At 64.8% G+C, this 112,571-nt stretch carries 108 protein-coding genes, 1 other RNA gene and 4 pseudogenes (2 of these 113 running past the window's edge); 52 read left to right on the forward strand and 61 right to left on the reverse strand.

The features are described from left to right. A protein-coding gene (locus tag G6P99_RS33410) for a hypothetical protein (protein ID WP_035976313.1) crosses the window boundary here: on the forward strand, window positions 1-254 show its final stretch. The gene continues 367 nt to the left of window position 1, outside the view; 254 of the gene's 621 nt are visible here — the last part of the coding sequence; its start codon lies off the left edge, out of view; the stop codon is at window positions 252-254. A 22-nt stretch (window positions 255-276) separates the two neighbouring features. Here G6P99_RS33410 and G6P99_RS33415 read toward each other — a convergent pair whose 3' ends face one another. Both G6P99_RS33415 and G6P99_RS33420 read right to left on the reverse strand, forming a co-directional pair. Then, window positions 277-510, reverse strand: coding sequence for a hypothetical protein (locus G6P99_RS33415; RefSeq protein ID WP_029078823.1), 234 nt, complete (start codon window positions 508-510; stop codon window positions 277-279). Between the two features lie 28 nt (window positions 511-538). Continuing rightward, window positions 539-892, reverse strand: a complete 354-nt coding sequence (locus G6P99_RS33420) for a lysozyme inhibitor LprI family protein (protein ID WP_245284540.1) — start codon at window positions 890-892, stop codon at window positions 539-541. A 173-nt stretch (window positions 893-1,065) separates the two neighbouring features. Between G6P99_RS33420 and G6P99_RS33425 the strand changes: the two genes are divergently transcribed. After that, window positions 1,066-2,085 (forward strand): adenylate/guanylate cyclase domain-containing protein, encoded by a 1,020-nt coding sequence (locus G6P99_RS33425; RefSeq protein ID WP_029078824.1) that lies wholly within the window; start codon window positions 1,066-1,068, stop codon window positions 2,083-2,085. 288 nt (window positions 2,086-2,373) lie between these two features. Next, window positions 2,374-3,480, forward strand: coding sequence for a DUF2336 domain-containing protein (locus tag G6P99_RS33430; protein WP_165125040.1), 1,107 nt, complete (start codon window positions 2,374-2,376; stop codon window positions 3,478-3,480). A 157-nt stretch (window positions 3,481-3,637) separates the two neighbouring features. On the opposite strand, the gene ilvC is transcribed toward G6P99_RS33430, so the two are convergent. The 8 genes from ilvC to miaA form a co-directional block, all read right to left on the reverse strand. Continuing rightward, entirely contained in the window at window positions 3,638-4,657 is a 1,020-nt protein-coding gene (gene ilvC / locus G6P99_RS33435; protein ID WP_029078826.1) for a ketol-acid reductoisomerase, read from the reverse strand. Window positions 4,658-4,807: 150 nt separating this feature from the next. Further along, the gene (locus tag G6P99_RS33440) at window positions 4,808-5,416 is read right to left on the reverse strand and encodes a LysE family translocator (RefSeq protein WP_165125043.1); all 609 of its coding nucleotides are present in this window, start codon (window positions 5,414-5,416) and stop codon (window positions 4,808-4,810) included. A gap of 7 nt (window positions 5,417-5,423) precedes the next feature. Then, window positions 5,424-6,302, reverse strand: coding sequence for an EamA family transporter (locus G6P99_RS33445; RefSeq protein WP_029078828.1), 879 nt, complete (start codon window positions 6,300-6,302; stop codon window positions 5,424-5,426). Between the two features lie 35 nt (window positions 6,303-6,337). Further along, window positions 6,338-7,033 (reverse strand): class I SAM-dependent methyltransferase, encoded by a 696-nt coding sequence (locus G6P99_RS33450; RefSeq protein ID WP_029078829.1) that lies wholly within the window; start codon window positions 7,031-7,033, stop codon window positions 6,338-6,340. A 3-nt stretch (window positions 7,034-7,036) separates the two neighbouring features. Beyond that, window positions 7,037-7,579 carry an acetolactate synthase small subunit gene (gene ilvN / locus G6P99_RS33455; protein ID WP_016841057.1) on the reverse strand — a complete coding sequence of 181 codons (543 nt, stop codon included), beginning with the start codon at window positions 7,577-7,579 and terminating at the stop codon, window positions 7,037-7,039. 21 nt (window positions 7,580-7,600) lie between these two features. Beyond that, window positions 7,601-8,587: a threonine dehydratase gene (locus G6P99_RS33460; protein WP_029078830.1), complete on the reverse strand. Its 987-nt coding sequence runs from the start codon at window positions 8,585-8,587 to the stop codon at window positions 7,601-7,603. 14 nt (window positions 8,588-8,601) lie between these two features. Next, window positions 8,602-10,377 carry an acetolactate synthase 3 large subunit gene (locus tag G6P99_RS33465; RefSeq protein WP_029078831.1) on the reverse strand — a complete coding sequence of 592 codons (1,776 nt, stop codon included), beginning with the start codon at window positions 10,375-10,377 and terminating at the stop codon, window positions 8,602-8,604. A 348-nt stretch (window positions 10,378-10,725) separates the two neighbouring features. Continuing rightward, window positions 10,726-11,655, reverse strand: a complete 930-nt coding sequence (miaA, locus tag G6P99_RS33470) for a tRNA (adenosine(37)-N6)-dimethylallyltransferase MiaA (protein ID WP_029078832.1) — start codon at window positions 11,653-11,655, stop codon at window positions 10,726-10,728. Here miaA and serB point away from each other — a divergent pair. Then, window positions 11,654-12,571: a phosphoserine phosphatase SerB gene (gene serB / locus G6P99_RS33475; protein ID WP_029078833.1), complete on the forward strand. Its 918-nt coding sequence runs from the start codon at window positions 11,654-11,656 to the stop codon at window positions 12,569-12,571. The two genes, miaA and serB, sit on opposite strands and share 2 nt — an antisense overlap. Window positions 12,572-12,691: 120 nt before the next feature. Here serB and G6P99_RS33480 read toward each other — a convergent pair whose 3' ends face one another. The 12 genes from G6P99_RS33480 to G6P99_RS33535 form a co-directional block, all read right to left on the reverse strand. After that, the gene (locus tag G6P99_RS33480) at window positions 12,692-14,194 is read right to left on the reverse strand and encodes a Do family serine endopeptidase (protein ID WP_029078834.1); all 1,503 of its coding nucleotides are present in this window, start codon (window positions 14,192-14,194) and stop codon (window positions 12,692-12,694) included. 169 nt (window positions 14,195-14,363) lie between these two features. Then, on the reverse strand, window positions 14,364-14,564 hold the full coding sequence (locus G6P99_RS33485; protein ID WP_029078835.1) for a DUF2065 domain-containing protein: 201 nt from the start codon (window positions 14,562-14,564) through the stop codon (window positions 14,364-14,366). Window positions 14,565-14,672: 108 nt separating this feature from the next. After that, entirely contained in the window at window positions 14,673-15,572 is a 900-nt protein-coding gene (gene hflC, locus G6P99_RS33490; protein ID WP_029078836.1) for a protease modulator HflC, read from the reverse strand. Then, entirely contained in the window at window positions 15,569-16,708 is a 1,140-nt protein-coding gene (gene hflK, locus G6P99_RS33495) for an FtsH protease activity modulator HflK (protein WP_029078837.1), read from the reverse strand. Before hflK ends, hflC begins: the two co-directional genes overlap by 4 nt. Window positions 16,709-16,852: 144 nt before the next feature. Then, the gene (locus tag G6P99_RS33500; protein ID WP_029078838.1) at window positions 16,853-17,365 is read right to left on the reverse strand and encodes a dihydrofolate reductase; all 513 of its coding nucleotides are present in this window, start codon (window positions 17,363-17,365) and stop codon (window positions 16,853-16,855) included. Beyond that, complete coding sequence (locus tag G6P99_RS33505; RefSeq protein WP_029078839.1) at window positions 17,365-17,850, reverse strand: GNAT family N-acetyltransferase; 486 nt, start codon at window positions 17,848-17,850, stop codon at window positions 17,365-17,367. The genes G6P99_RS33500 and G6P99_RS33505 overlap by 1 nt, the downstream gene beginning before the upstream one ends. Window positions 17,851-17,858: 8 nt before the next feature. Continuing rightward, entirely contained in the window at window positions 17,859-18,653 is a 795-nt protein-coding gene (locus G6P99_RS33510; protein WP_029078840.1) for a thymidylate synthase, read from the reverse strand. A gap of 185 nt (window positions 18,654-18,838) precedes the next feature. Continuing rightward, window positions 18,839-19,819 (reverse strand): tripartite tricarboxylate transporter substrate binding protein BugD, encoded by a 981-nt coding sequence (locus G6P99_RS33515; protein WP_165125046.1) that lies wholly within the window; start codon window positions 19,817-19,819, stop codon window positions 18,839-18,841. Window positions 19,820-19,952: 133 nt separating this feature from the next. Then, window positions 19,953-21,467 carry a tripartite tricarboxylate transporter permease gene (locus G6P99_RS33520; RefSeq protein ID WP_029078842.1) on the reverse strand — a complete coding sequence of 505 codons (1,515 nt, stop codon included), beginning with the start codon at window positions 21,465-21,467 and terminating at the stop codon, window positions 19,953-19,955. A gap of 7 nt (window positions 21,468-21,474) precedes the next feature. Further along, window positions 21,475-21,975: a tripartite tricarboxylate transporter TctB family protein gene (locus G6P99_RS33525; protein ID WP_029078843.1), complete on the reverse strand. Its 501-nt coding sequence runs from the start codon at window positions 21,973-21,975 to the stop codon at window positions 21,475-21,477. A 92-nt stretch (window positions 21,976-22,067) separates the two neighbouring features. Beyond that, on the reverse strand, window positions 22,068-22,601 hold the full coding sequence (locus G6P99_RS33530; protein WP_029078844.1) for a chromate transporter: 534 nt from the start codon (window positions 22,599-22,601) through the stop codon (window positions 22,068-22,070). Continuing rightward, window positions 22,598-23,209, reverse strand: a complete 612-nt coding sequence (locus G6P99_RS33535) for a chromate transporter (RefSeq protein ID WP_029078845.1) — start codon at window positions 23,207-23,209, stop codon at window positions 22,598-22,600. The genes G6P99_RS33530 and G6P99_RS33535 overlap by 4 nt, the downstream gene beginning before the upstream one ends. A 77-nt stretch (window positions 23,210-23,286) precedes the next feature. Between G6P99_RS33535 and ssrA the strand changes: the two genes are divergently transcribed. The 6 genes from ssrA to G6P99_RS33565 all read left to right on the forward strand — a co-directional run bounded on the left by ssrA (window position 23,287) and on the right by G6P99_RS33565 (window position 27,029). Further along, window positions 23,287-23,640, forward strand: a transfer-messenger RNA (tmRNA) gene (ssrA, locus tag G6P99_RS33540). 142 nt (window positions 23,641-23,782) lie between these two features. Beyond that, window positions 23,783-24,301, forward strand: a complete 519-nt coding sequence (locus tag G6P99_RS33545; RefSeq protein WP_029078846.1) for an SspB family protein — start codon at window positions 23,783-23,785, stop codon at window positions 24,299-24,301. A 175-nt stretch (window positions 24,302-24,476) separates the two neighbouring features. Continuing rightward, window positions 24,477-25,892 (forward strand): class II fumarate hydratase, encoded by a 1,416-nt coding sequence (gene fumC / locus G6P99_RS33550; protein WP_029078847.1) that lies wholly within the window; start codon window positions 24,477-24,479, stop codon window positions 25,890-25,892. A 275-nt stretch (window positions 25,893-26,167) separates the two neighbouring features. Beyond that, complete coding sequence (locus G6P99_RS33555) at window positions 26,168-26,356, forward strand: DUF4169 family protein (protein WP_029078848.1); 189 nt, start codon at window positions 26,168-26,170, stop codon at window positions 26,354-26,356. Beyond that, window positions 26,353-26,628 (forward strand): ribbon-helix-helix domain-containing protein, encoded by a 276-nt coding sequence (locus G6P99_RS33560; RefSeq protein WP_024580116.1) that lies wholly within the window; start codon window positions 26,353-26,355, stop codon window positions 26,626-26,628. The genes G6P99_RS33555 and G6P99_RS33560 overlap by 4 nt, the downstream gene beginning before the upstream one ends. A 47-nt stretch (window positions 26,629-26,675) precedes the next feature. Continuing rightward, window positions 26,676-27,029: a VOC family protein gene (locus G6P99_RS33565; RefSeq protein WP_029078849.1), complete on the forward strand. Its 354-nt coding sequence runs from the start codon at window positions 26,676-26,678 to the stop codon at window positions 27,027-27,029. Between the two features lie 62 nt (window positions 27,030-27,091). On the opposite strand, the gene G6P99_RS33570 is transcribed toward G6P99_RS33565, so the two are convergent. Beyond that, window positions 27,092-30,856 carry an AsmA-like C-terminal region-containing protein gene (locus G6P99_RS33570; RefSeq protein ID WP_165125049.1) on the reverse strand — a complete coding sequence of 1,255 codons (3,765 nt, stop codon included), beginning with the start codon at window positions 30,854-30,856 and terminating at the stop codon, window positions 27,092-27,094. A gap of 210 nt (window positions 30,857-31,066) precedes the next feature. Further along, window positions 31,067-32,299, reverse strand: a complete 1,233-nt coding sequence (locus G6P99_RS33575) for a cytochrome P450 (RefSeq protein WP_029078851.1) — start codon at window positions 32,297-32,299, stop codon at window positions 31,067-31,069. Window positions 32,300-32,455: 156 nt separating this feature from the next. Here G6P99_RS33575 and G6P99_RS33580 point away from each other — a divergent pair, with 156 nt between their 5' ends. Continuing rightward, window positions 32,456-33,070 (forward strand): TetR/AcrR family transcriptional regulator, encoded by a 615-nt coding sequence (locus G6P99_RS33580; protein WP_029078852.1) that lies wholly within the window; start codon window positions 32,456-32,458, stop codon window positions 33,068-33,070. Window positions 33,071-33,174: 104 nt separating this feature from the next. Here the strand turns inward: G6P99_RS33580 and G6P99_RS33585 are convergent, their stop codons facing one another. Beyond that, window positions 33,175-34,467 carry an MFS transporter gene (locus G6P99_RS33585; protein WP_029078853.1) on the reverse strand — a complete coding sequence of 431 codons (1,293 nt, stop codon included), beginning with the start codon at window positions 34,465-34,467 and terminating at the stop codon, window positions 33,175-33,177. Window positions 34,468-34,683: 216 nt separating this feature from the next. Between G6P99_RS33585 and G6P99_RS33590 the strand changes: the two genes are divergently transcribed. Together G6P99_RS33590 and G6P99_RS33595 are read left to right on the forward strand one after the other, a co-directional pair. Next, on the forward strand, window positions 34,684-35,151 hold the full coding sequence (locus G6P99_RS33590) for a hypothetical protein (RefSeq protein ID WP_165125052.1): 468 nt from the start codon (window positions 34,684-34,686) through the stop codon (window positions 35,149-35,151). A gap of 13 nt (window positions 35,152-35,164) precedes the next feature. Next, entirely contained in the window at window positions 35,165-35,836 is a 672-nt protein-coding gene (locus G6P99_RS33595) for a methyltransferase (RefSeq protein WP_051346051.1), read from the forward strand. Here G6P99_RS33595 and G6P99_RS33600 read toward each other — a convergent pair. The 8 genes from G6P99_RS33600 to G6P99_RS33635 form a co-directional block, all read right to left on the reverse strand. Further along, on the reverse strand, window positions 35,757-38,888 hold the full coding sequence (locus G6P99_RS33600; RefSeq protein ID WP_051346052.1) for an adenylate/guanylate cyclase domain-containing protein: 3,132 nt from the start codon (window positions 38,886-38,888) through the stop codon (window positions 35,757-35,759). The genes G6P99_RS33595 and G6P99_RS33600 overlap by 80 nt on opposite strands. A gap of 143 nt (window positions 38,889-39,031) precedes the next feature. After that, the gene (locus G6P99_RS33605) at window positions 39,032-39,778 is read right to left on the reverse strand and encodes an ABC transporter ATP-binding protein (RefSeq protein WP_029078855.1); all 747 of its coding nucleotides are present in this window, start codon (window positions 39,776-39,778) and stop codon (window positions 39,032-39,034) included. Next, the gene (locus G6P99_RS33610) at window positions 39,759-41,558 is read right to left on the reverse strand and encodes an ABC transporter permease subunit (protein ID WP_029078856.1); all 1,800 of its coding nucleotides are present in this window, start codon (window positions 41,556-41,558) and stop codon (window positions 39,759-39,761) included. Before G6P99_RS33610 ends, G6P99_RS33605 begins: the two co-directional genes overlap by 20 nt. After that, a complete protein-coding gene (locus G6P99_RS33615; protein ID WP_035976315.1) occupies window positions 41,558-42,415 on the reverse strand; it encodes a branched-chain amino acid ABC transporter permease in 858 nt (285 codons plus the stop codon). The genes G6P99_RS33610 and G6P99_RS33615 overlap by 1 nt, the downstream gene beginning before the upstream one ends. An 18-nt stretch (window positions 42,416-42,433) precedes the next feature. Further along, window positions 42,434-43,630 (reverse strand): ABC transporter substrate-binding protein, encoded by a 1,197-nt coding sequence (locus tag G6P99_RS33620; protein ID WP_245284541.1) that lies wholly within the window; start codon window positions 43,628-43,630, stop codon window positions 42,434-42,436. A 161-nt stretch (window positions 43,631-43,791) separates the two neighbouring features. Continuing rightward, window positions 43,792-44,775, reverse strand: a complete 984-nt coding sequence (locus G6P99_RS33625) for a hydroxyacid dehydrogenase (protein WP_029078859.1) — start codon at window positions 44,773-44,775, stop codon at window positions 43,792-43,794. A gap of 12 nt (window positions 44,776-44,787) precedes the next feature. Next, window positions 44,788-46,644 carry a TRAP transporter large permease subunit gene (locus tag G6P99_RS33630; protein ID WP_029078860.1) on the reverse strand — a complete coding sequence of 619 codons (1,857 nt, stop codon included), beginning with the start codon at window positions 46,642-46,644 and terminating at the stop codon, window positions 44,788-44,790. A gap of 9 nt (window positions 46,645-46,653) precedes the next feature. Then, entirely contained in the window at window positions 46,654-47,685 is a 1,032-nt protein-coding gene (locus G6P99_RS33635; protein ID WP_029078861.1) for a TRAP transporter substrate-binding protein, read from the reverse strand. Between the two features lie 161 nt (window positions 47,686-47,846). Between G6P99_RS33635 and G6P99_RS33640 the strand changes: the two genes are divergently transcribed. Continuing rightward, on the forward strand, window positions 47,847-48,593 hold the full coding sequence (locus G6P99_RS33640; protein WP_245284542.1) for a FadR/GntR family transcriptional regulator: 747 nt from the start codon (window positions 47,847-47,849) through the stop codon (window positions 48,591-48,593). Window positions 48,594-49,563: 970 nt separating this feature from the next. On the opposite strand, the gene G6P99_RS33645 is transcribed toward G6P99_RS33640, so the two are convergent. Continuing rightward, window positions 49,564-51,609, reverse strand: a complete 2,046-nt coding sequence (locus G6P99_RS33645; protein ID WP_165125055.1) for an adenylate/guanylate cyclase domain-containing protein — start codon at window positions 51,607-51,609, stop codon at window positions 49,564-49,566. Window positions 51,610-51,797: 188 nt separating this feature from the next. On the opposite strand from G6P99_RS33645, the gene G6P99_RS33650 reads away from it, so the two are divergent. From G6P99_RS33650 to G6P99_RS33700, 11 genes are all read left to right on the forward strand, one after another. Continuing rightward, the gene (locus G6P99_RS33650; RefSeq protein ID WP_156928408.1) at window positions 51,798-52,529 is read left to right on the forward strand and encodes a cytochrome c biogenesis CcdA family protein; all 732 of its coding nucleotides are present in this window, start codon (window positions 51,798-51,800) and stop codon (window positions 52,527-52,529) included. A gap of 130 nt (window positions 52,530-52,659) precedes the next feature. Then, window positions 52,660-53,124, forward strand: a complete 465-nt coding sequence (locus G6P99_RS33655; RefSeq protein WP_029078864.1) for a DoxX family protein — start codon at window positions 52,660-52,662, stop codon at window positions 53,122-53,124. 87 nt (window positions 53,125-53,211) lie between these two features. Next, complete coding sequence (locus G6P99_RS33660) at window positions 53,212-54,546, forward strand: DUF255 domain-containing protein (RefSeq protein ID WP_165125058.1); 1,335 nt, start codon at window positions 53,212-53,214, stop codon at window positions 54,544-54,546. Next, window positions 54,522-55,004: a hypothetical protein gene (locus G6P99_RS33665; protein ID WP_029078866.1), complete on the forward strand. Its 483-nt coding sequence runs from the start codon at window positions 54,522-54,524 to the stop codon at window positions 55,002-55,004. The genes G6P99_RS33660 and G6P99_RS33665 overlap by 25 nt, the downstream gene beginning before the upstream one ends. Before the next feature lie 316 nt (window positions 55,005-55,320). After that, the gene (locus tag G6P99_RS33670) at window positions 55,321-55,584 is read left to right on the forward strand and encodes a hypothetical protein (RefSeq protein WP_029078867.1); all 264 of its coding nucleotides are present in this window, start codon (window positions 55,321-55,323) and stop codon (window positions 55,582-55,584) included. Between the two features lie 194 nt (window positions 55,585-55,778). Continuing rightward, window positions 55,779-56,036 carry a hypothetical protein gene (locus G6P99_RS33675; protein WP_165125061.1) on the forward strand — a complete coding sequence of 86 codons (258 nt, stop codon included), beginning with the start codon at window positions 55,779-55,781 and terminating at the stop codon, window positions 56,034-56,036. A 150-nt stretch (window positions 56,037-56,186) separates the two neighbouring features. After that, window positions 56,187-57,035, forward strand: coding sequence for a DUF692 domain-containing protein (locus G6P99_RS33680; RefSeq protein WP_035976316.1), 849 nt, complete (start codon window positions 56,187-56,189; stop codon window positions 57,033-57,035). After that, window positions 57,032-57,817: a DNA-binding domain-containing protein gene (locus tag G6P99_RS33685; RefSeq protein ID WP_051346054.1), complete on the forward strand. Its 786-nt coding sequence runs from the start codon at window positions 57,032-57,034 to the stop codon at window positions 57,815-57,817. The genes G6P99_RS33680 and G6P99_RS33685 overlap by 4 nt, the downstream gene beginning before the upstream one ends. 9 nt (window positions 57,818-57,826) lie before the next feature. Beyond that, complete coding sequence (locus G6P99_RS33690) at window positions 57,827-58,603, forward strand: creatininase family protein (RefSeq protein ID WP_029078870.1); 777 nt, start codon at window positions 57,827-57,829, stop codon at window positions 58,601-58,603. Next, window positions 58,600-59,589, forward strand: a complete 990-nt coding sequence (locus G6P99_RS33695; RefSeq protein WP_029078871.1) for a hypothetical protein — start codon at window positions 58,600-58,602, stop codon at window positions 59,587-59,589. The genes G6P99_RS33690 and G6P99_RS33695 overlap by 4 nt, the downstream gene beginning before the upstream one ends. Window positions 59,590-59,686: 97 nt before the next feature. Next, a complete protein-coding gene (locus tag G6P99_RS33700; RefSeq protein WP_029078872.1) occupies window positions 59,687-61,384 on the forward strand; it encodes a SulP family inorganic anion transporter in 1,698 nt (565 codons plus the stop codon). Between the two features lie 109 nt (window positions 61,385-61,493). On the opposite strand, the gene G6P99_RS33705 is transcribed toward G6P99_RS33700, so the two are convergent. The 3 genes from G6P99_RS33705 to G6P99_RS33715 form a co-directional block, all read right to left on the reverse strand. After that, on the reverse strand, window positions 61,494-61,886 hold the full coding sequence (locus G6P99_RS33705; RefSeq protein ID WP_029078873.1) for a hypothetical protein: 393 nt from the start codon (window positions 61,884-61,886) through the stop codon (window positions 61,494-61,496). A 151-nt stretch (window positions 61,887-62,037) separates the two neighbouring features. Further along, window positions 62,038-63,393 carry a Spy/CpxP family protein refolding chaperone gene (locus tag G6P99_RS33710; RefSeq protein WP_245284543.1) on the reverse strand — a complete coding sequence of 452 codons (1,356 nt, stop codon included), beginning with the start codon at window positions 63,391-63,393 and terminating at the stop codon, window positions 62,038-62,040. A gap of 148 nt (window positions 63,394-63,541) precedes the next feature. Further along, window positions 63,542-64,966, reverse strand: coding sequence for an FAD-binding oxidoreductase (locus G6P99_RS33715; RefSeq protein ID WP_165125064.1), 1,425 nt, complete (start codon window positions 64,964-64,966; stop codon window positions 63,542-63,544). Between the two features lie 161 nt (window positions 64,967-65,127). Between G6P99_RS33715 and G6P99_RS33720 the strand changes: the two genes are divergently transcribed. Beyond that, on the forward strand, window positions 65,128-65,619 hold the full coding sequence (locus G6P99_RS33720; protein ID WP_029078876.1) for a thioesterase family protein: 492 nt from the start codon (window positions 65,128-65,130) through the stop codon (window positions 65,617-65,619). A 12-nt stretch (window positions 65,620-65,631) separates the two neighbouring features. On the opposite strand, the gene G6P99_RS33725 is transcribed toward G6P99_RS33720, so the two are convergent. Further along, entirely contained in the window at window positions 65,632-65,805 is a 174-nt protein-coding gene (locus G6P99_RS33725; protein ID WP_021077209.1) for a DUF1328 domain-containing protein, read from the reverse strand. A gap of 292 nt (window positions 65,806-66,097) precedes the next feature. On the opposite strand from G6P99_RS33725, the gene G6P99_RS33730 reads away from it, so the two are divergent. The 5 genes from G6P99_RS33730 (at window position 66,098) to G6P99_RS33750 (ending at window position 71,655) form a co-directional block, all read left to right on the forward strand. Continuing rightward, window positions 66,098-68,653: an ATP-dependent helicase gene (locus tag G6P99_RS33730; RefSeq protein ID WP_029078877.1), complete on the forward strand. Its 2,556-nt coding sequence runs from the start codon at window positions 66,098-66,100 to the stop codon at window positions 68,651-68,653. Window positions 68,654-68,729: 76 nt separating this feature from the next. Next, a complete protein-coding gene (locus G6P99_RS33735) occupies window positions 68,730-69,143 on the forward strand; it encodes a hypothetical protein (RefSeq protein ID WP_029078878.1) in 414 nt (137 codons plus the stop codon). Beyond that, on the forward strand, window positions 69,140-69,823 hold the full coding sequence (locus tag G6P99_RS33740) for an OmpA family protein (protein ID WP_029078879.1): 684 nt from the start codon (window positions 69,140-69,142) through the stop codon (window positions 69,821-69,823). The genes G6P99_RS33735 and G6P99_RS33740 overlap by 4 nt, the downstream gene beginning before the upstream one ends. Window positions 69,824-69,973: 150 nt before the next feature. After that, complete coding sequence (locus tag G6P99_RS33745) at window positions 69,974-70,897, forward strand: ABC transporter ATP-binding protein (RefSeq protein ID WP_029078880.1); 924 nt, start codon at window positions 69,974-69,976, stop codon at window positions 70,895-70,897. Beyond that, window positions 70,894-71,655: an ABC transporter permease gene (locus G6P99_RS33750; protein WP_029078881.1), complete on the forward strand. Its 762-nt coding sequence runs from the start codon at window positions 70,894-70,896 to the stop codon at window positions 71,653-71,655. The genes G6P99_RS33745 and G6P99_RS33750 overlap by 4 nt, the downstream gene beginning before the upstream one ends. Window positions 71,656-71,777: 122 nt before the next feature. Here the strand turns inward: G6P99_RS33750 and G6P99_RS33755 are convergent, their stop codons facing one another. Further along, window positions 71,778-72,107 (reverse strand): hypothetical protein, encoded by a 330-nt coding sequence (locus tag G6P99_RS33755; RefSeq protein ID WP_029078882.1) that lies wholly within the window; start codon window positions 72,105-72,107, stop codon window positions 71,778-71,780. A gap of 302 nt (window positions 72,108-72,409) precedes the next feature. Here G6P99_RS33755 and G6P99_RS33760 point away from each other — a divergent pair, with 302 nt between their 5' ends. Together G6P99_RS33760 and G6P99_RS33765 are read left to right on the forward strand one after the other, a co-directional pair. Further along, a complete protein-coding gene (locus G6P99_RS33760; RefSeq protein ID WP_029078883.1) occupies window positions 72,410-73,201 on the forward strand; it encodes a L,D-transpeptidase in 792 nt (263 codons plus the stop codon). 258 nt (window positions 73,202-73,459) lie between these two features. After that, window positions 73,460-74,311, forward strand: coding sequence for an alpha/beta fold hydrolase (locus tag G6P99_RS33765; protein WP_029078884.1), 852 nt, complete (start codon window positions 73,460-73,462; stop codon window positions 74,309-74,311). A gap of 94 nt (window positions 74,312-74,405) precedes the next feature. Here G6P99_RS33765 and G6P99_RS33770 read toward each other — a convergent pair whose 3' ends face one another. Continuing rightward, entirely contained in the window at window positions 74,406-74,963 is a 558-nt protein-coding gene (locus G6P99_RS33770) for a DUF308 domain-containing protein (RefSeq protein ID WP_029078885.1), read from the reverse strand. Between the two features lie 138 nt (window positions 74,964-75,101). On the opposite strand from G6P99_RS33770, the gene G6P99_RS33775 reads away from it, so the two are divergent. Further along, on the forward strand, window positions 75,102-75,689 hold the full coding sequence (locus G6P99_RS33775) for a TetR/AcrR family transcriptional regulator (protein WP_029078886.1): 588 nt from the start codon (window positions 75,102-75,104) through the stop codon (window positions 75,687-75,689). A gap of 228 nt (window positions 75,690-75,917) precedes the next feature. Here the strand turns inward: G6P99_RS33775 and G6P99_RS33780 are convergent, their stop codons facing one another. Continuing rightward, a complete protein-coding gene (locus G6P99_RS33780) occupies window positions 75,918-78,182 on the reverse strand; it encodes a fused MFS/spermidine synthase (protein ID WP_029078887.1) in 2,265 nt (754 codons plus the stop codon). A gap of 179 nt (window positions 78,183-78,361) precedes the next feature. On the opposite strand from G6P99_RS33780, the gene G6P99_RS33785 reads away from it, so the two are divergent. Then, entirely contained in the window at window positions 78,362-79,963 is a 1,602-nt protein-coding gene (locus G6P99_RS33785; RefSeq protein ID WP_029078888.1) for a phytoene desaturase family protein, read from the forward strand. A 267-nt stretch (window positions 79,964-80,230) separates the two neighbouring features. On the opposite strand, the gene G6P99_RS33790 is transcribed toward G6P99_RS33785, so the two are convergent. Continuing rightward, on the reverse strand, window positions 80,231-80,395 hold the full coding sequence (locus G6P99_RS33790) for a Flp family type IVb pilin (protein ID WP_029078889.1): 165 nt from the start codon (window positions 80,393-80,395) through the stop codon (window positions 80,231-80,233). Window positions 80,396-80,566: 171 nt separating this feature from the next. Here G6P99_RS33790 and G6P99_RS33795 point away from each other — a divergent pair, with 171 nt between their 5' ends. From G6P99_RS33795 to G6P99_RS33805, 3 genes are all read left to right on the forward strand, one after another. Next, complete coding sequence (locus tag G6P99_RS33795; protein WP_029078890.1) at window positions 80,567-81,451, forward strand: 50S ribosomal protein L11 methyltransferase; 885 nt, start codon at window positions 80,567-80,569, stop codon at window positions 81,449-81,451. A 1-nt stretch (window position 81,452) separates the two neighbouring features. Beyond that, window positions 81,453-81,956: a hypothetical protein gene (locus tag G6P99_RS33800; protein WP_029078891.1), complete on the forward strand. Its 504-nt coding sequence runs from the start codon at window positions 81,453-81,455 to the stop codon at window positions 81,954-81,956. Between the two features lie 79 nt (window positions 81,957-82,035). After that, window positions 82,036-82,305: a hypothetical protein gene (locus G6P99_RS33805; protein WP_156928410.1), complete on the forward strand. Its 270-nt coding sequence runs from the start codon at window positions 82,036-82,038 to the stop codon at window positions 82,303-82,305. A gap of 7 nt (window positions 82,306-82,312) precedes the next feature. On the opposite strand, the gene G6P99_RS33810 is transcribed toward G6P99_RS33805, so the two are convergent. Beyond that, window positions 82,313-82,501, reverse strand: a complete 189-nt coding sequence (locus G6P99_RS33810; protein ID WP_029078892.1) for a hypothetical protein — start codon at window positions 82,499-82,501, stop codon at window positions 82,313-82,315. Between the two features lie 240 nt (window positions 82,502-82,741). On the opposite strand from G6P99_RS33810, the gene G6P99_RS33815 reads away from it, so the two are divergent. Both G6P99_RS33815 and G6P99_RS33820 read left to right on the forward strand, forming a co-directional pair. Then, a complete protein-coding gene (locus tag G6P99_RS33815; protein WP_165125067.1) occupies window positions 82,742-84,571 on the forward strand; it encodes an aminopeptidase P family protein in 1,830 nt (609 codons plus the stop codon). Between the two features lie 313 nt (window positions 84,572-84,884). Next, window positions 84,885-86,030, forward strand: coding sequence for an MFS transporter (locus G6P99_RS33820; protein WP_414645602.1), 1,146 nt, complete (start codon window positions 84,885-84,887; stop codon window positions 86,028-86,030). Window positions 86,031-86,198: 168 nt separating this feature from the next. On the opposite strand, the gene ligA is transcribed toward G6P99_RS33820, so the two are convergent. From ligA to ftsW, 14 genes and pseudogenes are all read right to left on the reverse strand, one after another. After that, complete coding sequence (gene ligA / locus G6P99_RS33825; protein ID WP_029078895.1) at window positions 86,199-88,352, reverse strand: NAD-dependent DNA ligase LigA; 2,154 nt, start codon at window positions 88,350-88,352, stop codon at window positions 86,199-86,201. 8 nt (window positions 88,353-88,360) lie between these two features. Next, window positions 88,361-90,031: a DNA repair protein RecN gene (gene recN, locus G6P99_RS33830; protein ID WP_029078896.1), complete on the reverse strand. Its 1,671-nt coding sequence runs from the start codon at window positions 90,029-90,031 to the stop codon at window positions 88,361-88,363. Between the two features lie 13 nt (window positions 90,032-90,044). Then, the gene (locus G6P99_RS33835; RefSeq protein WP_029078897.1) at window positions 90,045-90,953 is read right to left on the reverse strand and encodes an outer membrane protein assembly factor BamD; all 909 of its coding nucleotides are present in this window, start codon (window positions 90,951-90,953) and stop codon (window positions 90,045-90,047) included. Between the two features lie 244 nt (window positions 90,954-91,197). Further along, window positions 91,198-92,160, reverse strand: coding sequence for a UDP-3-O-acyl-N-acetylglucosamine deacetylase (gene lpxC / locus G6P99_RS33840; protein ID WP_029078898.1), 963 nt, complete (start codon window positions 92,158-92,160; stop codon window positions 91,198-91,200). A 348-nt stretch (window positions 92,161-92,508) separates the two neighbouring features. Further along, a complete protein-coding gene (gene ftsZ, locus G6P99_RS33845) occupies window positions 92,509-94,290 on the reverse strand; it encodes a cell division protein FtsZ (RefSeq protein ID WP_029078899.1) in 1,782 nt (593 codons plus the stop codon). Window positions 94,291-94,379: 89 nt separating this feature from the next. Continuing rightward, window positions 94,380-95,696 carry a cell division protein FtsA gene (gene ftsA / locus G6P99_RS33850; RefSeq protein ID WP_029078900.1) on the reverse strand — a complete coding sequence of 439 codons (1,317 nt, stop codon included), beginning with the start codon at window positions 95,694-95,696 and terminating at the stop codon, window positions 94,380-94,382. After that, entirely contained in the window at window positions 95,693-96,700 is a 1,008-nt protein-coding gene (locus G6P99_RS33855; protein ID WP_029078901.1) for a cell division protein FtsQ/DivIB, read from the reverse strand. Before G6P99_RS33855 ends, ftsA begins: the two co-directional genes overlap by 4 nt. After that, window positions 96,640-96,906, reverse strand: a pseudogene (locus tag G6P99_RS33860) (hypothetical protein); the annotation flags it as partial. The pseudogene G6P99_RS33860 and the gene G6P99_RS33855, both read right to left, overlap by 61 nt. 125 nt (window positions 96,907-97,031) lie before the next feature. Beyond that, entirely contained in the window at window positions 97,032-98,018 is a 987-nt protein-coding gene (locus G6P99_RS33865; RefSeq protein WP_029078902.1) for a D-alanine--D-alanine ligase family protein, read from the reverse strand. After that, window positions 98,018-98,935 (reverse strand): UDP-N-acetylmuramate dehydrogenase, encoded by a 918-nt coding sequence (gene murB, locus G6P99_RS33870; protein ID WP_029078903.1) that lies wholly within the window; start codon window positions 98,933-98,935, stop codon window positions 98,018-98,020. Before murB ends, G6P99_RS33865 begins: the two co-directional genes overlap by 1 nt. 292 nt (window positions 98,936-99,227) lie before the next feature. After that, a complete protein-coding gene (murC, locus tag G6P99_RS33875) occupies window positions 99,228-100,631 on the reverse strand; it encodes a UDP-N-acetylmuramate--L-alanine ligase (RefSeq protein ID WP_165125070.1) in 1,404 nt (467 codons plus the stop codon). Window positions 100,632-100,859: 228 nt separating this feature from the next. Next, complete coding sequence (locus tag G6P99_RS33880) at window positions 100,860-101,699, reverse strand: class I SAM-dependent methyltransferase (protein WP_029078905.1); 840 nt, start codon at window positions 101,697-101,699, stop codon at window positions 100,860-100,862. A 37-nt stretch (window positions 101,700-101,736) separates the two neighbouring features. Further along, complete coding sequence (gene murG, locus G6P99_RS33885) at window positions 101,737-102,837, reverse strand: undecaprenyldiphospho-muramoylpentapeptide beta-N-acetylglucosaminyltransferase (protein ID WP_029078906.1); 1,101 nt, start codon at window positions 102,835-102,837, stop codon at window positions 101,737-101,739. Window positions 102,838-102,872: 35 nt separating this feature from the next. Continuing rightward, a complete protein-coding gene (gene ftsW / locus G6P99_RS33890) occupies window positions 102,873-104,024 on the reverse strand; it encodes a putative lipid II flippase FtsW (RefSeq protein ID WP_029078907.1) in 1,152 nt (383 codons plus the stop codon). A gap of 817 nt (window positions 104,025-104,841) precedes the next feature. Here ftsW and G6P99_RS33895 point away from each other — a divergent pair. The 3 genes from G6P99_RS33895 to G6P99_RS33905 all read left to right on the forward strand — a co-directional run bounded on the left by G6P99_RS33895 (window position 104,842) and on the right by G6P99_RS33905 (window position 105,954). Further along, entirely contained in the window at window positions 104,842-105,123 is a 282-nt protein-coding gene (locus G6P99_RS33895; RefSeq protein ID WP_029082600.1) for a hypothetical protein, read from the forward strand. Then, window positions 105,120-105,269, forward strand: a complete 150-nt coding sequence (locus G6P99_RS33900) for a hypothetical protein (RefSeq protein WP_156928726.1) — start codon at window positions 105,120-105,122, stop codon at window positions 105,267-105,269. Before G6P99_RS33895 ends, G6P99_RS33900 begins: the two co-directional genes overlap by 4 nt. A 103-nt stretch (window positions 105,270-105,372) precedes the next feature. Continuing rightward, window positions 105,373-105,954 (forward strand): hypothetical protein, encoded by a 582-nt coding sequence (locus G6P99_RS33905; protein WP_029082601.1) that lies wholly within the window; start codon window positions 105,373-105,375, stop codon window positions 105,952-105,954. A 236-nt stretch (window positions 105,955-106,190) separates the two neighbouring features. Here the strand turns inward: G6P99_RS33905 and G6P99_RS33910 are convergent, their stop codons facing one another. Next, window positions 106,191-106,427: a hypothetical protein gene (locus G6P99_RS33910; protein ID WP_165125073.1), complete on the reverse strand. Its 237-nt coding sequence runs from the start codon at window positions 106,425-106,427 to the stop codon at window positions 106,191-106,193. Window positions 106,428-106,442: 15 nt separating this feature from the next. On the opposite strand from G6P99_RS33910, the gene G6P99_RS33915 reads away from it, so the two are divergent. From G6P99_RS33915 to G6P99_RS33940, 6 genes are all read left to right on the forward strand, one after another. Next, the gene (locus tag G6P99_RS33915; protein ID WP_165125076.1) at window positions 106,443-106,721 is read left to right on the forward strand and encodes a hypothetical protein; all 279 of its coding nucleotides are present in this window, start codon (window positions 106,443-106,445) and stop codon (window positions 106,719-106,721) included. A gap of 14 nt (window positions 106,722-106,735) precedes the next feature. Continuing rightward, the gene (locus tag G6P99_RS33920) at window positions 106,736-107,086 is read left to right on the forward strand and encodes a superinfection immunity protein (RefSeq protein ID WP_035977336.1); all 351 of its coding nucleotides are present in this window, start codon (window positions 106,736-106,738) and stop codon (window positions 107,084-107,086) included. Between the two features lie 18 nt (window positions 107,087-107,104). Further along, window positions 107,105-107,428 (forward strand): hypothetical protein, encoded by a 324-nt coding sequence (locus tag G6P99_RS33925; RefSeq protein ID WP_029082603.1) that lies wholly within the window; start codon window positions 107,105-107,107, stop codon window positions 107,426-107,428. After that, complete coding sequence (locus G6P99_RS33930) at window positions 107,421-107,816, forward strand: DUF3085 domain-containing protein (protein ID WP_035977338.1); 396 nt, start codon at window positions 107,421-107,423, stop codon at window positions 107,814-107,816. Before G6P99_RS33925 ends, G6P99_RS33930 begins: the two co-directional genes overlap by 8 nt. Window positions 107,817-107,827: 11 nt before the next feature. Beyond that, complete coding sequence (locus tag G6P99_RS33935; RefSeq protein WP_165125079.1) at window positions 107,828-109,243, forward strand: tyrosine-type recombinase/integrase; 1,416 nt, start codon at window positions 107,828-107,830, stop codon at window positions 109,241-109,243. Between the two features lie 119 nt (window positions 109,244-109,362). Continuing rightward, the gene (locus G6P99_RS33940) at window positions 109,363-109,680 is read left to right on the forward strand and encodes a hypothetical protein (RefSeq protein ID WP_156928727.1); all 318 of its coding nucleotides are present in this window, start codon (window positions 109,363-109,365) and stop codon (window positions 109,678-109,680) included. On the opposite strand, the pseudogene G6P99_RS33945 reads toward G6P99_RS33940, so the two are convergent. The 3 pseudogenes from G6P99_RS33945 to G6P99_RS33955 form a co-directional block, all read right to left on the reverse strand. After that, window positions 109,677-110,453 (reverse strand): annotated as a pseudogene (locus G6P99_RS33945) (IS91 family transposase); the annotation flags it as partial. The gene G6P99_RS33940 and the pseudogene G6P99_RS33945 overlap by 4 nt on opposite strands. Window positions 110,454-110,462: 9 nt before the next feature. Beyond that, window positions 110,463-110,702 (reverse strand): annotated as a pseudogene (locus tag G6P99_RS33950) (tyrosine-type recombinase/integrase); the annotation flags it as partial. After that, window positions 110,702-110,899, reverse strand: a pseudogene (locus tag G6P99_RS33955) (transposase); the annotation flags it as partial. The pseudogenes G6P99_RS33950 and G6P99_RS33955, both read right to left, overlap by 1 nt. A gap of 114 nt (window positions 110,900-111,013) precedes the next feature. Here G6P99_RS33955 and G6P99_RS33960 point away from each other — a divergent pair. The 3 genes from G6P99_RS33960 to G6P99_RS33970 form a co-directional block, all read left to right on the forward strand. Continuing rightward, window positions 111,014-111,316 (forward strand): hypothetical protein, encoded by a 303-nt coding sequence (locus G6P99_RS33960; protein ID WP_165125085.1) that lies wholly within the window; start codon window positions 111,014-111,016, stop codon window positions 111,314-111,316. A 316-nt stretch (window positions 111,317-111,632) separates the two neighbouring features. After that, complete coding sequence (locus G6P99_RS33965) at window positions 111,633-112,364, forward strand: hypothetical protein (RefSeq protein WP_165125088.1); 732 nt, start codon at window positions 111,633-111,635, stop codon at window positions 112,362-112,364. Then, on the forward strand, window positions 112,357-112,571 hold the 5' end (the start) of the coding sequence (locus G6P99_RS33970; RefSeq protein ID WP_165125091.1) for a helix-turn-helix domain-containing protein. It continues 730 nt past the right edge of the window; the window shows 215 of its 945 coding nt (coding positions 1-215); it begins with the start codon at window positions 112,357-112,359; its stop codon lies beyond the right edge, outside the window. Before G6P99_RS33965 ends, G6P99_RS33970 begins: the two co-directional genes overlap by 8 nt.

The raw sequence follows: 112,571 nt of genomic DNA on the forward strand, positions 1-112,571 counted from the left end.
GCTATGTCGTCATCATCGCGCTGACCGCGACCTCGTTCGATCGCACGGCTGCGATGCTGGGTCCGCGCGCCTGGCGCACGCTGCACCTGGCCGGCGGCTATTATCTGCAGCTGCAGTTCATGGTCTCGTTCGGCAAGCGGATTCCGGAGATGCCGCTCTACGCGCTGTTCCTGGTGCCGCTTGCCGTCGTGTTCGCGCTCAGGATGATCAGCATGGCCGCGCGGCCCGCGCCACGCCCGGCACAGGCGAGCTGAGGCACGACCGGATCAGGTCCCCTCACACAAGGTGAAACTTGCGGCCGAGCTGGCGATGAACCGACAGCACCGCGCGATCGACGTCGCTGATCAAACTGTCGCCGAGCACGACGTTCGGAATCTCCCAGTTGCGCCCGATCTGCGCATCGGGCAGCGCGGCGACCGTCGGCACGCGCGCGGTCTCGCAGCCGGGCTGGGCGCGCAGCGCCGCCTCCGCAAGCTGGGTCAGTTCGTCCTGGTTTTTTCCGTCGCTCATGACCGCGGTCGTGACTCCGGAACATGGCTCACTGATGGCCAAGATTCTCCAGTTCCTTGGCCCGGGTCTCGGTCATGCTGCGCATGCACTCGCCGGCATCGAGGCGGGCGATGGTGCCCTCCCCGAGGTCGTAATACAGGCAGTTGGCGTCACGGTACTGGATCCACAGCCGTTGCGCGGTGCGGAGCTGCTCGCGCTGCTTGTCGCCGGCGGCATCCTTCAGCGCCTGCTGATAGGCGACGTTCATCCGCTTGTCCCATTGCGCGGTTTTGGCCTTCAGACACTCGACCATCTGGTAGGTGTTGCCGCCGCAAGACTGCTCGGGATCGCCCTGGTCGCCGGCATGAGCCGCCGAAGCGAGGGCGGTGACGAAAACGGCCATGATCAGAGGCCTTAGCTTAAACACCGTTTTCATGCCGCCGTCCCTTTCCGATCGATCCCCGCGATCGAACCATACATTAGTGCCGCTGCAGCGTATCCCGTTCACCCCGACCGCGCCGTGCAACCGCTAGCCTTCCCGATCCGCGCAGGATATTTCATGGATGTGGAGGGACCATGCGGCGCGCGGTGACGCCTGCGATCGTTCTGGCCGTGTTCGGCCTGCTCGTCGGCGGGCTGTTCCGCTACGCCTTCGACGAGTCCGACGAGGCCTCCGTCGCGAACTATGCGCGCAGTGCCGTCGAGGGCGCCGCCATCAGCCTGACCCTCTGGGCGACACATCTCTATCTGGTCGCGCGCGGCAGCTGGCTGCGACGACAGCCGCTGATTGTCGAGTTGATCGTCCGCTCCGTCATCCTGGCCGTCGTCGTCGCGATCGCCGCGATTGTGCTGGAGATCATCCTGTACGGGCATGGGCTCGAGGCGAAGTGGATTCGCGACACCTTCCTGAAGATCATCGGCGTCGGCCTCTTGATGTCGATCCCGGTCACGACGATCTACGAGCTGGTCCGGATGATCGGCGGGCGGACGCTGCTCAGCGTCGTGCTCGGACGCTACCGCCAGCCGGTGCGCGAGGAGCGCGTGCTGCTGTTTCTCGACCTGGTCGGCTCGACCTCGCTGGCGGAAGCGATGGGCGAGCTGCGGGTGCAGCAGTTGCTGACCCGCTTCTTCTCCGACATCGACGGCGCCATCGTGGCGCATGGCGGCGAGGTGCATGCCTATGTCGGCGACGAGGTCATCGTGACATGGCCGGCCGGTGCGGACGAGACATCGCGGCGCTATCTCGACTGCGTGTTCGCGATCGAGGACCGCCTGGCCAGGCGGGCCGATCACTACCGCAAGGAGTTCGGCGTGGTGCCCTCGTTTCGGGCCGGAATGCACGCCGGTCCGGTCGTGATCGGCGAATGCGGGGACTCGCGGCGACAGATCGCCTATTTCGGCGACACCGTGAACGTCACGGCGCGGCTGCAGGCGCATTGCAAGGAGGCCGGCCGGCCGCTGCTGATCTCGGGCGAGCTGCTTCGCCTGCTGCCTTCGGAGCAGGATTTCGTCATCGAGCCGCTCGGCTCGACCCAATTGCGCGGGCGCGCCGCATCGATCGACATCTTTGCCGTCGCGCGGCGTGCGTCGTCCTAAATAATCCCTTAATGCGCATTAGAGCGCTTTCGAGCGAAGTGGGCACCGGTTCGCGTGAAGAAAACGCGTCAAAACAAGAAGCTAGAACTTCGGTTCTGATTCAATCAGAACCGAAGCTCTAGCTCCGACGGCTCCGTCGAAAGCGCAAATTGCATCGTGTCCGGTCGCGCCCTGTTAAGGATGCGATGCACCCGTATTTGCACCGGGTTCCACCTTAACGCACGTGTAAGACCGCGCCCTGCATGGTGCAGATCAGGTGTCATTCAACAAAAACAAGGTTGCCCATCGATGGCGCAACAGGCGTCACAATCGATTATTGCCGAACTCGAAGATGCGGTCCGGGACGGAACATCCGCCAAACGCGTGCAGACGCTGCGGCAAGTCACCGATCTGTTCCTGAACGACGGCGACCGCCTCAACGATGAACAGGTCAAGGTGTTCGACGACGTGCTCTGCCTGCTCGTCGCGCGCGTCGAGACGCGTGCGCGCGCCGAGCTCAGCAAGCGGCTCGCGCCGCTCGACTACGCGCCGTTTGAGGTGATTCAGCACCTCGCCTGGGACGACGACATCGGCGTCGCGGGCGAAGTGCTGACCCACTCCAGCCGCCTCTCAAGCGACGCACTGCGCGAGATCGCGAGCAGCAAGGGACAGGATCATCTGTTCGCGATCTCGGCGCGGGAAAACCTGCCCGCTTCCGTCACCGACGTGATCATCGACCGCGGCGAGGACAGAGTGATCCGGCGGCTCGCCAACAACGCCGGCGCGCAGTTCTCCGACAACGGCTATTCCTCGATCGTCGCCCGCGCCGAAGGCGATGACGAGCTGGTCGAGATCCTCGGGCTGCGCATCGACATTCCAGCCAAGCTGCTGCGCGACCTGCTGCAGCGCGCCAAGGATGCGGTGCGCGCCCGCCTGCTCGCGATCGCGTCGCCCAGGGCGCGCGAGGAGATCAGCCAGGTACTGAACGACATCGCGCAGGAAGAGGCCGCCGCTCCGCGCCGCAACTACGGCATCGCCGAAGAGCTGGTCAAGCTGATGAAGCAGCTGAACGAGCTCGATGACGCCGCCGTCTACAAATTCGCCGAATCCGGCAAGTTCGACGAGGTCACGGTCGCGCTCGCCGTGCTCAACGACATGCCGATCGCGATGATCGAACGCCTGATGCTCGGGCTGCGCTCGGACCTGATCCTGATCCCGTGCCGCTCGGCGCGGCTGAACTGGCCGACGGTCGAAAGCATCCTGCGCAAGCGGCCGCTGCCGCATTCGATCGACAACGCAACGCTCGAGATCGCGCAACGCGATTACCGGCGGCTGTCGCTGGAGACCGCGCAGCGCACCGTGCGGTTCTGGCAGCTTCACAACAGAATCGAGAAGCAGCCGATCGCGGCCGGTTAACTGCCGCTGACGTTCGTTCTGAATAAAGGGTGGGCAACGCGCCCACCCTTTTCGATTCGGTGCGTAGGGTGGGTTAGCGAAGCGTAACCCACCACTTCTCCCGCCGCGGCGCAAATGGTGGGTTACGCCTTCGGTTAACCCACCCTACGCGTCAGCCTTAGTTCTTGGTCTTGTCGACCAGCGCGCCCTTCTTGATCCAGGGCATCATGTCGCGCAGCTTGGCGCCGACTTCCTCGATCGGGTGCTGGGCGAGCTTGGCGCGGGTCGCCTTGAACGAGGTCTGGTTGACCTTGTTCTCCAGCATCCAGTCGCGGGCGAACTTGCCGCCCTGGATGTCGGCGAGCACGCGCTTCATCTCCGCCTTGGTCTCGGCCGTGACGATGCGCGGACCGGTGACGTATTCACCGTATTCGGCGGTGTTGGAGATCGAGTAGTTCATGTTGGCGATGCCGCCTTCATAGATCAGGTCGACGATCAGCTTCACTTCGTGCAAGCACTCGAAATAGGCCATCTCGGGCGCGTAGCCGGCCTCGACCAGCGTCTCGTAGCCGCCCTTGATCAGCTCGACCAGGCCGCCGCAGAGCACAACCTGCTCGCCGAACAGGTCGGTCTCGCACTCTTCCTTGAAGGTGGTCTCGATGATGCCGGCGCGGCCGCCGCCGATCGCCGAGGCGTAGCTGAGGCCGAGGTCATGGGCGTTGCCCGACGAATCCTTGGCGATCGCGATCAGGCAGGGCACGCCGCCGCCGCGCTGATATTCCGAACGCACGGTGTGGCCGGGGCCCTTCGGCGCGATCATCAGCACGTCGAGGTCGGCGCGCGGATCGAGCAGGTTGAAGTGCACGTTGAGGCCGTGGGCGAACACGAGCGCCGCGCCCTTCTTCATGTTGTCGTGCAGGTGCTCGCGATAGATGTCGCCCTGCAGTTCGTCCGGGGTCAGCATCATGACGAGGTCGGCCCACTTGGCGGCCTCGGCGACCTCCATCACCTTGAAGCCGGCGGCTTCCGCCTTCTTGGCCGAGGCCGAGCCCTTGCGCAACGCAATGGCGACTTCCTTGACGCCGGAATCCTTCAGATTCAGCGCATGGGCGTGGCCCTGGCTGCCATAGCCGACGATAACAACCTTCTTGCCCTTGATCAGGTTCAGGTCGGCATCGCGATCGTAGTAAACTCGCATCGTGGTTTCCTCGTTTGAAGGGGGCCAAAATCGGCCGATGAATCAGGCTTTCGGAAGGTCAGAACCGCCGGGCGCCCGCAAATTTCCGGCGTTGTCTAGAGCATTTTTCCCCTCAGGGGAAACCCCCATCTCGCATGGCGCGGTGCGGCATCATGCGTCCATGAAGACCGGGTAGAGCGAGGCCAGGAGCAGGATGGCCATGACTCCGTTGAAGGCACGGATCGCCCGGGGCGAGGTCAGGATCGGCCGCAGCGCGGTGCCGAACAAGGCCCAGACGACGCAGGACACCGTCCCCAGGATCAGGCTCAGGCCGACCTGGATCGCGATGTTCCACGGGAAAGCGGCAATCGCCGCATAGGCCGTGATGGTGCCGATCACCATCACCCAGCCCTTGGCGTTGATCCACTGGAACAGGGCCGCGCCCCAGAACGTCATCGGGCCGCGGCCGCCCCTGTCGTCCTTGTCCGCCGAGGGCGGCTCGGCCATGGCGATGACGGCCGCGAGATAGACCAGATAGGCCACGCCGCCATATTTCAGGATCGTCTGCAGCACCGGATAGGCGATGAAGACCGCACCGAGCCCGACCCCGACCGCCCCGACCATGAAGGCGAAGCCGACCGTGATGCCGACGATGTGCGGCACGGTGCGGCGGAAGCCGTAGGTCAGCCCCGACGACAGCAGCATGATGTTGTTGGGACCCGGCGTGAAGAACATCACGACCGCGAACACGACAAAGGCGAACAGCAGCGAATTCGACATGGTGCCCTCACGCGACTTTCGGCAGCGTTTTTGGCCGCTTCGACAGCAACATCACGGCGATGCCGGCGATGACAGTGACCATGCCGGCCAGCCGCAGCGGCCCGAACTTCTCGCCGAACACGACGCTGGAGGCGGCGGAGCCGACGAACGGCACCAGCAGCGCGAACGGCACCACCTGCGCCGCCGGATAATCCCGCAGCAGCCGGCCCCAAAGCCAGTAGGCGATGCTGGTGGAAATGGCGCCGACAAACAGCATGGAGACAATGCCGGACGGCGATAGATGCGACAGCGCCTGCCAGATCGGCTTGGCGCCCAGCGTCAGCAGCGACAGGCCGAACAACGGGACCGCCGCACACAGGCACAGCCATGCGAACAGGTCGAACATGCGCGCGCCCTGCGCCGGCCGCAGCAGCAGGTTTCCGACTGCGAACGAGACCGGCGAGATCATCAGGATGGCAAAGGCGGTGACGCTGAAATCGTAGCCGACAGTGCCGCAGATCATCAGCAGGCCGATCGCGGCGATGGCGATGCCGGCGGTCTGCGGCCGCGACGGCAATTCGCCGAACAATAGCGCGGCAAAGCCGATGGTGAACAGCGCCTGGCTCTGCACGATCACGCTGGTGAGCCCGACCGGCACGCCATGGGCGATTGCGATCGACTGCGCAAGGAACTGGCCGAGGAACAAGGTGAGGCTGATTCCGATCAGCAGCGGCCACGAGACCTGGCGCGGCTTGCGCAGCAACAGGCACGGCAGGGCCGCGATGCCGAAGCGCAGCGCCGTCATCAATTCGGGCGGCAACTCATCGAGCGCGATCCGGCTTGCGACGAACGCAAGCCCCCAGATCACCGCGACCATGACGGCGATGCCAACATCGGCCGGCTTCATTGTTGTTCTTCTTTTGCTTCCGTTACGGCCGGGATCTAGATTTGTTGGTCCGGCATCGGTTTGCGCAACAGGTAGGTACCGTGCAGCGGCGCGTGGTAATCGACGGAGACCAGCGTGAAGCCGGTCTCGGTCAGCATGCGCTCCATCACCCAGCCGAAGGTCGAGTATTCGTCGCGCATGTGGGTGATCACGCTTTCGCGCTCGAAATCGTGATTCTTGATCGAGAAATCGGCCCACCCTTCGACATCGCGATCGACGCCGTCGGGCATGCTGACGAACACCATGTCGCGCAGATAGAAGTTCGCGCCGGGCTTCAGCGCGTTGAAGATCCGCGACAGCGCCACCGCCTTCCAGAAGTCGGGCAAATGATGCAGCGTGAACTCGCTGACGATTAGATCGTAGGAATTCGGCTGATAGGCGAAGGACAACAGGCCGGCCGGCTGGGTCCGGATCTTCGCCTTGCGGTCGCGCGCATAGATTTCGGCGAGCCCGATCATCGCCGGCGAGATGTCGATGGCGTCGACCTCGGCGCCCATCAGCGCCGCCTCGGTCGCCAGCACGCCGTTGCCGCAGCCGATATCGGCGATCCGCCAGCCCGGCTTGGCGCCGAGCATGGCCAGCGCCTGACGGGCACGGACGTCGCTGTCCTCGCTGACGTCATAGATCGAGGCCACCGCGGTATCGAGACCGACCTGCCGCCGTTGCGTGTAGTACCAGTCGCGCGCCAACATGATTCACATCCCTTCCGGCCCGCGCGTGATCGCGGCCACCCCGGTTCGTGACACCTCGACCAGCCCCAGCGGGCGCATCAGGTCGATGAACTGACTGATCTTGGACGAGTTGCCCGTGATCTCGAACACGAAGCTCTCGGTCGTGGCGTCGATCACCCGGGCGCGGAACGCATCCGCCAGCCGCAGCGCCTCGACGCGGTGATCGCCACCGCCCCTCACCTTGACCATCGCAAGTTCGCGCTCGATCGAGCTGCCGGTCAGCGTCATGTCGACGACGCGGTAGACCGGGATCATGCGGTCGAGCTGATGCTTGATCTGCTGGATCACCATCGGCGTGCCCGTGGTGACGATCGTGATCCGCGAGAGGTGTTTCTGGCTCTCTGTCTCCGAGACGGTAAGGCTTTCGATGTTGTAGCCGCGGCCGGAGAACAGCCCGATCACGCGCGCGAGCACGCCGGGCTCGTTCTGCACGAGCACCGACAGCGTGTGCGTCTCGTTGGGATCGTGACGCTCTTCGAGGAAGTAGGCGGATGCGGGCTGGTTCATGGTCGTCCCCTTACATGCTTTTCACGCCACCGCCCGCTGGGCGGCCGGCGTGGCATCCGTCCCGATCCAGGTCCGGAACAGATCGAAATCGATATTGCCGCCGCTCAGGATCAGGCCGACCCGCTTGCCGGCGAGCCTGGTCTTTTCCTGCAGCGCAGCCGCAAGCGGCGCGGCACCGGCGCCCTCGGCGAGGTTGTGGGTGTCGGTCCAGTAGGCGCGGATCGCGGTAGCGATCTCGTCATCCGTCACCTGGACGATGCGCGAGGCCCCTCTGAGCATGATCGCCAGCGCAGCCGCGTCGGGATTGCGGGTCGCCATGCCGTCGGCCAGCGTGTTGCTGCTGTTGGTGCTCACCACGGTGCGCGCAGCAAACGACAGCGCGTAGGACGGCGCCGCGGCCGACTGCACGCCGATAATCTCGGTCTTCAGTCCGAGCAGGTCGCGCGCCGCGATGCAGCCGCAAATGCCCGAGCCTTGCCCGATCGGGACGTAGAGAATGTCGAGATCGGGTGCACTCCTGAACAGCTCAAGCGCGTAGGTGGCAACGCCAAGGACAATGTTCGGATGGAACGCCGGCACCATGTGCAGGCCATCGCGCTCGGCCCGCCGATAGGCTTCCTCGCGGGCCTCCTGAAAATCGTTGCCGTACTCGATGAGGTTACCGCCGAACGCAACCATCGCACGGTTCTTCTCGACCGAGTTTCCTTGCGGCACGTAGATCGTCACCGGGAGGCCGTGACGACGCCCGGCGAAGGCGATGCTCTGGCCATGATTGCCACGTGTTGCCGAGATGATGCCGGGCACATCCGGCCGCTCGCGCTTCAGACATTCGAGATAGACCAGCCCGCCGCGCACCTTGAAGGCGCCGGTCGGGGTGTGGTTCTCATGCTTGACCACGACCTCGGTGCCGAGCCGTTCAGCCAGCAGCGGCCACGCATGCGCCGGCGTCGCCGGCACCGCGGTGCCGACGATCCTGTGCGCGCGCTCGAGCTCGTCGAGGTCAAACATGATCCGTCCTCACCTCACACCAGCGCCTTGCCACCCGCGAAGGCCCTCGCAGTGGCCTCATCGGTGGCTTCTTCCGGCAGCAGCATCTCGTTATGCGCCTTGCCCGACGGGATCATCGGGAAGCAGTTCTCCAGCGCGGCGACGCGGCAGTCGAACAGCACCGGACGCTTGATCGAGATCATCTCCTTGATCGCGCCGTCGAGATCGGACGGCTTGGTCGCCTGCAGGCCGACGCAGCCATAAGCGTCGGCGAGCTTGACGAAATCAGGTAGCGCCTCCGAGTACGAATGCGACAGCCGGTTGCCGTGCAATAGCTGCTGCCACTGCCGCACCATGCCCATGTACTGGTTGTTCAGGATGAAGATCTTGATCGGCAGCTCGAACTGAACCGCCGTCGACATCTCCTGGATCGTCATCTGCACTGAGGCGTCGCCGGCGATGTCGATCACCAGGCTGTGCGGATGCGCCACCTGCACGCCGACCGCGGCCGGCAGGCCGTAGCCCATGGTGCCGAGACCGCCGGAGGTCATCCAGCGGTGCGGCTCCTCGAAGCCGAAGAACTGCGCGGCCCACATCTGGTGCTGACCGACTTCGGTCGTGATGTAGGTGTCCTTGCCGCGGGTCAGCTCGAACAGGCGCTGGATCGCATATTGCGGCAGGATGATATCGTTGTTCTTCTTGTAGGACAGCGACTTGCGCGCGCGCCATTGCGCGATCTGCTGCCACCACGCCTTGATGTCGGGCTTCTTGGCTTCCGCCTTGAACACCTGCAGCAGGTCGCCGAGTATGTTGCCGGCGTCGCCGATGATCGGCACGTCGACGCGGATGTTCTTGTTGATCGAGGACGGGTCGATATCGATGTGGATCTTCTTCGAGCCCGGCGAGAACGCGTCGGTGCGGCCGGTGATGCGGTCGTCGAAGCGCGCGCCGACGCACAGCATGACGTCGCAATCATGCATGGTCATGTTGGCTTCGTAGGTGCCGTGCATGCCCAGCATGCCGAGCCAGTTCGGTCCCGACGCCGGATAGGCGCCCAGCCCCATCAGGGTCGAGGTGATCGGGAAGCCAGTCGCCTCCACCAGCTGACGCAGCAGTTGCGAGGCCTCGGAGCCCGAATTGATCACGCCGCCGCCGGAATAGATCACCGGACGTTTGGCATTGGCGAGCAGCGCCACCGCCTTGCGGATCTGGGTCGCGTCGCCCTTCACGCGTGGCGTGTAGGAGATGTGCACGTCCGACTTGCGCGGCGGATGATAGGTGCCGGTCGCGAACTGCACGTCCTTCGGCACGTCGACCACGACCGGGCCCGGCCGGCCGGTGGTGGCGACGTAGAAGGCCTCATGCAGCACCTTGGCGAGGTCGTTGACGTCGCGCACCAGCCAGTTGTGCTTGGTGCAGGGCCGCGTGATGCCGACCGTGTCGCACTCCTGGAAGGCGTCGTTGCCGATCAGATGGGTCGGCACCTGACCGGTGATGCAGACCAGCGGGATCGAATCCATCAGCGCGTCGGTCAGCGGCGTCACCATGTTGGTGGCGCCGGGGCCCGACGTCACCAGCACCACGCCGGGCTTGCCGGTCGAGCGCGCATAGCCCTCGGCGGCATGGCCGGCGCCCTGCTCGTGGCGGACCAGGATGTGCTCGACCTCGCTCTGCTGGAAAATCTCGTCATAGATCGGAAGCACCGCACCGCCGGGATAGCCGAAGACATGCTGCACGCCGTGATCGATGAGCGCGCGCACGATCATCGCGGCGCCGGTCATCTGATTGGGATCGTGGCTCTTGTCGGTCATGGTTCGCTCCGGATGCGCTTGTTTTTGCGCGTCTTTTGTCAGTTCTCGTCAGTTCGGTTTCGGGCAATAAAAAGGGGCCCCAGAGGCCCCATGCACACCGCCCGAATTTGGATGGCCGCTAGCCATCCCCGGCGGTGTGCCTGGGTACGACGGCGATAAGGAGTTTGGTAATAATGTTGCGCACGATACGACCCAGTCTTCCCAAAGGTTGCGCGAACATAGCGGCCAAAGCCCGAATGTCAAGGCAAGGCAGGCACTTTCGCGATTTTTGGAGTGTAACGGGGTTCCAGCCGTTCGGCGAGCATTTTTGCGCGGCGCAACGCGCATGGCAGACGGGCGGCTACCGGGCTACGGGATCCGCTCCTCCAGCCACTCCTTCGCCGCCTCGGGCGCGACCCATTCGAACTCGGGGAGCTGGTGGCGGAACCAGGTGAACTGGCGCTTGGCGTAATGGCGGGTGTCGGCACGACCGGTCTCGGCGGCCGCCTCCCGGCTGATCTCCCCCTTCAGGTGCCGGATCAGCGCCGGCACGCCGTGCGCCTTCATGGCCGGCAGCAGCGGGTCGAGCCCGCGCGCCGCCAATGCGGCGACCTCGTCGAGCACGCCGGCATCAAGCATCGCGCCGAACCGCGCGTCGATCCGCGCATAAAGCCAATCGCGCTCCGGCGCGAGAAACAGCGCGTGGAATTGGCCCGGCGGCACCAGCGGCGGCAGGCCCTCGCGATGCCAGTCCGGCAGCGGGCGGCCGGTGGCCTCGACGACCTCGAGCGCGCGCGCGATGCGGGTGCGGTCGCGCGGCTTCAGCCGTTCGGCCGACACCGGATCGCGCTTGGCAAGCTCGGCATGCAGCGCCTCGACGCCGTGCTGCTCGAGCCTGGCGCGGACGCCGTCGCGCACCTCGACCGGGATCGGCGGCACCGCCGACAGGCCGCGCGTCAGCGCCTTGAAATACAGGCCGGAGCCGCCGATGAAGATGGGCAGGCGTTTGTCCGCACGGGCCTTCCCAAGCACCTTGGCCGCGTCAGTTACCCAGGCGCCGGCGGAGAAATTCACGCCGGCGTCGACATGGCCGTAGAGCCGGTGCGGAACCAGCGCCTCCTCACCCGCCGTCGGCCGCGCGGTGATGATTCCCAGATCGCGATAGACCTGCATGGAGTCGGTGTTGATCACGACCCCGCCGGTGCGCTGCGCAAGCGCGAGCGCCAACGCCGACTTGCCGCTTGCGGTCGGCCCTGCGATAAGCACTGCCTTGTCCAACAATCCCGAATGCGCCTGCATGTCCCTCGTTGCCACGCTGATCTGCAATCCTGCAAGCCCCGCGCTCGACTCCACCACCGTCGACGGTGCGCGGGCCGTGCTGCCCTCACCCGGCCCGGCGCAGTGGCTGTTCAACGAAGTCGCCGTCGACATTCCCTTCGAGAGCCAAGATTCCAGCGGAGACCCCAGCAAGGACGACATCAAGGCGTTCGAAGAGCGCCTGCGCCAGGCCCGCGGCGACCTGCCGATCGACGTTGTCGTGCAACCTCGGATCGGCCGGCGCAAGAAGCTTTTTCTGGCCGACATGGATTCGACCATGATCGGCCAGGAGTGCATCGACGAGCTCGCCGACTTCGCCGGGCTGAAAGCCCACGTCGCCGCCATCACCGAGCGGGCGATGCGCGGCGAGATCGAGTTCGAGTCGGCGCTGCGCGAGCGGGTCGCGCTGCTCAAGGGCCTGCCGGTCAGCGTCGTCGACGAGGTGCTGGACAAGCGCATCACGGTGACGCCGGGCGGACGCGACCTCGTCATGACCATGCGCGCGCATGGCGCCTATACCTGCCTGATCTCCGGCGGCTTCACCCTGTTCACCAGCGTGGTCGCGGCCAAGGTCGGTTTCCAGGAGAACCGCGCCAACCAGCTGCAGGTCGAGAACGGCAAACTGACCGGCGAAGTGGTCGAGCCGATCCTTGGCCGCGCCACCAAGCTCGCCACCCTGATCGAGCTCACCGAATCCTTCGACCTCGACGATATCGACACGCTGGTGGTGGGCGACGGCGCCAACGATCTCGGCATGATCCAAGCCGCCGGTCTCGGCGTCGCCTATCGCGCCAAGCCGGCGGTCGCAGGCGCAGCCGCGGTGCGGATCGACCACGGCGACCTCAGCGCGCTGTTGTACGCGCAGGGCTATCGGCGGGACGAGTTCGTCGAGAGCTAGCCGATCACTGGCTCGTCATGCCCGGGCTTGACCCGGGCATCCATCATTCTGCGCAAAAGCTTTGTCAGTCGATGGATTGCCGGGTCAAGCCCGGCAATGACGCAATGTGTAGCGCAAGCTCTACTGCACGCCGAGCGCCACGAAGCGCAGTTCGCCGTCGCCGTTGGAGACCAGCAGCAGCACGGACTTCTTGCCGTCCTTCTTCAGCTGGTCGAGGCGCTTCTTGATGTCGGCGGCACTGGACACTGCCTCCTGCGCCACCTCGACGATGACGTCGCCGGCCGACAGCCGCTTCTCGGCCGCATCCGAGTTGCTGTCGACACCGGTGACGATGACGCCCTTCACGCTGTCCTTGATCTTGTATTTGGTGCGCAGGTCCTTGCTCAGCGCCGCGAGGTCGAGACCGAGCGCCTTTTGGGTCACAGGCTTCTCGGCGGTGTCGTCCTTCGACTTGGCGTTGACCTGCTGAACCTTGTCGGTGTCCTCGAGCCGGCCGAGCGTGACCTTGCGGGTCTCCTCATTGCCCTTGCGGATGATGACGACGTCGACTTCCTTGCCGACCGCGGTGTCGGCGACGATGCGCGACAAATCCTTCGGGTCCTTGACGTCCTTGCCGTCGAATTTGACGACGACGTCGCCGGGTTCGATGCCGGCCGGCTTGGCCGGGCCCTTGTCGTCGACGCCGGCGACCAGCGCGCCACGCGCCGGCTTGATGTTGAGGCTGTCGGCGATTTCGTCGGTGACCTGCTGGATGCGCACGCCGAGCCAGCCACGACGTAGCTCGCCGAACTTCTGCAACTGGTCGACGACGCCGGCCACCGTCTTCGACGGCACGGCGAAACCGAGACCGATCGAACCGCCGGTCGGGGAGATGATCAGCGTGTTGACGCCGATCACCTCGCCTTCGAGGTTGAAGAGCGGACCGCCGGAATTGCCGCGATTGATGGCGGCGTCGGTCTGGATGTAGCTGTCATACGGCCCCTGGCTGATGTCGCGGTTCTTGGCCGAGACGATGCCCGCGGTCACGGTGCCGCCAAGGCTGAACGGGTTGCCGATCGCGACCACCCAGTCGCCGAGACGGATCTTGTCGCTGTCGCCGAACTTGACCGCGACGAGCGGCTTCGGCGGCTTGAACTTGAGGACCGCAAGGTCGGTCTTCTTGTCGACGCCGACCAGCTCGGCCTTGATCTTGGTGCCGTCGTTGAGGATGACGTTGATCTCGTCGGCGTCGGCGATGACGTGGTTGTTGGTGACGACGATGCCCGCGGTGTCGACGATGAAGCCCGAGCCGAGCGAGTTGGTCTTGCGCGGCTGGAACTCGCCGCTCTTGTCGCCGCCCTTGCCGGGCGGCCCGCGGCGGTTCTTGAAGAAGTCGTCGAAGAATTCCTCGAACGGCGAGCCCGGTGGCAGCTGCGGCATCGCGCCGCCGCCCTTGTTGGCCTCGATGGTCTGCGACGTCGAGATATTGACGACGGCGTCGATCACCTTCTCGGCGGTGTCGGCGATGCTTTCGGGACCACGCGCGAACGCCGGCACGGAGCTCAGCATGCTCGCAGCACCGATCGAGATCGCGGCTCCCATCATGCGGAGGCGACGGCTCAGGGCTGGTCTGGCAGCGGTCATGTCGGAGTTTCTCCAGGCAAACGGGTTCGAAATCAGCTGCTTACAGAGTGCGCCCGAACGGGCGGGCGGCGCAAGCATCTCAGCCGGATATTTCGGCGAAAAACCGGCCGCAAGAGGCTCACGATTATGTTCATTCCGGCACGATGGGCGCGGCGGAACATTGCAACGCTCAGCGTCGCACCGCCCAGATCAGGACCAGGCCTGCGACCGCCGAACCGATGCCCACGATGCGCAGCAAATTGTCGGGTGTCGCCAGCGCACTCTTCATTGCCCGGCGCATCCAGGCGGGACTTGCCGCAAACAGGATGCCTTCGAGCACGAACAGGATTCCCAGACCGATGAGGAAGTCGCCGAACGCTATGGACTTCATCGGATGGCAGCCTCCCGCTCGATGCTTGTTGTTCTTGAGTGGCGGCGACGCGTTGTCCGCATCGCCGCCAAATCATGATGTTCACGTCGTGAAGTTCAAGTCGTGACGTTACTGTTTCGGCGCGGCGGCCGCCTCAGGCTGCCTGCCGTTGGCGCTGCCGAAATATCTGAAGAATTCCGAGTCTGGCCGCAACAGGAAACGCGTGTCGCCGGACTTGAGGCTGTTCTCGTAGGCCGTCATCGAACGATAGAACGCGAAGAAGTCCTTGTCCTTGCCGTAGGCCTCGGCGAACAACCGGTTGCGCTCGGCATCGCCGGCGCCGCGGGTTTGCTCCGCGGTGGAGTTCGCCTCGGCGACGATCACGGTTGCTTCGCGATCGGCCTTCGAGCGGATCTCCTGCGCCTTCTGGTCACCCTGGGCACGGAACTCGGCGGCCTCGCGCTGACGCTCGGTCTTCATCCGGTCGTAGACCGCCTGGCTGTTCTGCTCCGGCAAGTCGGCGCGGCGGATCCTGACGTCGACGACCTCGATGCCGTATCCGTCAGCCTCCTTGTCGAGTTGCTCGCGGATCCGCGACATCAGCCGCTCACGTTCGTCACGCACCACCGTGATGAAGCTGACCTCGCCGAGCACGCGGCGCAGCGACGCGTTGAGCAGTGTGGTGAGCTGCACATTGGCGGCCTGGATCGAGCCGACGCTGGTGTAGTAGCGCAGCGCATTCTTGATGCGATAGCGCGCGAAGGCGTCGACCACCAGCCGCTTCTGGTCGGAGGCGATCACCTCCTGCGACGGGTTTTCGAGATCGAGGATGCGCTTGTCGACATTGATCACCGAATTCCACGGCGCCTTGAAGTGCAGCCCGGGATCGGTGACGACCTCGACCGGCTCGCCGAACCGCAGGACGATGGTCTGCTCGGTCTGCTGCACGGTGAACACCGAGCTGTAGCCGACGGCAAGAACGATGAAGAGGATGATCAGGGACACAATGCCGGTGACGGGGGACCTCATCGGGTGGCTCCCTGCTGGCCGGTCGTGGCCGGTGCTGCCGCCGGACGCCGCGGCGTCAACTCGCCGAGCGGCAGATAGGGCACGATGTTCTGGCCCTGGCTGCCGTCATAGACCAGCTTCTCGGAGCTGCCGAGCACCTTTTCCATGGTCTCCAGATAGATGCGCTCGCGCGTCACGTCGGGTGCCTTCTTGTACTCGTCATAGACTTTCAGGAAGCGGGCGCTCTGGCCCTTGGCCTCGGCGACCGCCTGCTCCTTGTAGCCCTCAGCGGCCTGCAGGATCTGCGCGGAACGACCACGCGCATCCGGCACGACCCGGTTGGCGTAGGTCTGCGCCTCGTTCTGTTTGCGCTCGAGGTCGGAGCGCGCCGCCTGGACGTCGCGGAATGCGTCGATCACCTGCGCCGGCGGGTCGACCTTTTGCATCTGCACCTGCGCAATCTGGATGCCCGCATTGTAGGAATCGAGCGTCTTCTGCATCAGCTCCTGGACGTTCTGCTCGGTGACGTTGCGCGCCCCGGTCAGGATCGGCTGGATCTGCGAGCGGCCGATCACCTCACGCATCGCGCTTTCGGCAACCGCCTTCACGGTGCCTTCGGGATTCTGGATGTTGAACAGGTAGGCGCCGGCCCCACCCGGCTTGATGCGCCACAGCACGGTGAAGTCGACGTCGACGATGTTTTCGTCGCCGGTCAGCATCAGGCTCTCCTCCGGCACGTCACGCATGGTGCGGCCGCGGCGAGCGGGATCGTCGATCAGGGTCATGCCGATCGAGATCGTGTTGACGCGCAGCGCCTTCGGCAGCAGCACTGTCTCGATCGGATATGGCAGGTGATAGCGCAGGCCCGGCTGCGCATCGCGGACATACTTGCCGAAGCGCAGGACGACGCCAAGCTCTTCGGACTGCACACGGAAGATGCCGGTCGCGAACCAGATCGCCAGCGCGGCGACCAGCACCAGCGCGACGCCCATGCCGCTGAAATGACCGCCGGGCAGCCACTGCTGCAGGCGGTCCTGGCCGCGCCGCAGCAGATCCTCAAGATCCGGCGGCCTCGGCCCGGCTGACTGCGGACCGGTGCCCCATGGCCCTTTCGGACCCGAGCCCCAGGGCCCCCCGCCTTGATTTTTCCACGGCATCAAACATCTCCTCGGCAAGTCCGGACGGGACGCCCGGCCTCGATTGTCCGGCCCGGTTATAGGGGACCGCTAGGGCCCTTACAACGCAAGCTTCCTGGCCGGACGAGCTATGCGCCGGGCCATAATTGTCAATGCAAACATTAGTTAACGTTGGCTGCGCCGACGATATGTCACATAGGAGAAGTCGACGCTGTCGTCCGGACCTGCCGGATTTCGCACGCGCGCGACCTCGTCCCACTCCTTCGCATCGATTTTGTCGAACCGTGTGTCGCCGTCCGGCCTGGCGTGGACCTCGGTGATCTCCAAGCGATCAGCCACACCCATCCACTGCGCGTAAATCTCCGCGCCGCCGATGATCGCGATCTCAGTGGCGAAACGCCGCAGCGCGTCACCAAGCGCAATGGCGCGGGCGTTTTCGAACGACGTCGTGACGATGGCGCCGCGCGCGCGGTAGTTCGCATCGCGCGTCACCACGATGTTGGTGCGCCCCGGCAGCGGCCTGCGCAGGGATTCGAAGGTCTTGCGTCCCATCACGACGGGCTTGTTCAGCGTGATCGCCTTGAGGCGCTGCTGGTCGGATTTGAGCCGCCACGGAATGGCGTTGGCGCTTCCGATCACGCCGTTCTCGGCGACCGCGACGACCAGCACGATCTCCATCAGCGTGTCCCTTCCGCGAGCGTCGACAGCGCCGGGCCGGAGACGCGGCAGATCGTCCATTCGTCCATCATCTCGGCGCCGAGCGACTTGTAGAATGCGATCGACGGCGCGTTCCAGTCGAGCACCGCCCATTGCAGGCGCGCCCAGCCATTGGCGAGACATTGCTTCGCCAGATGCACCAGCAATGCCTTGCCGATGCCGTTGCCGCGCAGCGCCGGACGCACGAACAGGTCTTCGAGATAGATGCCGTGGCGGCCGGCGAAGGTCGAGAAGTTGACGAACCAGACCGCGAAGCCGGCCGACTCGCCGTTCCATTCCGCGATGTCGCAATAAAGCCGCGGGTTCGCGCCGAACAGCGCCTCGGCGATATCGGCCTCGCTGGCGTGGACCTCGTGCAGGAGCTTTTCGTATTCGGCGAGCTCGCGGACCAGCGAGAACACCAGTCCGGCCTCATCGGGCCGCGCGCGGCGGATGGTCAGCGACATTCAGCCCCTCAGACCGCAACTTCAGCCTTGATGTGCGGATGCGGGTCGTAGCCTTCGAGTTTGAAGTCCTCGTAGCGGAACGCGAAGATATCCTTCACATCGGGATTGATCGTCATCGTCGGCAGCGGCCGTGTCGGCCGCGTCAGCTGCAGGCGCGCCTGCTCGAGGTGGTTCGAGTAGAGATGCGCATCGCCGAGCGAGTGCACGAAATCACCGGGCTTCAGCCCGGTGACCTGCGCCACCATCATGGTCAGCAGCGCATAGGACGCGATGTTGAAGGGCACGCCGAGGAAGACGTCGCCGGAGCGCTGGTAGAGCTGGCAGGACAATTTGCCGTTGGCGACATAGAACTGGAACAGGCAATGGCACGGCGGCAGCGCCATCTTGTCGACCTCGGCCGGATTCCAGGCGCTGACGATCAGCCGCCGCGAATCCGGATTGCGCTTGATCATCTCGATCACGCCCGCGATCTGGTCGATGCTGCGGCCATCGGGCGCCGGCCACGAGCGCCATTGCGAGCCGTAGACCGGGCCGAGATCGCCATTGGCGTCGGCCCATTCGTCCCAGATCGTGACGCCGTTGTCGTTGAGATATTTGATGTTGGTGTCGCCGGCGAGGAACCAGAGCAGCTCGTGCACGATCGCCTTCAGCGGCAGCCGCTTGGTCGTCAGCATCGGGAAGCCGGCCGCCAAGTTGAAGCGCATCTGATGGCCGAAGATCGACAGCGTGCCGGTGCCGGTGCGGTCGTGCTTCTCCGCGCCGTCGGCGAGGATGCGTTCGAGCAGGTCGTGATACTGGTTCATGGCGTTGGTTTCAGGCTCTCTGGGCGGAGCGGCAATCTAGCGGCCGGGGCTGCCGGTCGACATGCCGATTCGGCTGCATGCACCGATTATACCCTGAAAAGTGAACACTCCTGCGGCAAACGACAAGGGCGGAACTCGCGTTCCGCCCTTGCCTATCCCTTGCCTATCCACTTGATCGCGCTGGATTAAGAGGCCGGCTTGAGCACCGGCGTCCATTTCGCGATCTCGCTCTTGACCAGGGTCGCGAGCGCCTCCGGGGTGCGGCTGGCGGGCGCCGGGATCACGCTGCCGAGTTCGAGCAGGCGCTTGCGCACGGTCTCATCGTCGAGCGCCTTGATGGCCGCCGCGTTCAGGGTGGCGATGATGGCGGGCGAGGTTCCCTTCGGCGCGAAGATCGCGTTCCAGGCCTGGGCCTGGAAATCCGGCAGGCCGGCTTCCGCCGTGGTCGGGACATTAGGCAGCGACGGATTGCGCTCGAGGGTCGCGATCGCGTAGGCCTTGATGGTGCCGGCATTGATCTGCGGCACCGCGTTGACGATCTGGTCGCACATGTAATCGACCTGGCCGGCGACCAGCGCATTCATCGCAGGTCCTGTGCCGTTGAAGGGCACGCCGACCGGCTTGATGCCGAGGATCGAGTTCAAGAGCTCGCAGGACACGTGGGAGACCGAACCGATGCCGGCATGCGCGGCGTTGACCTTCTCGGCATTGGCCTTCACATAGGCGACGAATTCCTTGAGATCCTTCGGCGGAAAATCCTTGCGGGCAAGGATCAGGATCGGCGTGCCGGCAAGCAGCGCGACGGGCTCGAAATCCTTTTCCGGGTGATAGGCAAGCTTCGGGTACAGCGGCACGGAGGCGGCGTGCGTGCCCATATGCCCGGTAACCAGCGTATAGCCGTCGTTGGCGGCGCGCGCGGCGCGCGTCGTCGCGGTGGTGCCGCCGGCGCCGACCACGTTCTCGATCACGATGCTCTGTCCCAGCGTCGGCGCCATATTCGCAGTGACGATGCGTGAAATGACGTCGGTCGGACCGCCGGCTGCGAACGGCACGATCATGGCGATGGTGCGGGTCGGGTAGTTCTGCGCGGACGCCGGCACGGCTGCGGCGCTCAGTGCGGCAAATGCCGAAAGGCATGCGCCCGCAAGCGAGCGAATGGAGATCATTTCGAATCCTCCCGGGAACGTTTGACCAATAAAAATGCCGGCCAAATCGGCCAGCATTTTCATTTCACGAGACGACATCGAGTGTCGATTGGACTTCCGCCTGCGGCGCGCCGACGCAGGGCCGGCAGTACGCTCAGCCCTCGGACTCCACGAACACTTCGTCGCGCTTGGCACGCAAGCTCGGCAGCACGGCAAGCACCAGCAGGCCTGCCGCGATCGCCAGCAGCACCGCCGATAGCGGCCGCGACAGGAACACGCTCCAGTCACCGCGCGAGATCAAGAGTGCACGACGCAGGTTCTCCTCCATCAGCGGGCCGAGCACCATGCCGAGCAGCAGCGGCGCCGGCTCGAAATCGTGTTTGATCAGCCAGTAGCCAACGAGGCCGAACGCGCCCGCGAGGACGACGTCGACCGGCGCGTTGTTCACCGAATAGATGCCGATCGCACAGAAGATCACGATCGAGGGGAACATCAGCCGGTACGGCACGCGCAGCAGACGGACCCAGATGCCGACCAGCGGCAGGTTGATGATGATCAGCATCAGATTGCCAATCCACATCGAGGCGATCATGCCCCAGACCAGATCGGGCTGCTTCACCATCACCTGCGGACCCGGCACGATGCCATGAATGGTCATCGCGCCGACCATCAGCGCCATCACCGCATTCGGCGGGATGCCGAGAGTGAGCAGCGGGATGAACGAGGTCTGCGCCGCGGCGTTGTTGGCGCTTTCCGGCGCCGCCACGCCCTCGATCGCACCGCGGCCGAACCGCGATGGGTCCTTCGCGATCTTCTTTTCCAGCGTATAGGCCGCGAACGAAGCAATCACGGCGCCGCCGCCCGGCAAAATGCCGAGAATCGATCCGAGGATCGTGCCACGCACGATCGCAGGCGCGGAGTCCTTAAGGTCCTTCCTGGTCGGCATAAGGCCGGTGATCTTCTGCTGCACCAGATCACGGCTCATCTCGGCACCCGCGTCGAGATTGCGGATGATCTCCGCAAAGCCGAACACGCCCATCGCCACGGTGGCAAAGCCGAGGCCGTCTGCGAGTTCCGGGATGTTGAAGGCCATGCGCGAGGCGCCGGTCTCGATGTCGGAGCCGACCATCGACAGCAACAGGCCGAACACGATCATCGCGATCGCCTTCAGCACAGAGCCCTTGGCAAGCACCACCGCAAAGATCAGGCCGAGCACCATCAGCGAGAAATATTCGGCCGGGCCGAACGCCAGCGCGAGCTTGGTCAACGGGGCGCCGAGCACGGCGATCAGCACGGTCGCGACGCAGCCTGCGAAGAACGAGCCGATCGCGGCGATCGCCAGCGCCGGGCCGGCGCGGCCCTGCCGGGCCATCTGGTGGCCATCGAGCGCAGTGACCACGGAGGTCGCCTCACCCGGAATATTGACTAGGATCGAGGTGGTCGAACCGCCATATTGCGCGCCGTAATAGATGCCGGCGAGCATGATCAGCGCACCGACCGGCGGCAGGCCGAAGGTGATCGGCAGCAGCATCGCGACGGTGGCGATGGTGCCGATGCCCGGCAGCACGCCGACCAGCGTGCCGACCAGCGCACCGATCAGGCACATCAGAAGGTTGATCGGCGAGAACGCGACGACGAAACCGTGGGCGAGATTGGCAAACAGCTCCATTTCGCCCTCACTGAATCAGGAAACGCGGGAACATCGGCATCGGAAGTCCCAGCACATAAGGAAACAGCAGCGCGCAACCGAGCGTCAGACAGCCGCCGACGATGATGGCCTCGATCCATCTTGTCTCATGCGAGCCAAGTGCTGCGATCAGGAAGGCGGCAAAGGCCGACACGACGAGCCCGAGCGGACGGATCGCCACGGCGAAGAACACGATGGCCGCGGATACGAACAGCGGGCCGCGCCAGGAATAGGCGGCGATATGCGGGCCGTCGTGCAGAAGTCCCATCAGCGCGACGGTGCCGCCGAGCAGCAGCAGCAGCACGGCGAACATACGCGGCGCGGTTCCGGCGCCGAACGAGAATCCGTGCATGCCCTGCAAGTCGCTCGAGGCCCACAAGGCAAACAGCGCAACCGCCATCATCGCGAGACCGCCGACAAAGTCCTGCGGACCGCGTACCCATTTCGGCAAGATCGATTTGACCGGCGCCTCGCTCGGCGTATCGCTCATGACTTCGCTTCCCCCGTCAGGGCTGTCCCGCCCGTTTTGATTGCATGGCTTGGCTGTGGTGCGTTGACCGCAAGCCTTGCTAGCGATTTTCATCAGATAACGCCAGCAAAACCCAAGAGGCCTCCGGCAAGCAACATCCACAAGGGGTTGATCCGCGTCGCAAACGCAAGCGCTGCAGCGACAATGGTGATCAGAACCGCGATCCAACTTTGGTCTGATGTCTGCGCCACGATCAGGCCGGAGGCGGCCATCAGGCCGATCGACAGCGGAACCAGTGCCGCCTGAATGATCGCCGGCCAGCGTGCACCGCGCGAGCGATCGAGGAAACGACTGACATAATAGGCAAGCAAAGCGGTCGGCCCGCACATCGCCACCGTTGCGGCCAACGCCCCGGCGACGCCTGCGACAGAATAGCCTATCAGCGTCACGATCAGCACGTTCGGCCCCGGCGAGAGCTGCGAGATCGCGAACACGTCGGCGAACTGCTTGTCGGTCAGCCAGTGATGCACGTCGACGGCGGCACGGTGCATTTCGGGTATAGCCGAATTGGCCCCGCCGACCGCAAACAGCGACATCAGGCCGAAGGTCCAGAGCAGCGCCGCGATCGGGTTGGGCTCCGGGCTCATGCCTTCACCATGCGGCGTGTCAGGATCGTAATCGCAATGCTGAGCGGGATTGCCACCAACAGTACGATCTGCAGCGGCCAACGGATCAGTCCGATCGCGACGAACACCGCCGCCAGAATGACCAGGCCTGTGACATCGCGCCGCTGCAACAGCGGCATCATCATCTTAATGACAACGGCGAACAGCAGCCCGACCGCGGCGCAGGCCACGCCGGCGAGCGTCCGGCGCAGGACGTCGATATCGCCATAGCGGGCGTAGAGCGCGGCAAGGATGGTCGCGATCACCATCGGCGGGCCGACCAGCCCGGCGAAGGCCGCGAGCCCGCCGGCAACGCCGCGAAACCGCGCGCCGAACACGACCGACAGGTTGACGATGTTCGGACCTGGCAGGAAATGGCACAGCGCGAAGGTCTCGTTGAACTCTTCCGCCGTCATCCAGCGGTGCTGCTCGACGATCGAGCGCCGGGCCCAGACCAGAACCCCGCCAAAACCGGCCAGCGACATCTTGGCAAAGGCCAGGAACAGCTCGAGCAGGCCGGGCTGGTGGGGCGGCGACGGAGCGGAGGGAGCCGGCGCCGGGGCGGCGACCGGCGGGGATTCCGGGGGCATGGGCGAAATCTAAAGCGGCTGGCGGACCCCGGCCAACCCAAATCGGCGTGTTTTCACACCTGAACAAGCCTGAATCGGCTCTGTTTTTCTCCGTCCGCGCCGCCTATATTGGCGGTGCCGGTTCGCCGGCTATGGAAATAAATGGCCGTCGCAATAAACCATTCGGACCCGGGGGCGGTACCCGGCGCCTCCACCAAAACCCATCATGGGTGGCTTTTGGCGGGGGCGAAATAGGATCGACGAGGGCGTAAAGGGCGTGTTTTTTCTCGGTATGGTTCCGCCGTTATCGGGCTAATGCAATAGTTGCCAACGACAACTTTGCTCCGGTTGCTCAGGCTGCGTAACGCAGTTTGAAAGACCATCTTAAAGTCCTAACGGGTTAAGCTCCGTTAGGCGGGGTTCGGAGGCACCTGGCAACAGAAGCCTCCACTTTATTTTCCGATCGGGCGTCCGCCCGTATTTCAGCCATCCACCCTGCTGATTTCCGGCTCCCGGCGGGGTAGCATGGCCAAAAGGGCGAGTCGGACGGTCCGGCGATGCCTACCGGCCAATTTTCGAAGCGACAGGATTACGATGGCGACCGATCACATCCGATATGACGTGTTGGCGCGTGACGCGCTGCGCGGGGTGCTGCGCCGGGTGTTGTCCGACGCCGCCGAACATGGCCTGCCGGGCGAGCACCATTTCTACATCACCTTCCTGTCGCATGGCGACGGCGTGAAGCTGTCGACGCGGCTGCTCGCGCAATATCCGGAAGAGATGACGATCATCCTGCAGCACCAGTTCTGGGATCTTGTGGTGACCGAGGATCGCTTCGAGGTCGGCCTGTCGTTCGGCGGGATTCCGGAGCGGCTGACCGTGCCGTTTGCCGCGGTGACGCGCTTCCTCGATCCGTCAGCGCCGTTCGATCTGCGATTCGATGTCTCGGACGCGTTGTCCGAAGAGCCTCCCGCCACGGCGCCGGCTTCTCCCCTCCCCGCACCTGCCGCCCGCGCGGCGGTCGAGACCGAGACGGCCGAGACCGAGCAGGAGCCCGCGAAGCCCAGCGAAGGCGCCGAGGTCGTGCGTCTCGATCGTTTCCGCAAGAAATAATCTAAACACAGATCGCTCCGCGACCTTGTAGGATGCCTGCCAGGACCGGGATGACAGATCGTCATCCCGGATTATCTTCGGCATGAACGTGCCTCCGCGCCGACGCATCGCGTTGCCGCGCGGGAAAACCAGCGCCGCGCCGGTTCACGTTCTCTTGACGCAACGGAGAGCATCCATGGCTCAATCGACGACACCATCCAGCGCCGCCAGCCGCAGCGAGACTGACAGCTTCGGCCCGATCGACGTCCCCGCCGATCGCTACTGGGGCGCGCAGACCGAACGCTCGCGGCAGAATTTCAAGATCGGCCACGACCGGATGCCGATTGCGATCATCCACGCGCTCGGCATCGTCAAGCTCGCGGCGGCCGAGACCAATCGCGAGCTCGGCCAGCTCGATGCACGCCGCGCCGACGCCATCATCAGCGCAGCGAAGGAAGTGATCGACGGCAAGCTCGACGATCATTTTCCGCTGGTCGTCTTTCAGACCGGCTCCGGCACGCAGACCAACATGAACGTGAACGAGGTGATCGCCAACCGCGCCAACCAGATGCTCGGCGGCGAGCTCGGCGCCAAGCAGCCGATCCATCCGAACGATCACGTCAACATGAGCCAGTCGTCGAACGACTCGTTTCCGACCGCGATGCATATCGCAGCCGCAAGCCGCATCATCGCCGACCTGATCCCCTCCCTCACCGAGTTGCATCAGGCGCTGCACCAGAAGCAGGAGGCGTTCGCCAAGATCGTCAAGATCGGACGCACGCATACCCAGGACGCGACACCGCTGACGCTCGGCCAGGAATTCTCCGGCTACGCCGCGCAGGTCGAGAGCGGCATCGCGCGGCTGCACGTCGCGGTGAAGGAGCTGTTTCCGCTGGCGCAGGGCGGCACCGCCGTCGGCACCGGCCTCAACTCGAAGCCGGAATTCGCCGGCGCTTTCGCCAGGCATGTCGCTGAGATCACCAAGCTGCCGTTCACCAGCGCGGCAAACAAGTTTGAGGCGCTGGCTTCCAACGACGCCTATGTGCTGGTGCACGGCGCGATCAATTCGGTGGCGACCGGCCTGTTCAAGATCGCCAACGACATCCGCTTCCTCGGCTCCGGCCCGCGCTCGGGCCTCGGCGAATTGATCCTGCCCGAGAACGAGCCGGGCTCGTCGATCATGCCGGGCAAGGTCAACCCGACCCAGTGCGAAGCCATGACCATGGTCTGCTGCCAGGTGTTCGGCAATCAGACCACGATCACCGTCGCCGGCAGCCAGGGCCATTTCGAGCTGAACGTGTACAAGCCCGTTTTGGCATATTGTATGATAAATTCCATTCAACTGCTGTCTGATGTTGTCCGCTCATTTACTGAGCATTGCGTTGTCGGAATACGCGCCGACGAAAAGCGCATCAACGAACTGATGCAGCGCTCGCTGATGCTGGTGACGGCGCTCGCGCCGAAGATCGGTTACGACAACGCGGCCAAGGTCGCCAAGACGGCACACGCGCGCGGAACGACGTTGAAGGAAGAGGCTTTGCGGCTTGGATTTGTTTCCGCGGATGAATTCGATCGCCTCGTGCAGCCGGACAAAATGACACACCCGGGCTAAAGCGAGGCGCGCAATGTCCGGATAATTACGGTCAGCGCACGTGATATAATTATGGATCATAACGCCTAAAGACTAAGGCTGCTTACCTATGAGCCCTGCGCTGGCGCGTGGTACAGACGTCTAGTTTTCGCAGAGCGAAACGGATTCTTTGATGCTATCAGAGGCATCAAATGGGGATTCGGGATGAATATCGAGCCGGGCGCGCAGCGCGATCGCTCTTGCTTTCGTCACGATGCATCACCAAGTCCGCTGTGGGGACGATGAGGACGACGAGCATGGGCGACGTGGTCAACCTGAAACGATTCAAGAAGCGCGGTGAGCGCGAACAAGCGGCAAAGCAGGCCGAAGCCAATCGTGCGCTATTCGGTCGCACCAAATCCGAACGCGCGCGTGACGAATTTCTCGACGAGCGCAGCGCGCGACAACTCGATCAGCATCGCATCGAAAGTGGAGACGCATCATGAAGTCTCCCGTTGTTAAGCGCTCGATCGTCGTCGCCGGGCACAAGACCAGCGTCAGCCTCGAAGAAGCCTTCTGGAACGGCATGAAGGAAATTTCCGGACTGCGGAACATGACGCTGTCGGAATTGGTCGGCGAGATCGACAACAACCGTCAGCAGGGAAATCTGTCGTCGGCGATCCGGCTGTTCGTGCTCGACTACTTCCGCTCGCGCGCCACGCCGGCCGTGCCGACGGATGTCAGGCCGCAACAGGTCGATACGCGTCAGCAGGCCTGATGCCTCTCCGACCGTCGCAGACGGTCGCTCGCTGAGCGAGCTTCAGCATGAAGGTCAATCGCATCGTCGCGAACGTTGCCGCATCAGACATCGCGGCGGCGAAGTCGTTCTATCGGGACATCCTTGGCCTCGAGTCGCTGATGGATTTCGGTTGGGTTGCGACTTACGGTTCATCCGAAACGATGCAGGTTCAAATCAGCTTCGCATCCGAAGGTGGCTCCGGCACGCCGGTGCCCGATCTTTCAATCGAGGTCGATGATCTCGCTGAGGCGCTGCGCCGCATGCAGGCGGCGCGGGTTGCGATCGAATACGGACCGGCCGACGAGCCGTGGGGCGTGCGGCGCTTCTTCGTCCGCGATCCTTTCGACAGACTGATCAATATTCTCCAGCACCAATCGTGAGCCAGCGCGTCGCTTGACGCGTTTTCGTCACGCGACGGCACCCACTTCGCTTTAAGAGGCCCTCAGTTCTGCAAGGCCGGCCGCGGTGATGGATTGGCAACCTGCGGCGTCAGCGATAGCGGGGGCCGCAGCGGCTTCGGCCTGACTGCGCCGGGCAGCGGCTTGACCTCGATCGGCGGCGGCAGCGGCGCGAGCTGCGGCTGGCTCGCAACCGGTGCAGGCGGCACGACAGCGGGCGCGGTGGCGATCGGCGGCACGATCGGCGGGATGATCGACGGGGTGATCGACGGTCTTGGCGCCACGATCTTCGGCTTCGCCGGCACACGGCGCGGATCGCGGCCGGGCACCAGCGTGTCCGCGGGAGACACCGCGGAAGGGTTGGACGCATCCGGCGCCGGCCCGGCCGGTGGCGGGACAGCGGCCGGGATCGGTGGCGGCACCGGTTCACCGCGCTCGATCGCGTCGAGCCGTTTGGTCTCGCGATCGATCGCGCGCACCGCAAGCCATGACGACAGCGCCGCAATGTCGATGCTGCGCGACAATCCGTCAGGCGTGCCGATCGCAAGCAGCTGGATTTCCGGGCGGCTAGTGGCCGTGCCGACCTGCGTCGATGCCAGTGCGGCGCGGATGTCGGCCTGGTCGGCCGGAATGTCGTAGCCCCCGGACACGATGGCGTCGGCGCCGTTGGCCGCAAGCGTGGTCGCTGCGACACGAATACGACCGTCGCGGATGTTGAAGGGAATTTGCGCCGAGGCGATCGACAGCGCACCGGCTGCGAGCACGGGTTCGACGATCTGCCTCAACCGCGTGTCGTCAGTCGCCTGCCCGGAATCGCTGGCGCGGATCGCTGTGTCGAATGCGCGCGGATCGAGACCCGGAAGGTTCAACCCCTCCAGCGTCACGGTGCCGCTGCCGGACAGCGCGCCCGTCAAAGCCGAGGCGCTGCGGCCCTGCGTCAACAGCGTCATCTGCATCGAGGCCCGTCCCTTGGGCATCGCGAGATTGCGGTAGCGCAAGGCCGAAGCATCGACGCCCGACAGCTGCACGTTTGCATTGAGCGCCAGTCCGTTGCCGCCCTGTCGCACATCGATGGTGGCGGTCGCTTCGCCGCCGCCGATCTTGCCCTTGATGCCGTCGAAGGTCAGCGACTGTCCGTCCGACCTGATGGTGCCGCTGACCGGCTGCAGCTCGGCGCCGCCCGGCAGCAGGCCATGCAGCGCTTCGAACGTGACCTTGCCGCGCCAGGCGCCGGTGAGCCCCGCACCGAGCGGCTCCGTCGCATCGTGCCCGGCGGCACCGATTGCAGTCGCGAATATCGGCGCCAACGTGATCTGATCGAGGCCGATTTCACCTTCGACGCTCTTCTGATCGGCAAGCGTCAGCGCGAGGCGGCCACGCAGCCGCGAGCCGGCAACGATGCTGTCGAGATCATCGAAGGTCAGCCGGTCGCCTGCGAGCGTCACGCGCGACGACAGGCGGATGCTTGCGACCGGGTCGGATGATTTCAGATTGAGCAGCGGACTGATGTCGGCGCTGCGGACGCGCAGGCTGACGCTCGATTTGGCGTCCCTGGCGGGCTCCTTGGCGGCGTCCTTGGTGGCTTCCCTGTTGGATTCCCTGGCCCACGGCTCCGCGGTCCCGTCGGCGTCGGCGTCGAGCCCCGCCCCCCAGAGCCTGACCTTGAGCCGCAACGGCGCGCGCCACGCGCCACTCACGGTGCCCTCGATCTGCACCGGGCCCGCGCCGGCCGCGACCACGCGGTCAAGTCCGAGCAGCGCGAGCAAGGCATTGCCCTCGCCCGTGAAGAATCTTGCCTCGGCGGCAACATCGCTGTGGGTCAGCGCGTCGAAATCCAGCGCACGGATCGCAGCGACCTGCGGCGTCGCCGAAATCACCGTATTGCCCTTGAGCTGCGGCGTGTCGAGATCGAGCGCCGCGCGCGCGCTGACGCGATCGGCCGCCTTGCCCTTGCCGAGGTCGAGCGCAAGCCTGGCGCGGACCGGGCCGGCATCCGCGCGGAGCACGCCGAGCCGCGCGGCGAGCGCCGGCGCGAACGGCTGGACGACAGCGGCAAGCCGGCCAAGCGACGCAGCGGTCGCATCGACCGTGAGCTTGCCGGTCGCATTGGCGCGGTCGAAATTGCCGCTGCCGTCGAGCGTGACATTGTCGGGCTGTCCGACCTTCACGCGCTCGAGCACGATGTCCTTCGGAGTATAGGCGATCTTCGCCAGCAGCGGCCGCAATTCCTGCCCGGAGGAGATCGCGCGCCCAACATCGAGCGACAGCTGCGCCTCGTCGGGCCATTCGGCTTGCGGTCCGGCCAGCGAGCGGATGAAGGAAGCGGTCGCATCGAGATCGAGCCGCTCCGCCTTCAACTGCGCCTCGACCTTCGATCCGCTGGTCGCCTCGCGATGCGCGACCGCAATCCGGCCCTCGACCGTGCCGCCGTCGATCTCCGCCTTCATCGCATCGATCGCAAAACCGGCCGGCGACACCGTGACGTCGCCGCGCAGCCGCAGCGGCTTCTGGTTGCGATAGGCAGCATCGCTCCGCCCCTGCAGCCAGGTCATCAGCGCGTCGGGATCGGACGATTCGATGTTGAGCCCGGTCTTGAAGCTGTTGGCAACTCCGGCTTGCGCGCTGGCGCCGCTCATCGAGACCCGGGTCGAGCCCGGCGCGCGAAACTCCAGCCGGCGCACCGTCCAGGATTTCGCATCCGATTGCAGCTCTGCCGAGATATCCTGCAAGGGACGACCGCCAAGCATGATCTGCTCGGACGCCAGCTCGAGCTGTGCCGGAATCGGGATTTGCGGCAGGCCCGCCAGGACCGCGCGCATCGCCGGCAGCACCCGCACCGGCTCGACATTGCCGTTGTTGCTATCCTTGGCGGCAAACTTGTCGCCGTCGAGCTGCCGCGCGGTGAGCGAGGCGCGCAGCAGCGGCGCTGCGCCGAAACGCAGATCGCCGGTGCCCGCGAGCTTCAGCGCGCGGTCCTCGGCGCCATAGCTCACCTCGACCTGGTCGAGCCGCGCTGCCGAGTAATCCGACTTCACCTTGGCCGCGATCCGCCACGGCGGCACATCGCTGCCGCCGCGCTGGCCCGGCGTGCCCGCCAGCATCACGGCCCCTTCGAAGCGCGGCGCACGCGCCTCGAAGCTCAGGATGCCGTCGAGATCGGCCGAGACCGGCCGCTGCCCGGGATCAATGTTGAAGTGCATGCGAATGCCGTTGCCGTCCGGAGTCTGGCCGGACGAGATCCGAAACGGGTAGCGGTTGCCGTCGAACATGAAGTTGCCGTCGCCGCGGATCGCGCCGGCCAGCGAGCGGACATCCCCGCTGAACGCGATGTCGTTGAGCTCGAGCGTGCTGCGGCTCGCGGCGTCATGCAGCGCAATGCGGCCGGTCAGATTGAGGCGGTCGATAGCCAGCGAGGCGAGGTTGAAGGTGCCGCTCGACGGCGACCAGTCGACCCGCCCCTTCGGATCGAGCCCGAGATCCAGCGACACGCCATTGACGGTGAGCTCGGTCGCCCGCCACTCGGCACGCATCAGCGAGCTCAGGCTGAACTCGACGTCGAGGCTGGCGGCGCGGACCTTGCCGAGGTCGTTAGCGCCGCCGACGCTGACGGTTTTCAATCGCAGCGAGGGGGCCGGCAGCAGACGCGCGTCGAGATTGCCGGCAACCCGGACCGGCGCGCCGATGATCTTACTCGCCTCCGCCTCGAACTGCGGCCTGAACTGGTTCCAGTCGACGAAATACGGACCGACCAGCGCGGCGACCAGTGCAAGGATGAAGGCAATTGCCAGTCCGAGCAGCGTCGTCTGCACGGTGTCTCCCTTTGAGCCAGCTCCGCGGCTGCCTGCTGATGCTGAACCGTTGGCCAACCTTGGCCGGAGCAGCCCAAATATAGAGACAAGTATGGCGAAGTCACAGCGGCATTACCGCCGTGACTTCAGGCAGAAGGTGGTTTTCCGCTCAAGCGTGCGTGCACGCCGGCCGTCGCGGCAGAATCGCCGTCCTGCCGCAAATCCGGTTTGTCACCAGCTCGCCGGCAGCCGCTTCAGCCCGCGCAGCACGAAGGTCGGCCGCCACTCCGGGTTTTCCGCGTCATCGAGCCGCAGATCCGGGATTCGCCGCAACAGGGTCGAGATCGCGACCTCGGCCTCGATCCGTGCCAGCTGCGCGCCGAGGCAGAAATGGATGCCGCCGCCGAACGACAGCGGCTTCACGTTCGGCCGCTGGATGTCGAGCTTTTCGGGGTGATCGGGGTAGACAGCCGGATCGTGATTGGCCGAGCCCAACAGGCACAGCACGCTCTCGCCCTTCGGGATCCGCTTGCCGCCGAGATCCTCGATGTCTTCGAGGGCGACGCGGCCGGTCAGCTGCACCGAGGAATCGTAGCGCAGGAACTCCTCGATCGCATTGGTGATCAGGCCGGGATTGGCCTTCAGCAGCGCGAGCTGGTCCGGGTTGCGATAGAGCGCGAGCAGACCGTTGCCGATCAGGTTCACGGTCGTCTCATGGCCTGCACCGAACAGCAGGATGATGTTGCCGGTCAGCTCCTCATTGGTGAGCTTCTGGCCGTCCTCTTCCGCCTGAACCAGCTGCGTGGTGAGGTCGTCGCCGGGCTGCTTGCGGCGCAGCTCGAACAGCTGATGGAAATACATCGCGGCCATCGCATTGGCGGCGTTGCCCTGCTTGATCTCCTCGGGCGTCAGCGGCACCGGCTCGAGGATGCGGCCGCCGTCGCGCGAGCCGCTGTAGAAGGCTTCGCGATGCTCCTCGGGGATGCCGAGCATGTCGCAGATGATCGTCACCGGGAGTCGGAAGGCGAAGTCCTCGATCAGGTCCATCCTGCCCTGCGGGATGATGCGGTCGAGCGTTTCGTCGACGACGTGCTGGATGCGGGGCCGCATGTCCTCCACGCGTCGCGCGGTGAAGGCCTTGACGACAAGGCCACGCAGCCTTGTGTGGTCAGGCGGGTCCTGCTGCAGCATCCAGTGGCTCATGCTGCGGAAGACCGGCTCCTCGAGAATCTTCGGGCCGTAACGGCGGATGCTGCGCTCGGCAAAATCCTTGCCGAACCGCTTGTCGCGCAGCACGAGGCTCGCCTCGGCGTGACGGCTGGCGACGAAGGCGCCGTGCACATTGACATGCATCGGGTCGAGACGCCGCAACCGCTCGTAATGCGGATAGGGGTTGCGAATGAATTCGGGCGCGAGTGGATTGAAAAGCGGCTCGCCGCTGGCCGGCTGAACTTGCTCGTTCATGGTGACCTCGTTCGTTCGCTACACCGGTGTCTGCACACTGGCGCGCCTTGGTGTCATCCTCAAGACCGCACCATCACGGGTGCGGCTATTCTGCTTCTGTCAAATGCAACTCGATACACTCTTGTATCGAGTTGCATTGTGCCCTAAAATGCGCCGATGTCAAGGGTTCGAACCAGACCGACACGGGACGACACCTGCGAGAAGCTGTTCGAGGCTGCGGCGCGGGTGTTCGAGGATCAGGGAATCGGCGGCGCCAGCATCGAGGCGATCGCGGCCGCGGCGGGATTCACTCGCGGCGCCTTCTATTCGAACTTCAAGAGCAAGGACGAGTTGATCATCGCGATGCTCGAGGATCACGTCGAGCAATCGATCCGGCGATGTCTCGACCTGCTTGCCCAACACCAGAACCTTGCCGACTTCCTCGAGGCGCTCCGCACCATGGATCGCAGCCGGCAGGACCCGCTCGGCCGCTCCCCGCTGCTGCACATGGAGATGATCCTGTTTGTCGCACGCGCAGAGAAGCGGCGGCCCGAACTGGCAAAACGGCTGCGCGCGCGGCGCAAGCTGATCGCGGATATCGTCACCACCACGGTGAAGAATGGCGGCCGGAACGGCGCGCTCAACCCGGAATGGACCGGCTCGATCGTGCTGGCGCTGGAGGACGGTTTCCGGCTGCACCGCCTGATCGATCCGGAGACCACGCCGGCGGACAGCTTCCTGCGCGCGATCACCGATTTGCAGCGCGCGATCGGCGTTTCGTCCGCCCGCTAGAGCGTTTTCGAGCGAAGTGGCTACCGGTTCGCGTGAAGAAAACGCGTCAAAACAAGAATCTAGGGCCCCGTTCTGATTCCATCGGAACGGAAAAGGCTCCAGGCTCAGGCCGCGCTCGCGATCTTGTGTATTTGTCCGGCGACCGCGCGCACCTTGCCGGGCGACGCCTGCCAGATCGCGAAGGCGGACAGCAGGCTGACGGCGATCCCGAGCAGGAACGCGCTCGTATAGCTCCCCGACAGATCATAGAGCTGGCCGGTGATCCAGGGACCGGCAGCCCCGCCGGCCAATGCAGCTAGCATCACGGTACCGAAAATGCTGCCGTAATGCCTGCCCTGGAAGATCTCCAGCACCACCGGCCCCATCACCGATGTCAGGCCGTAGCCGAGCGCGCCCTGAGTGAAGACCATCAAATAGATCAGCGCCATGCTCGGCCAGTATTTCAGCGCAGCCAGCGCGGCAAAGCAGATCACGAAGCCGAAGCAGGCGATCGCCCAGACCCATTCACGGCCGATACGGTCGGAGAGATGCCCGAGCCAGATCTGGCCGGGAATGCCGAGCAGACTGACGACGCCGAGTGCCCAGACCCCGACATTGGAGCTGAAGCCGATGTCGAGCAGGAATTTGGTCTGGTGCACCTGCACCGCATACCAGATGTACAGCCCGCAGAAATAGCCGATCGCGATCCACCAGAACCGCGCGGTGCGCAGCGCCCGCGACAGCGTCCAGTCGGTGCCGGCCCACACCGGATCGACGATGTTCGATGCCGGCTTGGCCGAAGTCGCCGTCGGCGCGGCATCGCCGTCCGGCTGCAGGCCGATATCCTCCGGCCGCTTGTGCAGCAAGAGATTGATCGGCGCCAACACGACCAGGACCACGATCCCCATGGCGGTGCAGGCGGTGCGCCAGCCGGTCTGCTCGATCATGTGCTGGACCCATGGCAGCAGGGTCACCGAGCCGATGCCGACGCCGGCGAAGGCGAGCCCGATCGCCAGCCCGCGGCGGCGGATAAACCAGTTCGGCACGAACAGCGACTGGCCGGAATAGCCGAGGCAGACGCTGCCGGAGCCGACCAGCACGCCGATCGTGAGATAGAGGTGCCAGGGTTGCGTGGTCAGCGGCGCCAGCAGCAGCCCTGAGCCCATCAGCAGCACGCCAAGCTCCATCACCGCGCGCGGACCGCTGCGGTCCATCAGCCGGCCGATCAGCGGGCTTGCGATCGCCGAGGCGACGAAGCCGAACGAGAATGCCCCCGCCGTGACACCACGCTCCCAGCCGAACTCGGAGATGATCGGCGGATAGAACAGCGAGAACGCGGTGCGCGCGTTGACGCCGATCGCCATGGTAACGAAGGTCACCGCGACGATGATCCAGCCGTAGTAAAAGGGGAGTCGCATGGCAACACTGTGGAATGGGATGGATAAGAAGCCAACCGGACCGGGGGGCTCACGAAAAGCATTGCCTTTGCATCATGCACGGTCAACTCTGTGAAGCAATTCATAGACAGCGGAGCGAACCGGTGGTTGTACCATCGGACAGCCATCCGCTCACAGCTAGCCGGAAGCCGGGAAGCGGGCTATCATGGCTTTTTCAGGAGGAACACAATGGGTGGATTGGTTGCCGACAGTTACGTCCCCGACGTTCTGCAACAGATGAATTCCCGGCTTATTGGAGAAGCCCTGACCGAAATGGTCCAGTTTCAGAAGGAGTTCAAGGTCTTCTCGTCGCAACATACGCTGGAGACGTCCTTCAAGTTGCTCAATATTGCGCCGGTTAGCGATGCGGATCGCAAGGGGTTTTTCAAATTTCTGGGCCTGCTGAAGAAGACGGGCGCGTCGGTCGACGGCAAGGCAACGAAGCTGAGCGGACACGATCAGATCATCGCATCGCTGCAGGACAATCTCGAGGGCAGCAAGCCGTTGTCGGTGCACTTTACCTCGCACCCGGCGGAGTCTCCGAAGGGCGTCGTGAAGGTGACTTCAGGCGATCACGTCTTCAATTTCTCCTCTCTGGCTTTTCTCACGATCTCGATGCCAATGATCAACGCCAACCGCCCCAAGGCCGGCGCGCGCAAGAAGTGACCTGACCTCGGCGATGCTCGATCCGCACGCCAAGGTTCGCGACTATTATTCAGGAACACTGGAGCGTCACGGCCCGACCCCGCTCGGGGTCGACTGGCCGAACGTGCTCTCGCAGTATCTGCGCTTCGTGCAGCTCGTGAAGCTGTGCGATTTCGGGCAGCCGTTCAGCCTGAACGATTTCGGCTGCGGCTATGGCGCGCTGTTGGAGTTCCTGGCAATGCGGCATGGCGATGCCGAGGTGACCTATCGCGGCATCGACATTTCGCCGGCGATGATCGCGGCCGCCCGCGCCCGCTGGGTCGGCAACACGAAGGCCGTGTTCGCCGAGGGTTCGCAGTGCAGCGCACTCGCCGACTATTCTCTGGCAAGCGGGATATTCAACGTCCGGCTCGGTCATCCGGTCGCAGCGTGGGAAACGTATGTCGAGGCGATTCTCGCCGATCTTGCGGCCCACAGCCGGATCGGCTTCGCCGTCAACTTCATGCTGCCGCGTGACGAAGGGCGCGCCGAAACCGGGCTTTATCGGATCGCGCCGGAGCGCTGGATCCGGTTTTGCGAGCAGTTCGGTCACGTCGAAACGGTCGCCGATTACGGCATGCCCGAATTCACGCTTCTTGTCCGCAGGACGACGACTGCACGACCGGGAACAGGCGTTCATAAGGTGAGGCGCCGGTCTCCTCGATGAGAAGCCGGGCCCGCGCAAGCAGCTCGCTCAACCGGTACTGCGGGTAGCGCAAGCTATCCGCGTTGACCACATGCGCCAGCACCAGCGTCGAGCGGCATTCGGCGAGCCGCGCCCGCCGCTCCCTCGCGACCGCGATCCCCTGTTCAGCGGCGCCGAAGGCCGCGGCCAGGCTGTCACTCCTCAGATGAATCTCGGCGAGGAATGCCAGCATGTCGCTTTCATATTCGAGGCCGGCGAAAGCCTCCCGCGCGAGCCGGATCGCCGATTCAATCTTCTGGATCGCCGCAACGTGTTCCCCCGCCAGCGACAGCGCCAGTCCGCGGCAGACGCTCGCATACACCGCGACATAGGGTGTGTCGTTTCTCCTGGCGATCTCCTCGATACGCAGGCTGTGAAGATCGGCAAGCTTTTCGTCCCGCGTCAGCCAGGCCATCTCGACTCCGGCATGATGCGGAATGAACAGGACCGCCGGATCGGGATGGCCGCTCTCGCTGGCGACCAGTTTGGCGATTCTCTCTCGCGCGACATCGAAACTGCCCGTCCGCGCCAGCAACCGCGCATGCAGACCCTCAACCCATCGTTCCACATTGAAGCCGAGCGGCGCTTCATGGGCCTTCTCGATGCTCGCAATGTGCTTGAGCGCCGTCTCGCCGGCCGCAAGTGCTTCCCGAAGCTTGCCGGCATAGCCGTAGGCCTGACACAGGAACACCTGCATCATCGTCCTGATGCTCGGGTCCTCGGAGACCTCGATCGCCTCCAGCAGCTGCCTCACATATTCGTCCGCCGAGCCCGTACCGGCGGAGACCCGGCCAAACGCGGCGAGCAGCAGGACCTCCCAGAGCGAGTCCTTGAGGTCCCGCGCGGCAGCCAACGCCTCGCGGAAGAACGGGGCAGCCTCTTCGGCGCTGATACCTTCGCGCCAGCCAAGGATCAACACCTGACCGGATGCGTGCATGCGCAGCCGATCGGTTTCCGGCGAGCGCGGCAGCGATTGCAGCAACAGCCGAACCTTGAGCCACGACTTCATGCCCAGCCGCGAATTGGTCGTGCCGATCCAGCTCGCCGAACGGGCCAGGTAGTTGGCCGCGGATCCGAAATCCTTGGCCGATTCGAAATGATACGCGATCAAATTGGCGTATTCGCCCAGCCGGTTATGGTAGAATCGCTCGAGCGCGCTCGCGACCGCCTGATGCAGTTCGACGCGGCGGGTGCGCAGCTGCATCGCATAGGCGACCTCCTGGATCAGCGGATGGCGGAACGCGTATCGATCGTGCTCGATCTCGCTGGCGACCTCCTGGATCAACTCGAGATGCGACAATCGGCCGAGTATGCCAACGAGATCGTGGTAGCTTGCACGTGCCACTTCGGCCAGCACTGAAAACGGGAATTCCCGCCCGATCGTGGCGCCGACCTGCAGCACTTCCTTGTCCATCGGCGCGAGACGGTCGATGCGTGCGCCGATCACAGTCTGGACCGTAGCCGGCAGCGTCTCGGGCGATGCCTGCCCGGACATCTCGTATTCGCCGGGCCGGCCGGTCAGATCGCCACTGTCTATCAGCGAACGGACCAACTCCTCCGCGAAGAACGGATTCCCGCCGCTTCGTTCGACGATGCGGTCGGAGATTGCGGCCGTGGATGGATGATCGCCGATCATGTCGCTGATCAGCGCGGAGACATCCTCGTCGCGCAGTTCGTCGAGCCGGATTTCGTGGAATCCCGGCCCCTCCTGCCACGGCGCATGATAGGTCGGCCGGTACGTGAGAATGATCAGGGCGCGGCTGACCTGCGCGACATTCACCAGCGCCGAGACGAACTCGATGCTCGCCTCGTCGAGCCAGTGGATGTCCTCGATGATGATCACCGACGGTGTGCGCGTGCCGTCACGTACGAGGCTTGCGACGAGATTGACGAGCCGCGTATGCCGCGTCTTTGGATCCAGCCCAGGCGCCGGCGATTTCGTGTCGCGGATGCCGAGAAAATCGGCGAGCAACGCCACGTCGTCCATCAAGTGGGGGACCGATGACTCGATCCGCGCCGCGACCTTGGCGCGCGCCGTCTCCGCATCGTCGCTCGAGGCGATCCGGAAGAAGTTGCGGAAGAATTCGAGCAGCGGCTGCAGCGGACCGGAATGGTCGTAGGGCGATGCGCTTGCCTCCTGCACCGGCACCAGACGCTCCTTGACGCTGCGGGCAATTTCGAAGCACAGGCGGCTCTTGCCGAGGCCTGGCGGCGCCGAAATTCCGATCACCTTGCCGGCGCCCTGCTCGGCTCCGGCAAATGCCTCATGGAGGATGGCAAGCTCGGCATCGCGCCCCCGATAGGTGCCGACGACGGCATCGCGGAACGGCGCGCGAGACGGCTTCATGCCGACCAGCCGGTAGACGCCGATCGGCCGCGGAAATCCCTTCACGTTCTGGTGGCCCAGGGCACGCGCATCGCAAGATGCCTGCACCAGCTTGAAAGTCGACTCCGTGACGCAAATGTCGCCCGGCTGCGCCATATGCTCGAGCCGGCTCGCCAGATGCACGGCGGCGCCGTAGACGCTTTGCTCCTTGGTGAATTTGTCGGGCACGCCCGCGACGATTTCGCCGGAATGGATGCCGACGCGCAGCACGATGCCGTTGTCCCGCGACGACTGCATCATGGCGAGCGCGGCCTGGCAGGCACCGAGCGCGTGGTCTTCCTGCGCGTGCGGAACGCCGAAGATCACCATCAATCCGTCGCCCATGCTGCGCATGATGGTGCCATGAAACTGCTGGACCGCATTGCCCATCCGCGCCAGCGCGGGCGGCAGGCGATCGAGCGCCAGCTCGGGATCGTTGTCCCCGATCAGCTCGGTGGAGCCGACGATGTCGGCAAACATCACGGTGACGACCTTGCGCTCGCCGACCGGCTGGACCTGGCCCAGACGCTCACCACAGGCGCTGCAAAATCGCGCCGCCTCGAGATTGGGATGCCGGCAATTCGGGCAGACGGCAGAAAAATTCAGCCCGCACGACCGGCAGACGCCATCTTCGGTCAGGGTCTCGGCTTGACAGGCCGGGCACAGCATTCACACCACCTTCCCGATCCCGTCCGTTTACAGGCTCCGGCACATCCTAACACAATCGGGGGGCCGGCCGCATGAGGCCTCATGAAGCCAGAATCGGCGTCCGGCGCCAAGTCTTACCTTTAAGCAGACGGGTTAAGGCGGGCTCAAGCACCCAGCGCGTGGCTTTCATGGCCGAAATAGGCGCGCTCGAGCCTGTGCGCGAGGTCACTTTCGCCGGTCGGCGCCTCCAGCGCGATCGCACCCTGCACCAGCGCGTAGACCCGATCGGCACAGGCCAGCGCCTTCTCCAACAATTGTTCGACGAGCAGCACCGAGGTGCCCTGCTCCCGCAGCCGGCCGATCACATTGAGGACGCGATCGACCAGCACCGGCGACAATCCGGCCGAGGGCTCGTCCAGCATCAGGACCCGGGGGCGGCGAACCAGGCCTTGCGCCACGGTCAGCATCTGCTGCTGCCCGCCCGACAACGCGCCGCCGCGCTCATGGCGCTTCTCGGCGATCTCGGGGAAGAACGCCAACGCCTCTTCGATGCGTACAGTCCGTTCGGCGCGCGGCAGGTCGTAGCCGGCGAGCAGCAGATTGTCGGTGACCGAGATCTGCGTGAACACGCGATGCCCCTCGATCACGTGCACCAGACCGGCCCGCGCGGCATCGCGCGGCGAGGCGTTGGTCATGTCGCGTCCGCCGAACCGGACCCGCCCTGCAGTGACCGGCAACAGTCCCGACATCGCGCGCAGCAGCGTGGTCTTGCCGGCGCCGTTCGGACCGAGCAGCGCCACGACCTCGCCGGCGGCGATCGTCATGTCGATGCCGTGCAGCACGCGGATCTTGCCGTAGCCGGATTCCAGCGCGCTCACGTTAAGCAGGGGTTCAGCCGCCGAGATAGGCACTGACGACCTCCTTGTGGACACGGATCTCCGCCGGCGTTCCCGCCGCCAGCGTGCGGCCGAGATTGAGCACGGTGACCTGGTGGCAGATGTCGAAGATCAGATCGGCATGGTGCTCGACCAGCAGCACACCGGTGCCGCGGGCGCAGACCGCCTTGATCAGGATCGCGAGCCGCTTGATCTCGTCATTGGAGAGGCCCGCCGCCGGCTCGTCGAGCAGCAGGAAATCCGGATCGAGCATCAGCGCCCGCGCGATCTCGATGAAGCGTAGCTCGCTGTGCTGCAAACGGTCGGCGCGCACATCGGCAAGCGCCTCGAGGCCAACGACGCCGAGCAGTGCCCGCGCCTTGGCGGCAAGCAGACGCTCGTCCGCACCGTTGCGCGGCAGTGCCAGCATCGCCTCGACGAAATTGGCGCTACCCTCGATCGAGCCGCCGATCATGACGTTCTCCAGCACCGAGGCTTCGCCGATCACGCGCGGGGTCTGGAAGGTGCGCGCGATGCCGCAGGCGGCGCGCATCACCGGCTGGCCCGCGGCCAGCACCTCATCGCCGAGCGTCATGCTGCCAGCCTTCGCGGCGTAGTAACCCGAGATCACGTTCAGCGTCGTGGTCTTGCCACTGCCGTTCGGCCCGATCAGGCCGTGGATCTGGCCGGGCGCGACGTCGAGGTCGAGACCGTCGATCGCCTTCACATTGCCGAAGCTCAGCGCGATGCCGCGCAGCTGCAGCGTCTTGCCACCATCGCGCCGGCGCACGATGGCGGCGAGCGCGGCCGGGCGGGGCACGATGGCGCGGTTGCTGGCGAGCGGGCGACGGTTGCGGAAATCGAGCAGCGCCGCGATGCCGCCAGGCATCACCAGCACGATCACGAGCAGCAGCACCGCATAGAGGAAGGTCGACCAGGCCGCGAGCGGCGCCGCGATCTCCGGCAGGATGGTCAGGATGATGGTGCCGAGCATCGGGCCGAGGATCGAGCCGCGGCCGCCGATCAGGATCGCGATGAAGAACAGCACCGAGAGATCGAAGGTGAAGGCGTCGGGCGTGATGTAGGTCTGCAAGGTCGCGAACAATCCGCCGGCGATCGCCGCCAGCGCACCGGCGAACAGGAAGATCGCGATCAGCATTTTCGGCTTGGAGATGCCGCTGGCTTCGGCTGCAACCTCGGCATCGCGCACCGCGATCAAGGCGCGGCCGAACCGGCTGCGCGCGACATTGGCGCTCATCCACGTGGTGACGACCGCGAAAGCGATACAGAGGCCGTAGAACCCCCACGGCGTGTTGAACGGCGCCGGGAATTCGGGACCGGCAATGCCGATGCCGCCGCCGGTCACGCTCTGCCAGGCCAGCGCGATCTGGGTCACGATGGTCGCAAAGCCCAAGGTCGACATCGCAAAGTAGAAGGTGCGCAGGCGCAGCGCCGGCAGGCCGACGATCACGCCGAAGATCGCGCCGATGAGGCCTGCGATCGGCAAGGCGGCGAAAACCGGAATGGCCGGCATCATATTGCCGGCGACCAGCACGCTGGTGGTGTAGGCGCCGAGCGTCAGCAGCGCGACATAGCCGATCGCAAGATGGCCCGCAAAGCCGACCACCAGGTTGAGGCCAGACACCAGCACCCAGTAGATCGCCGCGCGGGTGCCGATCAGCACCCAGTAATCATTGCTGACGAAAGGCAGCAGCAAGGCCAGCACCAGAATGCCGAGGAACGGCAGGAGGTGCGGCAGCGCGGCGCGCCATGCGATGCTGTCGGTTCGGGGCGGAGCGGCGGCGACCGATGTCATCACACCCTCCGCGCAGTCGAGGCGCCGAACAGCCCCTGGGGAGCCGCTAGCAGCACCACGATGAACAGCGTGAACACCGCGACCGAGGAGAAGATGCCGCCGACCAGGAAGTTCGCCGCCTGCTGGAACAGGCCGAGCGCCAGCCCGCCGATGATCGCGCCTCTGTTGTTGCCGAGCCCGCCGAGCGCCACCGGCACGAAGCCGTAGAAATTCAGCAGCGCGCCATTGGCGAAGAAGGCAAGCAGCAGCTGCCCGCCGGAAAATCCGGCGATGCCGCCGACCACGCCGGCGAGCGCGTAGCTTGCGACACGCAGATTGCGCTCGGGCAGGCCGAGCGCGCGTGCCGCGAAATTATCCTCGGCGATGGCGAGGAACGCACGGCCGACCAGCGTGCGGCGGTAGAGATATTCGAGACCGATGATAGTGACGGCGCAGGCGGCGACCGGCAGCCAGAATTTTTCGTCCCAAACGCCCTCGCCGAATCCTACGATGCGCGGGAACGGCTGTGGCTCGGTGCCCCATTTGATCGCCGTGACCTGCTGGATCATCAGCGCGACCGCGAGCGTCGACAGCACGTAGAGATGCTGGTCGAGGCTCTTGAGCACCGGCCGCACCGCGACGAACTCGGTGATGATCCCCATCACGGCGCAGCACAGCAGCGTCAGCACGAAGCCGACCGCGATCGGCAGGCCGAGCTTCAGCGTGAACATCGAGCCGAACACGCCGCCCAGCATCGCAAGCTGGCCTGCGGTGAAGCTCATCACCCGCGAGGTCGAGAACATCGTGTTGTAGGTGACGCCGACCAGCGCGTAGATCGCGCCCGCCGCGAGACCGGATGCGAGGATCGAGGCCAGCATCGGCTCGCCCCCGCCCTTCTATGTGTATCCCGGCGCCAGCGCGAAGGTGCCGTCCTTGGCGGTAGAGGCCTCCGACATCACGATCTCTTCGGTCAGGTAACCGTTATGCTGGGTCGGCGAGAAGCGAAAATTGCCGAAATAGCCGGGATAGGTCGACAGCGAGTTCCAGTAATTGATAATGCCGGCGCTGTCGGTCGAGCCGCTTTCCGCGACCGCCTTGGCGATCAGCTCGATGCAGTCGATACCACCCGCGATCCACCACAACAGCGTGTCGTTCAGCGCGACATTGGCCTTGGTCAGGCGCGCGACCAGGTCCGCGCTCTTCGCCGGCAGCTTGCCGCCCCCGTCATAGCTGCAGCTCTTGTAGCCGATCGCATAGACCTTCTTCCAGTTCTCCGGTTTTGCAACCAGGTTCGCAAGCTCGCCGGAAGCCATCGACGGGTGTCCAACGAAGGGAACGTCCCAGTTCATCGCGGCGCGGGTGTTGAACATGCGCGCCTCCATGCCGGTCGAGACGCTCCACACCACGATCGCCTCGGCGCCGGCGTTCTTGGCGCGCAGCATGTCCGGCGTCATGTCGGGCTGCGTGGCGTCGATGTTGGCCTGATAGGCCACCTCGGCGCCGTCCTTCTTGAACGCCGCGACCGACGCGCCAACCGCGGTGACGCCGTAGCCGGTGGTGTCGCCGATCACAGCGACCTTCTTCACCTTGAGGATCTTCAGGCAGTAATTGCGCACGGCATCGTCCCATTGATTGTTTGACGGCGCGATGCGGAACGCATTGGGGAACTTGACCGGATCGATCAGGGTCTCGACGACGCAGGGGTGCAGGTCGGGCATCTTGGCGCGCGCCATGATCGGTGTCGTGGCCAGCGCCTCGCCCGAATTCAGCGGGCCCCAGATCGCATGAACCTTGGCCTGGCTGATCAGCTCCTGCGTGGCGTTCACCGCCTTGGTTGGATCGCCCTGGGTATCGCGCATCACAAGCTCGATCTTGCGGCCTTTCACCCCGCCGGCGCCGTTAATGGCGTCGACCGCGAAATTGACGCCGCGATTGAAACCGACGGTCGGCGCCGAACTCGGGCCGGTGATCGCCGCGAGACAACCGATCTTGATCGGTTCCGATTGTGCGATCGCAGGAGCGGGGAAGGAGAATGATGCGGCGCCCAGTGCGCCGGCGCTGCCCAATAAAACGTCACGGCGTGAAATGGCCATGTGATGCCTCCCTGTTTCCCTCTCGGCGCCCGTCGTTTGCTGCGGGACGTCCGTTGATTGATTGTCCGCGCGCTCACGGCCGCGGTTTTGCAAGCTCAAGTTTGATCTGGATGTGAAGGTCTTGTCCAGTCCCGCGGACGGCATTGGGATCAGTCGAACTTTCATGGCCGCGGCCGCCGCGTCCAGCGCTCGGCATTGACAGCGCCGACAGGTATCTCGCCGGCAATGATCTTCGCGACCTGGCGCACGGTTTCCGACGATTGATGCTCGATCGCCTGCGGGGTCAGGCCGCCGACATGCGGCGTTGCGATCACATTGCGCAGCTTCGCAAGCTCCGGCGTCGGCATCTGGTCGGGCGCACGGCCGACATCGATCGCCGCGCCGGCAATGCGGCCATCGCGCAGCGCGGCCGCCAGCGCCGCTTCGTCGACCAGGTTGCCGCGCGACAGGTTGATGAAGAATGCATGCTTCTGCATCCGCGCCAGTGCGGCTTGCCCGATCAAATTCTCGGTCTCTGCGTTGGCGATCGCGAGACAGACGACATAGTCGGCGCTTGCCAGGAGATCGTCGAGCGGCAGATGCCGGATCGCGGCATCGTCTGACGTCACGAAGGGATCCGCGACCAGCACATTCATGCCGAGCACTTTTGCGATCCCGGCAAGATGGCGCCCGATGCTGCCATAGCCGATGATGCCGACCGTGCTTCCCGCAAGCTGGTGACCCATCACGACCTCAGGCGCCCTGCCCGCATGGTAGTCCGCGGTCGCGCGCGAGACGCCGCGCGACAGATCGACCATGAAGCCGAGCGCGAGCTCGGCGACCGACTGCACGAACCCGGTGCTCGCCTGCGTCACCAGCACGCCGGCGGCAGACGCCGCCGCGACGTCGATGTTGCGGATATCGACCGCACAGCGCACGAAGGCGCTGAGCTTCGGCAGGCGCGGAAAGATTTCGCTCGGCCCCTGCGTCATGCGGTCGGCGACGATGATGTCGACATCGACCGCGGCCCTGACCAGCGCAGCCGCGTCGAGCGCCTCGTTGCCGTCATGCAGCCTGACGTCGGCGACCGCGCGCAGGCCGTTCAGGCTACGCTCGCCGTAATAGTCGCGGCGCATTTGCGGGGTATGGGCGAGCAGTACCTTCACGCTTCTCTTCCCCTAATAGCCGAGCGCATGCGGCAAGGCCGTGCTGATCGCCGGCACGAAGGCGATCACCAGCAGGCACAACAACAGCAGGCCGAGATACCCAGCGATAGGCTTGACGGTCTGCTCGATCGGCACATTGCCGATCAGGCAGGCGCCATAGAGCCCAAGGCCAAGTGGCGGAGCAAAGAGCCCGAGCCCCATCGCGATCACCAGCACGACGCCGAAATGCAGGGGATCGATGCCGAGCTTGACGGCGACCGGCAGCAGCAGCGGCCCAAAGATGATCAGCGCCGCGGCGCCCTCGAGCACCGAGCCCATCACTACCAGCACCAGGATCGACAGCAGCATGAACAGCCAGACGCCGTGGCTGCCCGAGATCGCCAGCATGAGGTCGCCGACCGCGTGCGGCACCTGCTGCAGCGTCAGGATGAAGGCCAGCGATTGCGCCGCGGCGACGATGAACAGCACCAGCCCCGAACGAACAGCCGATTGCACAAAGCAGTGCGCGAGGCTTTTCGCGCCGAGCTCGCGGAACAAGAGACTACCGACGGCGATCGCATAAACCGCGGCAAAGGCGGAGATTTCGGTCGCGGTGGCGAAGCCGCTCTTGAAGCCGAAGAAGATCATGAAGATCAGCCCGACCGAGGCGATCGCGCCGGTCCACAGCCCCGACACTGCGGCGCGCGGCTCGGTTTCCACGTTCCCGGCAGGGCGTTTGCCGAAGATGATTGACACCGCGATCAGCGCCAGCGCCATCAGGGCAGCCGGCAACATGCCGGCGACGAACAATCCGCCGATCGAGAGATTAGCGACGAAGCCGAGGATGATCAAATTGATGCAGGGCGGAATGGTCTCCGCCATCACAGCGGAAGCCGCGAGCAGCGCCACCGCCCCGCCCGGATTCTGCCGCGAGCGGCGCGCCGCCGGGATCAACACCGAACCGACCGCGGCGACATCGGCCATCTTGGAGCCGGAGATGCCGGAGAACAGCACCATCGACATCACCATCACGACATTGAGCCCGCCGCGCATCCGCCCGACCGCACGCTGCAGCAGCTCGATCAGCCGGACCGACATGCCGTTGGCTTCCATCAAATAGCCGACCAGGATGAAGAACGGGATCGCCAGCAGCACGAAATTGTCGATGCCGCGCGCCATCTGCTGGGCGAAGATCACGCCAGGCAGCGTGCCCTCGACCCAGATGAAGATCAGCGCCGCCAGCGCCAGCGCAAAGCCGATCGGCAGTCCGCCGAACAAAGTGAGGAAGAAGCCGACCAGCATCAGCGCCTGCGACGATGGCACGGACGACGGCGCCAGCGCATCCCAGGCCAGATAGAGGCCCACGATGACGGCCGTTGCGACGATGCCGGCCACCATGTCGCGGAGCGGGCGGCTACAGAACGTCTCGAACGCGAAGATCGTCATAAATGAGGCGCCGACGCCCATCGGATAGAACGTCCATTCCAGCGGCAGGCCGGAGCCGGAGGTCTGCCCGGTGGTCAGCCAGCCCATCTTGATGGCGTTGAATGCAACGTAGAAGGCGATGATGGCGGCGAGCAGCGCACCGACCGCATCGACGACCCGCCGCACGCCCGTCGGCAGCATGTCGACGAAGAAGGCGACGCCGAGATTCTCGCTGCGTGCGAGCGCGCTGGCCGCGCCGAAGAAGCTCGAGCCGACCATCAGGCCGCGGGCGACATCGTCGGACCACTCGACCGGCGCGTTGAACAGGAAGCGCGCCAGCACCGACACGCAGACCACCACGAGATCCGCAGCGAGCAGGATCGCGGCGATCGCGTCGCTGGCGGCAAGCAGCGGCGCCGTGATCCGCTCAGCGCTGCTTCTCGTCGCGACTGCGGCGACCGACATGCGTCGACCTCAGGCCTGGGTGGCGCGGATCAGATCGACGACGGCCTTCGCCTCGGGCCGCGCCTTGATGAAATTGTCGGTCTGCGGCAGCACGCGCTTGCGGAACGCCTCCTTGTCGCATTCGACGACGGTGACGCCCTTTTCCGTAAGCGTCGCCAGCGCCTCCTTCTCCACCGCAAGGCCATGCGCGCGGGTGTCGATCGCGGCCTTGTTGGCCGCGTCGAGGAAGCCTTCGCGCAGCTTGGGATCCATGCGCTTGAAGCTGGCGTCGCTGAAATAGACCGCGAGCGGCGAGAAGATGTGCTGGGTCAGCGCATAGTGCTTCGACGTTTCGTAGAACTTGCTGGCGAGGATGGTCGGCGGATCGTGCTCGAGGCCGTCGAGCACGCCGGCCTGCAGCGCCGTGTAGATCTCGCCGAACGCCAGCGGCGTCGCCGCGGCGCCCATCAGCCGCAGACACTCGGTGATGATCGGATTGGGCAGCGTGCGGATCTTCAACCCGGCGAGATCCTCCGGCGTCTTCACCGGCTTCTTCGCCAGCACGCTGCGCGCGCCGAAATTATAGGCCCAGCCGATGATATGGATGCTGGCGCCCTTGAGCAGCGCATCCTCGATCGGCTTCGCCGCGCCGGCGTTGAACGCCTTGGTCTGCTGCTGATAGCTGGTGAAGAGATAGCCGAGGTCGAAGGTGCCGACCAGCGGCACCAGATTGGCCGATATCGACGATCCCGACACCATCAGGTCGATCACCCCGAGCTTCACCGAGTTGATGACGTCGATCTCCTGGCCGAGCTGGTTGTCCGGGAAGAAGGTGACGTCGATCTGCTCGCCGAGCCCGTTCGCCTTCAGGCTCTTGACCAGATTGTCGTAGTAGACGCGACCGTTGGCGTATTTGGGATCGTTCGGCAGCGACGACGAGCATCGCATCTTCAGGGTCGCGGCCTCGGCGCGGCGGATGATGGCGGGCGCAGCGGCAAGCCATGCCGCGGCCGTGACCGACGATCGCAGCACAATGCGGCGGCTCACCCGGTTCGTCGTCATGATGGTGCTCCTCCCCAGGAACGGATCGTTATTGTGTTGGCCGCCCGCCTGAACGGCGTGAGCTTGGCAGCTGATTTGTCATAATGTATGACAAAACAGATACGGTTGTGCAAGAGCGCGGCGCTGCGGCGGCGCAGGCACCAACCGCAGCGAGGCTTCCGATGTTCCAGACATCCAACGCATTGCGTCGGAGCGTGCACAGCCAGGTCACCGACCACGTCGGCAGCAGCATCGTGCGCGGCGATATCGGCGTCGGCGAGACGCTGCCGCCGGAGATGCAGATCTGCGAGATGATGGACGTCAGCCGCACCGTGGTGCGCGAGGCGATGCGAACCCTGACCGGCAAGGGCCTGATCGAGTCGCGGCCGAAGAGCGGCACGCGGGTGCGGCCGCCCGAGCAGTGGAACCAGCTCGATCCCGACGTGCTCCGCTGGCACCTCGAGACCGCGGAGATCGATCGCTACCTGGCAAAACTGTTCCAGCTGCGCGCCGCGGTCGAGCCCGGCGCCGCAGCGCTGGCGGCAACCCATGCCGAGGCGGACGACATCGCCCGCATTCGCGCCGGCTGCGACGGCATGGACGCGGCGAGGACCAACGACGACTTCGTCACGGCCGACATCATGTTCCATCAAGCGATCTATTTCGCGACCCGCAACGAGTTCTTCTGGCCGATCGCGCAGATGTTCGAGATCACCCTGCGCCAGAGTTTTACGATCGCCGCACCGGGCTCGCACCGCCCGCGCGCGCTGCGCGAACACCGCGCGGTACTCGACGCGATCGCCGCCGGCGAGGCCGAGGCGGCGCGCGCGGCCACCGTCGTGCTGCTGACGAATTCCGCCGATGACCTCGTGCGAATTCGCGGCAGGGAGTTCGAGACGCCGGCGGGCAAACCTGCGCGCAAGCGGTAGTGAGCGCACGACTCTCTCCTCATCGTCGTCCCTGCGAAAGCAGGGACCCATAGCCACCGATGCCAATTGGTTCGCAACGCTGGGGCCACAGCTCGCTTCAACAACACAACCCTGTGGTTATGGGTCCCTGCTTTCGCAGGGACGACCACGAGGATGGTTCTCGATTTCAACCTGTCAAACAACCTGCTCGGTGTCATCGCCAGGCTCGACCGGGCGATCCAGTATTCCAGAGACGCCGGTGCTTGAGCCGAAAGGCCGCGGCGGACTGGATCGCCCGGTCGAGCCGGGCGATGACAGTGTGGGTGGGGACACAGCTTTGCATTCTCGCGACATGATTCGTCCGAGCTTTGCATCTCTTGACCGCCCTCCTCTTGCAGAGGGCGCAGGGAAAGCCGGGTGCCGATCGCACCCATGGGCCCCGAGCAATGGGTAGAAAGCTCGGGGGTAGGACCACAGGTGTAACCGGAGCAATCCGGCTTTCCCTGCGCGATGGGTTACGGCTTACTTCGTGCTCTCCCCGGCGAGACTGGGCTTGTTTGTCACCGCCCTCGCATCACGCCTTCGCGTGTTGCTTGGGGACACCGGCCGCTAGGGCGTCAGGACCACACGACTTCACCGTCCGCTTCGCGTGCTCTCGTCAGCGACACGCTCGGCGTCCACCGCATCCCACACCGCGTTCGTGACGATCGCGACCCGCCCCTCGTATCGGGTGAGACGGGTGAACCTATAGCACTGAGTTGCTCTACTGATAAACCGAATTATTTCTGCACGCGGGGATTGACAGGTTTTTGCTGTGTTGCCCGACGTGTCGAATTGGCAACACTGGTTGCCATCACGATGTGCATGGTAGGATGGGTCGAGCCCAGCGAAACCCATCCTCTCAACGCGCGGATAAGATGATGGGTTTCGCTGCGCTCGACCCATCCTACGATCTACTACGATCCACCAGCCGAACCTCGTCGCAACACAACTATTTCGAGCGTGCCACCGTGGTGCCGTCCCAGTCCTCGTCGGTGGGATTGGCGAGCTGATGCCGGCACCGCTCGATCATCAGCGACGAGGCCGCATCCGCGCCGCGGAGTTGCCGGGAGGTCTCGAACGCTGCGATCGCTGCGGTGAAATCGCCGGCGCGCCAGGCCGACAGTCCGGCCTCATAGGACGCGATCCAGTCGCACGCGATCGCGCCCTCGTCGGCCATTGCGATCAACTCGTAGATGTCGAGCCCGCCGGCGCGGCCGTAGACGGCGAGCCGGTCGAGCTCGCGGACGACGATGCGATCACCGGCCAGACGCCGCGTCTCCGGACCGATGATGATGGTCGAGCCATAGACCTTGTTGGTGCTCTCGAGGCGGCTTGCGATGTTCACGGCATCGCCGATCACGGTGTAGTTGAGCCGCACCTCCGAGCCGATATTGCCGACCAGCATGTCGCCGGAGTTGATGCCGATGCGGATCGCGACCGCGTCTCCCTTGTCGTCGGCGAGGTCGGCCTGCGCCACCGCGCGCTGACAGGCGAGCGCCGCCCGGCAGCAATCCGCGGCGTGATCCGGGTTGGCCGCGGGCGCGCCCCAGAACGCCATCACGGCATCACCGATGAACTTGTCGATGGTACCACCCTCCTTCTGGATCGCCGCGGAGACGACGTCGAAATAGCGCGACAGCAGGGGGATGATGCGGTCGCCGAGCCGCTCCGACATGCCGGTGAAGCCGGCAAGATCGATGAACATCACGCTCATCGGCCGCACCGCGCCGCCTAGCCGCGCGCCGTTGCCGTCGCTGACCAGCCGCCGCACCAGATCGGCGGGGATGTATTTGCGGAACGCGGCGAGCCCCTGCGCCATGTCGCCGATCGCGCCCGAGAGGTTTTCGATCTCGGCAAGGCGCGACGGATGCCGCTCGACCTTGTCGAGGTCGAAGCGCTCGACATGCCGGATCTCGCCGACCACCTTGATCAGGGGCGCCGCGATCAGGCGCTGCGCCAGCCAGGCCGACAACAGGCCGGCGGCCGCGATCAACGCAGCTAGCCCGATCAGGAGATTGCGGATCGTCATCCGCACCGGGCCGAGGAATTCGGATTCCGGCACCACCGTCACCAGCGACCAGCCCGGAAACGAGATCGGCGTCAGCACCGCCTGATAGGCCTGCCCGTCCCGTGTGACCTGCGAGCGGTACGCCTCGCCCTCGCCGGGATCGTAGGCCTTGCCGGCCTGCCTGACCGCGGCGACCGCAACCGGCAGCAGCGGGTGGTCGGTCTTCAGCGCATTCAGCTCGTCGGCGTCGGGATCGGGAGACGCGATCACGCTGCCGTCGCGATCGAGCAGGAAGGCGCCCGCAGACTTGCCGACCGTGAGTTGCGAGAGGAAGTTCGACACTCGGGTCAGCTCGATGATGATGGCGAGCACGCCGGTGCGCTCCCCGTCGACGTCGATCGGCACCGCCAGCATCGCGGCCAGCCGCTCGCCGCGGGGCAGCGTCGTCAGCGTCGACCATTGCTGGTCGCGGGCTGCGATTGCATCGCGAAACCAGGGCTGGTCGGTGACCAGATATTTGCCATCCTCGACGGTGCTATCCCTGAGCTTGATGTCGATGCCGGCATAGTCGTATCGATCGGCCTTGAGCTTGCGGTCGGGTGAGATGGTCAGCATCTCGACGCCGGCATCGCCGAGCTTGTGCCCGCCGAAGAACGAGCCGTCCGGCCAGCCGAATGCAACCCATGAAATGGTCGGTTGCGACTGCAACTGCGACAGGAACACGAACTGCCGCTTGCGCGCGTCGCTTGCGTCCAGCACCTTCTCGGTCAACAACGTCCGCACCGCCGTCATCGACGAACGCGCTTCGGTCGTGATCGACTGCAATTCGTCGCCGACCGCGGAGACGATCTGGTCATTGATGGTGTCGGCCAGGGTCTGGCTCACCCGTTGTGCGGTGCGCCACCACAACAGATGCACGCCGACGGCGCTGACCACGATCGAGGTCAGGACGAGGGCCGAGATGGCGCTGCGGATGCCGATGCGCATCGTTGGGGTCCGTATCAACGGTTTCATTACCGCACTACGGAACATATCAGGGTTTGTTTCACCCGCACGGCCTTGGCGTAGCGCCCGGACACGGCCCTGTGACCATAGTTGAATGTGCCGGCGACGAAACTTCTGGATTGTTGGCCGCGTACACGCCAAGACAAGACAGTTACCTCGAAGGTCCATTGATGCACGACGTCTCGATCCCGGCAGCCCTGATCGCCGGCCTTGTCAGCTTCCTGTCGCCCTGCGTGCTGCCGCTGGTGCCGCCCTATCTGATCTATTTGACCGGGGCGACCATCGAGCAGGTCAATCAGGACGGCGCCACCGCGGCCTCCAAGCGCGCGGTGATGGTGGCGGCGCTGATGTTCGTGCTGGGCTTCTCCACCGTGTTCGTCGCGCTCGGCGCCAGCGCCTCCCTGGTCGGCGGGCTGGTGCGGGCATGGTCGGCCGAGCTCTCGATCCTGGCCGGCATCGTCATCATCATCATGGGCCTGCACTTCCTCGGCGTGACCCGGATCGGCCTCTTGATGCGCGAGGGGCGCATGACCGCACCGAAGCCGGTCGGGCTGTGGGGCGCCTATGTCATGGGCCTTGCGTTCGCGTTCGGCTGGACGCCCTGCATTGGGCCGATCCTGGCGGCCATCCTCTCGATTGCGGCCGCCGAGGCCACGGTGACGAAGGGCGCCGGCCTGCTCGCGGTGTATTCCGCCGGGCTCGGCATCCCGTTCCTGCTGGCGGCCTTCATGATCAAGCATTTCTCCTCGCTGTTCGCGCGGATGAAGCGCCATCTCGACACCGTCGAGCGGGTGATGGGCGTGCTGATGGTCGTGACCGGCATCGGCTTTCTGACCGGCGCCGTCTCCGGCGTCAGCGTCTGGCTGCTGGAAACCTTCCCGGCGCTGCAAAATATCGGCTAGGCGCGTAACAAGCCCGCCACGACCGGCGAAACTCCTGCCATGACGGGCCCGTAGCTTTTAGCTCGTGCCCTTTGCCGCGCGTGCGCCCAACGGGCGCAGGCGGCCTGGCGAGATATTCGGGAGGGTTCGCATGAATTTCATCGTTAATTTGCTGATTCTGCTGCCGGCGCGGATCGCTTCGCATTTTTCGTGGGCCGGGCCGCTGATCATGCGGATCATCGTCGGCTACACCTTCATGCTGGCCGGCTGGGGCAAGCTCACCAACCTCGCCCAGGTCACCGAGAATTTCGTCGGCTGGGGCATTCCGTTCCCGACCATCCTCACCCCCTTTGTATCAGGCGTCGAATGCTTCGGCGGCGCGATGCTGATCCTCGGCCTGTTCACACGCATTCCCGCCGCGATGCTCGCGGTGGTGATGATCGTCGCGATCAGGTCGGCGAAATGGGGCGACGTCGATTCGCTGGAGACGCTGCTCGGCTTCGAGGAAGCGACCTACTTCGCCGCCTTCATGTGGCTTGCGATTGCAGGTCCCGGCGCCGCCTCGCTCGACCGCCTGCTGGTCAACGCGGTGGCCGGCCAGAAGGCGGCGACCTGAGAGGCTGGCTCACGATCCCGTGACATGGCGAGCCCCGATCCGGGCGGGCACGTAGCTCACACGACCCCTCGCCGCCAGGAGCGCGCCATGAGACTTGTCCGCACCATCGCAATTCTCGTGGCGTTGAGCGCGTCACCATCGCTGGCGGCGGACGGCCCGGCATGGAGCGACTGGGGCCACGATCCGTTCGCACGCGCCACGGCCGAGAAGCGCTTCGTCATCCTCGATCTCGAGGCGGTGTGGTGCCACTGGTGCCACGTGATGGAGAAGACGACCTACGCCGACCCCAAGGTGCAGGAACTACTGTCGGCAAGATATCTCCCCGTCCGCGTCGACCAGGACGCCAATCCGGACCTCTCCAGCCGCTATGGCGACTGGGGCTGGCCGGCAACCATCGTGTTCGCGCCTGACGGCACCGAGATCGCGAAGATCAGGGGCTATATCGAGCCGGAGCGGATGCAGTCGCTGCTCAAGGCCATCATCGACGATCCCTCGCCGGGCCCGTCGGTCGGCGAGGCCTTTGAGGTCAAGCCCGCCGCCTCGGCCTTTCTCGGCAAGGCGCAGCGCGCTGAGCTGAATAAGGCCTTCGACGAGTCCTACGACGAGAAACTCGGCGGCTGGGGCGAGAACCAGAAATATATCGATGCCGACAGCCTCGACCTTGCGATCGGCCGCGCCGAAGCCGGCGACGCCACGGCGACAAAGCGCGCGAGGCAGACGCTCGATGCCGCGATCGCGCTGATCGATCCGGTGTGGGGCGGCGTGTTCCAGTATTCCGAGGCCGGCTCCTGGAAGCGACCGCATTTCGAGAAGATCATCTCGTTCCAGTCGCAATATCTGCGGCAATACAGCCACGCCTATGCGCTGTGGAAGGACCCGAAATATCTCGCGGCCGCGCGCGACGTCGAGCGTTACCTGACAAGCTTCCTGCTGAGCCCCGACGGCGCCTTCCATGTCAGCCAGGACGCCGATCTCAATCACGATGTCGACGGCCACACATACTACGCGCTTGATGATGCCGAGCGCCGCAAGCTCGGCCTGCCCCGCATCGACAAGAACCTCTATGCGCGGGAGAACGGCTGGGCGATCTCGGGTCTCGTGGCCTATCATGACGCGAGCGACGATCCGAAGGCGCTTGAGATCGCCGAGCGGGCGGCAAAATGGGTGCTGGCCAATCGGGCGCTGCCGGATGGCGGCTTCCGCCATGGCGAGACGGATCGCGGCGGCCCCTTCCTCGGCGACACCGTCGCGATGGGACAGGCCTTGCTCGATCTCTACGCCGCGACCGGCAATCGCGACTGGCTGACGGCGGCAGCGAAGGCAGGCGATTTCGTCGCGGGCTTCCGCGACGAGGCCGGCGGCTTCTTCACCGCGAAGACGTCGGAGGGAAAGCGGGCGTGTTTGCAAAGCCCGCAAAACTGATCGACGACCAGATCCAGGTCGCGCGTTTCATGAACATGCTCAATCGCTATACCGGCAGCAACGGCACCCGCGAACAGGCGGCGCATGCCATGCGTTACTTGAGCGCGGCGTCGGCCGAGATGCCGCGGCCGCTGCCCGGCGTGCTGCTCGCCGACGAGGAGCTCGCGGTCGAACCGACGCATGTGACGATCGTCGGACACAAGGATGACGGCCGCGCGCTAGCGCTGCATGCGATCGCCCGCGCCCAGCCCGCCCGCTACAAGCGGCTCGAATGGCTCGACCTCCGCGAAGGCAAGCTGCCCAACCCTGATGTCGACTATCCCGATCTCGGCGAGCCCGCGGCGTTTGCCTGCAGCAACCGCATCTGCTCATTCCCGGCGTTCAGTGCCGAGGAATTGCAGGCGAACGTGGCGCAGATGGCGAAGCTCAAGCCGGCGCGATCAGCGCAGAATGATTAAAATGCAGAGAGTGCGATGCAGCAAACCGATCGGCACCGCGCAATGAAACACTCTTTGATCCGCGGTGTTTGACATGAACCGGGCATCAGACCCGGGTCGAACAAAATTTTCTTTTGAAGCGCTGTAACCAAATCGCCTGATACCCCGTAGCTGATTTTGGACCAGCACTCAAATCGCGGGAAGCACCGCGCCGCGGACGCCCCTGCGATCTGATTGTTCTCCGAATGTCCATCCGTTGTGCGGTCCGGGATCGAACGATCATCGGATACTCACGGACCACGTTTACTGCATTCAAACAATCACCGAGGAGATCGTCATGAAGTTGAATTCGAAGTCCGGCGCCACGCTCGCCGTCGCTGCGGCCACCCTGTTCCTCGCCGGCTCCGTGGTTTCAACCACCTCGACCGCCGCCAATGCCGCCACCGGCAAGTGCATGGCCGGCAATGCCTGCAAGGGCCAGAGCGCCTGCAAGGGCGGCGCCAATTCCTGCAAGGGCCTGAACGCCTGCAAGGGCACCGGCTTCTCGATGGCCTCGGAGAAGCAGTGCATGGCTCAAGGCGGCAAATTCGTCAAAGGCTGATCGCAGCGGTCAACGGCCGGAGAAGGCCCGGCACGCAGACCGGGCTTTCTTCATTGCGAGCAGCAAAATGTCCGTCCTTGGTGTAACCAGGACGGACTGCTGTGCGTAGCTATCAATCGGGTGCAGCCCTGGTCCGGGACTGTCGCAGGCCGGCGGGCGCCGCACCTTCAACCATCGTCCGTAAGGAGACGCTCATGAATGTTACGACCAAGTCCGGCGCCACACTTGCCGCCGCTGCAGCCACGCTGTTCCTCGCCGGTGCTGTCGTGTCGACGCCGTCCTACGCCGCGGGCGAAGGCAAATGCATCGGCGCCAACGCCTGCAAGGGCCAGAGCTCCTGCAAGGGCGGCAACCACGCCTGCAAGGGCCAGAATGCCTGCAAGGGTCAGGGCTTCTCGTCCATGACCAAGGATCAGTGCACCACCGCCAAGGGCAAGTTCGAGCCCGCCTGAACCGATCGAGCGGGACGAGGCCCGGCATAGGCCGGGCCTCGTTTCCATGTTAGTTTTGCAGACGAGACGCTGCGATTGCAGCGCCTGCCACGCGGAGACGCCATGAACGTCGCAAGCCGATTGCCCACGACGGCGCACACGGGGCAAACGATGCAAGCGGCCAAACCGCCGTTCCTGGGCTTTGGCCTCGGCCTGCGCGCGCAGCACTACGACGAGATCCTGAACGGCAATCCGCCGATCGACTGGTTCGAGGTGATCAGCGAGAACTACATGCTGCCGGGCGGCCAGCCGCTGCGCATCCTCGACCGGATCTGCGAGCGCTATCCCGTGGTGATGCACGGCGTCTCGCTGTCGATCGCCTCCACCGCGCCGCCGAATTTCGACTATCTGGAGGGCCTGAAGGACCTCGCAAAACGCGTGCAGCCGAAATGGGTGTCGGACCATTTGTGCTGGACCGGCGTGCACGGCAAGAACCTGCACGATCTGCTGCCGATCCCCTACACAGAGGAGGCGCTCGATCATGTCGTGAGCCGCGTGCAGCTGGTGCAGGATGTCCTCGGTCGCGCGCTGGTGCTCGAGAATGTCTCGACCTATGTGCAGTTCAACAATTCCGAGATGACGGAGTGGGAATTCCTCTCCGAGCTGTCGCGCCGCTCCGGCTGCTGGCTGCTGTTCGACATCAACAATGTCTATGTCAGCGCCTTCAACCACGGCTATGATCCGATGGCCTTCCTCAACGGCATTCCGGCGGATCGCGTGGTGCAATTTCACATGGCGGGCCACAGCCATATGGAGACGCACATCATCGACACGCACGACCATCCGGTGTGCGAGGATGTCTGGGAGCTCTATGTCGCGGCATTGCAGCGGTTCGGCCGGGTCTCGACCATGATCGAGCGCGACGACAACATCCCGCCTCTCGACGAATTGCTGATCGAGGTCACGCGCACCCGCGAGATCGCGGCGCAGGTGCTGGGCGCGGGCGCGCCGGCGGCATGAGCGACTTCGCGCGCCAGCAGGGCGACTTCCAGCACGCCATCCTCACCGGCGACGATAATATCCTGACCGAAATCCTCGACAGCCCCAGGGAGACGCGCGCGACGCTGTTCGGCGTCTACCGCCACGCCTATGGCTCGCGGCTGGTCGAAGCGATGCGCAACGACCACGCGCTGCTGCATCGCTTTCTCGGCGACGAGATGTTCGACGAGATGGGCCACGCCTACGTCAGGGCACGGCCATCAGAGCATCCGAACCTGCGCTGGTTCTCGCAATGGTTGCCTGACTTCCTGAAGTCCGCCGAACCCTACAGCCATCATCCGGTGCTCGCCGGCCTTGCCGCGCTGGAGAAGGCGCTGAACGACGCCTTCGACGCCCGCGAGGGCGCCGTGCTCGCGCTGGAGACGATGGCGGGTTTCGCGCCCGAGGTCTGGAACGACCTGGTGTTCCAGCCGCATCCGAGCGCTGCGCGGATCGACCTGTCGACCAATGCCGCCGCGATCTGGATCGCACTGAAGAACGACGAGACGCCACCCGAGGCGGCGACGCTGGCCGAGCCCGCCCGCCTCCTGATCTGGCGCCAGGACACCACGCCGATGTTCCGCGAGCTGCCGGCCGAGGAAGCGATGATGTGGGACGAAGCCTCTGCCGGCATTCCGTTCGGCGTGCTCTGCGAGATGCTCGCGACCTATGACGATCCCGACGGTGCTGCAGCACGCGGCGCCGGCTATCTGCACGGCTGGATCACGGCGGGACTGCTGACGGCGGCATCGGTTCGCGAATAGGGGCGCGGCATGAGCGCCGAGATCATCAACCACTTCATCGAGCGCCTCACCTGGGACGAGGTCGCGCGGCGAATTGCGGCTGGCCGACCGGCGATCCTGCCGATCGGCGCCGCCGCCAAGCAACACGGTTTCCATCTGCCGCTCAACACCGACCGCGTGCAGGCCGAGTGGTTTGCGGCGCATCTCGCCGAACGCATCGACGCACTGATCTGGCCGACCCTCACCTACGGCCACTACCCCGCTTTCATCAACTATGCCGGAAGCGCCAGCCTGTCGGCAGCAACGTTCGAAGCCATGGTGCATGAGATCGCCGCCGGCATCCTCGACAACGGTATCAGCACCTTGTTCGTGCTCAACACGGGAGTCAGCACTCTCGCTCCGGTCGAACGCGCGCTGGCGGGTTTCGAACCGGCCAAGGTGACGCATCTGCGGCTCTATCAGGGCCCGCGCTTCCGCCGCACGGCCGAGCAGATCTCCGAGCAGCGCCATGGCAGCCACGCCGACGAGCTGGAGACGTCCCTGATGCTGGCGCTGGCACCGGATGTGGTCGATCCGGAACGCGCCGAAGCCAGTCCCGCTTTGCGCTACGAGGTGCCGGGCCGCCTGACGCCGTCGGACAGCAATTCGCCGAACTACAGCCGATCCGGCAGCTACGGCGATCCGACGCTGGCGACATCAGCCAAGGGCGCGGCGCTGCTCGCGGCCATTCTCGACGATCTCAGCGATCAGGTGACCGCGGCCCTTGGCGAGAACGACAGGCCACAGCCGCGCGGCACGCCGCGATGAAGAGCATCCCGACCTATCGCGTGATATCAGCCGCGATGCTGGTCGCGGCGATCCTCATCGGCATCGTATCATGTCACGTCAAGGCACAGTCCGAGTTCATGCGCGGCGAAGGCATGCCCTACGACGCCTTCGACCGGCTGCCCAGGACCGATCTCGAAGTGTCTGGTGGCACCATTCATGTCGGGTTCGCGCCCGGCAACATGGCGCTGCCCAAGGAGAAAATATTCGACTGGATCAAGGCGTCCGCCAGAGCGGTCTCGATTTACTACGGCCGGTTTCCCGTCAACTCGCTGCGGCTTCTGCTGGTGCCGGTCGACGGCTCGCGCGTGCGCGGCGGCACCACATGGGGTTATCGCGGCGCTGCGATCCGGCTGCCGATCGGCCGCGATGCCGATGCGGACGATCTCAAGCGCGACTGGGTGATCGTGCACGAGATGGTGCACACCGCCCTGCCCGATCTCGACGACCGCTACGCCTGGCTGTCGGAAGGGCTCGCGGTCTATGTCGAGCCGGTCGCGCGCGTGCAGGCCGGCGACCTGACGGCGCAGGAAATCTGGCAGGCGATGGTGCGCGACATGCCCAAGGGCCTGCCGCAGGCCGGCGACGAGGGCCTCGACAATACCGACACCTGGGGCCGGAAATACTGGGGCGGCGCGATGTTCTGCCTGTTCGCGGATGTCGAAATCCGCAAGCGCACCGGCAACAAACTCGGCCTGCAGGATGCCGTGCGCGGCGTGCTCGCCGCCGGCGGCAATCACGAAAAGGACTGGCCGATCGCGCGCGTGCTGTCCACCGCCGACAAGGCGGTCGGCGTCGACGTGCTGACGCGGCTGCATGACGAATGGGGATCAAAGCCGGTGACACCCGATCTTGCCGGACTGTGGCGCGATCTCGGAGTGAAGATGAAGGGTAATAGTATTGCGTTCGACGACAACGCGCCGCTGGCGGCGATCCGCAAGGCGATCACCGAGGCGCGCGCCGGATAGCTGTCCGCTTCGCGGCTGCACATAACCCAACTCCGCTGGCTTTTGGCTGCGCGATATCCGAATATTCAAGAATCGCGGCAATCCACGTGGGAGACCGATGGGCCAGGATCATCCGACACGCGCCAGCTGGCCGGTCTTCCGTTCGCTGGCCGCATTCCGGCCGAGCGACCTGCCCGGCGACCTGATCGCCGGGCTGACGCTTGCCGCGATCGCGATCCCGGAGCAGATGGCGACCGCGCGGCTTGGCGGCTTCTCGCCGCAGATCGGCTTCTTTGCCTTCATGGCGGGCTCGCTCGGCTTTGCGATGTTAGGGGCCAACCGCTTCCTGTCCTGCGGCGCCGATTCCACGATCACGCCGATCTTCGCGGCGGGCCTCGCGCTGATGGCAACCGCGGGTTCACCCGACTATCAGTCGCTGGCGATGGCGCTGGCGCTGATGGTCGGCGCGATCATGATCGCCGGCGGCCTGTTCAAGCTCGGCTGGGTCGCCAATTTGCTGTCGACGCCGGTCACAGTCGGCTTCCTCGCCGGCATCTCCGTCCACATCCTGGTCTCGCAACTGCCCGGCGTGCTCGGCCTGACCACGCCGGACGGGCCGACGCTGTACAAGCTCGGGGTTCTCGCGGCAGAGATCGGCCAAACAAATTTCTATACGCTGGCGATCGGCCTCGGCGTGCTGGCGCTGGTCGCGGGATCGGAGAAGATCAGCGCGCGCATTCCGGGCGCGCTGATCGGCCTTGTCGTGGCCACCATTGCTGTCATCGCCGGCCATCTCGAAAGCAAGGGCGTCAAGGTGGTCGGCATCGTGCCGGGGTCGCTGCCGAAGCCGTCATTTCCGGACATCGCACCGGAGCGATGGATCAAACTGTTGTCGCTGGCGATCCTGATCGCCATCGTGGTCATGGTGCAGACCGCGGCGACGACGCGTTCGTTTCTGTCAGATCCGGACAAGCCGGCCGACGTCGATCGCGACTTCCTCGGCGCCGGTGCCGGCAGCCTCTTGTCCGGCCTGTTCGGCGCCTTCCCCGTCAACGCCAGTCCGCCGCGCACCGGCATCGTCTCGGAGACCGGCGGACGCACGCAGCTCGCCGGGCTGTTCGCCGCGACAATCGTGCTCGCGCTGCTCGCGTTCGGCGCGACGCTGCTCAAACACGTGCCTGACGCTGCGCTCGGCGGTGTGCTGCTGTTCGTGGCGCTGCGCATCATCCGCGTGAAACAGATCGTCGCGATCTTCCGCCAGTCGTTCTACGAATTCCTGCTGGTGCTGGCGACGGCGGCCGCGATCATCGTGCTGCCGATCGAGCAAGGCGTCGCAGTCGGCATCGCGCTGTCGCTGCTGCACGGCATCTGGACCACGACGCGGGGCCAACTGGTGGAATTCGTCCACGTGGCTGGCACCACGATCTGGTGGCCGACGGGTCCGCACGTCACCGGCGAGCGCAAGCCCGGCATTGCCGTCGTCGGCCTGCAGGCGCCGCTGTCGTTCCTCAACGCGCAAGGCTTTCACAGCGACGTGCTCAAGACCATCGGCACGGCGACGCCGAAACCGCTTCTGCTGGTGATCGAGGCCAGCGGCATGATCGAGATCGATTTCACGGCGGCGCAGGCGTTGCGCGATCTGTTTCGCGAATGCCGCGATGACGGCGTGACGGTGGCGGTGGCGCGGCTCGAATCCGCACGCGCGCAGGACGCGTTCGAGCGCTTCGATCTCTACGCGGTTCTGCCGCGCGACCACGTCTTCCGCAGCGTCGACGAAGCGGTGCGGACGCTGGGCCCACAGGCGAGTAATTCGTAGCCCGGATGAAGCGAAGCGCAATCCGGGATTCTCTCGTGCATTGATGAACCGTCCCGGATTTCGCTTACGCTCCATCCGGGCTACGGGGACTCGCCTCGGCCGGAGCAACTCAAGCCTGCTCGCCCTCGAGCGTCGGATGCTCCCTCAGGACGTCGGCCTTGATGGAATTGGTGTGGATGGCGCGGAACAGCGCCCGGCCGGTCTTGATGTTGTTGGCCTTCATGCAGAGGCCGACGATCTCGCGCACCGCGGAATCCCGCATCATCTCGTCGGATATTTTCATCGCGATCTCCATCGCGGTCCTGGCGGCACGCTCGTAGCGCTCACGCTCGACCTGATGCTTGTTCGGCGAACGCTTCTCGGGCGCGCCGACCGCCTCGGCGCAGCTAGCGGCGTCGCGGCAGATCGCGCGTATCCGCTGCGCAGCCTCGATATCGCCGAGCGGCTGCTCGACGGGATCATCCCAGATGTCTTTGCGCTTGGCCTTGCTGAACGTCCACATCGCCGTACCCCGAAAGCGCGGCGAGCATAGCTGGCCTGGGCACAACCTGTGAACCGCAGAGTCCTCTCGGCGCAAGAGCGAGATGCTGGCTATGGCATCATGGCCACACCGGAACAGCCGATCCGGCGAGTGACTTGATGTCACACGCGCATCAAGCCGATCGTTGCGGCCCGATCGCCTCGAACTGCGCCTTTTGCTCGTCACTGAGGGTGGCGTAGAAATTCTCAAGCGCGGCGCGGACGTCCTTGACAGCCTGCAGCATGACGTCGAGCCGATTCGCAACGGAGGCGAGACGCGCCGGCGGGGTCATCGCGTCGTTGGGCTGGCACGCCGCCTTCAGTTTGCGGGCCGCATCGGCGCTGGTGTCCTGAAGCGCCTGGAGCGCTGCGCGCTGGGCGTCGTTGAGCTGCATCCGGGCCTGGATCTCGCTCGTCGGCCAATCCTGCGCGGCACCCTGCGCAGCGCCGCAGTTCCGGGCGACTGCCGCGTTCTGGTCACCTTTGGGATCGCGCGCCGCGGCTTCCTTGCGCTGGCTGTCGGCGAGCGCGTTGAACCGCGCCTTCTGCTCATCGTCGAGCAGGCCGTAGAATTTCTCCAGCGGCGGCCTGACGGTTGCGACCGCCGTCACCATCGCTTCGATCCGCTGCTGCATGGCGGCGAGGCGGTTCGGCGCGGTCAACACCACCTGTGCAGGACATGCCGCCCGAATGGTGCGGGCGGCTGCGAGCGACGCTTCGCCGAGTTCGCCGAGCGCAGCCAGCTGCGCATCGGTCGGCTGCACAGTATCCGCAATCTGATCCACCGGCAGGCCGGCAATCGAGCGGCTGTCATTGCCGCACATCTCTTCGATCCGCCCGCCGCCGCGATATCGGCGGCCCGGCCTGCGATCTGGCAGATAGCCCCTGAGATCGTCATAACCATAGGGACCGAAGATGCCGGCATAGATGTCCGGATAGCCGTAGCCCCAGAATCCGAGATCGTCGCCCCAGACCGCGTAGTCATAGATGTCGTTGTAGGCGAACGGCCAGAACAGCGGGCCGACCCAACCATAGCCGCCGCCGGAATGCTGCCACCAGCCGCTGGCGACAGTCCCGCCGTGCCAGCCGGCGAGCGCCGCGGCCGCCGCGATCTGCGCACGCGCCGCCGGGTTGCTCAACAGCCGGCCGTTGCGCAATGCGCCGTTGCGCGACAGCGAGTTGAACGCATTGCGCATGTTGCCGGGCTGGCCGAAATTTGCCGCCCCGCGCGACACGAAGGCGCCATGGCCGGCGAAGCCTGATCGCGGGATCGCGTGCGAACGGCCGAACCCGCCATGATGGCCGCCGCCGAAATGCATGTGGCCAAAGCCATGCCCGCCATGTCGATGACCACCGCCATATCCATGGCCACCGCCATGTCCATGGCCACCGCCGTGCCCGTGACCGCCACCATGGCCTCCTCCATGGCCGCCACCGTGCCCGCCGCCGCGGGCGATCGCGTCGCCCGACAGCGCCATGGCAACGATCATGACTGCAATTCCGATTGCTCGTCCGATCACTCGTCTCGCTCCGCGCCAATACACTACGGCACAGGAAAGACGCCGGACGGACGGAAAAGTTCCGCGCGATCGCGGCGCGCAACCGCTCGCGGATACTGCGCTGCTGAGTAACGGCGCCTCAGGCGGCCGGGACGATCTTTCCGGGATTGAAGATGTTCTGCGGATCGAGCGCCTGCTTCAGCGCCCGCATCGCGTCGAGCGCCTCCACCCCGAGCTCGGCCTTGAGATATTTCTGCTTGCCCTGGCCGATGCCGTGCTCGCCGGTGCAGGTGCCGCCCATCGCCTGCGCGCGTTCGACCAGACGATGCATGAACTCCTCGCCGCGCGCCATCTCGTCCTCGTTGTCGATGTCGCACACCAGTGAGCAGTGGAAATTGCCGTCGCCGACATGGCCGACGATCGGCGACATCAGGTTGAGCCGCTTCAGATCGTCCTCGGTCTCGGTGACGCAGTCGGCAAGCCGCGAGATCGGCACGCAGACGTCGGTCGCGACGACGCCGATGCGGTCGCCGGGACGCAGCGCCTTCACCGACCAGTAGGCGTCATGCCGGGCCTGCCACAGCCTGGTGCGGTCCTCCGGCTTGGTGGTCCAGGAGAAGTCGCCGCCGCCGCATTCGGCGGCGATGTCGCGGAAGTTCTTCGACTGCTCGGCGACCTCGACCTCGCTGCCGTGGAATTCCAGCAACAGCAGCGGCGTCTCCGGCAGCGACAGTTTCGAATAGCTGTTGCAGGCCTTCACCTGCTCGGCATTGAGCAGCTCGATGCGAGCGACCGGGATGCCGGTCTGGATCGCGAGGATGGTCGCCTGGCAAGCGCCGCGCACCGTCTCGAACGAACAGGCGGCGGCGGCGATCGTTTCGGGAATGCCGCGCAGCTTGATGGTGAGCTCGGAGATGATGCCGAGCGTGCCTTCGGCGCCGATGAACAGATGCGTCAGGTCGTAGCCGGCCGACGACTTCTTGGCCCGCGTGCCTGTGGTGATGATCTCGCCGTCGCCGCGCACCACCTTCAGCGCCAGCACGTTCTCGCGCATGGTGCCGTAGCGCACCGCGTTGGTGCCGGAGGCGCGGGTCGAGGTCATGCCGCCGAGCGAAGCGTCGGCGCCGGGATCGATCGGAAAGAACAAGCCCTGGTCGCGCAGATGCTCGTTGAGCGCCTTCCGCGTCACGCCGGGCTGGATCACGCAGTCGAGGTCCTCGGCATGCACCTCGAGCACCTTGTTCATGTCGCGCAGATCGATGCAGACGCCGCCCGCAGGCGCATTGACCTGGCCCTCGAGCGAAGTTCCGGTACCGAACGCGATCACCGGCACGCAGTTCGCGGCACAGATCCGCACCACGTCCTGAATGTCAGCCGTCTCCTGCGCCATCACCACTGCGTCCGGCGGCTGGTTCGGCAGCCATGTGGTGGTATGGGCGTGCTGTTCGCGCACGGCCAAAGACGTGACGAGCCGGTTGCCGAACCGCGCCGCCAGCGCGTCGATCGCGCGCTTCAGGGCCTGCGGCTCAGGTCGCGTCAAATTGCTCGAAATCGTTGTCGCCACGTCAAATTTCCTCCCGGCTTTAGCCGACCGTGGCAAAGCTTGTATAAGGGGTCAAGAGAGCCGGACTTGAAAAAGTGGCCGCCGGAGTCACAGAAAAGCTCATGCTCGAACGCCAGCAAACCGGGGGATGGACGATGACGCCAGTGACTGCCGCAAGCGAGATGCCGATCCCGCCGGCCCCGTTCAAATCCTCGCTGATGCAGATCGAGCCGCAATGGATCGATTACAACGGCCATCTCAACATGGCCTACTACAACGTGATGTTCGACCGCGCCATCGACGAGATGTGGCTGCAGCTCGGGATCGGGCCGGCCTACATGACGGCGCGGCACTGCTCGACGTTCACCGCCGAGTGTCACGTCCGCTACTTGCGGGAGATTCATCTCGGCGATCCCGTGCAGGTCTCGGTGTTCCTGCTCGGCGCCGACGAGAAGCGGCTGCACACCTTCGAGGAGCTGCGCCACGCCACCGAGGGCTGGCTCTCGGCGACCTCGGAAAACCTCACGCTGCACATCGACATGGAGGCGCGCAAGGTGGCGCCGTTTCCGCCTGACATTCAGACGCGTGCCCGGGCGATCGTGGAGAGCTATGCGGGCGTGCCGCGTCCGGAGGGCATCGGCCGCAACGTGGCGATGCCCTCCACCAAGACGTAACCAAGCGCCGCGTTAGACCCTTGTGCGGCCACGCGCCAATCCGACCACCGCCGACACCAGGAACAGGATGATGGCGATGAAGAAGATCGCCTTGGCGATTTCGATCGAGGCGCCGGCGATGCCGCCGAAGCCCAGAATTCCCGCGATCAGGGCGATGACCAGGAATGTGACGACCCAGCTCAGCATGATCAAACCTCCGCTTCGTTTCCTCGTTCGTTTCCCAGCGCGGACCTCTGCCCGGCGTCGAACTTGTTGAAACAATCCTGCGGGGAAACGCTGGTTCCTGATCGCGAAACCGCGAGATTTTCGCCGATTTCAGGAACCAGGCCGGTTGTACGCTGCTGCCAAAAGCGTTCCTGTCGGCCGCGATAAAACCTGTCAAAACGGCCGATCAGGCCCTATATGCCCCTCAATCCCTGTTAAGAAGGCTCCCCTTCACCGTCCCGCGGTGCCATCGTGGGGCCGAGACGATTCGCTGATGACCGAGCCGAGCAAATTGCCCCCTCACGGCGTCCCCGAGCACCAGCCGGTGGCTGGGGGCATCGCCGCGCGTGCGCGGGCGGCGGCGGGTCCGCAATATCTCCAAGGCCTCAATCCGGAGCAGCGCGAGGCGGTCGAGACGCTCGACGGCCCCGTGCTGGTGCTCGCCGGCGCCGGCACCGGCAAGACGCGGGTGCTGACCACGCGCATCGCGCATATCCTGAGCCAGGGCCGCGCGCGGCCGCACGAGATCCTGTCGGTGACCTTCACCAATAAGGCGGCGCGCGAGATGAAGCTGCGGCTCGGCCAGATGCTGGGCCAGGCGGTCGAGGGCATGCCGTGGCTCGGCACCTTCCACTCGATCGGCGGCCGCATCCTGCGCATCCATGCCGAGCTGGTGCAGCTCAAATCCAACTTCACGGTGCTCGACGTCGACGACCAGGTGCGGCTGCTCAAACAGCTTCTGCAGGCCGAGAACATCGACGACAAACGCTGGCCGGCGCGGATGCTGGCCGGCCTGATCGACAGCTGGAAGAACCGCGGGCTGTCGCCGTCGCAGGTGCCGTCGGGCGAGGCCGCCTCGTTCGGCAACGGCAAGGGCGGCAAGATCTACGCGACCTATCAGGAGCGGCTGAAGATCCTCAACGCGGCCGATTTCGGCGACCTGCTGCTCGAGAACATCAGGCTGTTCCGCGAAAATCCCGATGTGCTCCGGCAGTACCAGAACCGCTTCAAGTTCATCCTGGTCGACGAATATCAGGACACCAACGTCGCGCAGTACCTGTGGCTGCGGCTGCTGTCGCAGGCGCCGACGCAGCCCGGCCTGCCGCTGTCGGCGGTGATTCCGGGTCCGATCGATGATGCGGCCGCAAAGCAAGCAGCAAGCGCACAGCCCGCGCCGGCCGCTCCCTCCGCGCCGCTCAAGAACATCTGCTGCGTCGGCGACGACGACCAGTCGATCTACGGCTGGCGCGGCGCCGAGGTCGACAACATCCTGCGCTTCGACCACGATTTTCCGGGCGCCAAGGTGATCCGGCTCGAGCGCAACTACCGCTCCACCGGCCACATCCTGGCCGCGGCCTCGCATCTGATCGCGCATAATGAAGGCCGGCTCGGCAAGACGCTGCGCACCGAGGATGTCGACGGCGAGAAGGTCACCGTCACCGGCTCCTGGGATTCGGAGGAGGAAGCGCGCGCGATCGGCGAGGAACTCGAGGAGCTGCAGCGCGCCGGCGAAAACCTCAACGACGTCGCCATCCTGGTGCGCGCCTCGTTCCAGATGCGCGAGTTCGAGGACCGCTTCGTCACGCTCGGCCTGCCCTACCGCGTGATCGGCGGCCCCAGATTCTATGAGCGCGCCGAAATCCGCGATGCGCTGGCCTATCTGCGCACCATCAACTCGCCGGCCGACGATCTCGCCTTCGAGCGCATCGTCAACGTGCCCAAACGGGGCCTCGGCGACGCCACCGTGCAGCTGCTGCACGACCATGCCCGCAAACGCCGCATTCCGCTGTTCGAGGCGGCGCGCACCGTGGTCGAGACCGACGAGCTGAAGCCGAAAGCGCGCGGCTCGTTGCGCGATCTCGTCATGCAATTCGACCGCTGGCGCGCCCAGCGCGAGGTGGTCTCACATACCGAGCTCGCCGAGATCGTGCTCGACGAGAGCGGCTATACCGAGATGTGGCAGAAGGATCGCTCGGCTGATGCCGCGGGCCGGCTGGACAACCTCAAGGAACTGGTGCGTTCGATGGAGGAATTCGAGAACCTGCAGGGGTTTCTCGAACATATCTCACTGGTGATGGACCGCGACGGCGAGGCCGGCGACGAGGCGGTGTCGCTGATGACGCTACATTCGGCCAAGGGGCTGGAATTCGACAATGTGTTCCTGCCGGGCTGGGAGGAAGGCCTGTTCCCGAGCCAGCGCACGCTGGATGAACAGGGCCGCGCCGGGCTCGAGGAGGAGCGCCGCCTCGCCCATGTCGGGCTGACCCGCGCCCGCCGCCGCGCAAAAATCTATTTCGCCACCAACCGCCGCATCCATGGCACCTGGTCGACCACGATCCCCTCGCGCTTCCTCGACGAGTTGCCGGCGCACAATGTCGAGATCACCGAATCCAAGGGCGGCTCGGGCTGGGGCGGCAGCGGCGGCTATGGCGCCTCGCGCTTCGACAACCTCGAATCATTCGGCTCGAGCTATTCGACCCCGGGCTGGCAGCGCGCCCAGGCCAACCGCGGCCGCGGTGGCGGGGGGCGCAGCGGCGGCTTCGAGGAGCGGCAATCGCCATTTTCAGGTTCGCGAAGCGATACCTCCACCTCGCGGACCGATGCCTCCTCGGGCGGCTTCAATCGCAGCAAGCGCGGCCCCATGGTGATCGAGGGCGAGCTGGTGGCGAAATCCACCGGCACGGTGTCGGAATTCTCGCTGGAGGATCGGGTGTTTCACCAGAAATTCGGCTACGGCCATGTGGTGAAGATCGACGGCAACAAGCTCACCATCGCCTTCGAAAAGGCCGGCGAGAAGAAGGTGGTCGACAGCTTTGTGGAACGGGTGTGACACAGCCGCCTTCCTTGGCGGCCTTCCCTGTTCGTAGCTCTTGACCCCAGTTGAATTCACGGGTTGAGATGGCCCCATGGTCCGGGGAGGGTTTTTCCTTTTTGTCATCGCGCTCACTGCGCCGTCGCTGGCGGTCGCGGAGACGATGAGCTTTGGCGATTCGGCCGCGCAGCTCGCCAAGGCCTGCGGCGCCGACATCACCGCCAACTGCCGCGGCGTCAATCTTGACGCCACTCGCCTCAAGGAGTGCCTGTCGCGCAACCGCGACGTGATATCGCCGCAGTGCAAGGAGACTTACTTCTCCACCCTCGACACGATCCAGAAGCGGATCGCGGCGCGCGTGACGGTTGCAAACGCCTGCACCCGCGAGATCGTCAAGGTCTGCAACGGCTCGACCAAGGAGACCAGCAAGGCGGTGCCCTGCCTCGTCGCAGCCAAGGGCGTCAGCCGCAATTGCGCCCAGGCGATCAATGACGCGGGGTATCAATGATGCGGCTGTCGACGGGCGGCTTGCGCGATCTTGGCCTGTTGGGTCTTCTCGCCGCGCTGACGTTGCTGGCGGCGCCGCTCGTGCAGGCGCAGACCGCGGTCACGCGCGACGACGTCATCGCCAAGCTCAATCATTTCGAGACCGACGCCGCAATCGACGTCCCGGCGCTGCGCCAGCAGACGCTCGAACGATCGAAGTCGCGATCGAAGAACGAGCCGCCGCCGCAAAAGCGCCCGCCGATCGCTCCCGATCTGACCAAGCTGCCGGCGTTCAATGCCGACATCGCGTTCGACGTCGACACGCCGATCGTGATGCCGGAATCGTATCAGACCGTCGGGCGGATCGCCGATGCGCTGACGCATTCCTCGCTGCTGCCCTACACATTCCTGATCGTCGGCCACATCGAATCGACCGGACGGCGCGACAACAACGTGCTGCTGAGCCAGCGGCGCGCGGACGCGATCCGCGACATCCTGGTCAACACCTTCAAGATCGCGCCGAAGCGCCTGCAATCGGTCGGGCTCGGCGAAGAGCAGCTGCTCGACCCCGCCCGCCCCAACGCGCCGGTCAACAACCAACTGCAGATCATGCTGGTCGCGAAGGTCGCCGACGAGCCGCCCGCGCACCCCGCGCCGGCGGCGGCCGCCAAGAAGCCGGCGAAGCCAGCCAAGAGGCACTAGCGCGGCTTTTCTGCACGCCGCAGAATAGATTTCTGCGCTGCCGGGTGATTGCGGAACGGAATATGCGTTCCTATCTGCGCTTGACCCGCATCCCGCCCCGCCCGGGCCCCAATCCGCGCGCGCCCCCCTCCCTCACGCTTTCGATCCTTCATGTCGCCGATCATTTCCGTATCCAATCTTTCGAAGACCTACGGCTCCGGCTTCAAGGCGCTGAAGGGCATCAATCTTGATATCAACCGTGGCGAGATCTTCGCGCTGCTCGGGCCGAACGGCGCCGGCAAGACCACGCTGATCAGCATCATCTGCGGCATCGCCAATCCGAGCGAGGGCCGCATCATGATCGGCGGCCACGACATCATCGGCGACTATCGCGCGGCCCGCTCGATGATCGGGCTGGTTCCGCAGGAACTGCACACCGACGCGTTCGAATCGGTCTGGGCGACGGTGAGTTTCAGCCGCGGCCTGTTCGGCAAGCCGAAGAACCCCGCCCATATCGAGAAGGTTCTGCGCGACCTGTCGCTGTGGGACAAGAAGGACGACAAGATCATCACACTGTCCGGCGGCATGAAACGCCGTGTGATGATCGCCAAGGCGCTATCGCACGAGCCGCAGATCCTGTTCCTCGACGAGCCCACCGCCGGCGTCGATGTCGAATTGCGCAAGGGCATGTGGGAAGTGGTTCGCACGCTGCAGGCTGCCGGCGTCACCATCATCCTGACCACGCACTACATCGAGGAAGCCGAGGAGATGGCCGACCGCATCGGCGTCATCAACAAGGGCGAGATCATCCTGATCGAGGACAAGGCGACCTTGATGCAGAAGCTCGGCAAGAAGCAGCTGACGTTGCATTTGCAGAGCAAGCTCGACGCCGTTCCGCCCGCGCTTGCCGCCTACCATCTCGAATTGTCCGACGACGGCCGCGCGGTGACCTACGATTACGACACCAAGGGCGACCGCACCGGCATCACCAGCCTGCTCAGCGACCTCCGCAATGCCGGCATCCGGATCTCCGATCTGGATACGAAGCAATCCTCACTCGAGGACATCTTCGTCTCCATCGTGAGGGCGCCATGAATTATCGTGCAATCCGGGCCATCTATCTGTTCGAAATGGCGCGCACCTGGCGCACGCTGCTGCAGAGCATCGTCTCGCCCGTGGTGTCGACCTCGCTGTATTTCGTGGTGTTTGGCGCCGCGATCGGCTCGCGCATCACCCAGGTCGAGGGCGTCAGCTACGGCACCTTCATCGTGCCGGGGCTCGTGATGCTGTCGGTGCTGACGCAGAGCATCTCCAACGCCTCGTTCGGCATCTACTTTCCGAAATTCGTCGGCACGATCTACGAGATCCTGTCGGCGCCGATCTCCTATTTCGAGATCGTGATCGGCTATGTCGGCGCCGCCGCCACCAAGTCGATCATCCTCGGCCTGATCATCCTGGCGACCGCCGGACTTTTTGTACCTTTGCATATCCAGCATCCGGTGTGGATGCTGACCTTCCTGGTGTTGACCGCCGTCACCTTCAGCCTGTTCGGCTTCATCATCGGCATCTGGGCCGATGGCTTCGAGAAGCTGCAGATGATCCCGATGCTGGTGGTGACGCCGCTGACCTTCCTCGGAGGCAGCTTCTATTCGGTGAACATGCTGCCGTCGGGCTGGCGCACCATCACGCTGCTCAATCCCGTGGTCTATCTGATCTCCGGCTTCCGCTGGAGCTTCTATGAGATCGCCGATGTCAGCGTGCCGCTGAGCCTCGGCATGACCGTGGGATTCCTGGTGGCGTGCATGGCCGTCGTGGCATGGATCTTCAGGACCGGCTACCGGCTGAAGAACTGACTTGCGAAAGCAAGTCATTCCGGGGCGCGCCTTAGCGCGAACCTCAGATGCGCAATCGCGCGTCGGGGAATCTCGAGATTCCGGGTTCATGCTTCGGATGCCCCGGAATGACGGTCACCGTCTCAATAACAATGGAAATGGCCGTGGCGGTAATAGCCGCGGCAGCGGTGGCCACGGCGGTAGCCGCGATCCGGGATGCCGAACACGCCCTTGACCGCGCCCATGGCGCCGCCGACACCAGCGCCGACGGCACCACCGACCACGCCGCCCACCGGGCCGGCGACCCGGTTGCCTTCATAGGCACCCTCATGGGCCCCGCGGACGATGCCCTGGGCATGGCCGGGATGGGGGACTGCCACCAGCGTCAATGCGAGGGCTGCGGCCGCAAGCAGGAGCCGCGCGGAGAGGCCGGCGGGGACGACGGCCGCGGTCTTAACCTTGGTATTGTTCATCTGGATTCCTTGAAGCTCGGCGCGATTGCGCCGCCGGGGCGGGATTGTGAAACGCCCATGCGGCCAGATGGTTGCGTGTTGGCGGCCAATTGCGGGCATCGTCGCGGCCTGCTCGCGAAAAAGTCAGGCCGCCGCGACCGGCAGGCCCGGCTTCGGCCTTGTTTGCGCCGTGCGCGGGATTAACGATGGCGCTTAACGATGGCCTGGGTCCGCGACTGGAACCAAGTTCGGATTCCGTGCATATTGGTTGCCGGGGACGGAGAGCCGCGGCATCGCGATCAGGCCTGGAGGCCAAAGGTAAAATGCGTTCGTTCCTCATTGCGTTCACTTCCGTGATGTTTTTTGCGGCCGGCGCCGCGCAGGCCAAGGTCGATATCACCATCGACAAGGACAACCAGCAGATGACCGTCGCGGTCGACGGCGTCGCGCGCTATCACTGGCCGGTCTCGAGCGGCATCCCCTCGCGCGAGACGCCGAACGGCACCTTCCGCGCCTTCCGCATGGAAGAGGACCACTATTCCAAGGAATTCGACGACGCGCCGATGCCGCATTCGATCTTCTTCACCAAGATCGGGCACGCGATTCACGGCACCGACTCGGTGAACCGCCTGGGCACACCGGCCTCGCATGGCTGCGTGCGGCTGTCGCGCGACAACGCAACGACGCTCTACGCACTGGTCCAGAAGCAAGGCGTGCTCAACACCACGGTGACGCTGACCGGCTCATCCCAGGTCGCACTGGCGCGCAATCCGCGTGGGCGCAACGGCACCGCCGTCGCCCGCCGCGCGCCGCAGCAAGATGAGCAGTACGGCACCGCCGCCGCCGGCGATCCCGTCGTGCTGACGCCGCAGCCGCGCGAATATCCGGCGCAGGCCCGCGCCGACGACGGCTACATCTATCCGGCCGACGGCAGCTCGACTGCGCAGCGCTACCCGGCGCCGCCGTCAAGCCGCCGCGTCTACGACGCGCAGGGCTATGGCCAGCAGCAATACTACGGCAACCAGGGCTACGCGCCGGCGCCGCAGGGCAATTACCAGCCGCGGCCGTACTACCAGCAGCAGCGCGGCTTCTACGGCAACAACTATCAGGACTGAGACGCAGTCTCCTGATCAACTGACGGCGCTGCAGGCCGCGCGCCTTCAGTTCACGATCCCCTCACCCGCTTGTGACCGCTGCAAAGCGCCCGCGTCGTCGTCCGCGGTGGCCCGTCGTTGCCTCGTCATCCGATTGTTAAAATAGCCCGATATTCGGCGGCAATAGCGCCCGCCTGGCCTCTGGAGGCCGTTTCACGCGGAATGCCCAGGTGAGATCAGGGCCAGGCGCGGGTCACGTAGGCAGTATCAGAGGTCGAAATGAAACGGGGCTTCATTGTCCTTTGCCTGTGCGTCGTGGCGATGGCCGGCTATTTCACGACGGACAGATGGGCGATCCGTCACACGACGCTGACGTTCAGTGACATCCTGCGCGACGACCGTAACGTCACGGTCGAGCTGGCGGTCCGCCGCGACCGGCAGATGCAGGCGATGGCCGAGATGATCGAATTGCCGGTCGCGATCCTGAGCCACGGCAACACCGTCAAGAACACCGAGTATTCGTTCCTCACCAATCTGTTCGCGTCGCGCGGCTACCTCGTGGTCAGCATCCAGCATGATCTCGACACCGATGCGCCGATGGTGACCAAGGTCGGCGAGGAATATGTCGGCCGCCGCATGCAATACAATCGCGGCGTCTTCAACATCATGTATGCGATCGACGAGCTCAAGAAGCTTTATCCGAACGCAAACTATCGCCAGCTGACGCTGATCGGTCATTCCAACGGCGGCGACATCTCGATGTTCTTCGCCAAGCAGCATCCCGAGTTGGTCAAGAAGGTGGTCACGCTGGACAATCTACGCGTCCCCTTCATCACCGACGCGAGGATCAAGATCCTCTCGTTCCGCTCGAAGGACCCTCATTTCAAGGCGGACCCGGGCGTCGTGCCCGACGACGAGACCTGCGCCCGGCTCGGCATCAAGGTGGTCCGAACCGAATTCCAGCACAACGACCTCAGCGACCGCGGCCCCGACAGCGCGAAGTCGTCGATCCAGGCCGGGGTCGAGCAATTCCTCGACGAGGACAATGGCGAGAGCACGCCGACGATGCCGCTGCTCGCGGCGTCAAGCCCGGACAAGGAGAAGGCTGCGGCGGCAGCCGACGACAAGTAACGGGCGGTCGAACGGCCGGCTAGAGCTTAGGTTCTGATTCAATCAGAACCTAAGCTCCAGTGCCTACGGGCTCTCTGATGCGACGAGGCCGCCCTTACGCATGCGCGTTGCGATAGGTGATGGCTATGAGCCAGATTGCGGACACCAGGAAGTAGAACGCGCCGAACCCCGCATAGGGAGCGACGTCCAGAATCGTTGGCGCGACGGTGCCAATGGATTGGCTGATCATGTAGCCACCGGCGAGGGCCGACTGCGCGCCGCTCAGGATCATTGCCCATTGCGCACCGTAATGACGCCAGCGCCTTGCTCCCGTGTACAACTGCAGCAGACCCGAAAGAATCGCCCAGACTCCGAATACGGCCAGCACGGCATATGCGCTGTGGCTAACCGCTGCGACCACGGCGAGCGCCGTTATCGTGCTGACCGCGACGTTCAATGCCTGGGATGGGTTGGCCTTCAGGCCGCCATTGACCCGGGCGTCTGCCAGATTGGCGATGGCGTCCCATGCCGGGTAGATCACGAGTAGAAACGCGGTGACCTCGGGTTGTCCGCTGAACAGAAGGGCGGCGGCAACCCAGGCGATCGAGAATATGGCGCGCCCGAAATAATACGATCGCAACCAGGCGGATTGGGTCGAAAGGTGGCTTTGCATTGACAGGCTCCCTGCTTACCTTCCTACTAGTAGGTAGATAAAGCTTTTGAGTCAATCCCACGCTCGGACACCTTCTTGTGTGGGACGGGAGAGCTGGGGTAGCTTGACAAGCTTACCTACTGGAAGGTAGGCGCCATTATGAACCCGACGATTTCGACCTCAGAAAAAATTCTCGATGTCGCCCAGTCTCTCATCGTCGCGGGAGGCTACAACGCGTTCAGCTATGCCGACATTTCGGATGCGATCGGCATCAGGAAGGCGAGCATTCACCATCACTTCCCGACCAAGGCCGAATTGGTCTCGGTGCTGGTGGATCGCTACAGGCGGCAGGCGGAACTGGGCCTGAGGTCGCTCCAGGAGCAGTTCTCGAGCCCGGCCGAACAGCTGCAGTCTTATCTGAACTTCTGGCAGACCTGCATTCGGGATGCCTCGCTGCCTTTCTGCGTCTGCGCGATGCTTGCCGGCGAGATGCCGATGTTGCCGGAACCGGTCGCTTCACGCGTCCGGGCGCATTTCCATGGTCTCGCAAGATGGTTGACGTCGGTGCTGCAGGCCGGCGCGGAGCAGCGCCTGTTCCACTTGAACAACCGGCCGGAAGACGAGGCTCAGATGCTGATGGCATCGGTCCACGGCGCAATGCTCTCTGCGCGGGCGTTCAACGATCCCGAGTTGTTCGTCGTAATCGTCAACTCCCAGATCGCGAAGCTGCTGGTAGCGGATCGCTAGAGCAGGATGAAGTTATCTTGAGCCGAAGCGGCTGCCGAACTTCACCTCTCCCTTGGGAGAGGCATAGGCCGCCCGCGGCGGCCGTCCACGAAGAGAACGCCGAAGCGAAGCTTCGGCTCTGGCGTAGCGCCGGGTGAGGGGTTGCGGTCTCTCGTTGGAGCTGCGGCCCCTCACCCGATTTGCTGCGCAAATCGACCTCTCCCCGATGGGGAGAGGTGAACCTCAAGCCTATTGCTCGCCGTCGCGCAAGCGGCGGTACACCGCACCCAGCACGTTCGAATAATCGTCGGTCCAGACCCGCTGTTTCTCGTCGGCTTCGGTCTCGGTCCAGACGTCAGACGATGCGAGCTTGCCGACATCGGCCTCCTCGCGCGCCGAGACCACCACCGAGGTCGAGAAAATGTACTCGTTGTCGCGGCCGGAATCCTCGCTGTAGACCCAGCTCTTCATGTCGTTGGCATCGGCGATGCCGACCACGACGCTGGCCAGTTCGAGATGGCGGTTGGAGACGTGCATCACGACCGCGCCCTGCGGCGCCAGCTTCTCCTTGTAGATCGCCATCGCCTCCTCGGTCGCGAGATGGATCGGGATCGCGTCCGACGAATAGGCGTCGACGATGATGAGATCGTAGACGCCGTCCGGCTCCTTGGCGAAGGTCAGCCGCGCATCGCCAATCACGGGCTTGAGGTTCGGCTCGCAGTTCTGGATGTAGGTGAAGTATTTCGGGTCGCGCGCGGTATCGACCATCGACTGGTCGATCTCGAAGAAGCGCCAGTCCTCGCCGGGCTGTGATGCGCAGGTCAGCGTCCCCGAGCCGAGCCCGATGACCGCGACCTTCAGCGGCGCGCCCTTGCGCTCGCGGATCGCTGTGATCGCCTGCCCGATGCCGCCATCCTTGTGATAGTAGCTGATCGGCTCCGGCCGCCCGGTGACCGGCGTACCGTCGTCGTTCCTGAACTTCTCGGCGCCGTGGATCGTGGTGCCGTGCATCAGCACGTGATACTGCCCGTTCCGGGTCACCACGATCTTGTGCACGCCGAAGAAGCTGCGCACGGTTTCGACGCGGCCGTCGTCGGACGGATAGGCGCGCAGCACCACCAGCGCGACCACGACAGTGGCGAAGATCTTCCAGCGATTGGCGTTGAGCGCGAGCGCCAATAGCGCCGAGAGCACGCCGACGGCGCCTATTATCCAGACCCTGCGGTCCTCGAGCCAGTTGAAGATGTCGCCCGCCGACCAGGATGGCGCGATCAGCGCCACCGCCAGCACCGCGAGGAACGGCCAGTACCAGGCGCTCCAGCGCGGCAGCCGCTCGGCGCCGCCGGGCGGGCGGCACAGCGCGGCGAGCGCCAGCAGGATCGGATATTCGGCGACCCAGGAGAAAGTAAACGGTGCAATAAGTCCCGCGAACAGGCCGCCGATCATGCCGCCGAACGACAGCGCGACATAGAAGCCGGTGAGGTATTTCGCGGCCGGGCGGGTGCGCGCGAGCTCGCCATGACAGGCCATCGCGATGATGAAGAAGCAGAGTTGATGGCCGCCGAGCGTGAGCAGAAGGTTCTGCTCGCCGCCGACCGCGAGCAGGATCACGACGCCGGCGATCGCCAGCGGCTGCGCCAGCAGCATCCATTTGTGCGGTAGCAGCGGCCGCGACTGGAACACCAGCACCCAGGTCAACAGATACAGCGACAGCGGCAGCACCCACAGCAGGGGCGCTGCGGCGACGTCGGTCGAGATATGCGCCGTCACCGCGATTAGGAGGCCGGACGGCACGGCGGCGAGGAAGATCCAGCGCGCCCGCTGCGGCCAGGACGGCACCGTCGCGTTTGCGTCGTCGGCCGGCATGTTGAGCGCGGCGGCATTGGCCGGCGATCGCAACAGCAGCAGGCCGCAGCCCGCGATCAGGACGATCAAAAGACCATAGCCGCCAGTCCAGATCAGGTTCTGGGTCCGCAACGTTAACATCGGCTCGAGCAGCACCGGATAGGACAACAGCGCCAGGAAGCTGCCGATGTTCGAGGAGGCGTAAAGAAAATACGGGTCGGGGCCGTTGGGGTGGCCGGTGCGCACGAACCAGGCCTGCAGCAGCGGATTGTTGGCGGCGAGCGCGAAGAACGGCAGGCCGATCGAGACCACGAACAGGCCGAGCAGCCAGATCGCATAGCCTGAAGTCGGCGGCTCGCCCCAGCCGCTCTTGATCGACAGCGGCAGTGTCAGCAACGCAATGACGAGCAGCACGAGATGCACCACGATCGGCACGACACGGCTGTTCAGCTTCATCAGCAGATGCGCATAGGCATAGCCGCCGAGCAGCAGCGACTGGAAGAACACCATCGCCACCGACCACACCGCCGGCGAGCCGCCGAGCCGCGGCAGCACCATCTTGGTGAACAGCGGCTGCACCGAGAACAGCAACAGGGCACTGACAAAGATCGCAGCGGTGTAGACGACCAGCACCAGCCGGTTTCGCGAGGCGGACGGCTCAGATGTCATGAAAGCTCCGGCATGGACCCGGCGGGCGCCGGAGGCGGACGGTCCGGCGGCAGCGCACCAGAGGAGGAGAATTGAGCATAAGGCAGTAGCACGGACAAGAAACCACGGTCACGCGGACTTGACGACCGGGCGCTGCGGCGCCACAGCACGTGCTCTAATCACTGCTTCTTGAAGCGGACATGAACGAGACAGACGTCGTCATCATCGGTGCGGGGCACAACGGCCTCACCTGCGCGGCCTATCTTGCGATGGCAGGGCTGCGGGTCAAGGTCGTGGAACGCCGCAAGGTGGTCGGCGGCGCCGCTGTCACCGAGGAGTTCTGTCCGGGATTCCGCAATTCGGTTGCCGCCTACACGGTGAGTTTGCTCAACCCGCAAATCATGTCTGACCTGAAACTTGCCGATCATGGCCTCAGGATCGTCGAGCGGCGCGCCCAGAACTTCCTCCCCGCGACCGACGGCAGCTATTTGCTGACCGGCGAAGGCCGCACCCAGCAATCGGTCGCGAAGCTCAGCCAGCACGACGCGGGTGCAATCGGCGTGTTCTCCGGGGAACTCGAAGCCATCGCCGACGTGCTGCGGCAATTCGTGCTGCGCGCGCCGCCGAACCTTGTCGAGGGCTTTGGCATCGGTGCGGTGAGCGAGGCCTTCAACGCGCTCGGCACCGCCAACATCCTGCGGCGGCTGTCGCTCGAGCAGCAGCGCGACCTGCTCGATCTGTTCACGCGCTCGGCCGGCGAGATGCTCGACGAGCGTTTCGAGAGCGACCTCGTCAAGGCGCTGTTCGGCTTCGACGCCATCGTTGGCAACTATGCCAGCCCCTACGCCGCAGGCTCAGCCTATGTGATGCTGCACCATGCGTTTGGCGAGGTGAACGGCAAGAAGGGGGTCTGGGGCCACGCGATCGGCGGCATGGGCGCGATCACCCAGGCGATGGCGCGCGCCGCACGCGGCCATGGCGTCGAGATCGAGACCGATGCCGGCGTGCGCGAGGTGATCGTCGAGAAGGATCGCGCCACTGGAGTCATCCTCGACAATGGCGAGACCATCCGCGCCAGATACGTCGTCTCGAACGTCAATCCGAAGCTGCTGTACACGCGCCTGGTGCCGGCAGGCGCTCTGGCATCCGAGTTCCTCGCGCGCATCTCGCGATGGCAGAATGGCTCCGGCACGTTCAGAATGAACGTGGCGCTCAGCGCCCTACCCTCGTTCACCGCGCTGCCCGGCCCCGGTGATCACCTCACTGCGGGAATCATCATCGCCCCAAGTCTCGGCTACATGGATCGCGCCTGGCGCGACGCGCGCGACTTCGGCTGGAGCCGCGCGCCCGTCGTCGAAGTGCTGATCCCCTCGACGCTCGACGACAGCCTGAGCCCGCCGGGCCAGCATGTCGCGAGCCTGTTCTGCCAACACGTCGCGCCGCAATTGCCGGACGGCAAATCCTGGGACGACCATCGCGAGGAGGTCGCCGATCTGATGATCGCAACCGTCGACAGCTACGCCCCCGGCTTCGCGGCCGCCGTGGTCGGCCGCCAGATGCTGTCGCCGCTCGACCTCGAACGGCAGTTCGGCCTGCTCGGCGGCGACATCTTCCACGGCGCGCTGACGCTGAACCAGCTGTTCTCGGCGCGGCCGATGCTCGGCCATGCCGACTACCGCGGCCCGCTCCGCGGCCTCTACCATTGCGGTTCCGGCGCCCATCCCGGCGGCGGCGTCACCGGCGCCCCCGGCCACAATGCCGCGCGCGCCATCCTGGCCGACCATCGCGCGCTGTTCGCATAGGGCACGACGGATCACACGCTGCGGAGGGCAAGCTGTGGACAGGTCTGTTGAGAAGCTGTGGGTCGGTTGTGGGTGAACCGCGGTGCGCTGCGCGGGAATGCCGGAGGAAATCCCGGTGGACTGGCTGTGCAGCAGTCGCTGACAACCCGGGGACAACGCCCCGCATATCCCGTTGGCAAGTTGCGTGGAACTCTGTGGACGGCCTGTTCAAAAAAGAAAACACCGGGCGTCGTTGCCCGGTGTTTGCTCGAGAACGCCGTCTGCCAATTACTTCAGGGAACCGCTGATCGAGTTGAAGGTCCCGCTCAGCGCCGTACCGACGCCATTCACCGCAGCGATGATGGCGATAGCAATGCCGGTCGCGATCAGTCCGTATTCGATGGCGGTCGCGCCGGATTCATTCTTCAAGAATCTAACGATAAAAGCCTTCATTGCAGCCCTGCCCTTGGTTGTGATGCCTTGGAACACGGGAGAGTTCCGGTTCCGGAACCAGTACTAGTACGGTAACATCTAAGGTTGTCTGAACCGGGAACCTATCAATTCTCGCGATATTCGAATGAATCCAGCTTGAAATTTTAACAAAAACCGCGCTACCGGCCTCCGATGACCCCGTCCACACACCGCGCCAGCATCACCCTGTCAGACGAATCGACCGCAAAACGCGTGGTTGATGCGCTTTCCGAGCTGTTTTTCGAGGATCAGGCGGCCTTTGCAGCCTTCGAGCGGCCGGACGGCCGCTGGGACGTCACCGTCCATTTTGCCGACCCGCCGGACCAATCCTTGCTGCGCGAGTTGATCGGACAGGTGGTGCGGCAGGATGTCGCATCTACTTTAGTCTTTGATATTGTTGAGGCAAAGGACTGGGTCAAGGCCAGCCTCGAAGACCTTGTCCCGGTCGCGGCCGGCCGCTTCATCGTCCACGGCCAGCATGACCGGCACAGGATTCCGCCCAACAAGCTCGGGATCGAGATCGAGGCGGCGCTCGCCTTCGGCACCGGCCACCACGGCACCACGCGCGGCTGCCTGCTGCTGCTCGACCACGTGCTGAAGGCGTATCAGCCCCGGCGCGTGCTCGATCTCGGCACCGGAACCGGTGTGCTGGGGATTGCCGCCGCCAAGGCGCTGCATGGCCGGGTGCTGGCCAGCGATATCGATCCGCCGTCCGTCCAGGTCGCCGAGGAGAACGCCCGGCTGAATGGGGCAGGACATCTGGTCGACGTGATCCGCGCCACCGGCTTTGCGTCGCCGCGCTTTGCCGGGGACGGGCCGTTCGATCTGGTGCTCGCCAATATCCTGGCCAATCCGCTGCGCCAGCTGGCGGGGCCGATGGCCCGCCACCTCGCTTCGTCGGCACAGGTCATCCTCTCCGGCCTGCTGACCCACCAGGCGCCGGCTGTCATCGCCGCCTACCGCGCCCGCGGGCTGGTGCCGCTGCGGCATCTCAGAATCGAGGGCTGGAGCAGCCTGCTGCTACGCTCGGTGAGGTGACATGACCGCGCCCGGCAGACAGTGCGGCGACTGCACGCTCTGCTGCAAGGTAATGGCGATCGAGGAACTGGCGAAGCCCGCCAACGCCTGGTGCCCGCATTGCAAGCCGGGGCGCGGCTGCCGGATCTACCCGAGCCGGCCGGCGGAATGCCGCTCGTTCAGCTGCGTCTGGCTCGTCAACGAGCTGCTGGAGGAGCACTGGAAGCCCTCCCGGTCGAAGCTGGTCCTGACCACATCGGACGACGGCCTCGAGGTCAGATGCGATCCGGGCTTCCCGGACGCCTGGCGCAGGGAGCCGTTTCGCAACGAACTGAGGGAATGGGCGCTGTCCGGCGAGACGCTCGACATGACCGTCGTCGTCATCGCCGGTCAGCACATCACGCTGGTGACGGCGGAGCGCGAATTCGATCTGGGGATCGTCGGCCCCGATGAGCGGATCGTGCGCGAGCTCGACGGCACCAGGGTCGTCAACGTGACCGTGGCGAAGGCGTCGGACCTGGGATAGTCAGACCCTTGCAACGGCAGGCATCATCAAGCGTTGGTCCGCGATCCTGTTCGTGATCTCTGCGAAGGAGACCGTCCGCATGAAACGTCCCACTCGCGCTTTCACCATCGCGGCGATCTTCGCTGTCGCGTCTGCGGCGGTCACCAACGCCCGAGGAGGCGGCATCCGCCCCGTCAGCGACCGCAGCCATGCCGGCGAACCCTATCGCGGTTATCCAACCGGGCGTCATGACAGCCGGCCGCGGGTACGCAGTGACGGCCGCGAGCGTGGCTGGCCCAGCGGATCATATCCTCTGGAGTACGAAGACCGGGACCGGGGCGTGTACCTCGGCCAGCGTCACGACGATTGAAGGAGAGCTATTTGGACGGCGCAGGATCGCGGCCGGGAGTCTTCTCGACCTTGTCCTGACTGGCTGCACGCCTGGCACGCGCCTCGACAAAACGGTCAAGCATCTGGACGATGACGCCACGCTGCTTCTGTTCGATCGGCGCGACCGGTCCGCGAGGGACTGGCGGCGAGATCTTCTCAAACGAAAATGCAGGCATCGTGCATCTCCTCACCGTTGAGTTGAGACACTCCTGGACACCCCCCCGTACGCTTTGACCAAGGACGCGAAGTGGACATCGTCCGGTCATTTCCACTATGCCACGATTCAAGCATAAGTTATGCCAAAATAATGGTCAGGCCTGACCGCGTGGCGCAAGGTGGACAACCGGCTTTCCGGCGCGACAAAGGCGCCGCGTTTGCGCGAAGATCATGCGCCATCCGAAGAGAGTGCGACAGCGATGTTCGAAGCCCATTTCCAGACGTTCGAAGAGCCTGAAGGCGGCGTGGCGCTGACCGCGCGCTTGAGCGCGCTACGCGAGGAACTGGTGCGGCGCAAGCTGACCGGGTTTGTGGTTCCGCGCGCCGACCAGCAGCAGAATGAGTATGTTGCGGCGTCCGAGGAGCGGCTCGCCTGGCTGACCGGCTTCACAGGATCGGCCGGGCTCGCGATCGTGCTGAGCAAGCAGGCCGCCCTGTTCGTCGACGGCCGCTACACCCTGCAGGCCGCCAAGCAGGTCGACGCCAAGGCCTGGCAGGTCGAGCCGCTGGTCGAGCCGCCGCCGGAGCACTGGCTGACGCGGCACCTTTCAGCGGGCGACCGCCTAGGATTTGACCCGTGGCTGCACACTTCTGCGGCAGCGGAACGGCTGGCGACGGCCTGCACCAAGGCCGGCGCCGAACTGGTCGCCGTCGATCGCAACCCGGTCGATGCGATCTGGAGCGAGCGGCCGGCGCCACCGCTCGGCCCGGTCAGCATCCACGGTGCGCAGTTTTCGGGTGAGATCGAGGCCGAGAAGCTCAAGCGCATCCGGCTCGAGATCAACAAGCTCGGGGTCGATGCGCTGGTACTGTCCGACAGCCACGCGGTGGCCTGGGCCTTCAACATCCGCGGCGCCGACGTCTCGCATACGCCGCTGCCTCTGTCCTACGCGCTGGTGCTGAAGGACGGCCGGCCGCTGGTGTTCATCGATCACCGCAAGCTGTCGAACGCGACGCGCGACCATATCGAGCAATCCGCCGATGTCGAGGAGCCGGCGGCGCTGGCGCCAAAACTCACCGAGCTCGCCAAGCGCGGCGCCTCGATCGCGCTGGACAGCGCGACCGCCGCGGACGCGCTGAGCCGCCTGATCGCTGGCGCCGGCGGCAAGCCGATGCGCGGCAACGACCCGGTCAGCCTGCTGAAGGCGGTGAAGAACATCACCGAGATCGAGGGCACCCGGTCAGCGCATCAGCGCGATGCGGTGGCGCTGACGCGCTTCCTCGCCTGGATCGACCGGGAGGCGCCCTCGGGCCACCTCACCGAGATCGACACCGTCGAGGCGCTGGAGACGTTCCGCCGCCAGACCGGCGCGCTGAAGGACGTCTCGTTCCCGACCATCGCCGGCACCGGGCCGAACGGCGCCATCGTGCATTACCGCGTGACGCGCAAGAGCAACCGCCGCATCGCGCCCGGCGATCTTCTGCTGATCGATTCCGGCGCGCAATATCAGGACGGCACCACCGACGTCACCCGCACCATCGCGATCGGCACACCTGTTGACGAGATGCGTGACCGCTTCACCCGCGTGCTGCGCGGCCATATCGCGATCGCCCGCGCGATCTTCCCCGACGGCACCACCGGTGCGCAGCTCGACAGCTTCGCGCGGCAATATCTCTGGCAGGCCGGGATCGATTTCGAGCACGGCACCGGCCACGGCGTCGGCAGCTATCTCTCAGTGCACGAAGGGCCGGCGAGGATCTCGAAGCTCGGCACCACGCCGCTGAAGCGCGGCATGATCCTGTCCAACGAGCCCGGCTACTACAAGACCGACGCCTACGGCATAAGGATCGAGAACCTCGAGCTCGTGATCGGCACCGACATTGCCGGCGCCGAGAAGCCGGTCAACGCCTTCGAGACGCTGACCCTGGCGCCGATTGATCGCCGCCTGATCGAGGTCAGCCTGCTGAGCCAAGACGAATTGGCCTGGCTCAACGACTACCACGCCCGCGTCGCGCGCGTGGTGCGTCCGCATCTCGACGACAACGCCACGAAGCAGTGGCTGGATGAGGCGACGGCTGTGCTGAAGTAGCGGCGCGGGCAGCGTCCACACACTCGACGTCGTCCCGGCGAAGGCCGGGACGACAGTGTGTTTATTGCGCGAGACGAAACATCACCGCAGCGCCTCTCGAAATCGCATGGGCGCATGCCAAAACACACGTATTCCGCGCGAACGGGCACGCTACAGTCTTTCCATAATGCTGGATCGGACCTGAATGCACGGCGTGATGGGCAAGCCGCCCGGCGACAACAACAAAGACAACATCAAGGACAACATCGCGACATCGAAGGTCATGCTGCTGATGCTCGTCGTGATGACGGGCGTCGCGCCGATCTCGCTCTATATGCTGGTCCCCGCGTTGCCGGTGCTGGCGACCAATTTCGGCCGCGACATCTCTATCGCGCAGATGACGGTGTCGCTCTACATGGTCGGCATTGCGCTCTCGCAGCTGATCATGGGGCCGCTGTCCGACAAGTTTGGCCGCCGCCCGGTGCTGCTCGCAGGCCTCGGCCTGATGGTGGCGGCGGGCATCGGCTCGGTGTTCGCCGAGACCCTGCCGCAGCTGATCGCGGCGCGCTTCTTCCAGGCGCTGGGCGGCGCCAGCGGCATGGTGATCAGCCGCGCCATCATCCGCGATCTCTATCCGCGCGAGCGGGTCGGCGCCATGATCAGCCTCGTCGTCGCCGCGCTGATGATCGCGCAGATGGTGAGCCCGCTGACCGGTGGCCTCTTGGAGACCGCATTCGGCTGGCGCGCGATCCTCTATCTGATCACCGCGGCGTCGTTGACCGTCACAATCTTCATTGCGCTGGCGCTGCCCGAGACCCGGCGACCGCGCCGACAGCTCCAGCTTTCGCGGCGACCTCGGCAAGCTGATAACGAACCGCGCCTTCGTCGGCTATCTGCTCTGCCAGGTGCTGTCATCACAGATCATCTTCGCCTTCGCCGGCGGCGGCCCCTACATCGTGGTGACCCAGATGGGCCGCAGCAGCGCCGAGTATGGCGCGTGGTTCGCGATGACCGGGTTCGGCTACTTCGTCGGCAATCTGCTCTGCGTGCGCTTCGCGCCGCGGCATTCGCTGGAGAAACTGATCTGGTTCGGCCTCGCGCTGCAGCTCGGCGGCAGCCTCTTGAACCTGATCTGGAGTTTTGCCGGAGTAAACCAGGCGCCGCTCTGGCTGTTCGGCACCCAGATGATCGTGATGGTCGCCAATGCCTTCGTGATGGCCAATTCCGCCGCCGGCGCCATCAGCATCCGCCCCGAAGCCGCCGGCACCGCCTCAGGCGCCATGGGCTTCCTGCAGCAGGGCATCGGCGCGCTGATCTCGCAGTTCGGCGCCTATCTCGGCGGCCACTCCACCACCACGCTGCCGCTGACCTCGGCAATCTTCGCGATCTCGATCGCCTGCGCCTGCACCATGATCTTCATCGTTCCGCGGCGGAATGTGGTGGTGAGCGAAGAGCTGATCGCGCAGGCGGAGGAGGATGAGAGCGGGATGATGTGAGGCGTGCGTGCGCCGCACCTCAACTCGTCATCCCCGCGCATGCGGGGATCCAGTACGCCGCGGCCCATCCGCTCAACAATGACTGTCTCTGGAATACTGGATCACCCGCATTCGCGGGTGACGACAACGGAGAGTGCGGCGACGCTGCGCCCCTACTCCTCGATCAGCGTCAGCCACTCGTCCTCGGTCAGCACCGCAACGCCAAGCTCGCGCGCCTTGGTCAGCTTGGAGCCCGCGTCCTCACCGGCCACCACATAATCCGTCTTCTTGGAAACCGAGCCCGCGACCTTGGCGCCGAGACGCTCTGCCATCGCCTTGGCCTCGTCACGGGTGAATTTCGTCAGTGAGCCGGTGAACACTACGGTCTTGTCCGAAACAGGCGAGCTGTTGCGCGGCTGCTCGGCGGGCTTCACCTCGATCTGGTGCAACAATTCGCCGAGCGCCTTGACGTTGCGCGGCTCTGCAAAGAACTCGACCACCGCATCTGCGACGATCTCGCCGATGCCATCGATATCGTTGAGGTCCTGGTAGGCCTCGGTGGCGTTCTCTTCGTCCTTGCTGCCCTTGGCGGCGGCCAGCATCGCCTCACGGAAGTTTTCGATCGTGTGGTAGTGCCGCGCCAGCAGCTTGGCGTTGCCTTCCCCGACATGGCGAATGCCGAGCGCAAAGATCAGCCGGTGCAGCTCGATGTTGCGGCGAGCATCGATCGCGTCGAACAGATTGCGTACCGAGGTTTCGCCGTAGCCCTCGCGCTCCATCAACTTCCTGGTCAACCGCCCGTCCCGCTCGCGAAGGGTAAAGATGTCGACCGGCGACATCACCAGCCCGTCCTCGTAGAATTCCTGGATCTGCTTCTCGCCCAGACCATCGATGTCGAAGGCAAGCCGCGACACGAAATGCTTCAGCCGCTCGACCGCCTGCGCCGGACAGATCAGTGCGCCGGTGCAGCGGCGCACCGCCTCACCTTCCTCGCGAATCGCATGGCTGCCGCACACCGGGCAGGTGTCGGGAAACTTGTACGGCTTTGCACTCTTCGGCCGCTTGTCCAGAACAACGCCGACGACCTGGGGGATGACGTCGCCGGCGCGCTGCACGACGACCGTGTCGTCGACGCGGAGATCCACGCCATCCCGAATCGGATTTCCGTCGTTGCCGATGCCCCTGATGTAGTCCTCGTTGTGCAGGGTTGCATTCGAAACCACGACGCCGCCGACCGTCACCGGCTCGAGCCGCGCGACCGGCGTCATCGCGCCGGTGCGTCCCACCTGGATATCGATCCCCCTGAGAATCGTCGTTGCCTGCTCGGCCGCAAATTTGTGAGCGATCGCCCAGCGCGGGCTGCGCGACACGAATCCGAGGCGCTCCTGCCAGTCGAGGCGGTCGACCTTGTAGACCACGCCGTCAATGTCGTAGCCGAGCGAGGCCCGCTCCTCGCCGATCTTGTTGTAGAATTTCAGGACATCATCGACGCTCTTGCAGAGCGTGATCAGCGGATTGACCACAAAGCCTGCCTTGTCCATCCACTCCAGCATGCCGTGCTGGGTGTCGGCGGGCGGCTCGCTCATCTCGCCCCATGTGTAGGCGAAGAATTTCAGCGGCCGCGACGCGGTGATCGACACGTCCTTCTGACGCAGCGACCCCGCTGCCGAATTGCGCGGATTGGCAAAGATCGTGTCGTCAGCCGCGGCCTGCTTCTTGTTCAGCTCAAGAAAATCCTTCTTGAGCATATAGACTTCACCGCGCATTTCGCAGGCTGCCGGAACGTTGCGGCCCTTCAGGGTGTGTGGAATGTCCTTGATGGTACGGACGTTGGCGGTCACGTCCTCGCCGGTGAAGCCGTCGCCACGCGTCGCGGCGCGGACAAGCTCGCCATTTTCGTAGCGCAGCGAGAGAGACAGGCCGTCAATCTTCGGCTCGGCGACCAGCACCGGAATCTGGTCGGCATCCAGCTTGAGAAAGCGCCTGATACGTTCGACGAATTCGGTGACGTCCTCGTCGCTGAATGCGTTGCCGAGCGACAGCATCGGAACGGCATGTTGCACCTTGGCAAAGCCGCGAGCCGGCGCCGCGCCAACCGTCTGCGTCGGCGAATCCTTGGTGACGAGATCGGGGAATTTGGCCTCGATCGTTTCCAGGCGCCGCCGCAAGGCGTCGTAGGCCGCATCGGATACGGTCGGCGCGTCCTTCTGGTAGTAGCGCTCGTTGTGAGCCTCGATCTCGAGTGAAAGGCGCATCAGCTCGACCTTGGCCTGCGCCTTGGTGAGCTTGTCGACGTCGACCAGCGCTTTCTTCGCCTTGGCAGCCATGGGCGCGACTAGCTCGCCGCCCTGAGCAGCCGCTCCGCCGCGGCGCGGGCCTCGGCGGTGATCTCGGCGCCGGCCAGCATGCGCGCGATCTCCTCACGGCGATGGTCGGCGGCGAGCGCGTTGACGCGGGTGGCGACGCGCTTGCCCTTGTCGAGCGCATCTTTGGAGATCAGGAGATGCTGGCTGGCGCGGGCCGCGACCTGCGGCGCATGCGTCACCGCCATCACCTGCACCTTGCCGGCGAGACGTGCCAGCCGCGAGCCGATGGCATCCGCCACCGCGCCGCCGACGCCGGTGTCGATTTCGTCGAACACCAGGGTCGGCGCCGAGCCGCGATCGGCCAGCACGACCTTCAGCGCCAGCAGGAAGCGCGACAGCTCGCCGCCGGAGGCGACCTTCATCATCGGTCCCGGCTTGGTGCCCGGATTGGTCTGGACCCAGAACTCGACGCGGTCGATGCCCTGCGGGCCCGGCGCGGCGGCGTTGCTCTCGACCTGGGTCATGAACTTCGCGCGCTCGAGCTTGAGCGGCGCGAGCTCGGCATTAACGGCCTTGTTGAGCTTCTCGGCCGCCTTGGTGCGCGCCGCCGACAGTTTTACGGCAGAAGCAGCGTAGCGCTGGTCGGCCTCGCGGGCGGCCGCTTCCAGCTTCTTCAGCTGGTCGGCGCCGGCATCGATCAGCGCGACGTCGCCGGCGTATTGCGCTGCCAGCGCGGCCAGCAGATCGACCGGCGTCGAATATTTGCGCGAGGCGGCACGCAGCGCGAACAACCGCTCCTCGATGCGCTCGAGTTCGGCCGGATCGAAATCGGTCGCCGCCAGCGCGGCATGGAGATGCTGGTCGGCCTCTTCCAGCGCATTGATCGCAACGTCGATCGCCTTCACCGCGGGCTCGATCAGGCCGGGCGCATTGGCGGCGCGCCGCTCCAGCCGCCGCACCGCGGCCGACAGCGCCGACACCGGCGAATGCGAGCCGCCGATCGCCTCCTGCGCCTCGCGCAGATCGGTGGCGACCTTCTCGCCCTGCATCATGGTGGTGCGGCGGTTGGCGAGCTCGGTCTCCTCGCCCTCCTTCGGCGCCAGCGCCTTCAGCTCCTGGGAGGCATGGCGCAGGTAATCGGCCTCGCGCGCGGCGCGTTCCATGCCGGCGCGATGTTCGTCGAGGTCGGCATTGGCGGTCCGCCTGATATCCCACAGCGCTTCCAGCGCCGCGACGTCCTTCTCATGGCCGGCGAAGGCATCGAGCAGCTGACGGTGGGTGGAGGCGTCGACCAGGGCGCGCTCGTCGTGCTGGCCGTGGATTTCGACCAGAACGGCGCCGACCGCCTTCAGGGTCTGCACGCTGATCGCCTGGTCGTTGATGAAGGCGCGGGTGCGGCCGTCAGCGAGTTGCACGCGGCGCAGGATCATCTCACCGGTGTCGTCGAGGCCGTTCTCGGCCAGGATTTTGGCCGCCGGATGCCCCTTCGGGACATCGAACGTGGCGGTGACCTGGCCCTGCTCGGCGCCGTGGCGCACCAGTCCGGCATCGCCGCGGCCGCCGAGCGCGAGCGCAAAGGCGTCGAGCAGGATGGATTTGCCTGCGCCGGTTTCGCCGGTCAGCACCGCGAGGCCACGGGAAAATTCGATATCGAGCCGTTCGATCAGGACGATGTCACGGATCGACAGACGCGCCAGCATGCGAGGACAATTCCTAGCCGAGACCTATCTTCTTGAAGGTCCTGCTGATCCAGGAACCCTGATTCTCGCTCGGCTCGAGACCGCCGGACTTTACTAGATTATACGCGTCCTTGTACCAGCGGCTGTCTGGAAAATTGTGGCCAAGCACCGCGGCGGCGGTCTGCGCCTCGCCGGCAATGCCGATCGCCATATAGGCCTCGGTGAGCCGGTACAGCGCCTCTTCGACGTGGCGCGTGGTCTGGTACTGCGTGACCACGGTCTTGAAGCGGTTAATCGCGGCGGTGAAGTCGCGCTTCTCGATGTAATAGCGCCCGACCGCCATTTCCTTGCCGGCGAGTTGGTCGCGTGCGGCCTGGATCTTGGACTTGGCCTGGGTGGCGTATTCCGAGGTCGGATATTTGCGCACCACCTCTTCGAGCGCCGCGATCGCCTTCTCGGTGCGACCCTGGTCGCGCGAGATGTCCGGGATCTGGTCGAAATGCGATGCCGCGATCAGGTACTGGGCGTAGGATGCGTCCGGGCTGCCGGGATGCAGCGTGACGTAGCGCGTGGCAGAGCCGATGCAGCTGTCATAGTCGCCGGCCTGGTAGAACGAATAGGCCGACATCAACAGCGACTTGCGCGCCCAATCCGAATAGGGATGCTGACGGTCGACTTCCTCAAACTTCTTCGAGGCGGCCTTCAGGTCCTTCTTCTCGTTCATCATGTACAAGCCCTCATTGTAGAGCTTGTCCGCGGGCTCATCGACGAAGGTGTCGTCCTTGGCCATGAACTTGTCCCACAGCGCGCCGGTGCCGCAGCCTGAGAGCGGCAATGCCAGCACGATCAGGCCCGCCGCAAAACGCAGCGTGCGCGCGGCCTTGGTCAGGCCGGAGACGTCAGAAGAGGAGCGTGGTTCGAGCGCCATACGCATTGCCGACATGGATTGTAAAACCTGACGCCTTTGATGCGGTTAACGGCGACCCCACTCCACCCATGAACCGCGGTCATGGATGCAATATTACCCGTGGCTTTGGTGCCGTCACTCGCAACCGCGGGCCTGTTTAGCCGAAAAATGACCTCGGACCAACCGAATACGAAGCCATTCCGCCCGGAATAAGGCGGCACGACGAAGCGCACAGCCTGCTGTGGTTACTACGGAAATTGGGGCTGACCGCCTGCGGCGATCAGGACACGTCCGGACCATAGGCCGGGGAGACAAGGCCGCCCACCGTGCTTGCACCGGCCTCGACATGGCCACGGACCGGCCGCCGGGCGGTTTCCGATTCGACCACTCGCCAGGCGCTGCGGTCGGAGAGCAGCGCCTTCAGCACCGCGTTGTTGAGCTTGTGACCGCCCCGGACCGAACGGTAGCTGCCGAGCAGCGGCAGACCGGCCAGCGCGAGATCGCCGATCACGTCGAGCACCTTGTGGCGGGCGCACTCATTGGCGTAGCGCAGGCCCTCGGTGTTGAGCAGGCGGGCCTCGTCGAACACCACGGTGTTGTCGAAGGAGGCGCCGAGCGCGAAGCCCGCGCCCCACAGCCGCGCCACGTCGTTCATGCAGCCGAAGGTGCGGGCACGGGCGACATCGCGGCGGAAGCCTTCCGGCGAAAGGTCGAACGAGAAGGTCTGGTGGCCGATCACCTTGTTGGTGAATTCGATCTCGACTTCAGCGCGGAACCCGCCGGCGAACGGACGCAGTTCGCCCATTGCGTCGCCGATCTTGACCTGCACCGGCTTCAGCACCTGGATGAAGCGGCGGACGGCGGGCTGGGTCACGATGCCGGCCTGATCGATCGCTGCGACGAACGCCGCAGCGCTGCCGTCCATGATCGGAACTTCCTGCCCGTCGATTTCGATGGTGGCGTTGTCGACGCCCATGCCGCGCAGCGCAGCGAGCACGTGTTCCGCGGTCGAAACCAGCGGCCCTTCGCGGTCACCCAGCACCGTCGCGAACTCGGTTGCGATCACAGCGTCAACGGTGGCGGCGACTTCGCGGTCGGCACCGTCGAGACCGGTGCGGACAAAAATAAAACCCGAATCAACGGGCGCCGGTCCCAAGGTAAGACTGACAGGAAGACCGGAATGAACGCCTACGCCAGTCACGGTGGCTTGCGACCGAAGCGTGGTTTGACGGCTGAACTTCATTCGATAATGCCCACTACCCGACTTCACTCAATTCAAGTGGCCAAATTTCCCCAGGCCGACTCGCTTGAGCTCCCCAAGTCACGGCAGACCATAGTGATTTCCTAAACCGCGCCAACTCACGCTTCTTTACCGATTGTTACCCCATCTCGGCCGCATTCACGCCCAAGGTTAACCTAATTGCGGCAACGAAACCGGCCCTCGAAGCGCGGCCATCAGATCACCGAAAGAATAATTAATGATTTAAAATCAGTTGCTTGTTTGGCAATCACAATCGCCTGCCCGCACAAAGGAGAAGGCCCCGGCGGTTCCCCGCCGAGGCCTTCTTTGTCGCCAAGGTTGTAACAAACTTCAGTTTGCCTGCCGGCGCAGGAAGGCCGGGATATCAAGATGGTCGTCACCCTGTGGCGTTGGCGCAACAGGTGCCGGGCGGCCATGAGCGTCCAATCCCTGCGGCGCCGGACGTTTCGCATATTCCGATACCGGCGATTCGTTCGCCGATATCTGCTGCGCGACGCTGCGGGCCTGCTTGCGGTCGGGCAGCGGCGGCATCGCGGGCATCGCTGGATTGGAGGCGCGGGCCGCGATCGGCGGCTCGGTCTCCTCGTCGCGGCGGCCGAGGCCGACATTGGCCAGCCGCTGCAGCAGCGACAGCCGGGTCTTCTGCGGGTGCTCCGCCTCACCGTCATGGGCCTGGCGGATCTCCGCCTGTGCCGGCATCGGCAGATCCTCGAACTTCGGCATCCGCGGGGCGCGGACCGGCGAACGCTCGGCAGCCTGCGGGATGAAGGTCTCGGGCGGCATCGGCTCGTGCTGCTCGGCCTTGGCTGCCTCGTGGTCGGGGAACAAGGTCGGCTTCTGGGCGATCGGCCGCACGGTGACGTCACCATAGGACCCCGGCTGCATCGGCGCCTGAGCCGATGCGCTGTCAGGGGCCACCGCGGCCGCGATCGCCGCGAGCGCTGCGCGCTCGACGGCCGGACGCTGCTGGGCGGCGGCAGGAGCCGCAATCGGCGCGACCGTCACGCCGGTCGGCGGCTCCAGCTTCTGGGAACGCTCGGCCATGCGCTGGTTGTCGGCCCGCAGGCGGGCAGTCAGATCGGCCAGCCGGCTCTCCGGCGAGCCGCCCGACTGCTGCGCGGGCGCCGCGGCACGGGAGGCGATCGCCGCCTGCTCGATGCCGGTTGCGACCACCGAAACGCGAATGACGCCGTCGAGCGATTCGTCGAAGGTGGCGCCGACGATGATGTTGGCGTCGGCATCGACTTCCTCGCGGATGCGGGTCGCGGCTTCGTCGACCTCGAACAGGGTCAGATCCTTGCCGCCGGTGATCGAGATCAGGAGGCCGCGGGCGCCCTTCATCGAGCTATCGTCGATCAGCGGGTTGGCGATCGCAGCTTCGGCTGCGGTCAGCGCGCGCTTCTCGCCGGTGGCTTCGCCGGTGCCCATCATCGCCTTGCCCATTTCCCGCATCACGGCGCGGACGTCGGCGAAGTCGAGGTTGATCAGGCCTTCCTTGACCATCAGGTCGGTGATGCAGGCGACGCCCGAGTACAGCACCTGGTCGGCCATCGCGAAGGCGTCGGCGAAGGTGGTCTTCTCGTTGGCGACCCGGAACAGGTTCTGGTTCGGGATGATCAGCAGCGTGTCGACCACCTTGTGCAGCTCGGAAATACCGTGCTCGGCGGTGCGCATGCGGCGCTGGCCCTCGAAGTGGAACGGCTTCGTGACCACGCCGACCGTGAGGATCCCCATTTCGCGGGCCGCCTTGGCGATCACGGGCGCAGCACCGGTGCCGGTGCCGCCGCCCATGCCGGCGGTGACGAACACCATGTTGGCGCCGGTGAGGTGATCGCGCAGCTCGTCCATGACCTCCTGCGCGGCCGCGGCACCGACATCGGGCTGCGAACCGGCGCCGAGGCCCTGAGTGACCTGGGTGCCCATCTGGACGATGCGCTGCGCCTTCGACATGGTCAGCGCCTGTGCGTCGGTGTTGGCGACGACGAAGTCGACGCCCTGCAACCCGGCGGTGATCATGTTGTTGACGGCATTGCCACCCGCGCCACCGACGCCGAAGACAGTGATCCGCGGTTTCAGCTCGCTGATGTCAGGGGGTGTCAGATTGAGTGCCATGGTTGCCTCTCTCGATTACGCGCGCGTGGGTTCGCCCCGGCCACGGGGCGCGGGAGTTGGTGAAAATGGGGTGAGCCGGGATGCGGTCATCAGAAGCCCTCGCGAAGCCATCGTCCGACCTTTCCGAAGTAGCCGTCTGTCCCTGTCCTGAGCTGCCGCGTGCGCCGCGGTTCGACATGTTCAAGATGAGCGTATTGCGGATAGACCAGGAGGCCCGTCGGCACCGAGAACGAGGCGCCCTTCGCTTCGTTCGGCAGCCGGCCGAAGCCGAGCGGGCGGCCGATGCGGACCTGGCGGTTCAGGATGCGGGTGGCAAGCTCGATGGTGCCGGTGAGCTGGGATGCGCCGCCGCTCAGCACGACGCGCGCCCTCGGCTCGGCGGCAAAGGGGGAATCCGCGAGCCGGTCACGGACCATTTCGAAGATCTCCTCGGCGCGATGCCGGACAATGTTCGCGATCGTGGCGCGGGACACGATTTGCGGAGTCTCCCGATCATCGCCTGCAGTGGGGACGGACATCAGCTCGCGCGAGTCCGAACCGCCGGTCAGCACCGTGCCGTATAAAGTCTTGATTCGCTCGGCATCCGCAATGCACGCGCCGATGCCGCGCGCAAGATCCATCGTGATATGTTGCCCGCCGAGCGCAAAACCCGATGCGTGCACGAGGCGTCCGCCCGAGTAGGTCGCGATCGTCGTCGATCCCGCGCCCATCTCGACGACGGCAGCGCCGAGGTCGGCCTCGTCATCGGTCAGCACCGACAGGCCCGCGACATAGGGGCTCGACGCCATGGCTTCGACGTTGAGATGGCAGCGCTCGACCACCAGCATCAGATTCTTGGCGACCGTCGCATCCGACGTCACGACATTCATGTCGACGCCGAACTGGCGCGCCACCATGCCTCTGGGATCGCGGATGCCCTTGACGCCGTCGAGCGCGTAGCCGACCGGCAACGCATGCAGCACGGTGCGGCCGGCGCCGGCGGCGTGGCGCATGCCGGCGGAGGTGACGCGGCTGATATCGTCCGCGGTGACCGAGCCGCCGCGGATATCGGCCGCGGCCTCAACCAGCTGGCCATGCAGCCTGCCGCCGGAGACCGACAGCAGCACGGATTCGACGCGGACCTTGGCCATGCGTTCGGCCAGCGCCACGGCATGACGCACCGCCTTCTCGCATTCGGCGAGATCGACCACGGAGCCGGCCTTGACGCCGCGCGACTGGATCTGGCTGTAGCCGATCAATTCGACCGCATGGGTGCGGCCGCGCAGCGCCTCGTTCGGCGGCGACGGCTTCAGCCGCGCGATCATGCAGGCGATCTTGCTGGAGCCGACGTCGAGAGACGCCACCATCGCGGTGCGCTTCTGCATCGGGCGGGTCTTCGGGGTCAGGTTGCGATCGAGGCCGGTCATGCGGAATCACCGGCCTTCTTCTTGGACTTCTTGTCCTTGAACAGCTCGTCGCGCGCCTTGCCGGCGTCCTCGGACAATTGCACGATCAGGCGGTCCGGCAGGCGCATGTCGACGGCGACGATGTCGCGCGAGAACAGCTTCTCGTCCTTGTCGAGCCTGGAGAGCGCAGCCAGCGCATTGCCGACGTCGTTTTCCGGCAGGCGGATGTCGAGGCCGTCCTTGAGGCGCAGGTTCCAGCGCCGCTCGCCGACGAAGATCGCGGCCTTGGTCACCGAGCGCACCTGCGGGTAGCGGTCGAGCAGCGCCAGGAAGTCCTGGGCACGCGTATCGGCGCCCTTGCCGACCACCAGCGGCAGGTTGAGGAAGCGGCGCGAGACGTAGGGCTCGAGCACCGCGCCGTCGGAGGCGATCACCGACAGGCGGCCGTTCTGCTGCCACAGCGCGAAGGCGGTGCGCTCGACGATGTCGATCTGCAGCCGGCCCGGATAGAGTTTCAGGATCGTGGCGTCCGCGATCCAGGGATTGGCCTTCAGCTTGGCGCGCACGGTGTCGGCGTCGAGGAACAGCAGCGAGGAGCGGCCGTTGACGCCGCCGATCGCAAGCACCTCGTCCTGGCTCAGCTGCTTGCGGCCGTTGATGCCGACGGTGGTGATGCGGAAGCCTGCTGCGTTGGCGAGCGCGTTGCGGGTGTCGCTGAGCGCCGTGGTGAATTCCTCGACATGGCCGCCGCGGACGATGCCGAAGCCTGCGCTGCCGAACAGAATCGCGAGCGTCGCGACCAGGCCGATGCGGCGCGGCAGATAGCGTTCGACCGTCAGGATGAAGCGGTTCGGCGGCTCGCGATCGATCACCTGCGACCGCCTGGCGGCGGGACGCCGGCGGCGTGCGAGATGGGCGCCGACATACTCGCGCAACAGCACCGCCGCTCCAATAGCGGCTGCTTTCAGGTCAGCTTGGGGCCCCAGCGATCGCAGCGATCGAGTGAGGCGTCCTGCACCATCCATTGCACGAGCTCGTCATGTTGTGCCCGCCAAACCCTGCGGGTCCCGGCACAGGTCACGTCTCGGCTAGACCGGTGGGATTAGAGTGGCCCCCTGTTCCCTGGTTGCGATCCTCGAAGCGGTAATCCGCGACAGCTCACGCCCCGGCAGCCAAGCGCTACATGCGCCGCCAGCGTTAACCTTCGGGCTTCCTGGTAAACAAACGGTAAACGAGTTCAGCCTGGAGTGTGTTTTGATCAACGCTTTGAGGACTTTGCCGCGAACCCGTTAGCATTTTAGCAACAGCGGCCGGGTTCCATCCGGCCGAGTCTCACGGGTTCCCGCCCGGTCGGCCTTAACTCCGGACGCGGCGGCGCGCGATCTCGATCTGGTCGATCAGGAAGTCTGCAAAGGCGATGCCCTGCGCGTTCAAGGCCTTAGGGTACAGTGATGCCGCAGTCAGCCCGGGCAGCGTGTTGGTCTCGAGGTAGACCGGCCCGTTCACTGAGACGATGAAATCACTGCGCGAGTAGCCGGTGCAGGAAAGCGCGCGATGCGCCTTCAGCGCGTGATCCATAATCGCGGCGCTGACGTCCGGCGCGAAGCGGCCGGGGCAGATCTCCTGGGTCGACTTCAGGAGGTATTTCGCCGTGTAGTCGAAGCTGCCCTCCGCCGGTACGATCTCGATCGGCGGCAGCGCGAACACCGTGCCGTCGGATTGCTCGAGCACGCCGCAGGTCGCTTCCACGCCCGCGACGTACGGCTCGATCAGATAGTCTTCATGCCTGGCCGCATTGCGAACGGCGACAAGGTCCTGCTGTGCGTTGACGAAGATCAGGCCGTAGCTCGATCCGTCCTTGGCGGGCTTTGCGATCAGCCTGCCGTGTTGGGCGAAGGCCGCATCGATCCGTTCGACGGCGATGCCCAGCGGCGCGTTGAGACCTGCGATCGCCGCGAAGCGTTTGGCCGACGGCTTGTCGAACGCCAGATGCGACGACGCCGAGCCTGAGCCGGTGAACGCGACGCCGCGCATCTCGCACATCGCCTGCAATTCACCATTCTCGGCGCGGCCGCCGTGCAGGCCGAGCACCAGCACACGCTGCTCGGCGCCAGCCTTGTCGAGCGCCTCCTCAAGCGCGATGCCGCGACCGTCGGGCTTGAAATCAACCTCGAAGGGCCGCGTGTGACCGAGCAGCTTCTCCGACGTCACCGCATGCACGGTGTCGTCGACGTCCCAGAACCAGAGCTCCGCGTCGGGCAGCGCGCGATGCAGCGCCTGCGCGCTCGCCACCGAGACCAGCCGCTCTTTGTTGGTGCCGCCGAACAGAATGGTCACCTGCATCAGCCGTTCCCGATCCGCTTGATTTCCCAGTGCAGCTCAATCCCGCTTGTTTGCTTGACCCGTTCACGCACCGTTTCGCCGAGCGTCTCGATGTCGTGCCCGGTGGCGTTGCCGGTGTTGATCAGGAAATTGCAGTGCATCTCCGACACCTGCGCGCCGCCGACCTTGAGACCGCGGCAGCCGGCGGCGTCGATCAGCTTCCAGGCGCTGTTGCCGGGCGGATTCTTGAAGGTCGAGCCGCCGGTCTTCTCGCGGATCGGCTGCGCGGTCTCGCGATGGGTCTGCACCTCGTTCATGCGGGCGCGGATCGCATCTGATGCGGTGATCCTGCCGCGGAAGCGCGCCGAGGTGAAGATGACGGACGGATCGACGCCGCTGTTGCGATAGACGAACTTCATGTCGGCATTGCCGAACGTATGCTTCGTGCCGTCGCGGCCGATGCCGGTCGCTTCCACCAGCACGTCCTTGGTCTCGCCGCCATTGGCGCCGGCATTCATGCGCAGCGCGCCGCCGACCGTGCCGGGAATGCCGAAGAAGAATTCCATGCCGCCGATATTCGCGGCTGCCGCCGTTTCGGCGACGCGCTTGTCGAGCGCCGCGGCTCCCGCAGTGACGACATCGCCGGCCGCGCTGGTCTCGCCGAACGCGCGCGGCGCCAACCGGATCACGACGCCCGGCATGCCGCCGTCGCGCACGATCAGATTGGAGCCGACGCCGACCACATAGACCGGCCGCTCCTGCGGCAAGCGCGTCAGGAAATAAGCGAGATCATCCTCATCCGCCGGCGTGAACAGCACCTGCGCCGGACCGCCGACGCGAAACCAGGTCAGCTCCGCAAGCGATTGGTTCGCCAGCAGCCGCCCGCGCAGCTCCGGCATCGCGGCTTTGAGATCGGGCGTGATGTCGGGGAAGGTCATGACGCGCTGATCGATGTACGAACGGATTTGAGAAAGCGTCGCTTTGCGTTTCGCGCCGGCGCCCGGGGCTTACCCCTCTCCCCGACCCTCCCCCGCAAGGGGGGAGGGAGCCTGACGAGCGTGCTCACCTTACGTGGTGTCACAACGGCGCTCTGACTCTTTGCACGAGTCAGGGAGGCACGGGCGGATGGGTTCCCTCCCCCCTTGCGGGGGAGGGTTAGGGAGCTGGGTGGCGGCATACGCCGGCCTTCGTGACTGCGCACCTGCTCGGCAGCGGCAAGAGCGAACCTCATCACCCCAGCGCCTTCAATTCGCCGGGCAGCGCGTAGGCCCATTGCGTGATGTTGCCGGCGCCGAGGCAGACGACGAGGTCGCCGGATTTTGCCAAACCGTGCACGATCTTCGCGAGCTCGCCTGCGTCCGGCAGCGGCACCACGTTGCGATGGCCGTGGGCGCGCAGGCCGGCGGCGAAATGATCGCGGTCGATGCCGGCGATCGGCGTCTCGCCGGCCGGATAGACCTCCGCGACGACGACCGCATCGGCGTCGTTGAAGCAGGTGCAGAACTCCTCGAACAGCGACTGCAGGCGGGTGTAGCGATGCGGCTGCACCACGGCGACGATCTTGCCGTTGGTGGATTCCCGCGCCGCCTTCAGCACCGCGGCGATCTCGACCGGATGATGACCGTAATCGTCGATCACCGTGACGCCGTTCGACTCGCCGATCTTGGTGAAGCGCCGCTTGACGCCGCCGAAACCGGCCATGGCCTGGCGGATCACGTCGTCGGACACGCCAAGTTGGTGCGCGACCGCGATCGCCGCCGTCGCGTTCGATGCATTGTGGCGTCCCGGCATCGGCAGCATGATATCCGCGATCTCGTGCGTCGCGCCGGTCTTGCGATCGCGGATCGCGACCGTGAACTTGGAGCCGCCTCCCATCGGCGTCAGATCCATCAGCTGCGCATCGGCCTGCGGATTTTGTCCGTAGGTGATGATGCGGCGGTCCTCGATCTTGCCGACCAGGTTTTGCACCACGGGGTGATCGGTGCACATCACGGCAAAGCCGTAGAACGGAACGTTCTCGACGAAATTGCGGAACGCGTCCTGGATCGCCTCGAAGGTCTTGAAGTGATCGAGATGCTCGGGATCGATATTGGTGACGATGACAACATCCGACGGCAGCTTCAGAAAGGTGCCGTCGCTCTCGTCGGCCTCGACCACCATCCAGTCGCCGGCGCCAAGACGCGCGTTGGAGCCGTAGGCATTGATGATGCCGCCATTGATCACGGTCGGATCGAGGCCGCCAGCATCGAGCAAGGTCGCCACCATCGTGGTCGTGGTGGTCTTGCCATGGGTGCCGGCGATCGCGACGCAGCTCTTCAGCCGCATCAACTCCGCCAGCATCTCGGCGCGCCGCACCACGGGAATGCGCTGCGCGCGCGCCGCCATCAGCTCGGGATTGTCGCGCTTGATCGCGGTCGAGACCACGACGACATCGGCACCGTCGACATTCTCGGCGGTGTGGCCAACCGAGACTTTTGCGCCCTTCTTGCGCAGCCGGTCGAGATTGTAATTGTCCGACGCGTCCGAGCCCTGCACGGTGTAGCCGAGATTGATCAGCACCTCGGCGATGCCGCTCATACCGATGCCGCCGATCCCGACGAAGTGAATGGGTCCGATCTCGCGCGGCAGTCTCATGATCCGGTTCCTGACATCATCATCCGCCCAATGCGGGCACCGCTGCGGAGCGGACGATTGAGCTTCTCTGTGCGCCTCGCATCGGCGGCGCTGACCACTGGATGCCCCGCTTTTCCCATGCGTGACAAGGGCTTTTTGCGGCCTCCGGCCGCGGAAATGTCGCGATCGCCGACTACCGGCCAGTGGTTGCGATGAGGGATCACGGACATCTCCATCCCCGCCCGGCGGCTACGCCGCTCCCAATCGCACGGCACGCGCCGCCAGTTCATCCTGCATCTCGATGACGCGAAGATAGTTGCGTAGCCGGTTGGTCTCGAGCGCACGCAGCAGCTTGTTCTGGTGATAGGGCAGCACGAGTTCGGCCAACGATGCGCTCCAGGCCGCATTCATGTCGAACAGCACGCCGAGGCCGAACACGGCGGGGATCTCGGCGAAGCCGAACTCCTTGCCCTGCGCCAGCTCCTCCGCCAGGAAATCATCGATCGCGGTCATCACGCCGTTGCGCGCGCCGCCGGCGACGTTTGCGAATGCAGCGAGGCCCGCGCCGCGAGAGCCACGCCCCTCGACCAGCACCGGGCGATCCAGCGTGGCGCCCGCGTCGTAACTGTGCGGATGGCGATACGCCGCGGGAATTTGCTCGGGTGCGTAATACATGTCGCGCCGCCCGCAGGGCCAGCCGACATCGTGCAGGAAGACCAGAACAGGCTTGCCGGCGCGGCGGCTGATCACCTCGATCTGCCGGAGCTCGTGATAGACCGTGTACCAATTGTGGTCGCCATCGACGATCCAGGCGTCGGCGGCATCGAGTTCCGCGAAGGCATCGAGGCTGGTCTTCGCAACGTGATGCACATCCGGATTGGCGTTCACCCAATCGAGGAATTCGGGCTTCGGCGCCGGATCGACGCTGGTGAGCTGACCGCCGCGCGCCCGGCAGTGCTCGGCGAGCAGCGCCGACATGCCGCCATACTCCGCGCCGATCTCGACGATGTTTTGCGCGTCCGCCAGACGCAGCGCCTCAAGGATCAGATCCGAGAATTCCGAGACGGAGTGAATCAACAGGCCCGTCATATTCAAGTCTCCCCCGGCGTCCTGCCGGATTGGCGCATCAAATCCCGGCCACCTTGGCAACCAGGTCCGCCAGCCGCTCGGCGGCATCGAGCCGGCCGACGCCGCGCGCAGCTTCCGCCATCGCGGTCAGCCTCGAGGGCTCCGCAGCGAAGGCCGTGATCTCGGCGGCGAGTCTTTCGGGCGTGAAGTCGCTCTGCGCGATGCGCAGCGCGCCGTTCGCTTGCGAGAGCACGCCGGCATTGGCGAACTGGTCCTGATCGATCGCGCCCGGCAGCGGCACCAGGATCGAGGGCCGGCCGATCGCGGCGAGCTCGGCCACCGTGCCGGCGCCCGAGCGCGAAATGACGAGCTGGCTCGAGGCCAGCCGCGCCGGCAGGTCGGCGAAGAACGGCGCGAGCTCGGCGTCGATCCTGAGCCGGTCGTAAACCGCGCGCACCCTGGTCATGTCCTCTTCGCGCACCTGCTGGGTGACGATCAGGCGGCTCCACAGCGCGGGCGCGAGCTGCTCGATCGCCGGCGGCACGATGTCGCTCATCACCCGCGCGCCCTGGCTGCCGCCGACGACCAGCAGGCGCAGCGGCCCGTCCACCTCGGGCGGCGTGTATTTCACTGCGGCGGCCGCCAGGATCGCCGGCCGCATCGGTGTGCCGACGGTGGTGGCCTTGCCGGCCAGCGCGGGATCGCGATCGAGCACGCCGGGCAGCGAGGTCGCGATCGCGTTGACGCGGCCGGAGAGGAAACGGTTGGCGCGGCCGAGCACCGCATTGGCGTCGTGGATGATGCCGGGGACGCCGAGCATCCGCGCGGCGATCAGCGGCGGCAAGGTCGGATAGCCGCCGAAGCCGACGACGGCCGACGGCTTCAGCCGGCGCACCAGATTGGCGGCAACCAGCGTGCCGTAGCCGAGCATCAGCACGGTCTGCGCCAGCGAGAGCGGGTTGCGGCTGCGCACGGTCGCGCTCGGCACCAGGTCGATGCTCTCCCGGCCGAACAGGCCGGAATAGCGCAGCGCGCGGCCGTCGGTGGCGAGCCGGACCCGCAGGCCACGTCTGATCAATTCCACGGCGAGCGCTTCGGCCGGGAACAAATGGCCGCCGGTGCCGCCGGCCGCCAGCAGAATCAGGGGCGCGTTGTCCATGGCCTTCAGATAACCGACGCCGCAGTCACAGTCACCTACGCGTAGGCGCGCCGAGCGCTGGCGCCTTCCATCGATTCGATCTCGGTGCGCGGCCGCTGCCGCGTCAGCGCCAGCATCATGCCGACGCCATAGGCGAGCGAGACGAACGAGGAGCCGCCATAGGAGATGAACGGCAGCGTCATGCCCTTGGCCGGGATCAATTGCAGATTGACCGCCATGTTGATCGTCGCCTGCACGCCGAACAGGATCGCAAGTCCCGACGCCGCGAAGCGCGAGAACATGTCCTCGGTGGCATAGGCGCGGGTCAGCGTGCGGATCACGATGAAGCCGAACAGCGCGACCAGCATCAGGCAGAGAATGATGCCGAACTCTTCGGCCGCGACCGCGAACACGAAGTCGGTGTGGCTGTCGGGCAGGCTGCGCTTGGCGATGCCCTCGCCCGGCCCGAGCCCGAACCAGCCGCCGTTCCAGAACGCCTCCATCGCGGTGTCGACCTGGAAGGTGTCGCCGGAGGCGGGATTCATGAAGCGCTTGATGCGGCCGGCGACGTGCGGCACCAGCAGGTAGGCGCCGAACAGGCCGGCACCGGCGGCGCCGGCGAGCCCGAACACCCAGATCATCCGCATGCCCGCGATGAAGAACAGCGCGCCCCACACGGTGAGGATCAGCATGGTCTGGCCGAAGTCGGGCTCCATCACCAGCAGCGTGACCAGCGTCATCAGCAGCACCAGCGCCATCGAAGTCGCCGGCATCTCCGGCCGTTTGGTCGATTCCGCAAACAGCCAGGCGGCGACGATCACGAAAGAAGGCTTGGCGGCTTCGGAGGCCTGGATGTTGACGCCGAGCAGCGTGATCCAGCGCCGCGAACCCTTGACCTCGGGCCCGATCAGCAGCGTTAGCACGATCAGCGCGATCGAGACCGCGAACACGATCAGCGCGGTGCGCCGGATCTGCCGCGGCGTCATGAACGACACCCCGATCAGCACGATCAGCGACGGCGCCAGGAACATGACGTGGCGGTTGAAGAAGTGGAACGGATCGAGCCCGATCCGGGTCGCGACCGGCGGGCTTGCCGCCAGCGACAGGATGACGCCGGCCAACATCAACGCGGCGATCGCCACAAGCAGCAACTTGTCGACGGTCCACCACCAGTCCGAGAACGGGGTGCGTTGGTCACGGGCGAGCATGGGCGTCCCCAGATGGCAGAGATAACGTCCATTCGTGGCGCAGGATGGTTTCCAAGGGGTTAACGGGTTGGGTAACTTTTGAGGGAGGCGGATTGGGGCTCCGTTCACTGCTGCGGACCCCACGCACAGCTGTCGTTCCGGCGAAGGCCGGGACCCATACGCCGCGGCCGGTGTTGTGGATGGAACTCGTCGTTCCAGCGACGCTCGACAATATCCTTTTGTGGTTATGGGTCCCGGCCTTCGCCGGGACGACGGTGAATATGTGGCGCGGTCTGCAGGTCACACGTCCGCATTCTCGCGACATGATGCGCCCGAGCTTTGCTCTTCGTTCCGCCCTCTCCTCACGCAGAGGGCGCAGGGAAAGCCGGGTGCCGATCGCACCCATGGGCCCCGAGCAAAAGGTAGAAAGCTCGGGGGTAGGACCACAGGTGTAACCGGAAACACTCCGGCTTTCCCTGCGCGATGGGTTACGGCTTATTTCGTGCTCTCCCCGGCGAGACTGGGCTTGTTTGTCACCGCCTTCGTAAAAACGCTTGCGCGTTCTGCGAGAGGACACCGGCCGCTAGGGCGTCAGGACCACACGGCCCTATTTTGGCCTTGGGCGAGCCTATCTGGCCCCAAGAGAGCCTATCTAAGTGCTTCTAAAATAGGCCCTTTTGGATTTATCATTTTCCATCAAGGCAGCAGGCCGCGCCGCTGATCTGCCCCGGCTGGGGCAAGGCCCCAAGCCCCGCCTTTCCGCCTCGGCCTGACCGCCGAGGTTAGGGGGTCAGAACCTCGCACCGAGCGAGACTTCTGAAAAAAGGAAATTTCACTCATGAGAAGCTATCAGGCGATCACCACCAAATATTTCGGCGCTTCCAATTCCAAAGGCTCGCGGATCAAGGCGAGCGCGGCGGCGGGCAGCATCACGCTCCATCTCGACAACGCGCTGAGCATCGAGGCCAATCATGCCAAGGCAGCGCGGGCCCTCGCCGAGAAACTCGGCTGGCGCGGTGCTTGGGCTATGGGCGGGATGCCCGATGACCAGGGCTACTGTTTCGTATGCTCCGATATCGGAGCCGCGCCCGCCTTCATCACCGAGGGCGCTGATCGATGACCGAGCAAGAGATCATCACCGCCCGCATCGCTGAGATGACGCACCAGTTTCGCGATCTGCAGGCCGCAATCCGGCAGCTGGAGATCAGGCGAGCGTCGCTCGCTTTGCATTCCTACCGCCAAACCGAGCGAGCTGCCTCGCATTAGCTGCGAGCCGCTCCCTCCCGCCCCCGCCACCGAAAGGTCGCGGGGTTAGGCGGTCAGAACGCCCCGCATTCCGCGCGGCCTTCTGAAAAAGGAAAAACTGCAAATGACTACCAAGAAAATCCACCCCGCCGATGTCGCCGATCTCGCGCTCATCCCGGCTTGCAAGAAATTCACCGCGACGATCCTGAAGAACAACAAGCCGCAGACCACCGAGCATGACTCGCTCGCTGCTGCGCGGATCGAAGCGGCGAGGCTGAACGCTACCGCGAACAATAGCCGCAAGGCGCTGGTGTACGCGATCACCGCCGAGGGCCGCGCGATCCTCGTGCCCGCATTGTATGGCCGCACGCCAGCCGATGCAGGCAGCGAAGCAGCGAAGGCCGATGATAAGGCGCGCGATGCGGCGAAAGCTGCGAAGCCAGCCGAGGCCGCCAAGGCAGAGAAGCAGGCCAAGCCAGCGAAGAAGGCCAAGGCCGCCAAGCCAGCCAAGAAGGCGAAGCCCGAGGGCAAGTCGAAGGTCGAGATCGTGATCGCGATGCTGCTCCGCAAGAAGCCAGTAACGCGCGCCGATATCGCCGAGGCGGTTGCATGGCCTTCGATCAACATCAAGGCGATCTGCACTCGCAAGGGGATGAAGCTGAAGCAGGCCGCTGACGGCACGCTCTCTGCCTCGGCTCCGAAATAACCCATCGATCAGGGCGGCCTCGCAAGGGCCGCCCGCAATGGCTTTCAAAGGATCATCATCATGACAAAATATCTGACCGAGTTTTCCGACTTCCCGGCCGCCGATATGCGCCGCAAGGCTTCGAGGACTCATCATGGCACAATGATAGCTGCCCGAACTTCACCAGCGCCGAGCTGGGCCTGCGCATCTGGATTGACTACTTCGATCCAGCGAAGCGCGAGATCAGCGCGGGCGGCTCACGCTTCACGCTGGAGCCCGCCGATAATCTCGATGACATCACCGATCCGATCTGCACCGATGACTGGGCGGTGATCCTCGCGGCCGTTGAAGAAGAGCGCGCCGAGATCACCGCTTGCCTCGCCGAGTTGTAGAAGGCCGAAGGCGCGGCCCTGCATTGGCAGCTCGACAACAAGAAGTTCGCGGTGCTGGAGAAGCGCGGCTTGATCAAAAGCGAGGGCGATCTGCTGATTCATCCGAAGGCCCGCAAGGTGAGCGAGCTGGCCTTCACGATGCAGCAGCCGAAGGATATGCGCGTGCTCTACATGGGCGACAACGAAGGCCCTGCCATCATGATGCTGTTGATCGCAAACTTCAATGCGGGCCGCAGCTGGTATGGCCACGACAGCGAGGAAACTCTGCGGCTGGAGATGGAGTCGCGCGGCTGGTGCGAAGGCCTGCACAGCAATGGCCACTACCTCGTTCTCGATCTGGAGCACGCGCATCTGATGCCGCACCCGGATCATCCCCGCAACGAAACCGAGAAGTAAAAGGAACGCTTCCAATGTCAAAGCGAGCATTCATTCCCGCGCTGATCGCCTGCACTTTCTTCGCGGTCATCGCCGCCGAAACCATCGCGCTGGCGAGCGGCCTGCAGTTCGGCCACTTCGCCTTCTGGATCATCGGCTTCGCGATCAGCGCCTTCCTGTACCTGCTGCCGAGCTATGTAGCTTGGCGGCGCGATCATCATGCGCTGCTGGCGATCTTCATCGCCAACCTGTTTCTCGGCTGGTCCTTCATCGGCTGGGTGGCTTCGCTTATCTGGAGCTGCACCCCGGTGAAGCCGCCGCGCCAGCTCTCCCTGATGGAGCGCGCCCTGATCGAGCGCAACATCGCCGACCATCTCTATCTTTGAAAAAGGAAACCATCACCCATGACGATTCAAAATCCAAAGCCATCGGACGGGAAACGGATACACGGCGTGTACTGGCTCCACCTCCCAGAGCACACCGATCCCTTTACGCAAGGCTATGTCGGTATCACCCATCGTAAGAGCCGCCAGAAGGAGCACAGGGACAGCAGGCGCATTCCGTCCGGTTTCATCTTCACGGTTCTAGCCGAGAATCTCACGCGCTTTGAGGCTGCGACGATGGAGTGGGAGCATCGCAAGGAACGCAACATCGGCTGGAACACCAAGAAGGGCGGCGGCAAATTTATCCGCGCTCTAATGGCGAGCGGAGCATCACCCAATGTCTAACCTGATCTTCAAAGCCGCCGATGTGCTGCGCGTAGTCGAGCACACGCTCGCTGCGCCGAAGCAGTGCGCGGCCTTCACCGGCCCGGTCACCGAGCCCTCGATCTTGCTGGTGCATGACGAGGGCGTCTATCTGATGAGCAATGGCGAGCCGCGCGATATCGCGGAAGGCGAGCGCTCCTATGTAGCCCACGCGCTGGGCTGCAATCCGAAGATCGACAGCGATTGGTACGACACCAGCCGCGATTTGGTTGGCGACGATGACTTCGGCGAGGCCCTGCTATGGGCCGCCGAGATCAAGCAGCAGATCGAGCAAGGCGCGCAAGAGATCATCATCACCCTAACCGCCGACTCGCTGGAGCTGCAGCAGCTTCCTAGCCGCAAGCATTGAGGAGCATCACCATGCCGCAGAACATCACCAACAAGGACTGCATCGGCGAAGTGAAGAAGCGCGAAAAGATTTACGACGCGGAATGCTCGGGCCTGTACGTCAGCCTGAGCCCCACCGCGCCGCCGACCTTCTCGCTCAAATACACTTGCCGGATCACCAAGCAGCGCGCCACCCAATGGCTGGGCATCTATCAGAAAGGGGGTGAAGGCAGCCCAGCGCGCGACGTAGCCTATTGGCGCAGGGAAGCCATGAAGCTGAAGATCAGGATCGGCAACGGCGAGGACATCGCGCAGGCCGCGCGGCAGGCGCATGACCGGCAGGCCAAGCAGCAGCTGACGGTCGGCCAGCTGATCGATCAGCGCATTGCATGGATCAGCGAGGAGATCGAGGTGCGCCGCCATACCGAGGACGGCGTCATCATCAAGAGAAAGCCGCGCATGAAAGACTGGTCGAACATGGCCAGCCATCTCAATCGCTTCGTGCGGCCTCGGCTCGGCTCGATGGTGGCGCGCGAGGTTACCAACGATGATATCGCGCAGCTGCAGGCCGACATCCTCGCGGGCACGCTGATCATCCGGAAGGGCAAGGCCGCCAAGAAGGGCTCGGTCTCCAGCGCGCGGCATATGCGTAAGGCTGTCTCGGGGCTGTTCAACTGGGCGGCTGAAGCTGGCCGCAAGTATGTCAGCACCAGCCCCTGCGTGAATTTGCCGCCGCTGCCGCAGGAGGAGCCGCGCAAGCGCAAGCTGAGCCCTGACGAGATCAGGATTCTCTGGCATGGCCTGGACCGACCGGACATGCCGATTGATCGCCGCATCTGCCTCGCGCTGAAGTTCGCGCTGGCCTCGATGCTGCGCTCGGTCGAGATGCTGCACATCCATCGCGATGAGCTGGGCCGCGATGGCTTGGCCAGCAAGCTGCCGCTGGTGGTGATCCCCGAGGAGCGCGTGAAGAAGGGCCGCGAAATACATCAGCCGCTGAGCGATCTGGCGGTCGAGATCGCGAAGGAAGCGATGGGCAATTACCCATGGCTGTTCGCGGGCCGCTTCGGCACCGAGCCGCTGAACCGCAAGGCGATGGCCTGCGCGCTGCGCGGCAAGACCAAGCTGGTAAAGGGAAAGGTGGTGATCCAGAGCGAAGGCATCTGCCGCATGCTCGGGCTGAAGCCCTTCACGCCGCATGATCTGCGGCGCACCGCTGCCAGCCTGATGGGCAACATCAAGGTGCCGCGCTCGATTATCTCGCTCTGTCTCGACCACACTATCAAGAGCGACGAGCATGGCGATGTCTCGCCGATCACCGGCAAGCATTACGATCAGGACCCCCGCATCGCCGAGAAGCGCGAGGCCTTGCAGCTGCTCGCCGATGAGATCAGGCGCATCGTCGCCGAGCCCGTGCAGGCGCAAGAGGAGATGAAGCGCGCGGCCTGAGCGAATATGCGGAAAGTGACATAGCTAAAAACGTTAGCTGATAAGGCCTCGCTCCGGTTGATCCGGGGCGAGTTATTTGTTGGCATCGGGTTCTGCAGCGAGGTGCGAGAATGCACCCGATGCTGCAGCCGATTTTTCCGATCAAGCTGGCCATCGCTTCAGGAGCCCTGTGGTGCGCGTGGACGGTCGCCGCTGTTCTTGTACATACCGGCCAAATTTCCTCACCAGCGCCTGCGGCTGCTGATCCGCCGCCGCCAATTCCGGTGCTGGCTCGCTCGGATCGCCTGCCGCTGCCGCAGGCCTTCGATGATCGCTGGCGGGCTCCAGCCCCAGCTGTGCAGCATGCGATCATGGCTGAAGAGCCCCAGATCAAGCCAGATAAGGCCAGTGGGCCTCGCTTGAAGCCAAGGCATGCCAAGCGCCATCAGATCGCGTAGCGCCCGAGATAGGCCAAAACCTGTTCTGGTCCGCCGAAGGGACGCTTGGCATAGACGACCCACTCGAGCTTGCGGAGGGCGTTGAGATGGTGGTCGAATGCCGCCGGTTCGGCGAGGTGACCAAGGTGGCCGAAGAACTGAAGCTTGGTGCTACGAACGCCGCCTGCAGGCGCTCCAGGAATAGCCGACGATACAATCGTGACAGGACACGAACGGGAAGGAAGAAGCCGGGGCGACGATGGACCCAGCTTCCATCAGGGGCGATCCCGCCCGCCCGGCACGAGGCAATGTGCATGCGGATGATGCGTCAGGGTCTGGCCCCAGGTATGGAGAATCGCGATCATCCCGGTCTCGGCACCGAGATGCTTCGGGTCGGCGCTGATGAGACGTATCGTCTCGGCTGCCGTTTTGAGCAGGATGTCGTAGACCACCGCCTTGTTCTGCAGCGCGATGGCGGCCACGGGCGCCGGCACGGTGAAGATGACGTGGAAATAGGGGACCGGCAGCAGGTCGGATTGGCGATCAGCGAGCCATTGGGCGCGTGCGAGGGCTTGGCACTTTGGACAGTGCCGATCGCGACAGCTGTTGTAGGCCACGCGAACCAGGCCGCAGTCGTCGCACCGCTCGACATGGCCCCCGAGCGCTGTTGTGCGGCACGCCTCGATGGCCGCCATCACACGGCGCTGGTCGGATGAAAGCCGAGAGTCCTGCGCGGCACGAAACGCGGCGCCGTGGCGGCGGAAGATGTCCGCCACCTCAAGCACGGGGCGCATATGCGCAGCTCAGTCGGGTGGGATCACCGTGATGGAGAGCCCATCGAACGGGCTGGTTGTGCGGGCGAGCAGATTGGTCGCAACCTGTGCGTAGCGCGCGGTCGATCCGAGGTCGGTATGTCCGAGCAACACCTGAATGATGCGGATGTCGATCCCGCTTTCCAGAAGATGGGTCGCAAACGAGTGCCGGAGAGTGTGGACAGTGATCGGCTTGGCAATCCGAGCGCGGCGGCGGGCGGCCCGGCAGGCTTGGCCTCAGAGACCTCCATGCCGCCGAATTTGGCCTTCCAATTGTAGATCGTCGCCTCGGAGATTCCATGCTTGCGAGCCAGGTCGGCCGTCTTTGCGCCAGCCTCATGCTCCTTCAGCACCGCGATAATCTGCTCTTCCGTAAACCTTGCTCGCTTCTTCTGTCCGTCCTTCGTCAGGCCGGACTCTAACTCCATCTGGAGGAAATACGCAGTGGCAGGTCACGACCTGGTGCTACGTTTCGGGCAGCAGATGTCGGTGAAGGTTGTCGCCCTGACCGACAGCCTCCGCCCCCCGGGCTTAATCGGCAGATGCGCAAGGCGATCGATCGACAGCGCCTCTACGAGGCGTCGGCCGAGGTCCAGGGCATCAAATGCGCCAACCTCGTCAGCAACAGAGGTTGTTTAGTCAAGCGCATGCAACAGCTCGTCGGAGTCCTGAAGGTGCTCATGGCCTCCAGTTCGAGGAGCGAAAGGGGCGGACCTTCATCAATGCAAATAATCCTTCACGAAAAGCAAAATGGCGTTCTCGATCTGCTCGTCGTCAACCGATCGCAATTCGAATTGCTTTGCGCGCGATTCGAGGTTCCGTTGATCTTCGTAATGCACTTTTAACACCCCATTTACGGTTGCCTTGAAGATGCACCGAGATGCGTTGGCTGTTTTTTGAGGATCACTTGTATACAAGCAACGAGTGCCTACATAGCCGAAAGTCGCCTTTTCGGTTTTGGCGTAGAGCTTCCGTCCGCCCTTCATGGCGTCATTTAGCTAGCAACGCACCTTCCACCTTCGAATCTGGTGGCCGGGAGAGCGCTGAAGCAGCGCACAAGCATAGCACGCGACCAAGCTAGTGGGCCTGTGCGGCGCGACACTTTAGGGTATACGGTTAGCCCGATGAGTTGTGCAAAGACCCATTCTTTTGTGACCAGCCATGGCGCGCCATTACAACGAGCAATTTCGTCAGCTCTGGATCGACGCGGGATACAGTAAGCACGCCGGGAGCGCTGCTGTTGTCCCGCCTCCGCCAATAGAGTATCGGCGAGTCTACTATTTGACCTCAGCCGAATATGGGCTGAGCAACATTGTCTTTGGCCGAATCAAGGTCTCACGACTATCGACGCTCAATGATCCATTTGAGGTACTGTGTCATGGTGCTTTGGGCCACGTTGTGAAGCGGCAGCTTCTCGACCTGAAAGATCGGCTCGACGCGACATTAGGGTTGATATGCTTCAGCACTGATTGGACTGATCCCGCACTCTGGGCGCATTACGGTGATCGCAATCGAGGCATTTGTCTCGGAGTTGATATCCCGAGGGGGATGCTGCGGCAGATTGACTACATGACGGATCGGCTTCAAGGGAAAATCAACTCCGCTCATTTGGCGAGCCCAAGCGAAGCTCTCATCGATCAATTGCTGACGACGAAATTCTCAAGTTGGAAATACGAGGATGAATTTCGCCGGATCGTAGCGCTTTCCGATGCGAAACAGGAAGGACATCTGCATTTTCTTGATTTCGACAAAAATCTGCGCCTCGCTCAAGTAATTGTTGGACAAACCTGCCACCTAAACTGGGAAAAGGTCAAAGAGACGACCAAGAAAATGTATCCGAGCGCTGACGTTTGCAAGGCGCAACGATCGCGCCGACTTCCAGAAGATGGTTGATGCGCGGATCGAAGAAACACTTACCCTCGAATACAAGGCATCGCCCGCGCTATCGCGAAACAGTAAGGACGTACACGAGCTGTGCAAAGATGTGTCAGCTATGGCCAACTCGGCCGGAGGGCAGATCGTTTATGGAATTGAAGAGGACAAGAAGACCTGCAAGCCAGCCAAGGTCGATGATGGTGTGGTGGATGACAAGATCACGCG

It is taken from the genome of Bradyrhizobium sp. 6(2017), from assembly GCF_011058295.2.
Lineage (GTDB): Bacteria > Pseudomonadota > Alphaproteobacteria > Rhizobiales > Xanthobacteraceae > Bradyrhizobium > Bradyrhizobium septentrionale.

Excerpts from the sequence above, each read along its gene's own strand:
- G6P99_RS33960 (WP_165125085.1), top strand. The coding sequence starts at position 111,014 with ATGCGCAAGGCGATCGATCGACAGCGCCTCTACGAGGCGTCGGCCGAG.
- G6P99_RS33810 (WP_029078892.1), bottom strand. The coding sequence starts at position 82,501 with ATGCCTGCATTTTCGTTTGAGAAGATCTCGCCGCCAGTCCCTCGCGGA.
- G6P99_RS33935 (WP_165125079.1), top strand. The coding sequence starts at position 107,828 with ATGCCGCAGAACATCACCAACAAGGACTGCATCGGCGAAGTGAAGAAG.
- miaA (WP_029078832.1), bottom strand. The coding sequence starts at position 11,655 with ATGCAGGCGCATTCGGGATTGTTGGACAAGGCAGTGCTTATCGCAGGG.
- G6P99_RS33655 (WP_029078864.1), top strand. The coding sequence starts at position 52,660 with ATGAATTTCATCGTTAATTTGCTGATTCTGCTGCCGGCGCGGATCGCT.
- G6P99_RS33630 (WP_029078860.1), bottom strand. The coding sequence starts at position 46,644 with ATGTCGGTCGCCGCAGTCGCGACGAGAAGCAGCGCTGAGCGGATCACG.
- G6P99_RS33855 (WP_029078901.1), bottom strand. The coding sequence starts at position 96,700 with ATGGATGGTGCAGGACGCCTCACTCGATCGCTGCGATCGCTGGGGCCC.
- G6P99_RS33705 (WP_029078873.1), bottom strand. The coding sequence starts at position 61,886 with ATGTGGACGTTCAGCAAGGCCAAGCGCAAAGACATCTGGGATGATCCC.
- G6P99_RS33420 (WP_245284540.1), bottom strand. The coding sequence starts at position 892 with ATGGCCGTTTTCGTCACCGCCCTCGCTTCGGCGGCTCATGCCGGCGAC.
- G6P99_RS33635 (WP_029078861.1), bottom strand. The coding sequence starts at position 47,685 with ATGACGACGAACCGGGTGAGCCGCCGCATTGTGCTGCGATCGTCGGTC.
- fumC (WP_029078847.1), top strand. The coding sequence starts at position 24,477 with ATGGCTCAATCGACGACACCATCCAGCGCCGCCAGCCGCAGCGAGACT.
- lpxC (WP_029078898.1), bottom strand. The coding sequence starts at position 92,160 with ATGAAGTTCAGCCGTCAAACCACGCTTCGGTCGCAAGCCACCGTGACT.
- ftsA (WP_029078900.1), bottom strand. The coding sequence starts at position 95,696 with ATGACCGGCCTCGATCGCAACCTGACCCCGAAGACCCGCCCGATGCAG.
- G6P99_RS33460 (WP_029078830.1), bottom strand. The coding sequence starts at position 8,587 with ATGTTTGACCTCGACGAGCTCGAGCGCGCGCACAGGATCGTCGGCACC.
- G6P99_RS33600 (WP_051346052.1), bottom strand. The coding sequence starts at position 38,888 with ATGCTGTGCCCGGCCTGTCAAGCCGAGACCCTGACCGAAGATGGCGTC.
- G6P99_RS33730 (WP_029078877.1), top strand. The coding sequence starts at position 66,098 with ATGACCGAGCCGAGCAAATTGCCCCCTCACGGCGTCCCCGAGCACCAG.
- G6P99_RS33620 (WP_245284541.1), bottom strand. The coding sequence starts at position 43,630 with ATGGCCATTTCACGCCGTGACGTTTTATTGGGCAGCGCCGGCGCACTG.
- G6P99_RS33545 (WP_029078846.1), top strand. The coding sequence starts at position 23,783 with ATGGCGACCGATCACATCCGATATGACGTGTTGGCGCGTGACGCGCTG.
- G6P99_RS33805 (WP_156928410.1), top strand. The coding sequence starts at position 82,036 with ATGAAACGTCCCACTCGCGCTTTCACCATCGCGGCGATCTTCGCTGTC.
- G6P99_RS33720 (WP_029078876.1), top strand. The coding sequence starts at position 65,128 with ATGCCGATCCCGCCGGCCCCGTTCAAATCCTCGCTGATGCAGATCGAG.
- G6P99_RS33580 (WP_029078852.1), top strand. The coding sequence starts at position 32,456 with ATGTCAAGGGTTCGAACCAGACCGACACGGGACGACACCTGCGAGAAG.
- G6P99_RS33740 (WP_029078879.1), top strand. The coding sequence starts at position 69,140 with ATGATGCGGCTGTCGACGGGCGGCTTGCGCGATCTTGGCCTGTTGGGT.
- G6P99_RS33710 (WP_245284543.1), bottom strand. The coding sequence starts at position 63,393 with ATGATCGTTGCCATGGCGCTGTCGGGCGACGCGATCGCCCGCGGCGGC.
- G6P99_RS33450 (WP_029078829.1), bottom strand. The coding sequence starts at position 7,033 with ATGTTGGCGCGCGACTGGTACTACACGCAACGGCGGCAGGTCGGTCTC.
- G6P99_RS33660 (WP_165125058.1), top strand. The coding sequence starts at position 53,212 with ATGAGACTTGTCCGCACCATCGCAATTCTCGTGGCGTTGAGCGCGTCA.
- hflK (WP_029078837.1), bottom strand. The coding sequence starts at position 16,708 with ATGCCGTGGAAAAATCAAGGCGGGGGGCCCTGGGGCTCGGGTCCGAAA.
- G6P99_RS33500 (WP_029078838.1), bottom strand. The coding sequence starts at position 17,365 with ATGGAGATCGTGCTGGTCGTCGCGGTCGCCGAGAACGGCGTGATCGGA.
- G6P99_RS33895 (WP_029082600.1), top strand. The coding sequence starts at position 104,842 with ATGAGAAGCTATCAGGCGATCACCACCAAATATTTCGGCGCTTCCAAT.
- G6P99_RS33485 (WP_029078835.1), bottom strand. The coding sequence starts at position 14,564 with ATGAAGTCCATAGCGTTCGGCGACTTCCTCATCGGTCTGGGAATCCTG.
- ilvN (WP_016841057.1), bottom strand. The coding sequence starts at position 7,579 with ATGAACCAGCCCGCATCCGCCTACTTCCTCGAAGAGCGTCACGATCCC.
- G6P99_RS33940 (WP_156928727.1), top strand. The coding sequence starts at position 109,363 with ATGCTGCAGCCGATTTTTCCGATCAAGCTGGCCATCGCTTCAGGAGCC.
- murC (WP_165125070.1), bottom strand. The coding sequence starts at position 100,631 with ATGAGACTGCCGCGCGAGATCGGACCCATTCACTTCGTCGGGATCGGC.
- hflC (WP_029078836.1), bottom strand. The coding sequence starts at position 15,572 with ATGAGGTCCCCCGTCACCGGCATTGTGTCCCTGATCATCCTCTTCATC.
- G6P99_RS33515 (WP_165125046.1), bottom strand. The coding sequence starts at position 19,819 with ATGATCTCCATTCGCTCGCTTGCGGGCGCATGCCTTTCGGCATTTGCC.
- G6P99_RS33745 (WP_029078880.1), top strand. The coding sequence starts at position 69,974 with ATGTCGCCGATCATTTCCGTATCCAATCTTTCGAAGACCTACGGCTCC.
- G6P99_RS33535 (WP_029078845.1), bottom strand. The coding sequence starts at position 23,209 with ATGCCCCCGGAATCCCCGCCGGTCGCCGCCCCGGCGCCGGCTCCCTCC.
- G6P99_RS33815 (WP_165125067.1), top strand. The coding sequence starts at position 82,742 with ATGTTCGAAGCCCATTTCCAGACGTTCGAAGAGCCTGAAGGCGGCGTG.
- ligA (WP_029078895.1), bottom strand. The coding sequence starts at position 88,352 with ATGGCTGCCAAGGCGAAGAAAGCGCTGGTCGACGTCGACAAGCTCACC.
- G6P99_RS33795 (WP_029078890.1), top strand. The coding sequence starts at position 80,567 with ATGACCCCGTCCACACACCGCGCCAGCATCACCCTGTCAGACGAATCG.
- G6P99_RS33925 (WP_029082603.1), top strand. The coding sequence starts at position 107,105 with ATGACGATTCAAAATCCAAAGCCATCGGACGGGAAACGGATACACGGC.
- G6P99_RS33725 (WP_021077209.1), bottom strand. The coding sequence starts at position 65,805 with ATGCTGAGCTGGGTCGTCACATTCCTGGTCATCGCCCTGATCGCGGGA.
- G6P99_RS33555 (WP_029078848.1), top strand. The coding sequence starts at position 26,168 with ATGGGCGACGTGGTCAACCTGAAACGATTCAAGAAGCGCGGTGAGCGC.
- G6P99_RS33785 (WP_029078888.1), top strand. The coding sequence starts at position 78,362 with ATGAACGAGACAGACGTCGTCATCATCGGTGCGGGGCACAACGGCCTC.
- G6P99_RS33905 (WP_029082601.1), top strand. The coding sequence starts at position 105,373 with ATGACTACCAAGAAAATCCACCCCGCCGATGTCGCCGATCTCGCGCTC.
- G6P99_RS33750 (WP_029078881.1), top strand. The coding sequence starts at position 70,894 with ATGAATTATCGTGCAATCCGGGCCATCTATCTGTTCGAAATGGCGCGC.
- G6P99_RS33780 (WP_029078887.1), bottom strand. The coding sequence starts at position 78,182 with ATGACATCTGAGCCGTCCGCCTCGCGAAACCGGCTGGTGCTGGTCGTC.
- G6P99_RS33670 (WP_029078867.1), top strand. The coding sequence starts at position 55,321 with ATGAAGTTGAATTCGAAGTCCGGCGCCACGCTCGCCGTCGCTGCGGCC.
- G6P99_RS33800 (WP_029078891.1), top strand. The coding sequence starts at position 81,453 with ATGACCGCGCCCGGCAGACAGTGCGGCGACTGCACGCTCTGCTGCAAG.
- G6P99_RS33755 (WP_029078882.1), bottom strand. The coding sequence starts at position 72,107 with ATGAACAATACCAAGGTTAAGACCGCGGCCGTCGTCCCCGCCGGCCTC.
- G6P99_RS33765 (WP_029078884.1), top strand. The coding sequence starts at position 73,460 with ATGAAACGGGGCTTCATTGTCCTTTGCCTGTGCGTCGTGGCGATGGCC.
- G6P99_RS33505 (WP_029078839.1), bottom strand. The coding sequence starts at position 17,850 with ATGTCGCTGACCATCCGCCGCGCGCGGCCCGATGAGGCCGGACTGGTG.
- G6P99_RS33560 (WP_024580116.1), top strand. The coding sequence starts at position 26,353 with ATGAAGTCTCCCGTTGTTAAGCGCTCGATCGTCGTCGCCGGGCACAAG.
- G6P99_RS33920 (WP_035977336.1), top strand. The coding sequence starts at position 106,736 with ATGTCAAAGCGAGCATTCATTCCCGCGCTGATCGCCTGCACTTTCTTC.
- G6P99_RS33910 (WP_165125073.1), bottom strand. The coding sequence starts at position 106,427 with ATGAATCAGCAGATCGCCCTCGCTTTTGATCAAGCCGCGCTTCTCCAG.
- G6P99_RS33510 (WP_029078840.1), bottom strand. The coding sequence starts at position 18,653 with ATGAACCAGTATCACGACCTGCTCGAACGCATCCTCGCCGACGGCGCG.
- G6P99_RS33965 (WP_165125088.1), top strand. The coding sequence starts at position 111,633 with ATGGCGCGCCATTACAACGAGCAATTTCGTCAGCTCTGGATCGACGCG.
- G6P99_RS33900 (WP_156928726.1), top strand. The coding sequence starts at position 105,120 with ATGACCGAGCAAGAGATCATCACCGCCCGCATCGCTGAGATGACGCAC.
- G6P99_RS33645 (WP_165125055.1), bottom strand. The coding sequence starts at position 51,609 with ATGCGCATCGGCATCCGCAGCGCCATCTCGGCCCTCGTCCTGACCTCG.
- G6P99_RS33690 (WP_029078870.1), top strand. The coding sequence starts at position 57,827 with ATGAGCGCCGAGATCATCAACCACTTCATCGAGCGCCTCACCTGGGAC.
- G6P99_RS33425 (WP_029078824.1), top strand. The coding sequence starts at position 1,066 with ATGCGGCGCGCGGTGACGCCTGCGATCGTTCTGGCCGTGTTCGGCCTG.
- G6P99_RS33440 (WP_165125043.1), bottom strand. The coding sequence starts at position 5,416 with ATGTCGAATTCGCTGCTGTTCGCCTTTGTCGTGTTCGCGGTCGTGATG.
- G6P99_RS33615 (WP_035976315.1), bottom strand. The coding sequence starts at position 42,415 with ATGCTGGCCTCGATCCTCGCATCCGGTCTCGCGGCGGGCGCGATCTAC.
- G6P99_RS33770 (WP_029078885.1), bottom strand. The coding sequence starts at position 74,963 with ATGCAAAGCCACCTTTCGACCCAATCCGCCTGGTTGCGATCGTATTAT.
- G6P99_RS33610 (WP_029078856.1), bottom strand. The coding sequence starts at position 41,558 with ATGACATCGGTCGCCGCCGCTCCGCCCCGAACCGACAGCATCGCATGG.
- G6P99_RS33685 (WP_051346054.1), top strand. The coding sequence starts at position 57,032 with ATGAGCGACTTCGCGCGCCAGCAGGGCGACTTCCAGCACGCCATCCTC.
- recN (WP_029078896.1), bottom strand. The coding sequence starts at position 90,031 with ATGCTGGCGCGTCTGTCGATCCGTGACATCGTCCTGATCGAACGGCTC.
- G6P99_RS33835 (WP_029078897.1), bottom strand. The coding sequence starts at position 90,953 with ATGTCGGCAATGCGTATGGCGCTCGAACCACGCTCCTCTTCTGACGTC.
- G6P99_RS33760 (WP_029078883.1), top strand. The coding sequence starts at position 72,410 with ATGCGTTCGTTCCTCATTGCGTTCACTTCCGTGATGTTTTTTGCGGCC.
- G6P99_RS33530 (WP_029078844.1), bottom strand. The coding sequence starts at position 22,601 with ATGAGCCCGGAGCCCAACCCGATCGCGGCGCTGCTCTGGACCTTCGGC.
- G6P99_RS33675 (WP_165125061.1), top strand. The coding sequence starts at position 55,779 with ATGAATGTTACGACCAAGTCCGGCGCCACACTTGCCGCCGCTGCAGCC.
- G6P99_RS33525 (WP_029078843.1), bottom strand. The coding sequence starts at position 21,975 with ATGAGCGATACGCCGAGCGAGGCGCCGGTCAAATCGATCTTGCCGAAA.
- G6P99_RS33640 (WP_245284542.1), top strand. The coding sequence starts at position 47,847 with ATGTTCCAGACATCCAACGCATTGCGTCGGAGCGTGCACAGCCAGGTC.
- G6P99_RS33700 (WP_029078872.1), top strand. The coding sequence starts at position 59,687 with ATGGGCCAGGATCATCCGACACGCGCCAGCTGGCCGGTCTTCCGTTCG.
- G6P99_RS33775 (WP_029078886.1), top strand. The coding sequence starts at position 75,102 with ATGAACCCGACGATTTCGACCTCAGAAAAAATTCTCGATGTCGCCCAG.
- G6P99_RS33880 (WP_029078905.1), bottom strand. The coding sequence starts at position 101,699 with ATGACGGGCCTGTTGATTCACTCCGTCTCGGAATTCTCGGATCTGATC.
- murG (WP_029078906.1), bottom strand. The coding sequence starts at position 102,837 with ATGGACAACGCGCCCCTGATTCTGCTGGCGGCCGGCGGCACCGGCGGC.
- G6P99_RS33595 (WP_051346051.1), top strand. The coding sequence starts at position 35,165 with ATGCTCGATCCGCACGCCAAGGTTCGCGACTATTATTCAGGAACACTG.
- serB (WP_029078833.1), top strand. The coding sequence starts at position 11,654 with ATGTCCCTCGTTGCCACGCTGATCTGCAATCCTGCAAGCCCCGCGCTC.
- G6P99_RS33650 (WP_156928408.1), top strand. The coding sequence starts at position 51,798 with ATGCACGACGTCTCGATCCCGGCAGCCCTGATCGCCGGCCTTGTCAGC.
- G6P99_RS33520 (WP_029078842.1), bottom strand. The coding sequence starts at position 21,467 with ATGGAGCTGTTTGCCAATCTCGCCCACGGTTTCGTCGTCGCGTTCTCG.
- G6P99_RS33445 (WP_029078828.1), bottom strand. The coding sequence starts at position 6,302 with ATGAAGCCGGCCGATGTTGGCATCGCCGTCATGGTCGCGGTGATCTGG.
- ilvC (WP_029078826.1), bottom strand. The coding sequence starts at position 4,657 with ATGCGAGTTTACTACGATCGCGATGCCGACCTGAACCTGATCAAGGGC.
- G6P99_RS33930 (WP_035977338.1), top strand. The coding sequence starts at position 107,421 with ATGTCTAACCTGATCTTCAAAGCCGCCGATGTGCTGCGCGTAGTCGAG.
- G6P99_RS33430 (WP_165125040.1), top strand. The coding sequence starts at position 2,374 with ATGGCGCAACAGGCGTCACAATCGATTATTGCCGAACTCGAAGATGCG.
- G6P99_RS33585 (WP_029078853.1), bottom strand. The coding sequence starts at position 34,467 with ATGCGACTCCCCTTTTACTACGGCTGGATCATCGTCGCGGTGACCTTC.
- G6P99_RS33695 (WP_029078871.1), top strand. The coding sequence starts at position 58,600 with ATGAAGAGCATCCCGACCTATCGCGTGATATCAGCCGCGATGCTGGTC.
- G6P99_RS33415 (WP_029078823.1), bottom strand. The coding sequence starts at position 510 with ATGAGCGACGGAAAAAACCAGGACGAACTGACCCAGCTTGCGGAGGCG.
- G6P99_RS33865 (WP_029078902.1), bottom strand. The coding sequence starts at position 98,018 with ATGCAGGTGACCATTCTGTTCGGCGGCACCAACAAAGAGCGGCTGGTC.
- murB (WP_029078903.1), bottom strand. The coding sequence starts at position 98,935 with ATGACCTTCCCCGACATCACGCCCGATCTCAAAGCCGCGATGCCGGAG.
- G6P99_RS33820 (WP_414645602.1), top strand. The coding sequence starts at position 84,885 with ATGCTGGTCCCCGCGTTGCCGGTGCTGGCGACCAATTTCGGCCGCGAC.
- G6P99_RS33790 (WP_029078889.1), bottom strand. The coding sequence starts at position 80,395 with ATGAAGGCTTTTATCGTTAGATTCTTGAAGAATGAATCCGGCGCGACC.
- ftsZ (WP_029078899.1), bottom strand. The coding sequence starts at position 94,290 with ATGGCACTCAATCTGACACCCCCTGACATCAGCGAGCTGAAACCGCGG.
- G6P99_RS33680 (WP_035976316.1), top strand. The coding sequence starts at position 56,187 with ATGCAAGCGGCCAAACCGCCGTTCCTGGGCTTTGGCCTCGGCCTGCGC.
- G6P99_RS33565 (WP_029078849.1), top strand. The coding sequence starts at position 26,676 with ATGAAGGTCAATCGCATCGTCGCGAACGTTGCCGCATCAGACATCGCG.
- G6P99_RS33480 (WP_029078834.1), bottom strand. The coding sequence starts at position 14,194 with ATGACCGCTGCCAGACCAGCCCTGAGCCGTCGCCTCCGCATGATGGGA.
- G6P99_RS33735 (WP_029078878.1), top strand. The coding sequence starts at position 68,730 with ATGGTCCGGGGAGGGTTTTTCCTTTTTGTCATCGCGCTCACTGCGCCG.
- G6P99_RS33465 (WP_029078831.1), bottom strand. The coding sequence starts at position 10,377 with ATGACCGACAAGAGCCACGATCCCAATCAGATGACCGGCGCCGCGATG.
- ftsW (WP_029078907.1), bottom strand. The coding sequence starts at position 104,024 with ATGCTCGCCCGTGACCAACGCACCCCGTTCTCGGACTGGTGGTGGACC.
- G6P99_RS33575 (WP_029078851.1), bottom strand. The coding sequence starts at position 32,299 with ATGAACGAGCAAGTTCAGCCGGCCAGCGGCGAGCCGCTTTTCAATCCA.